Source organism: Bacillus cereus, from assembly GCF_015071065.1.
Classification (GTDB): domain Bacteria; phylum Bacillota; class Bacilli; order Bacillales; family Bacillaceae_G; genus Bacillus_A; species Bacillus_A cereus_BA.
Map to the genome: position 1 here is coordinate 1 of NZ_VOVA01000001.1, position 115,343 is coordinate 115,343.

Here is a 115,343-nt window from a genome sequence, read left to right on the forward strand (position 1 = left end):
AATTCGTGTCTTTTTTATTTTACAGTGATGACTCTACCAGTTTCACTACTTTCAATTGCCAATTGAATAAGTCTAATAACTTCCAAGCCTTCTTCTGCTGTTACAGGTAGTTTCTCACCATTTATAATACTATCTCTTACACCTTTATAATACATGTCATAACAGCCGACTTCTGTTGGAATACGCTCTAGCTTTTCTTCCATATCTAAAGTAGCAAAATTCTCTTCAGAGTCTGCTCCATAACCGCTATCGCCTGGCTTCATTCCATTTTTTAATTGTTCTTCCTGTGAATCCATACCGTATTTCACAATAGAACCTTTATCTCCATGCAGTATAAAATGTGGTCCAGCTTGCTTTACGTAACTGCTACTATGTAAAATAACGCGCTTTACTCCGTAGTGAAGTACAACATGGAAGTAATCATCAACTTCTGCACCTGGTCGTTGTTTTATTACATCTGCGCTTATCGCATCTGGTTTCCCGAATAATGATAATGCTTGGTCAATTAAATGCGATCCTAAATCATATAATATACCTGATCCTGGTAAGTTCTTTTCTCTCCAACGATCGCGTACATGTGGGCGGAAACGATCGAAATGCGCTTCATATGCGTATACATTCCCTACTCTTTTTTCTTCTAATAATTTCTTTACCGTTAAGAAATCATTATCAAAACGGCGATTATGATAAACACTTAAAACAACATTATGTTGCTTCGCTAATGAAATAAGTTCTTCTCCCTCTTCAATTAAAACAACGAATGGTTTTTCCACAACAACATGCTTACCGTGTACAATCGCTTCTTTTACATATGGAAAATGAGTTGTATTCGGCGAAGTAATGACCACTAAGTCAATATCAGCTCGATTTACTAATTCATCAATTGTACCAACAACTTCAGCATTTGGTAATGCTTGTTTCACTACTTCTTCTTTGGATGATAAAATAGCACGAATATCGTATTCTTCTATCGTTTGTAATAACGGGATGTGAAATGTTGTACTAGAAAATCCAAATCCTACAATCCCTACACCTATTTTTTTCATGTTGCCCCTCCATTTATCCCGCACTAACGGGCAGTAAGACCCCTACCTCAAAATTCAGCGAAAGCAAAGAAGTTAGGTGAGGGTTGGGCTGCCCGTAAAAGCCCGATTGGTGAAAGCTAATAATCAGTGGGGAATGAAGAACCCCCCCACTGATTAAAGTTTCACTTTATGAGAACGATTTCATTTCATTATTATAACAAGATTATTTTTATATACATAATGATTTGCTTAGAAAAAAGCATCTTGCTATCATTCATAGCAAGATGCTCCCTTTATCCCGCAAAATCCCGATTGGTGAAGGCTAATAATCAGTGGGGGATAGACACCCCCACTGATTAAAGTTTCACTTTATTCCGTTCTTTTCTTCGTCCACGTTTCAATTACTTCACCAGTGTCATTAACATCTAGTACTAAACTACCATTACTATACCGGTCTTTATTTCGAAACGCTTTCGGATCAATTTCTTCTACAATGTGTTTCTCTGTCTTCATATAAACTAATTCGTCATCTCGAACAATTTCAATACCGACAATGCGGTACGGATTACGTTTTAACTCTTTAAAAATTACAAGGCCTCGCTTCGCCCTCGTTGATTTCTCAATTTCCGATGCCTTTATACGTTTCACAGCACCTCGCTGCGTAACGAGAATAAGTTGATCTTTTTCACCATTTAACGGTTTACCAGAAGCAACATAGTCATCCTCTTTTAAGTTAATTGCTTTCACACCAGCTGCTCTTACACCAACTGGGCTTACTTCTTCTTCATTGAATACAAGTGCATATGCACCATGTGTTGCAAGAACAATATCACTTGTCCCATCTGTCGCAAATATATCAACAACTTCATCATCTTTTTTCAAGTTTACAGCAACGAACGCCCGTGAATAACGCTGCACTTTATATTGGTTTAATTCTGTTTTCTTAATCATACCGTTTCTTGTAACAAATACGATAAATCGTTTTTCTTCTTCAAAATTCGGTACGACTGTTGCCCAAATTAACGATTCATCTCGCTCGAGTGAAACAAGATTCGCAACGTGTTGACCTAAATCTTTCCAACGGATTTCTGGCATTTCATACACAGGAAGATAAATATAATTTCCTTTGTTCGTAAATAAAAGAACGGTTTCTGTCGTGTTTGTATCGAAACGCTCAAGTAAGATGTCACCCTCTTTCATACCGAAGTATTTCCCGTTCGATGCATTATGCGAACGCCAACCTGTTCGTTTCACATATCCTTCTTTCGTTACAGTAACGATGACATCTTCTTGCGGAATCATAACTTCCACATCGATTTTAATTTCTTCAATTTCCTCTTCAATTACCGCACGGCGATTATCACTATATGTTTTCTTTACTCGCTTCAAATCTGTTTTAATAACTTGAAAAAGTCTTTTTTCACTTTGTAAAATTGACTGTAACTCTATAATTTTCTTACTAAGTTCAGCTGCTTCTTGCTCAAGCGCTGTAATATCTGTATTCGTTAAACGATATAATTGCAACGAAACAATTGCTTCTGACTGCGCCTCTGTAAATCCAAATTTCGCACTCAAATTATCTTTCGCATTACGCTTATCTTTAGACCCACGGATCGTTTCAATTACTTCATCTAAAATTGATAATGCTTTCTTTAAACCTTCTACAATATGCTGACGATTTTCTGCTTTTCTTAATTCATATTGTGAACGTCTTGTAACAACTTCTTTCTGATGCCCAATATATGCATCCAAAATCTTAGGTAATGTCATAAGTGTTGGACGACGATTGTTTATCGCTACCATATTAAAGTTGTATGGAATTTGTAAATCTGTATTTTTATATAAATAATTTAAAATGCCTTCAGCATTCGCTTCTTTTTTTAATTCTACAACGATACGAAGACCTGTACGATCTGTCTCATCACGCACTTCAGCAATTCCATCTAGCTTTTTATCTATACGTAATTCATCCATTTTCTTAACAAGGTTTGCTTTATTTACTTCGTACGGAATTTCTGTAATAACGATTTGTTGTTTCCCACCACGAATCGTTTCAATTTCTGCTTTTCCGCGAATGATAATTTTACCTTTCCCTGTTTCGTACGCTTTTTTAATGCCATCAATCCCTTGAATAATACCACCTGTAGGGAAATCTGGTCCTTTAATAACTGTTAACAAGTCATCCACAGAACTATTCGGCTGATCGATACGCATCATTGTAGCATCAATTACTTCTCCAAGATGATGAGGAGGAATTTCTGTTGCATAGCCAGCGGAAATCCCTGTAGATCCGTTCACTAATAAGTTCGGGAACATTGCCGGTAATACAACAGGTTCTTCACTCGTATCATCAAAGTTTGACACGAATTCTACTGTTTCTTTATCAAGATCACGTAATAACTCAGATGCGATTGGTGATAAACGTGCTTCTGTATAACGCATTGCTGCTGCTGGATCCCCATCAACGCTACCGTTATTTCCATGCATTTCAACTAAAACATTACGTACTTTCCAAGTTTGACTTAAACGTACCATCGCCTCATATACAGAGGAATCACCATGTGGATGATAATTACCGATAACATTACCTACTGTCTTAGCTGATTTACGAAACGCTTTATCATGTACGTTTCCTTCTACATACATAGAATATAAAATACGTCTTTGTACCGGTTTTAAACCGTCACGCGCATCTGGAAGCGCGCGGTCTTGAATAATATATTTACTATAACGTGCAAAGCGGTCACCTAACACGTCTTCAAGCGGGAGGTCATGAAACTTCTCTGCCTGCATGTTATTCCACCTCCGTCTCCATAATCATTTCATTTTCTAAAATATTTCCTTCTTCTTGCATGCCAAATTGTACATTTCGTTCAATCCATTTACGGCGAGGTTCTACCTTATCACCCATCAATGTCGTAACTCGGCGCTCCGCTCTTGATGCATCGTCAATTTTCACACGAATTAACGTACGTGTTTCAGGATTCATCGTTGTTTCCCATAATTGATCGGCATTCATTTCGCCAAGTCCTTTATAGCGCTGCAACATATAGCCTTTACCGACCTTTTTCGTTACACCACCTAATTCTTCATCAGACCATGCATATTCAATTACTTCACTTTTCCCTTTTCCTTTACTTACTTTATATAAAGGTGGAAGTGCGATAAATACTTTACCAGCTTCAATAAGTGGTTTCATATAACGGTAGAAGAACGTCAGTAGTAACACTTGAATATGTGCTCCATCCGTATCTGCATCGGTCATAATAACAACTTTATCGTAGTTAATATCTTCAACAGCGAACTCATTCCCTACGCCGCCGCCAATTGCGTAAATAATCGTATTGATCTCTTCATTCTTAAAAATATCAGCAAGCTTTGCTTTTTCCGTGTTAATTACTTTACCACGTAATGGTAGCACCGCTTGGAAACGACGATCTCGCCCTTGCTTTGCTGAACCACCAGCCGAGTCACCCTCTACTAAATACAATTCGTTTTTCTGAGGATTACGTGATTGTGCAGGTGTTAACTTCCCACTTAAAGTACCTTCTGATTTTTTCTTCTTCTTACCAGTACGCGCTTCTTCTCTCGCCTTACGAGCAGCCTCACGTGCTTGTGCTGCTTTAATTGCCTTTCTCACAAGAAGTGTAGCTACATCCGGGTTTTCTTCTAAAAAGTAAGCTAAATGCTCAGATACAATTGCATCAATTGAAGAACGAGCTTCACTTGTACCTAGTTTCCCTTTCGTTTGCCCTTCAAACTGGAGTACGTCTTCTGGTACACGTACAGAAACAATCGAAGCTAATCCTTCACGAATATCTGTACCCTCTAAATTTTTGTCTTTTTCTTTTAATAAAGAAACTTTACGAGCATACTCATTGAACACACGTGTCATTGCTGTTTTAAATCCAGCTTCGTGTGTACCACCGTCTTTTGTACGTACATTATTTACAAACGAAAGAATGTTTTCTGAGTAACCATCATTAAACTGAAACGCTAACTCTGCTTCAATTCCATTTTGCTCACCCGAGAAATATACAACTGGATGAATCGAATCTTTCTCTTCGTTTAAGTATGAAACGAAAGCCTCAATTCCTGTTTCATAATGAAACACATCTTCTAAATCATTACGTTCATCTTTTATCGAGATTTTCATTCCTTTTAATAAGAATGCAGATTCACGTAATCTCTCACATAATGTTTCATAATTATAATTTGTTGTGCTGAAAATAGTTGTATCTGGTTTGAAGTGCATCGTTGTACCAGACTCTTTCGTTTTCCCGATTTTCTCTAACGTCGTTGCAGGAGTACCACCATTTTCAAAGCGTTGTTCATAAATACTACCATCACGCTTAATCGTTACTACTAGCCATTCTGACAAGGCGTTTACAACTGATGCCCCAACACCGTGTAAACCACCACTCGTTTTATAGCCTCCTTGGCCAAACTTACCACCAGCATGAAGTACAGTTAAAATAACTTCAGGTGTCGGTTTTCCAAGCTTATGCATTCCCGTAGGCATTCCTCGCCCTTTATCAATTACGCTAATACTATTATCTTTATGTATTACGACAGAAATTTCGTCGCCAAATCCCGCTAATGCTTCATCAACGGAGTTATCTACTATTTCATATACTAAATGATGCAATCCACGGCTATCCGTACTCCCGATATACATACCCGGGCGTTTTCGAACGGCTTCAAGTCCTTCTAGCACTTGAATTGCATCTTCGTTATATTGGAACTGATGCTTCGCCAAACTCCTTGCCCCTTTCCTAATCAAATAAGAACATATGTTTCTATTATAGAATAACGCCTCGACTATAGTTTTGGCAAGTTATCTTATCTCTTTTATATACCATTTTCAATAGAAAAATCCTTGTTTTTTTTCACAAGGATTCCTCTAGGCTACTATTTCAGAAAAATAATCGTTTGTCAACGAGAAATGGATATGTATTCCAACATTATACATTCCAAACCTTTATCATGATCCAAATGATCAATATCCAAAACGGGATAACAAGTAACAATCCCCAAAAACAGCCTTTAAAAAATCTCATGATGAACACCTCGTTCATCGGCCCTACTTATGTAAAAAGTGAGGGCGGAATCAATCTTTCTATCTTTAAATTCTATACTATTTTGTCATCGCATGCTCTACTTTAATACAACGATCCATTATTACTGTATAGCCTTTTTCTTGTAAGAATTTATATGCATCTTCATCTTGTACTCCTAATTGTGCCCAGAAAACATCTGCATCAATCTCTACAAACTCTTTCGCAACATCCTTTAAAAATTCTGAGCGACGAAATACATTTACAATATCAACATGTTCTTTAATATCCGTCAGTGAAGAAACCGCCTTTTCTCCGAGTACTTCATCTACTGTTGGATTTACTGGAATAATGCGGTACCCAGCATCTTGCATTGCTTTTGAAACCATATATGATGTGCGTTCTGGCTTATCTGATAATCCAACAACTGCAATCGTTTTACTTTTCTTCAATACTTCACCAATTTCCGTACGAGTTGGGTTTTCAATTGTCATAATTAATCCCTCCTATACCTTTATTATATCCGATAAAGAAAGTCTCTTTCAACATGAAAGAGACTTTCTTTTATTCCGATTGATGTACACTAATAAGCAGAATGAAGAGAACTCTCCACTGATTAAAGTTTACATTTATTGATTTTTTGTAGCTGAATTATCTGCTAATGTAGCTGTTTTCGTCATTTTTTGACCGTTGCGGTAGAATGTAACTTCTACTTTCTCGCCTACTTTTTTCTTTTCATATAAATATTTACGGAATTGAAGTGAATTCTCTACTTTTTGATCATCTAACGCTACTACTATATCATATTGCTCTAAACCAGCTTTTTCCGCTGGTGATATTGGATAGATTTTACCTAATACAACTCCATTTGTTACTTCTTTTGGCACTTTTAATTGATTTACTGCATAAGCTTGCACATCTTCTAATGAAACGACACCGACTCCTAGTGCTGGACGTTTCACCACTCCATCTTTTTCAAGTGATTCAATAACTGGTTTTGCGATGTTAATTGGAATTGCAAAACCAATACCCTCTACTGATTGCTGAGCTATTTTACTTGAGTTAATGCCGATTACCTCACCGTTTTGGTTAAATAGTGCACCACCACTGTTACCAGGGTTAATCGCTGCATCTGTTTGAATAACCTGTGCTTGCCAATCAGGACGTTTATCACCATCAATATCAACTGGAATTTCACGCTCTTTACTACTGATGATACCTTCCGTTACACTTCCATCAAATCCTAATGGATTACCGATTGCAATTGCTTTTTCACCCGCACGGATTTTACTGGAATCACCTAAACTTGCAACTTTATTCACAGTAGATCCATCAATCTCTACAACAGCTAAGTCCAACCAAGGGTCCTTACCAACTAATTTTGCATCGACTTGCTTTCCATCGCTTAGTTTAACGGCAAGTTTATTTGCACCATCTACTACGTGGTTATTTGTTACGATATATGCTTTATTTCCTGCTTTTTTATAAATAACACCTGAGCCTGTACCAGCTGTTTGTTCTTGACCTGTCGGCTGCATCGCAAATGGATCAACACTTTGTTGCATATTAATCACACCAACAACAACATCCTTCGCGCCTTCGATCATTCCCGGTAAATCAGTTTCATTTTTCGCTTTATTTACAACTGGAACTACAGTTCCTTCTACTTGTTTATTAGAATTGAATGACGAAACAGCTGCACCATTATTTTGCACCCATGGCATGTACGGTGCTGCAAAACTAATCGAAACCGCCCCGACTACAGCTCCAACTAAACCTGTGAAAAAATATCCTTTTTTACTACCTGATTTTTTCATTTCTCTCGTTTCACTATGCTCTTCATTTAAATTCGGTCCGTCGTAATATCCCATGTTTTTATTTCCCCTCTCTGGTGAATTCGTACTTTCAGTATAGTCACATTTTGTGTCCTTCTTGTGAACTCATCGTGAAATCCAATTAAAAAAATACTCCTATCTACCATTGTAGACAAGAAAAGTATTTTTTGTACATTCCACCTACAAAGGAGAGTGTAAACTTGCTATATTCCCAAGCTGAAGTACATAGAAACTTAAAGGTTATTCTTCAAATTTGTAACCTACTCGAATAACAGTGCCGATATGCTTCGCTTTATCTCCTAGCTTATTTCGCAGTTTTTTAATATGTGTATCAACCGTTCTGTCATCACCGTAGTAGTCATATCCCCATAACTGATCTAATAAATGTTGACGTGACAACACAATTCCTTTGTTCTCCATTAAATAAACAAGAAGTTCAAACTCCTTATGTGTCAATATAATTTCTTCTCCATCTACTAAAACTGTTCTAGATAGTCGATTCACTTCTATTCCAGCTAAAGACATAGTATTTTCTTCTGATACTCCTACCGCTCCATCCGCACGTTTCAATAATGTCTTCGCACGAGCTACTAACACTTTCGGACTAAAAGGTTTTGTTACATACTCATCTGCACCTAATTCAAAACCTAGTAATGTATCATCCTCATCTGAACGTGCTGTTAGCATAATAATTGGTACCGCTGACTCTTTTCTAATTCGTCTACAAACAGACCAACCATCTATTTCTGGTAACATAATATCTAACATAATTAAATCAATTGTATGTTCAGCAAATAATTCTAGCGCTTTTTTTCCATCTTCCGCTTCGATTACTTCAAAGCCTTCATTACGAAAATAATCACTAACAATTTCACGTAATCTTCTTTCATCTTCAACAAGTAATACTGTTTTATTCATATAACCTATCCCGCCTTTTTACTCTTTCAATCGAATAATACGTTGATTGGAGCTTCCGCGAAATGGAAGTGTTAAATCTTTTTTATCAAGTTCAAATCTTCCATCGACCAAAACATCCCCATAATGTAACAATTCTATCATATCATTATTTTGAGCACTCTGTATCTCTTCTAACGTGTAACCTGTATAAATCCATAGATTTTTTTTCAAATCCTTCACTGCTTTTGCTACTTTTTTCACTTCAGCAGCTTGAAAAAATGGATCTCCACCTGAAAATGTTACATCGGTTAATGAATTTTTTTCAATCTCTTTCATAATTTCTTCTACCGTCATTTCAGTTCCATTGCAAACATTCCATGATTTCGGATTATGGCAACCGATACAACGATGCGGACAGCCCGCAAAAAACACGACTGTCCGCAACCCTTCTCCATCTACTACACTATCATGAATGATATTCATAACTTTCATTTATGCTTCACCCGATCCATCTCTTCACTACGTTTCGCACTATTCCACTTCGACATATCTCCTACAAGGTAGCCTGTTATACGGCGAATTCTTTCTATATGGACCTCGTCCTCATTTCCGCAGCTTGGACATTCATTGCCAATAACTCCGTGATACCCACAACATTTACAACGGTCAACAGGATGATTAATTGAACCGTATCCAACGCCATGCTCTGCCATCGCTTGTACAATTTGTTTTAACGCCTTCTGGTTATGCATCGCTGCTCCGTCTAGTTCAATATACGTAATATGCCCTCCATTACATAGAGCATGGAAAGGTCCTTCTAAACGAATTTTATTTATCGCTTGAATGTTATAATAAACTGGAATATGGAATGAATTCGTATAGTAGTTATGGTTCGTTATACCGCTAATTTCACCAAATTCTTCTCTATCTTTTTTTACAAATTTTCCTGATAACCCTTCTGCTGGTGTTGCAATTATAGAGAAATTGAGTTGATGTTCTTCAGTCGCCTTATCCATTCTCTCCCTCATAAAGGAAATAATCTCATATCCAATCTTCCACGATTCTTCATCTTCTCCATGGTGCTTCCCAGTTAAAGCTACTAAACATTCTGCAAGACCGATAAAACCAATACTTAACGTTCCTTGTTTTAAAATCGGTGCCACAGCATCTTCAGGTTGTAACGTTTCTCCACCACGCCATACACCTTGTGAATATAAAAACTGAAAATCTCTTGCTCTCTTTGTACATTGATAAGCGAATCTCTCTAATAATTGCTTAACGCCTAAATCTAAGTAATAATTTAGCGCTTCAAAAAACGCTTCTTTTGAGCCGCTAATTAGCGCTAATTTCACTAAATTAATAGAAGTAAACGATAAATTCCCTCTTCCGATTGCTGTTTCTTCTCCATGTATATTAGACATAACACGGGTACGACATCCCATATAACATACTTCACTTTCAGGTCGACCATCATAATGCATCGCATTAAACGGAGCATCTAAAAATGAAAAATTAGGGAATAATCGCTCAGCTGTCGTTTCTAACGCTAATTCAAATAAATCGTAGTTCGGATCACATTCTTCAAAGTTCACACCCTTTTTCATCTTGAAAATTTGAATAGGAAAAATCGGTGTTTCCCCTTTGCCAAGTCCAGCTTGCGTCGCTTTTAAAAGTTGCTTAATTAATAGCCTTCCCTCTTTCGATGTGTCCGTTCCGTAGTTAATAGAAATAAACGGCACTTGCCCCCCGCCTCTACTATGCATACTATTTGAATTATGAATGAAGGCTTCACACGCCTGATACGTATCATGTTCTGTTTCTTTCCATGCGAATTCTTCTATTTGTTCTTTCGTGAGCGGATATGACTGTAATCGTTTTTTATGTCTCTCTACAGTTTTTCTCACATATGGAGCTAAATCAATATCAAAAAGTGCAAACGATTGACCACCGTGCTGCATATTTTGATTCGCTTGAAAAATAATGGAAGAAAGCGCCAAAGCACTTTTAATGTCTTGCGGTTGTCTCATATGTCCATGTCCAGTATGAAAACCGTTAGCAAGCATTTGTGCTAACGGAATTTGCGAACAAGTCGTCGTTCCTGTCGCATAAAAATCTAAATCATGTGGATATAATATATTTTGATCTATCGCTTTTTTCACTTGATCTGATAGTAAATTTTCTACAGCATAATACTTTGCGCTCTCAGATGCGAACGTTCCCATCACTCCCATCGGAGATCGGCCATCTACATTTGCATTTTCCTGCATTAAATCTTGTTCATTACCGTGGATAATTGTCTCAAACACTTTCATTAATTCTTCTCCATGCACATTTTGTTTCAACATTCATAACCCTCCATCAACATGTTGTTGCCTTTTGATTAAAATCATACAACATATAGTCATTCTGTTTTTATGGAAAATGTAACATTCCTGTGAAAGTTTTTTTAAAAATTAATGACTTTTTCATTTACAAAAAAGAAATGTGCTCTTCACAAATGTATGGTACAATAAACGGGAAAAACTCTTTTTACCCTTTATCAACACATTTGTATAAAGGAGACTGAACTCATGATTATTACATATCTTTTATTTATCGTTGCCTATCTACTCGGTTCGATTCCATTTGCATTAGTCGTTGGAAAAATCGGTTATGGAATCGACATTCGTGAGCACGGAAGCGGTAATTTAGGCGGAACAAACACATTCCGTACACTAGGGAAAAAAGCAGGTTTTATCGTTACAATTGCTGATATTTTAAAAGGCACATTGGCAACAGGTCTTCCGATTATTTTCGGATTAGATGTTCATCCTCTATGGTTTGGATTAGCGGCTGTTCTTGGACATGTCTATCCGATTTTTGCAAAATTCCGTGGTGGAAAAGCAGTAGCAACTTCTGCAGGAGTACTCTTATGCTATGCACCAGTTGTTTTTGCAATATTAGCTGTTGTCTTTTTCAGCCTTTTATTTACAACAAGATACGTATCACTTTCTTCTATGGTAACAGCTGTCGTTGCTGTTATTGCATCCATTGTTAGCGGGGATAAAATCTTCATTATTGCGATGTGTTTATTAGCAGGTATGGTTATTTATAAACACCGTGCAAATATCGGACGAATTATAAATAAAACTGAACCAAAAGCAAACTTTTCAAAAAAGCAAAAATAAGATCGTAACCCACATAACGCAAAAAGAAAACGTGAAGCATATTAATAGCGTCTTTTTGCGTTATTTTTTATACTAAAAGAAAAAGCAACATAATTTGGAGGAACTATACATGAATCTTTCCGTAACAAAAGAAGCAGCACAATGGTATAAAGATGAATTACACTTACAATCAGGCGATACACTTCGCTTTTTCGTACAATACGGTGGTTGCAGTACTGTGCAAAAAGGACTTTCTTTAGGTATTCGTAAAGATGATCCTGCGCACCCTGCTGTTCAAATGCAAGAAGAAGGTATTAACTTCTTTATTGAAGGCGATGATGAGTGGTTCTTCGATGGACATGATTTATTAGTTACACTTAACGAAGGTGACGATTTCCCTCAATTTAATTATGAAAAATAAAAAAAACGTGGCTTCTGCCACGCTTTTTTTATTTCTTTTTAATTTCCTCATATTTCGCATACCACTCAGGATATAATTTTTTAAATGATACAGGGCGGAACCCTTCTTTTTTCGCACAAATATTCGTTGTACTTGCAGTAATACAAAGCTCGCCATCACCGTTATAAATTTCATAACCATATACAACACGAAGCGGGCTCACAGTATCAATCCACGTTTTCACAATTGCTTTTTCCCCGTAACGCATCGCTTTACGATATGAAATTTGCAAGTCTAATACAGGAGAGATAATTCCATCTTTCTCCATTTCAACATATGAAAATCCTAATTCTTGTATAAGTTTCGTGCGCCCAAGTTCCAGCCACACTAAATAATTTGAATGGTAAACAACACCCATTTGGTCTGTTTCCGCATAGCGGATTTCAATTTCATGTTCTGCTACAAACATTTCTATTCGCCTTCTTTCACTTCTGTTCCCTTGCATACATTTAATCATAATACAGTGGAATCAAAAATAAAATAAAAACAGTGAATCTTTTACCGAAAGGGGCAAGCATATGATTCAAATTGTAACTGTTCGTAGCGGAGATAGTGTATATAGTTTAGCTTCAAAATATGGATCTACACCTGAAGAGATTGTAAAAGACAATGGTCTAAATCCAGCAGAAACACTCGTTGTTGGTCAGGCACTTATCGTTAATACGAAAGGCAATAATTATTATGTACAGCCTGGTGACAGCCTTTATCGAATTTCTCAAACATATAACGTTCCTCTCGCCAGTTTAGCTAAAGTCAATAACCTATCATTAAAATCTATTCTCCATGTCGGACAACAATTATATATACCGAAAGGAACAAAACGAGCAGTAGAATCCATCGCTTATTTACAACCTTCAACAATACCGATAAAAGAAAGTTTAGTAAATGCTACACGTGCTATTAATCCATTTTTAACATATTTAGCCTACTTCAGTTTTGAAGCAAAACGAGACGGTACTTTAAAAGAACCAACCGAAACAGCTAAAATTGCTAATCTGGCAACGCAAGGTAAAACCATCCCTATGCTCGTTATTACAAATATCGAAAACGGAAACTTTAGTACTGAACTAGCATCTGTTTTTTTGCGTAACGCAACAATTCAAAACAAATTTATTACTAACATTTTGCAAACAGCTGAAAAATACGGTATGCGAGACATTCATTTCGATTTCGAGAATGTGGCACCTGAAGATCGCGAAGCATATAATCGTTTTTTACGAAATGTGAAAACACGCTTACCTAGCGGGTACACATTAAGTACAACGCTTGTACCGAAAACAAGTTCCAATCAAAAAGGAAAATTTTTTGAAGCTCACGATTATAAAGCACAAGGGCAAATTGTTGATTTCGTCGTCATTATGACATACGACTGGGGTTGGCAAGGTGGACCACCGATGGCGATTTCCCCTATTGGTCCTGTAAAAGAAGTACTTCAATATGCAAAATCTCAAATGCCACCACAAAAAATTATGATGGGGCAAAATTTATATGGTTTCGATTGGAAACTTCCGTTCAAACAAGGAAATCCACCTGCAAAAGCAATTAGCTCTGTTGCAGCTGTTGCACTAGCTCGTAAATACAATGTTCCTATCCGCTATGATTTCACGGCTCAAGCTCCACATTTTAATTACTTTGACGAAAACGGCGTACAACATGAAGTTTGGTTTGAAGATTCACGGTCCGTGCAAAGTAAATTTAATTTAATGAAAGAACAAGGAATAGGCGGCATTAGCTATTGGAAGATTGGTCTACCATTCCCACAAAATTGGCGTTTACTCGTTGAAAACTTTACAATCACGAAAAAGGGCTGACTTTCGTCAGCCCTTTTTGTACATTCTGTTAAGACTCATCTTTGATTTCACTTTTTAATGAATCAATACTTTCTAAACGTCTTTCATTTTTCGCTTCAATGGCAGCACGATCTTTTCCATTAGAAAGTTCCGCTGTTTCTTTTGCTTCATTAAAATTATCAATTGTATTTTGCACCATCTCTTGTAATTTTTCAGCATTGTCACTTCGATTGTCTGGATTCGGCATTTACTTCCCTCCTAATTATAAATACATACCATCTTAAATTACCTATATTCCTTCAAATTTATACATAAAAAAGGAGAATGCAACATTCTCCTTTTCTTTAACCGTTATCAACAATCGGTTGCTTACCAGTTTGGTCTTGCATTTGCTTCCCTTTATTTCCACCAGCTTTTTTCGATTGTGTTCCAATTTGATTTGGTGCAAAGTCTTTTGAATTCTTTTTCGGATTACCCATTACTATCGCCTCCTTAACACTAGTATCGTACTAGTGTTAAGAATTATTCAGCTTGCTTAAAAAGTTTCATTTCATAACGTTTTTCAATACGTTTTTCAATTCGATCCATTGCATCACGATCGCTTAATAATTGTTGTTTATTTTCATTTACAAGTTCTTCAAACGATCTACGGCGACTTCTTCTCATGCTGCTCACCCTTTCTGCTCCGCTTTCTTACTACATAGTATGAGCAAATGAAAAACTCTTTAATCAGATTTGCAAGAAAATTTTATTTTTTACACCATTATATTTAAATACTTTTTAATTTCATCATCAGCATCTACTTCGTTCCTTCTATATTCATGAAGCGCTCGCAATACAGAATCATATTCTTCTACAATGTAGCTCTCTAACTTCAAAACGTCGCCTACACTGTTAATCATAATTCTCGTATTGCCAATTTCACTTTTTAAAGCTGATTCACATGTTAAACTCGTACATATTTCTCGTACATCGTCTTCCATTTTATCGGTTAACACATATTTCTTTCGCCCTTTGACCTTTAACCTTATAATTGGATAAAAAGCTTTTATATCTAAATAACTCCCCACATTCATACAGCGAATCCATTCAATATTACGTTTATTTCGTACAAGCATTTCTTTTACCACTTCAAATACCGCTGTTTCATCAAGTACTTCCTTATTCGCTTTTCTTTTTCCTTCTTCTTCAGCCGCTGCACATTTTTGATAAACAGCTGCACATGTAATACAATCGTCAAATGCATTATGAGAACTTAAGCGAATTCCAAGCATTCGTTTTAACGTTTCAAGTTTATGATTAGGCGCATTCTTCATATATTTTTTCGCTAAAAACACAGTATCAATAACTTTATTTTTCGGCTCAGGTAGTCCCAGCATATTTATATTACTCTTCAAAAAACGCATATCAAAAGAAGCATTATGTGCCACAATAACATTTGCATCTAAAAATGCTAAAAATAACGGTAATACTTCTTCAATTGTTGGTGCGTCTGAAACACGATAATTTGTAATACCTGTTAAGCTCGTAATACGGCTCGGAATTGGACGCTCTGGATTCACATACGAAACAAATTGATCTACTAGTTCATGATTGCGATATTTCACTGCTGCTACTTGAATAATTTTATCATTATAAGGGTTAAATCCTGTTGTTTCAAAATCAATTACAACATAATCTAACGGTAAGGATACATTCCCCACTCCAAACACTCCTTCATCTATTAACGATTATATTTCTTTCCCCCCGATTGGTGCAGGCTAATAATCAGCAGGGGATGAACACCTCCCCCACTGATTAAAGTTTCACTTTATCATATCACGAAGTTATTACTCCATGAAAAAGAAAAGGCAGAAATGGCCACTTCCCATCTCTGCCTTCTCACTTCTTATTTCAATTTCTCTATCCGTTTTTCCATCTCTTTTTGTGTCATTGGTCCAATAAACTTATCTTGAATGACACCTTTTGTATCTATAAAATACGAAGTTGGGATCGTAATTACTTTATACGCTGTTGTCACATCAATGTTCTTGTCTAATAAAATAGGAAAAGTAATTCCTTTTTCTTTAGCGAAATTTCTTACCTTTTCTTCTCCCCCTCCTTTTTCTGAAGGAGTATAGTTTATAGCTAAAATTTCTACGTTTTCTTTATGTTCTTTATAAAAGGCCTCCATATCAGGCATTTCTTGCTGACAAGGCCCACACCACGTTGCCCAAAAGTTTAAAATAACTTTCTTCCCTTTTAAATCAGATAACTTTATATTCGTTCCATCTATCTTTGGTAATTCAAAATCTGGTGCGCTCTTTCCAATTTCAATACCGTTCCTTGCGAAAATCTCTTTCATAGCAGCTTCACTTTTTTCTTGCTTCCCTTGTACCGACTGATCCTTTTTACCAAGCTGATCATAAGCTGCATATCCCGCTAAACAAAGTAACACTACAATAATCGTAAGCTTCCGCCACATTTCATATCACCCTAACGTGTTTATCTTCTTATAACATAATCATCAAAATACTATATACCTTATTTTAGCTTATACGGACAAGCTTGGAAATATTCACATTCAAAATAGTCGGAATATTTTTAATTGAGATGAAATATTTTCCTTTTTATCATATAATTAGAAATACATATAAAAACTGCGAAGTGATATGTATTTTACAATTACTTATCAACCCTTTCACTTTTGTTTTCTTCACTTTACCATTACTATGTATTTATTTTAGCGGCTTGCTATACAAATTCAAATGGACTGCTATTATTATTTCTTTTACTGTTCCACTTATATTTTTCATTATCGTCTCTGAATTTGATATACGCCTAGCTTTCCAAAACTTAGACGCTTGGATTGTTTATAGTGCTGTTTATTCTGTACTTTCCTACATAACAGCAGCGCTAATACGAAAAAAACTACACATGTAAAACCTTCAAAAAGGAGGGCTATTTTTATGAATTTATTTGAAAAAATACTATTATATATTCTTAGTTTTATATTTTCCCCAATCGGGATTATCACTTGGATCATCTCGCTCTTCAGTAAAGATCCTGAAAAAAAGCAAGTTGGACGTATTTGTCTCTATATCGCTTTAATCTCATTTATCCTTTTAGCTAGTCTCGGTGTTCTTAGTTTCTTCACGATGACTACCACCACTACTATACAATAGTTACAGAAAGGATGATTGTTTTGGGAGAACACCCTATTAGCAAAGAACTTCGCTATATACGAATATGTTTAGTTATTTTAGTAATCGTTCTTTTATTTTTCAACGGTGAAAGAGTCGTTGAAATTTCTACAAATCATGATTCCATAGAAAATGTCCCCACCAGTAATATGACACAGATTGCGGAAAATACATTTGCTATTCAAGAATCTAATCCATCACTAAGTAGCGAACGTACGGTCAAAATTTTCAAATATAATCCGGATACAAATCAACTTACTTTAGTCAAAGAATTTAATACTAGTGATCCTGAGTCTTATACGTATCAACTTAATAAGAGTGAATAAAGATAAGAGCGCTATGTAGCTCTTATCTTTTTATTAGCATCTCTTTAAACAATGACTTACAATTTAATAATTCTCTAGGATCCCCACATTCCACAATAATTCCATTCTTCATGACAACAACCCGATCTGCTATCATCGCCCTCTCGACATCATGTGTCGTCACAATTCTCGTTACATTCCCTCCTAGCCCTTTAAGCATATTCCAAACCACTTCTTGATTGCTCGAATCTAATCCCGCAGTCGGTTCATCTAAAATAATGAGATTCGGATTGGATACAATCGCTCGCAATAACGCAAGACGCTTTCTCTCTCCTCCCGAAAACTCTTCTCCACTTTTGTGCAGTACAGTATGGATTCCTTCCGATAAGTTTTTTAAGATTGGCTTCATATTTACAAGTCCCATACTTTTTTTAAACTGTTTTTCTATGATATCTTCTTGAAAATGTATATTCTCTTTTACTGTCGTCCGAAAAAAACGCGGTTCCTGCCATACAGTAGTCATACAAGCTTTCTTACCGTAATAAGCAACCTTACCACTTGACGGTTTATATAATCTTGTTAATAACTTTAATAGGGTTGTTTTCCCAGCACCACTTTCTCCCACAATGATAACAAGTTCACCTGGATAAATTTGCAAATCAATATTTTTAATTCTATACTTCTCTTCACCGTTCTCTTGAAATGAAACATTTTTCAACTTCATTCCCATCGCTATTTCTACATTTCTATCTTCAGCTCGTATATTTAAAAAGCAAAAAACTCGATTTGCCGAAGCAATAGCAACTTGTGTCATCATCAATAAATCACTCGCATAACGAACAGGGAAAAATAACATCTCAATTGTAGCTAATATCGCAACGAGTGATCCAACTTCCATATCCCCTTTCATTATTTTTTGTGCTCCTATAATAAGAACAACTATATATGCTCCTGTTTCTATTACCGTTCCTACTATCCCAATACCATGTTGCATCATCGTCTTCTTTACTTCTGTTTTATAAGATTGTTCCGTCACTCCTTTAAATAAGCGAATTGCCCATTTTTCTTTTTGTAAACTACGTAAATCTTGTGTACCTTTTACAAACTGTGACACTATCTCTACAACACTTGATTGATTTTTTTGAGCAATACCCGCAATATCCCTTACTTTTCCTCCCATAAGCATTGGAACGATTGCACTTAAAAATAAAAATGGAGTTACCCACCATATGAACTGTATATCTATATGTTGTAGAGCTATGAACGCACCAATAAATTGCGCAAGTGCATGAATATACTCAATTAATATAGATCCATATAACCTTACCCAATTCGGAATATCAGAAACGACTAATGTTTCTAGCTCTCCTTGTTTTACCTTCTCGCTTTCTTCAAATGGTAATGAAAAAAAGTGACGCAATAAATCTATACGCTTCTTTTGTAATATACGTTGACTCGCTTTTGCACTTATATAACCAAACACAAGTGTATTCATCCACATCATAAATCTACTCCCCGCAAACAATGCAATGTACATATATACATCTTTTAACTCTCGCTGAATAAGATTATCTACAATTAACCCCATTAAAATTGGCCTGGATAAATTTAAAATGGCAGCTACTATTCCGCTACAACTCGCACTAATTAGCAATAGCTTTTCTTGTAGTAGCGGCAACATTATTCTTCTATACTCATTCATTGTCATTCCTCCAATTTTGCATAATAAAAGGAAAGGGATGAAACCAAATGGTTTCATCCCTTTCCTCTGTACATAAAGTAAGGAAGCTAACAAATGTTAACTTCCTTATCATTCATTTCAATTATTTAGTTCGACACTTTAGACTCTTCGATTTTCGAACGAAGAACCATTTGCAAGATACCACCGTGACGGTAGTAGTCAATTTCAACTTCACTATCGAAACGAGCTACTACTTCAAATTGCTTCTCTTTTCCTTCTGAATCGATTGCAACTACTTTTACAAGATCGCGTGGTCTAACTGTTTTGTCAATTTGAATTTCAAATGACTCGTTACCAACAAGACCTAACGTTTCAGCGCTGTCACCATCTTTAAATTGTAATGGTAATACGCCCATTAATACTAAGTTACTGCGGTGAATACGCTCAAAGCTTTCTGCGATTACTGCTTTAATACCTAATAAGTTTGTACCTTTCGCAGCCCAGTCACGAGAACTTCCCATACCGTAATCTTTACCAGCAACAACTAGAAGGCCTGTGCCATCTTCTTTATACTTCATAGCAGCATCATAGATAGATGTTACTTCACCAGTTGGCCAATATGTTGTATATCCGCCTTCTGTTCCTGGTGCGATTTGGTTTTTAATACGAATGTTTGCGAATGTACCACGCATCATAACTTCATGGTTACCACGACGAGAACCGTAAGAGTTAAAGTCAACTGGTTGTACGCCGTTTTCTAGTAAATAACGTCCAGCTGGCGTGTGCTTACCAATTGAACCTGCTGGTGAAATATGGTCTGTCGTTACAGAATCACCAAATTTACCAACTATGCGTAAACCTGATAATGTTTCAACTTCACCCGGCTCTTTAGATAATCCTTCAAAGAACGGTGGGTTTTGAATATATGTTGAATCATTATCCCAAGTATATAAAGCTTCATTTGAAGTTTGGATTTCATTCCAGCGCTCATTGCTGTTAAATACTTGTGCATATTCTTTTTTGAACAATTCAGATGTAACAACTCTTTGAACTACATCTTCAATTTCTGTAGCTGATGGCCAAATATCATTAAAGTAAACAGCATTACCATTTACATCTTTACCGATTTCATCATTTTTCAGGTCAATATCAACAGTACCTGCAAGTGCGTATGCCACAACAAGTGGTGGTGATGCTAAGTAGTTTGCTTTTACAAGTGGGTGAATACGACCTTCAAAGTTACGGTTACCAGATAAAACAGATGTTACTAATAAATCATTTGCTGCGATTGCTTCTTCTAATTCCTCTGCTAATGGGCCAGAGTTACCGATACAAGTCGTACAGCCGTAACCAACTGTTTGGAAACCTAATTGATCTAGATACGTTGTTAAACCAGACTTATCTAAGTACTCTGTAACAACTTTAGATCCTGGTGCTAATGATGTTTTTACGTAACCAGGTACTTTAAGTCCTTTTTCAATTGCTTTCTTCGCAACTAATCCCGCTCCAATTAATACGTATGGATTTGAAGTATTTGTACAGCTTGTAATCGCAGCGATTGCAATTCCGCCTGTTTTCATCGTTACTTCTTGATCTTTTAATGTAACTTTCACTTCTTTATCAAACTCTTGCTCATTGAATCCAAGTCCTTGTGTTCCAACTGGTGCTACAACAGCTTTATGGAACTCTTCTTTCATATTTGAAAGCGGGATTAAATCTTGCGGACGTTTCGGTCCAGAAAGGTTGGATTCGATTGCATTTAAATCAATTTCAACAAGATCAGTATAAATTGGATCTTTACTATCTGCTGTATAGAATAAGCCATTTGCTTTACAATATTCTTCAACAACGCGAATTTGCTCTTCATCTCTACCTGTTAAACGTAAGTATTCTAATGAAATGTCGTCGATTGGGAAGAATCCACAAGTTGCACCGTATTCTGGCGCCATATTTGAAATTGTTGCACGGTCAGCTAAAGGCATGCTCTTTAGTCCATTACCGAAGAACTCAACAAATTTACCAACTACACCTTTTTGACGTAACACTTGTGTTACTTTTAATGCAACATCAGTTGCTGTTGTACCACTTGGAAGTGTACCAGTTAATTTCACACCGATTACTTCAGGTACTGGGAAATATGAAGGCTGTCCAAGCATTCCTGCTTCTGCTTCAATACCACCAACGCCCCATCCAAGAACACCGATACCATTAATCATTGTTGTATGTGAGTCTGTTCCAACTAATGAATCTGGGTATGCAACTAAGTCACCTTCAGCATTTTTCACCGCATGAACAACCGGTGCTAAATATTCAAGATTTACTTGGTGTACAATACCTGTTGCTGGTGGAACTGCACGGTAATTATCAAATGATTTCTGTGCCCAGCTTAAAAATTTATAACGTTCTTCATTACGTTTAAACTCTAAGTCCATGTTGAATGCAAGCGAGTCTGCCGTACCCGCTCTATCAACCTGTACAGAGTGATCAATTACAAGGTCTACAGTAATTTCTGGATTAATTTTATCAGGATCTCCGCCCATATCTGCCATTGCTTTACGAAGCGAAGCCAAATCTACAACAGCTGGAACACCTGTGAAGTCTTGTAAGATTACACGAGATGGTTTAAACGGAACATCGATATCTTGAACATCTTTCGTTCCCCATTTCGCTAAATTTGTAACATGTTCTTCTGTAATTACACGTCCGTCTACTTGACGAAGTACAGATTCAAGTAAAACTTTAACGGAATATGGTAATTGAGATACGTTGCCAACCCCTGCGTTTTCAAGCGCTTTCAATTGATAATAATGATACGTCTTTCCATCTAGTTCAAAAGTTGCACGTGATTGAAATGGATTATGTTTGACCATTATGTTTCCCCCCTGTTAAACGTGACTAAGTTGTCTGAATATAAAATGTAGACAAACTTTTCAATACCTTACGATAATATCTTATTACAACTTTCTAAATAAGTAAATAATAAGAAACTTATGGATTATCATAAGTTTTCTTTATCTTTCTAAATTTGAATAGTGTCCATGCTCTTTATTAATACTATTACCATAAAGTAAAGCACTCTTTCAGTGTTTTACTTTACGTTCATATATGCTATGAACAACTCATGGTTCGTCTATAAAAAACATTATAGAGGTGAGAAAAATGGGTAAACGAAAAGCCAATCATATTATTTCAGGAATGAATGCTGCATCCGCACAAGGACAAGGAGCTGGTTATAACGAAGAGTTCGCAAACGAACCTTTAACACCAGCGCAGCGACAAAATAATAAGAAACGAAAAAAGAATCAGTAACGAAAAAATCCCAAAAGGTGCACCTTTTGGGATTTTCTCTAATGTTTATAACGTAACAACTCCGAAACTGTTACAAATCGATAACCCTGCTTTTTCAGCTCAGGTAAAATTTTTGCTAATGCCGACACTGTTTGACTACGATCACTTCCTCCATCGTGCAACAGTACAATATCTCCACTTTTAGCATTTTTCACAACATGATTTACAATGGATTCTGTACCTGGATTCGCCCAATCACGAGGGTCTTGATGCCATGACCATAGAACAATTTGATACCCAGCTTTTTTTGCCGTAGTAAATACAGCATCATTAATATATCCACCTGGGGGACGGAACAATAAAGGTTCTTTCGCCCATTTTTCAAAATATTTCTTTCCATTTAAAATATCATGTTCTAATTTTTCATCTGATGAATTACTCGCATACAAATGATTCATCGTATGATTTCCAATTTCATGTCCTTCTTTCAACACTTGCTTTACTAAATATGGATTACGCTGAACTCGAAATCCAATCATAAAAAAAGTCGCTTCCGCCTTATATTGACGTAATAAATCTAGAATTTGCGGCGTGTATGTTGGATCTGGTCCATCATCAAATGTGATTGCAATAACCTTTTCATTATTTGGCACTTCCCACGTTACATAGCCAGTTGGCTCTAACTCTTTTCTTAACAGCATTTTAGCTTCCACTTTATCCACTTGAAATATATGTACTGCACAAATTAAAGAAAAAATTAATAGAATAATTTTTTGTTTCTGCATATTAGCACTAAAAGTTTTGAGGTTGTTGAATTCACAACAACCTACTTTCACTTTTCTAATTGATCAACATTTCGCATGATATTTTGGAGATTACTTTCATATTGCTCAAGTTGTGGACGCTGCGTTTCTGATACTACTTCAAGTGCATTTTGAATCTGTTCGTACGCCTCTTGAACTTCTTGGCGTAACTCTTTTAAGTCATGGCCGTAATTCGGGTCATTTTTCACAATATTATTGAATGTATTTTCCGCTTGAACAACCCCTTGCTGCGCGGCCTGAAAAGCCTGTTGCTTATCTTTATGATATGGCATAACACTTTCCCCTTCCTATATGAGTTAGTCCTACTTATCTTTACCCGTTTCCCAAAAAACATTCTCGTATAAATTCGCAAACTTCTCTCATTCTAAATAGGAAGAGGAGGTGTCATATACAATGGGAAAAAACAATCGTGAATCTAAAGAAAAAAAAGGACAACCTGAACCATTAAGCGGATCTCATAAAGTAAAAAACCGTAACCATTCTCGTCAAAAAAATCATGCGCATCATGATATGTAAAACAAAGCATTCACACTAGCTACTTTTGCCACATACAATGTTTATATTTTTCCATTTATTCTTCACCCCCACTTCATTCATGCATAACATAGTATGAATTAAGATTTTACGGAGGGTGTCTTACATGGGCAAGAAAAAGAAGGATTGTCTTTTTCATGTTGATGGTTTCGAAGAATGGATGGATCAATTTTGTTCTGATTCTTGTAGTAACTTTAGTTTTCCAAATCAAATTCATATTGACCTTTGTGAAACAGAACAAGAATACATTTTAGAAACAGATGTACCAAATGCAACTGCACAAAATGTACTCATTAAAAAGATGGAGACAGGCCTAAACATTTGCATACTTCATAAAAATACTTCTTTACAGCGGATAATTCCTTTACCTGCTAATATTATTTATAAGAAGATGCTAGCCTGCTTAGAGAATGGATATTTAGCCATTCATATTTCCAAAAATGAAGTTGCTAATAAGCATGAAAAGAAGGTTCTCTTTTCAAATTAAGGATTACTTTAAATTCAAATATAAGCCCCAGTCGCTTACTGGGGCTTATATTATTTCGCGTGTATTTCTATATTAGAATTTCTATCATATCTTTTTTTCAATAAACCTTTTGTAACTAAAAGTACAGGAAATGCTACAGTTGAAAATATAGCCAGCACCGAAAATACTACAAACCCATTTTGGTACCCGTAATAATCGAGAAGTACTCCTCCAAACCAAGGACCAATTACTCCTCCAATTCCTGAAAAACCCATAGCTCCAAAATATGTCCCTTTCAAATGTGAAACAGCTATCTCATCAATAAATACATCTGTCATTGAAAACATTAATACTTCTCCGAATGTAAAAATAATTGTACAAATAGCAGCCCCTAACATAGATTCTACTAGTCCAAATCCAAACAATCCCCCGCTCACAAATAACGTTCCAACCGTAATAGACGCTAACGGCGTATATTTTTTGCACATTTGAATAACAGGATATTGAATAACTACTACTGTAATTGCATTTAAAGCTAGCATATATGAGAACAATTTTACTCCATCTTGAAATATATGTGCGTTTGCAAAATATTGAGATACTGTCGTCGTTAAATGTGAAAAACCACTATTACTCAAAATAATACCGACTAAAGCAACTAAAAATACTATGTCTTTTCGCAAAATCCGAACCGCATTTAACATTGTGACCGGATTTTTTGTAGTTACTTTCTTTTTATCAAGTGGATATTTCTTAAATTGAAGCGCTAATATAACTGTATATAAAATGTACACTCCAGCTGCTACTAAAAAAGGAATTGTTGATTTTGCGCTTCCAATCTGTAATCCTACAAGTGGGCCAATAGCCACTCCCACATTGATTGCACCATATCGTAAGTTATAGACGAGTAACCGATACTCTGGCTTCGTTAAATCTGATAATAACGCTCTTGATGTCGGTTCAAAAAAAGAACGACATAATCCATTCAAAGCGTTTAATAAAAAGAAACTCAAAACATGATCTGCAACTGAAAATCCTATAAATACAAACACCCAAACAATCATGGACCATATTATAATCATCTTTCGACCAAATCGATCCGATAAATTACCCCCAATAAAACTAGCAAACACTCCAACAAGCGCACTCGTTCCAATAATAGCACCGGTCATGCCAGCCGATACGTCTTTAACAGTCGTTAAATAAATCGCTAAAAAAGGAATGCTCATTGAAGTTGCAAACCTAGCAAATAATGTCCCTATAATGATACTCATTCCAAGTGGATGAATATGCTGTAACTTCCCCTTCATCTTTAAACCTACTCTCTCTTTTCCTACATAAAAAAAGAAAGCAAAGGATCTGCTTTCTTTTTCCTTTTTCTATACTTGAGATGTTTATACCCGAGCTGTTCTCGTTATTTCCATATCAATTCCATATGTAAACTGTAGTTCTTTACAAACATCTTTAATTAAAATTGCGACATTATACTTTTCATTAAATTCTAAAACTATGTTTTCTACTTCTTCATATGTATACTTATATTCTCCTGTAATGACACTTTTTAAATCAAAGCTTTCATTCATACAAAGTTGTACAAGTAGTTGATCATATTTTTCTATTACATCTTCTTTCTTCCAAAGTAACTCCTTTACATATAACCGATCAAACTTCACACTTTCTCGGTTACAATCCGTTAAAATCCGGGTCATTTCATTTAATTCTCGGTATAATTCAGAAATATTTCTGCTTAAACTAAGCATTTTATCTACGCCGTTTTCATATAACATTTCATTCCACCCCCGCATTTTCTTCTTATTATAGCAAGAAAATTCTAAAAATAGTTTCTTTCTTCTGAAATATTAGGAAACTAATTTCAATTGCTTTACAATGAAACTAGCTAACACGAAAGGGGAAAGAAACTTGGAGCAAAAATTATATTACACTGACGCTTATAAGAAAGACTTTACTACTAAAGTTATAAAGCAAGATTATTGTACAGAAGGAAACTTATATGTTGTTTTAAATGAAACTGCATTTTATCCAACAGGCGGCGGACAACCACATGACACTGGAACTTTAAATGGTATTCCAGTAATTAACGTTGAAGAAGTAGATGGAGAAATTCGCCATTTCATAATAGAACAATTACATACGGAAGAAGTAGAGGGTAAAATAGATTGGGAGCGCCGTTTTGATCATATGCAGCAACATACAGCTCAGCACATTTTATCTGCCGCTTTTTGGGATCATTTTAACATACCCACTATCGGATTCCATCTTGGAAAAGAAACGGTAACAATTGATTTAGAAACTGCTAACCTTTCTATAGAAGCTGTTGAGAAGGCTGTACAAATTGCTAATCAAATTGTTTTTGAAAACCATCCAATTCGCATTAAATGGATGAACTTAGAAGAAGCAAAAACATTACCCCTTCGCAAAGAACCAACTTTGACAGAAAATATACGCGTTGTTATTATCGAAAATTATGATTACAACGGTTGCGGCGGAACGCATCCGAAACACACTGGTGAAGTAGGTCCTATTCAAGTACTAGGATGGGAGCGAAATAAAGGTGGTATACGCTTAACGTTTATCGCTGGATGGCGTTCTCTTACATTAATGGGACAACATCAACAAATTATGAAAGATGTTTCTAAACAATTGAACAGTAGCGAAACTGATATTCCAGCAAAAGTAGCACAACTTCTTACATCTCAAAAAGAAAACGAAAAAGCAATACAAGCAATGAATGAAAAATTATTATTTGCAGAAGCAAATGAACTATTACAACAGCCTGCAGAAATACATACTGGAACACTTATCTCTAAAGTATTTACAAACCGCTCTATGCAAGAAATTGCAAAACTGTCTGCTATTATTACAGAGCAACAAGAACATGCAATTACTTATTTCGTCATTGAAAACGAAGAAAAACTACAATGCATCTTAACTTGTGGTAAAGCAGTAACACTCGATATGAATACACTTTTAAAAGATGCTCTTCCTGCAATTGAAGGAAAAGGTGGCGGAAATAAAAAGAGTGCTCGCGGCGGTGGGAAAGCGATTATGAGCGGAGATGAGTTTTTAAATCAGCTTGTTTCTTCTTTACAGTCAGCTGTGTAAAACATTTTTTGTGAAGGATAGCTAACAGCTATCCTTCCTCTATATTTACAGACCAATATTCTGTTTTAATCCTTGATAACTCCCTGCATTCGAAAAACCTTCACTTATAAGGGTTATAAAAGTTTCAGAAAAGCCATAATGAATCAATTCTTTAATTGGTATCATTTGCACATCATGAATCGGATTATGATCAAACTCGTTAGAAGGGAGCTTAATTTCACCTTCAATCCTTTCAAGCAGAAATGTAATATGTAATAAAGATGGAAGAGCATCTGGTTTATCACAAACATAGAGTAGGTTCTTAATTTTAACTTCTAACCCTGTTTCTTCTCTCATTTCTCGAATCATCGCTTCTTCTAGCATTTCACCGTTCTCTACCCTTCCTCCAGGTAAAGACCAATTCCGATTAGCAACTTTTTGGTTTACTAGCAATACCTTATCATCTTCAATTAAAATTCCAGTAACACGAACGTGCATTACATTTTCCATATGCAATCTCCTTTTCCAATTAAATTCACAAATTAATCCTTCCACAAAAAGAACGTATGTTTTATAATTAAAGAAAATTATGGAAGAAAGAAGTTGTTACATTCATGCGTCCACCTTTAACAAAGTCTATATCACTCGAAGATTTCCAAAACTATTATTGGTTAAAAGCAGAACTGCAAACATTTTGTCGTGAGCATGATTTACCAGCTAGTGGCTCAAAAATCGAAATAAGCAAGCGTATCTCATATTATTTAACTACGGGTAAAGTATTAAAAAACAGTTCTCATCCAAAAGTGAGTAAAGCCTCCCTCTCTTATAAAGAGCTTTCTCTTCAAACAATTATTACTGAAAATCACCGCTGTAGTGAAGATGTGCGTGCTTTTTTCAAAGAAAAAATTGGAGAAAACTTTCGCTTTACAGTAGCTCTTCAAAAGTTTTTTAAAGAGAATATCGGAAAAACATATGAAGACGCTATAGCGTTCTGGTATGAAGAAAACGAACGTAAAAAAGCTCCCTCCTATAAAACAACTATCAGCGCACAGTTTGAATACAATCGTTTTACTCGTGCTTTTTTCGAAGACCCATACAACAAAGGAAAATCAAAAGCTGATGCTATCGCTGCTTGGAATGAAATAAAAGCAAAACCTGGTAGCAATGTTTATGTTCCTCAAAAAATAGAAAACTAGTTATCTTGCTAGTCTTCTACTTTTTCAAATAATAGAGCAAGTCCAATTCCCCCACCAATTCCTAATGTCGCAACTCCATATTTCATATGCGCTCTTTTAGCCTGATAAAACAAGCGTGTTACAAGCATAGCTCCAGACGCACCGTACGGATGACCGAGTGCTATTGCACCACCATTTACATTTAACTTTTCATACGGAATTTGTAACTCCTTTGCACAAGCCACAATTTTTGAAGCAAATGCTTCATTTATTTCAAAACAATCAATGTCCTCTACTTTTAAATTCATTTCACTTAACAATTTATTCACTGCAAATATCGGACCAGTCCCTGGAAGATTCGGATCCACCCCAACTACAGCACTGCGAACGAAACGAAGAACAGGCTTATATCCTAATTTTCGGGCTTGCCCCTCTTCCATTACAAGAACAGCACATGCACCGTCATTTACACCACACGAATTTCCTGCTGTCACCGTTCCATTTTGCCAAAATACAGGTTTTGTTCTCTTAATCATTCTTTCATACTTCATTTCTCGCTTTATAGCTTCATCTAATAATCCATTAATTGACAACATTTCATCTTGTATATATCCATTTCCTAACGCTTGGAGCGTCCGTTTATAACTAAGACAAGCATACTCGTCTTGCATTTCTCTCGTTATGTTATGACGCTCCGCAACATATTCAGCTGCTACTCCCATATCAGGATCACCAATTGTTTCAGGTGAAAATCGCGCTCTCTTTTGAAAAGACGACGTACTTGTACTCTCTACTCCCCCAGCGATATAGCACCTACCTGCCCTACCTTGAATGAGATGACACGCGGTGCGAATTGCTTCCAATCCAGCACCGCATTGCCGGTCAATCGTTACACCAGGAATATGATAACCAAGTCCCGCTTCTAAAGTAGATAGTCTCGCAACGTTACCTCCTGGTCCAATAACGTTACCTAATATAACATCATCTATTTCTTTCTCAATTCCTTTACCTAGAAATGAAAGAAGTGGCGCTGCTAATTGCTGAACTTCATACCCTTTTAACATCCCATTCTTCTTACCAATGGGTGTTCTTTTCGCCTCTACAATAACCGCCCTATTCATACATACTCTCCTGGTTTTTAATCATATTTTTTGCTGCAACACGAGCAATCTTCCCGCTATTTGTATAAGGTATTCCATCAATAAAATACCATTCTTTCGGTATTTTAAAAGCGGATAATCGTTGTAAGCAAAAACTCTTTAATTGTTGCTTCGTAGCACTCCCTTTTACGATAGCGACAGGCTTTTCCCCCCAGTAACTATCTTCTACACCAACCACAACTATTTCTTCAACAGCTGGATGTGTCTGTACTACCCTTTCTATTTCTTCTGGGAAAATATTGATTCCTCCAAATAAAATCATATTCTTCTCTCTACCAACAATATATATAAATCCCTCTTCATCTTTATAGCCTACATCTCGCACTGTCATCCAGCCATCTTCGCTCAAATCAGGAACTAAAACTCCATCTAATATGTATCCCATAAAAAACTGATCACTTTTTACGTAAACAGTTCCTATCTCACCTAACTGTACTTCTTCTCCTGCTTCATTACATATTCGAACTTGCACATTGTGACAAGGTTTCCCTACTGAATTTGGCCTTCTTTCGCTTTCTTCATCGACTAATGCTGTTACAAAACTTAGTTCCGATGCACCGTAAAATTCATATTTTTTCGCATAAGGAAATATACGCTTTATTTTTTCTTTCGCTTCAGCTTCCCATTTTGCTCCTGACGAAATAATTTTCATTTCATCTTCTATTATTCTATGTTCTTTATATAAAGACTCCAGCATTGTTGGTACTGTATACATGACCGAAATATTTTCAGTTTCTAGCTTATTTAGCACTTGATCTGGAATAAACTTTCTCATAACGTGCACCGTTTGCCCTACATATAATGCACTTATTGCCCCGTATAAGAAAAGAGAATGAACAAGCGTCCCAGCTATTAAAATAGAATCTTCCTTTTTCATACGAAAGTCATGTACATTACAATCAAAACTATGAACCCACGACTGTTGCGCACGTAAAAATACTTTTGCCTTTCCTGTTGATCCCGATGTAAATCCCATATAAAAAGGAGCATCTTGTACATTTTCTACAGAATGGTATGTAGGAAGATAGTTCTCAATCATTTCTTTCCATTCTTCAATCTCAATAATCCTCCCTTCTTCGCAGGATATATCATTTAACCTATACTGCTCCGCCACAATAACATCCGGTTTACTAATCACTAGTCTGTCTTTAAGCTCATCTCGTTTCCATTTTATATCTAGCGGCACACAAACCCATCCAGCCATAGCAGCACCAGCAAATATTTGTAAAAATTCAACACGATTTTCTAATACAATTGCTATTGTCTTATTCTTTGATTCTTTTTCATTCAACCAGTTTGCTACTTTACAAACTGACTCGTACCAATCTTTATATGTTAACACTCTATCATTTTCTTTAATCGCTATTTTATTCGGTTGTAAAGAGGCATGTTTTTTATATTCTTTCGTAATTCCCATGTGAGATGTCCTTTCTCTACAAAATAATAAAAAGAAACACGCAATGAACGTGTTTCTTCTCTTTCTTATCCCGCATTTGTATATTTTCCATTCTTTAAAGCGGGCGTAATAATGTGTTTCAATGAACGATGTAATTTTGTCACGAGAATTGCTGCTATAATCGCTTTTATGCAATCACCTGGTAAAAATACGACACTTACTTTCATCGTTTCCCATATGGAAATATCCATTACGAAAGCTTGTACAATGATACCAAATACATAAACTACGAAAATACCACCAATTATATTAATACATAATACTTTTATAATAGAAACTTCACGTAAACGCTCAATTAAATAACCAATTACAAATGCCCCTACAATATAACCAAGTAAATATCCTGCACTTGGCCCAACAAATACGCCTGGACCCCCGCGTCCACCTGCAAGTAGTGGCGCTCCAACTCCTACAATAAGTAAGAAAATAAGCTGACTTAGTGCACCTAGACGTGATCCTAGCAATCCACCTGCAAGCATGACTCCAAGCGATTGCAATGTAATAGGAACAGGTGTAATAGCAAGAGCAATCGGAGGAATTAACCCTAACACTCCCATAATCGAACTAAATAAAGCGACGAAAACTAAGTTTTTTGTATTCATGTTTGCTTCTCCTATTTGTAAACTTAAAGTTAATTTTAGATAACATATTACAAGAATTATATTATCTTTCAACTCACCATTTGTCAACTTAGTTTTAACTTAAGTTTACAAATAAAAATTCAATTATTTCTCTTTATGCAAATGCTCAAGTTCTTTCCTAAGCGCCTGTTTTAAAAACTTCCCAACAGATGTTTTCGGAATTTCCTGCATAAATACAATATCGTCTGGTAACCACCACTTCGCAAACTGTGGTTTTAAAAATTCATATAGTTCTTCTTTTGTAACGGTGCTATTTGCCTTTTGTACAACGCAGGCAACTGGACGCTCTTGCCACTGCGGGTGTGGAACTGCAACAACGGCCGCCTCAAATATAGCGTCATGTGCCATTAGAGCATTTTCAAGGTCAACTGAGGAAATCCATTCTCCACCGCTTTTAATAACATCTTTCGTACGGTCAACAATCTTTACACAGCCTTCCTCATCGACTGTTACAACATCACCAGTATATAACCACCCATCTCGAAAACCTTCGACAGTACGCTCATCGTTATAATAGCTTGCAGCGATCCATGGCGCTCGTAAACATAGTTCTCCCATCTCCGTACCATCCCACTTCACTTCACCATTTGTACCGACTACTTTCATCTCTACACCAGGGACAAGATATCCTTGTTTTGAGCGGATTTCTAATTGCTCTTCATATGATAATTCTGTTTCATAACTTTTTAAACGTGCAAGTGTTACGAGTGGGCTTGTTTCAGTCATACCATATGCATGTACGAAAGGAACATTATATTTTTGCTCAAATGCTTTAATAACGCTTTTCGGTGCAGCAGCACCACCGCATAATATTCTCGTTATACTAGATAAATCGTAACTATTATTTTCTAACTCTTGTAATACACCGAGCCAAATTGTCGGCACACCTGCAGCTATCGTTACTTTTTCAGTTTGAATCATTTCTAATAAAATTTTCGGCGTAAACATCGGCCCCGGAAGAACTTGTTTTGCCCCAAACCAAGTAGCCGCAAAAGGAAGTCCCCAAGCGTTCACATGAAACATTGGCACGATAGCCATTGCTGCATCACTTTCCGATAACGCTGCTGTATCAGCTAAACCAAGTGCCATACAGTGCAGAACTGTACTACGATGTGTATAAACAACACCTTTTGGATTCCCTGTAGTCGCTGACGTATAACACATACCAGCAGATGTATTTTCATCAATATCTTTTACAAATTGGAAATTGGGATCGCCTTCTTCTAATAGCTTTTCATAATGATATACAGGCTCCAGTGTAGTTTTTGGAAGTTCGTCTTTATCAGTCATAATAATGTAGGCTTGTACAGTTGATAATTGTGATTGAATATTTTCAACAAGTGGTACGAGATCTTCATCAATAAGTAGGATTCGATCTTCTGCATGTTGAATAATGTATGAAATATGTTGAGGAGATAAACGAATATTAATTGTGTGTAAAACGGAAGCAATACCTGGAATAGCAAAATATGCTTCTACATGTCGATGATGATTCCACGCTAACGTTCCTATGCGCTCGCCTTCTTTAATTCCAAGCTTTGTTAACGCACTTGAAAGTCTTCTTGTCCTTTCCCCTAGCTGCTTATACGTTAATGTCGTAACTGTATCATGTGTCCGTGAAATAATTTCTTTCTTTGGGAATAGTTTTTCTGCCCTTTCCATCATAGAACTAATTGTTAGAGGTACATTCATCATCATATTGTTTACATCCTCCCTTTAAGGCGTTTTCATTTCTGTATATTATAACAGACTTCTACAAAAAATTACGATATTTTTCTGTATTTTCTGAATTATTTCTTTGGAAATAATTCAGAAAATACTAAGATAAAATATACTAAAATTCTTTCTTACGATATATAAATACCGAAATGAAAAAAGAAAAGATATATATGATAACGCCAAATATTGTATATAGAATTGAAACGTATACAGATGAATTTAAATTTGATATTGGAAATTGTTCTATTAGATAGCCAATTACACTTTGCAATCCAAAATAAGTAACAAGTCCCCCGCATGCGCCTCCAATTGTAATAGCATCAGATTTTTCTGCTCCAAAAACATAGAGGAGTGGATAGGCTATTGCTCCGGCATTAAGAATTATGAACGTCCCTAAAGAAACACTCTTAAATATATCATCATCAATTGGTGTATCTGAAACTAAACCATGTACATAAAATATTCCATACGATAATAAAGTACCAATAATTACAACTAAAAAATAGAAAAGATAGTGACTTTGCACAATGTTATTTCTAGTAACCGGTAAAGTAAGTACATATTTTTCATAACCCGACTTACTCTCATATTTAATAACTTCAAGTGCAGGAATCGCAGCAAATAAGATAATGAATGTAGCAATTAAACGGTACATTGAAGCATTGCCAAAATAAAAAACGAATCCCGATCCTAATATCGCTATTCCCATGAACATAAAGAAAGTTCGATACACTAGATAATAGTTTGTCAATAATAAACCTTTCATTTATTTTTCACTCCTCGTTAATAAAACACTTATTTCTTCTATAGAAATGGTTCTATGAGCAATCCCACTTGGTAATGTATGTACATCTGATACAAGTACATTGAAATAAGAACCATGATTCCTTTTCACCACAACTATATCTTTGTTGATTAAATTTAGTTGTTCCTCATTAACATCTACAATGGCATAACTATCCAAAACCTTATCCTTTTCTTCATTCAATAAAATTTCTCCATCTTTTATAACGATAAGGTGGCTAGCTATTTTTTCTACATCACTCATAATATGAGAAGAAAGTAATATACCACCATTACTTTTACTCACAAAACTCTTTAATTCCTCTAACACCTCCTCTCTAGATGAAGGATCAAGACCTCCCGTCGCTTCATCTAGGATTAATAATTTTGCATTATGCGACAATGCAACAGCTATAGATAGTTTCATTGACATCCCACGGGAAAATCTGCCTACTTTTTCATTAGTAGGTAAAGAGAAAGAATGAACTAATCGGTAAAAATTTTCTCTATCCCAAGATTCAAACATCTTTTCAAAAACCTTATTTAGTTGTTTTATTGTAAGATGAGCTGGTAGATTCATAGCATCAAATACAACTCCAATCTTCCCCTTAATCTTGGCATCTTTATTTATATTTTCTTCACCAAATATTTTTACTGTACCGCTATCTTTAGAAATTAATTCTAGTACTGTTTTAAATGTTGTTGATTTACCTGCCCCATTGTCACCAATGAATCCAACAATTGACCCTGATGGCACATTGAATGTAACATCTTTTAAAACAACTTTGCTTCCAAATGATTTACTTAAATTTTTAATTTCTAGAACGTTTGACATCATTTCACTCCTATCTTAACTTTTAATAAAGTGAAACTTTAATCAGTGGGGGTTTTGTTCATCCCCACTGATTATTAGCCTTCACCAATCGGGCTTTTACGGGCAGTTGATCCCCCACCTAACTTCTTTGCTTTCTCTGAATTTTGAGGTGGGGATCCTACTGCCCGTTAATGCGGGATAAAAATAGATTTTCTCCTATTAAAAATTATCCACTTTTTCTCTCACTTTCTTTTTTAGTTTAAAAATAATACGGTTGCTATATTCTTTATTTTCTACTAAAATTCGATACATCTCCCACACTCCTACAACACGAACAAAAAGATAGACTCCAATAGCAATAAGTACAACACAGTACGGATAATACTGCACTAATTCGCCTGAAGTGATATGCTTTTTCTCAAATAAAAATGGTATCGCTCCTGCTGCAATAAAACAAAATCCAACGATCATTACTGCAGCATACTTCTTCTTAATTACTTCATATCTTTTTGTCAATTCTTTTAGAAAGTTTTGATCAAATAGTAGTTCTTCTTTTTTCAATACATTGTATCGACTCTCTTCTATCGTTGCAGGTACCATCATTGCTCCAATTCCAAGGACAGCAATGATAATGACAAGGAATGTCGACATTGTTGCATTTTCTTTAAATAATAAATACGGTATTGTAGATAAAATAAGCAAACTAAACCCTAACGCGATATATTTTGAAATCTTTTGCCCGTACACTATATACCCTTCTGCCATTTCTTTACTTACGTAATAGCCATCCACATTTTCATTACTTTGCTCAGCAGTTTCTTTTAATAAATAGTCGAGTGATACTTCAAATACATTTCCAATCATTATTAACTTTTCAGTTTCAGGAAAACCTTGACCATTCTCCCATTTACTAACCGCTTGCCTTGTCGTGTTTAATTTCTCAGCTAATGCTTCTTGAGAAAGGCCCTTTTCCTTTCTTAATTTAAAAAGCTTTTCACCAAATCCCATATGTGTGTCCCCCTTTGTTTTCTTAACTAAATTGTATGTAAACATTGCCCTTATCTCTATCTTCCTGCGGTTGCACTTTGTCAACTTACGGTTGCGATTGTGTTATATAGCGGTTTTGTATACGATTTAGCTAGTTTTCTTCTATGATTATGGTGTTAATAAAACACCCTCTTCTAATAACCAATTATAACAATTAAAGGTAATTATTGTTATAAAAAAATAAAAACCCCTTATTTATTTAAAGGAGTTTTCGATATGAAATATTTCATTTATTCCTATATCTTTCTCGGGATATACAATACCTTTTCGTATCACGATATTTACCTTTCACAAACAAATCATTTTGAATCGTACCTTCATACTTCATATTTAAACGCCTCATTAATCTTTCAGATGCTTCATTTTCTGAATTGCATCCAGCTTCAATACTGTTAAGACGTAACTCATTAAAACCATAGTTAAAAAAAGCTAACGCAGCCTCGGTAGCTAATCCTCTTCCCCAATATTTTCGCGATAAGGTGTATGCAATTTCCGATTTATGTATAGTTGAATCATAACTTATAAATCCACATGTCCCTATGAGTTTCTGCTTCTCTTTTAATACTATTCCAAGAGGAGCGACTTTTTCTTTCTCATATCTTTCCATGATTTCATAAATAAACTTTTTCGTATCATTTAACGATCGATGTTCATCCCATACAGTATAAGTTGTTAATTTATTATCCGAAGCATACTCGAATATATGTAAAATATCACTCATATCAATTTTTCTTAAGATAAGACGTTCTGTATACAACGTTGGATACGACCACTTCTCAATAATCATAACGGCTTCTGCTTAAACTTTTCATAATTCCGTACTTTTAATAAAAGGATATTCCCGCAATCTGTACAAATATAAGCATCTACTGGTGAAGATGTGAACATCGTCTCCTTTTTCCGTATTTGTGCATAGCCGATAAACTCACCTTCACCGATGTGATGTGAGCCACAATACGAGCATGTCTGCACGTCTTTCTGTTTCATGAGAGCACCACCTTTAATCTTTTTCCACTCCCTTCGACAGCTAACTTCCATTTCCCTTCCAAAAAACTTCTTATTCTCTTACATTCCAACAGGAATCTCAGAACAAAAATCGTATATGTACTATGAAATATATTTATTGACGGAGGAATTTTATGAGTACTATTATGACAGTCAATGTAGCACAAGAAATTGAAAACGCAGAAATAGATATGCTTTCTTCTAGATTAGAAGTACTACAAGCACTGAGCGGAAATCCAATGCAAATACAAATAAAAAAATTCGGAAGTGCCACTGCCTTTTCATCAAAAGTAATTGCTGGTCCTGCTTTTAATACGGTAAAAGGCATTACATTTACAAATACAGATGAGCTAGATGCAATCATCTCTTATTATCAATCACTACAAATTCCTTGCCGTTTTGAAATCACACCAGCGCAAGGCACAACTGAACTATTTCAGCACTTATCTCAAAAAGGTTTTTACCAATCTAGCTTCCATACTGCTTTATATAGTATACCGAGAGAAGATTCATCACTTCTTCCATCTAACATTTCAGTACGCAAACTGAAAGAAAATGAGTTTCATACTTTTGCAGATATTTATGTACGCGGATTTAATATGCCGTCTTTTACAAAGGATGGTGTCCATCAAAATAACGAAGTTCTTTACAATAAACCAGGCTGGCATTTTTTCATAGCTGAAGTTCAAAATATCCCTGCAGGCATTGGTGTACTGTATGTAAATAAAGGTATTGCCTCATTAGCTGCTTCTGCTACTTTACCGGAATTTGAGCGTAAAGGGTGTCATACTGCATTAATTCAAAAACGAATAAAAACAGCTATAGCAACAGACTGTCATTTAATAGTTGGACAAGCTCGATTTGGTAGTGGTAGTCAAAATAATATGGAACGCGCTCATTTGAAAATCGCTTATACGAAATCAATATGGACTGCGAAAGACATGTAATTAACATTCTTTCTCTTCTCATTACAATCTTATACATTTTATCCCGCATTAACGGGCAGTATGACCCCCACCCCAAAATTCAGCGAAAGCAAAGAAGTTAGGTGGGGGATAAACTGCCCGTAAAAGCCCGATTGGTTCAACTAATAATCAGTGGGGGATGAATAACCCCCCCACTAATTAAAGTTTCACTTTATGACAATTTCTTTTCTATCCTATTAATCATTTGAATATTCAAACTGGATTTGTTATGCTATTACTAGATACATCATTCAACTTGCAATATGAAAAGAGAATTCTAATCAAACTACAAGGAGGAGAAATGTATGACAAAGCATGATCATGGTTTAAAAGAAAAAGTAGAAGGTGCCATTGATAAGGTAAAAGGTGAAGTAAAAGAAGTTGTCGGGAAAGTAACGGACAACAAAAAATTACAAGCCGAAGGAAAATGGGATAAAATGAAAGGCACTGCTAAAGATACGGTTGGTAATGTAAAAGAAAAAGCACATGAATATAAGGAACATAAATAATAAAAAACACGTTAGATGCATTTTCATCTAACGTGTTTTTTTATTTTATAAGATTTTACCTTTACTTCATATACATAATTAACCAAATAACATACAATATATTTTTATTTCTCTATACTCTTTGTAAGCGGTTCTTTAAAGGCATTTCTATTCCACACAGCAAAAACAATAAGAGAAATAATAAAGAATACAACAAGACATATACCCAAATAATCAAAATTAACTAGCTGTATGAGATTCCAAAACGGGCCCTGTAAATTATAGCTTTCAATAAGCAAAGATAATAGTTGATAACCCCCTATTAAAAAAGCCGTTATAACAGATATTGAAGTAATTAATACATTATATGAATTTCTTATTCGACTATTTTCCATTGCCCACTTATAATTCGTATTCATGAATGTACTATCTAATGTATCCATCAACGACATTCCTGCAGCAAACAAAATGGGAAAAGCAAATATACTTACAAGCGGGATAGATTGACTTGTTGCAGTTACTGTAGAAAGAGCAATTAATCCAATTTCACTTGCTGTATCAAAACCAAGACCAAATAAAAAACCGATCATATACAATTGCTTTTGACTATCAATAAACGTAAATAAGCGCTGCGTAAAACGGTATATAAATCCTAAGTTTTCTGGCTGCTTATCCTCTTCGCTTCGTAACACTTTAATAAGATACAACAGATTGGTAAGCCCAATAATAATAAGAAATGTACTAGAAACAATTGTGCCGATAATACCGCCTATAGTAGAAAAACTCTCCATTCCATGTTTTGCTGTTTTTCCAATTAAAGCAATTAATACGATCATCACAAATACTACAGTAGAGTGTCCTAATGAGAAGTAAAACCCCACCCCCTGTGAGTTTTTACCTTTTTCAATTAATTTCCGAACAGTATTATCAATTGCGACAATATGATCACTATCAAACGCATGACGCAATCCTAAAGAATATGCAATAATAGCCATTCCAATTATGCTATTGCCTTTATACAGTGCAGGTAATAATAAGAGAATTCCAAGCACATGAAGAAATATAATAATAACAAAAAAATTAGTTGCTTTTTTCAGTTCACTTTTCCACATAGTTACTAACCCTTTCTACTTTAGATTGAATACTCTTGAAAAAGAAAAGTGCCATAATAAAAACTACAATCGTTATAATAGTCACTAAAATAATCACAAAATTATTTAACACGTCTGTATGATTTGTAAGTGTTAACAGGGCTGGTATCGTTGCAGTAATCCAAGATTCAATGAAGCAAACAATCCCTACATAAATATGAATCTTCTTTTTCAACCCATCTTGCAGGAAAAATAAAAACCAAAGGAACGCCCAAAAGAACCAAATTATTGTACTTTGTAGACTTCCACTCTCATGTAATTGATTCACTATTCCCATAACCGTTGCAATAATAGCAACCCAAAGAGAATAGTAACCTACACCTGAAGAATCAAGTTCTAATATATTCGTAAGGCCAACATATAAATAAGTAAAACCAAATAAAAAAATAGTTCCATTAGATAGGATAGTCCACTCATCAGATTGACTTCCTGTAAATAATAAATATAATGGTGTCAAAGTTTGTAATGCCCCTACAAATAAATTGAAGTACCCTACACTTTTGCTATCAATGAGTTTAAAAGCTGCTAGTGCATTCATAAATAGAACTGCACCGACAAATAATAATCCCACATTAGTCATAGTATCCCCTTCTCCTACTTAATATTTTCGATAGGATGTTAATTCTTCATGCAGACAATTCTCTCTAACAAAACGATGACACTGAAAAAATATAGACTCCATATCCTCTGTATTATGACTAAGTATGCGTATGACAAAGCCTTTACATGGCATAGTAGATATTCCAATCTTCATATTGTTAGTGTTGGAAAGCGAAGTTTTCAATGCTGCAATTAAATCATTTGTAATGTTCTCATTAATAACTATGAAAGTACCATAATGGGAATATTGATTTAATATTCCCATTTGATCTAACGACTCTTTGAAAGGGTTTAACAATAGATGATCGTAAACTACAAGTTTGTTTTCCATATATATTTTTGTTAGCGAATCAAAATACTGGTATGTGAACTTCTCCATATTTGGAGACCAACCAGGCGTAACTGAATCGCATAAAATCAATGTAGAATTATTTTGCATATATACATTTGTTTTTTGCTTATATGCTGCATCCTTGTACATAATCAACGGATCTGGTAAATACTCCATAACAGCATTTTCGCCAATATAAACATTCAATTCTTGCAAAGCATAACTATTTGGAGTCTTGTAAACTTTCGTTGCTGATTGGCTTGTTATATATGTTTTCGCATCTTCATGAACATTTATATTTATAGAATAGAAATCTCCTTTTAAATAACCTCCACCAGAATTCATGATATAGTAATATGCTCTACCATAATCGTCCAAATATATTGGCTGTGTTACTTTTAAGGCATCTTTATGATAAACCTTAATAGGTACCGTTTTATGTCTCTTTTCCATCACATCAATGCTTAAGACACCTGTAGTGGCTTTCATTTCTTCAATCCTTCTAACATGATGTTTTGTCGCATCCAATTTATTAATCCCTGTAAACCTTCTTCATCCTTCAAATTTGTAAAAAAATATGGTTTATTATGTCGGTAATTTTTCGTATCCTGCTCCATAACTCCAAGATCAGCCCCCACATAAGGTGCCAAATCCGTTTTATTAATCACAAATACATCAGATTTGATCATTCCTTGCCCACCTTTACGGGGAATCTTTTCTCCTTGTGCCACATCAATAATATAAATTGAAAAATCCACTAGCTCTGGACTAAATGTGGCAGCTAAATTATCACCCCCACTTTCAATAAAAATAATATCTAAATTACTATGTCTAATCATGAGCTCTTCAATTGCTTCAAAATTCATAGAAGCATCCTCTCGAATTGCTGTATGTGGACACCCTCCTGTCTCTACACCAATAATTCTATCTTCTGGTAAAACACCCGTTTTCAATAAAATCTTTGCATCTTCTTTCGTATAAATATCGTTTGTAATTGCTGCAATTTCATAATCTGTATTTAAATATTTCGTTAACTTTTCAACTAACATTGTTTTCCCAGCACCTACGGGGCCACCAATACCAATTTTAATAGGTTTTATCATTTTATTTTTCCTCCCTATGACATGAAGACTCTTACATTTACATCTTCATGTTGCATTTGATTTATTTCGAATTCAGGATCATTCAATCCAAAATTCTCTAATGAAAGTATTTGAATTCTAGCAATAGATTCACAGATCAATTCATGGCATTCTTGTAATAGTTTTTGACCATCTGTTTGTCCAAGAGGAATGGCTCTCACACCATTTTGAATAATGCTTCCAACACTTGAATATAAGAAAACTAAAAGCGTTTCTTCTATTGTCATTTTCAATTCCGCCCCTAATATTCCGTATACGATACTAGGATGTCCTTGTAATCTATTACAAAAAATATTTTCTTTGTACACATTTAAATTTTCAAATGAAAACAATTCACAACACAACTTAGAGGTACTTTTACTAATCATTCTATTTGCTTTTCTACATTCAAAGGGCAATGTTTGTGCCGTTATTAATTCATCTAAAAATGTAATTTGCTTATCATCATTATTCTTAATGGCTTCGTAAGTATACTTGCAAATTAAGCCGTCTGTGTGTGTTAATTGCACTTTTACATATCGATTAATCCATTTGAAAAATTCGCCTTTATTTGTAACTTGTCCCTCTTGAATAAATGTTTCTAATCCAAAAGAGTGACTAAAACTTCCTGTTGGGAAGTTCGAATCACTAATTTGGAGTAGGTTAAGTAGGTTAAATATGTTTGTGTGAAGCATGCTTGAACGGTTTTGGTAATACTCTATTTTCTTTTTGATAAGGAACACCTTCCTTTTTGAGTAAATCTTCTACTAAGTAGTCGTTCGCCAAAATCATACACCCTTCATCGAATTGTGCTGGCAAATGTCTATTTCCTAAGTTATGCGCAATAATTCCCATTTCTTTTATTGACGTTGGAGTAATTACAATTACCTCTTCTGGTAACACTTCAATATATACAATACGATGTTCATCTTCATATAAAATATCACCGTTCTTTAATGTTTCTCCATTATCTAAAGACACCCCAATTTCAAAACCAGATTCTGAATATAATTTCTGAACCCTCTTTAGTAAAAGCTCACTAGAAATCAATATTCTATCAAGATGCTTTTTTGTATTTGCAAAATCATTCATATTGCATACGTTGTTATTAATTTTTTCAATAATCATTTTATCTCCCCCGTTATATCAAAATAAAAAATATCTTTGAGCCATAGGTAATACATCTACTGCTTCACACGTAATAACTTGTCCATCAACTTTAACTTCATATGTCTGCGGATCTACTTCAATTTCTGGTGTTGCATTATTCAGCTTCATATCTTGCTTAGAAATCTCTCTCGTATTTCTAACAGGTAATACAACTTTATTTAAACCTAATTTTTCTTTAATATTATTCTCATAAGCTACTTTAGATACAAATGTAATCGAACTTGACTGTACCGCTTTTCCATATGCACCAAACATCTTTTTTTCATAATATGGTTGTGGTGTGGGGATCGAAGCATTCTCGTCTCCCATTAATGCCATCACTACCATCCCGTTTTTCAAAACCATATCTGGCTTAACACCGAAAAATTGTGGATCCCATATTACAAGGTCTGCATATTTCCCAGCTTCAATAGAGCCGACATATTCTGAAATCCCATGTGTAATAGCTGGATTAATTGTATACTTAGCTATATAGCGTTGAATTCTATTATTATCGTTATATTCTTTATCTCCCTCTAAACTACCAATCTGCTTTTTCATTTTATCGGCGGTTTGCCAATTGCGAATAATGACCTCTCCAACCCTTCCCATCGCCTGCGAGTCAGAGCTAATCATGCTGAAAACCCCTAAATCTTGCAAAATATCCTCTGCCGCAATTGTTTCTTTTCGAATCCTTGAATCCGCAAACATTACATCTTCTGGAATATTTGCTTTTAAATGATGACATACCATGAGCATATCTAAATGCTCATCCAACGTATTCACTGTATATGGCAAGGTCGGGTTCGTTGAAGAAGGTAAAATATTATTTAGTGCAGCAATCTTTATAATATCTGGTGCATGCCCACCACCAGCCCCTTCAGTGTGGTACGTATGAATAACACGATTATCAATAGCCTTTATCGTTTCTTCCACAAAACCACATTCATTTAACGTATCAGTATGAATAGCAACTTGAATATCATATTTATCAGCAATCTGTAACGAGTGATTAATTGCTGAAGAAGTCGCTCCCCAATCTTCATGAATTTTTAATCCAATAGCTCCTGCAAATATTTGTTCTTCCAGGGCAGGTAAACTTGAACTATTTCCTTTCCCTAAAAACCCAAGATTTATAGGAAAAGCTTCTGCTGCCTCTAGCATCTTTTTTAAATTCCAAGATCCAGGCGTTATTGTAGTTGCCTTAGTACCCTCTGCCGGTCCTGTTCCTCCACCAATTAAAGTTGTTATACCTGAAGCTAATGCTGTATCAATTTGTTGTGGGGATATGAAATGCACGTGTGTATCAATACCTCCAGCTGTAACGATTTTTCGCTCGCCAGAAATTACTTCCGTTGATGTTCCAATGATGATATCAATATTATCCATAACTGAAGGATTACCACTCTTACCAATTGCTGAAATCTTTCCATCTTTTATACCAATATCCGCTTTATATACTCCTGTATAATCAATAATAATTGCATTCGTAATAACAACATCCACAACACCCTGTTCCCTTGTAAGTTGCGAATTTTGTCCCATACCATCCCTAATTGATTTTCCTCCACCAAAGACAGCTTCATCACCATATACGGTGTAATTTCGATCAATATGTGCGAATAATTGTGTATCCGCTAAACGAATAGAATCCCCTGTAGTTGGACCATATAAATCAGCATATTGTTTACGTGACATCTTAAAACTCATGCTATCTCCCTCTTTTTTTATAAGATTCAATATCGCCATCCACTTTATTTTTAAATCCATATACTTCTTGCTTCCCTGAGTACGGAACTAATTCAATCGTTTTTTCATCCCCAGGCTCGAATCTTACCGCTGTACCCGCTGGAATATTTAAATGTTGTCCAATTGCTACACTACGATTGAACTTTAACGCCTCATTCACTTCATAAAAGTGGTAATGAGATCCAATTTGAATCGGTCTATCTCCCTGATTTAACACCTTAACTTTCGTTGCTTTTTTATTTCCATTACATACTATGTCTTCTTTCGCAAGGATATATTGCCCTGGAATCATAACATTCACTTCCTTTAATGAATTGGTTGATGAATAGTTACTAATTTTGTTCCATCAGGAAAAGTTGCCTCAACTTGAATATCTGATATCATGTCTGCAATACCATCCATAACATCTTCAGCACTTAAAATATTTTTTCCAAGCTCCATTAATTCCGCTACATTTTTACCATCTCTTGCTCCTTCCAAAATTTCATACGTAATAATAGCGATACTTTCTGGATAGTTTAACTTAAGCCCTCTCTCCTTTCGTCGATAAGCTAAATCAGCCGCAACAACTACCAGCAGTTTATCAATTTCTCTTGGCGTTAATCTCATTACACTCTTCCTTTCTGAAGTATTTTAAAACTAAGAATATTCTAAAAATAAAAGGTGTACTTCCAATGTCCTTTCCGTGTTTTCTCCATGTTTTTTTTGCTGCCAATCAAATAAAAAAAAGACTAGAATTTCTAGTCTTTTTTTATTTCCCTTCACTCTTCTCTAACACGTACAAGTCTTCTTCAATATTCGTTAATTTCTCACTTACAAGTTTTCTAGCATCTCCAATTGCTTGATTGTATGCAAATGGTCCTACTAACTTTATCATTTCTTCTATTAAACGTTCTGCTTGGAAACGTCCGATTTCATCTAAATCTTCTTCCATGAAAAACTGCTGAATTTGTGCTACAAGCTCTTCTTTTTTATCAGTCGGTATTTTTATGTTCATCATCATTCGTTACTCCTCTATATTTAAGATAATATTTTTTCTTAACTCTACCATAGAAAAGCGATTTCCTGGACAAGTTTTTGTAACCCCTTCTAACTCCCTATGGCCGAGTATATTTCTTTTCTCTATGGCAAACTGCTTCATAAACATTTTACATAAAGAATATAATGAATTCATTTGTGCAGTAGTTGGATCATATTTATCAAAATTTCCCGTCATACATATTCCAATTGTATCACTATTATTATCTTTCGCATGTGCTCCAATATGTAACCCTCGTCCTTCGACTACAGTTCCATCTTCTTCAATAAAATAATTGTAACCAATCCCGCTCCATCCTCTTACCTTTTGATGAAATTCGTGAGTTTTATACACATCCCATCCATCTTCTGACGTGTGGTGGATAATCAGTTTATTTACTTTTTCTAAAGGAACTAACTCATCTTGAAATGTTAAATTTGCACATTTAATTTCCATATGAACATCCTCCTCTTAAAAATCGATCATAATAATTGTTTTATCATCTGGTCTTATTCTATTTTCTCCTTCTAGCTCTTCAATGATTGTTACATATTCTTTTATACTATTCTTTCTTATATATGCTACAGTTTGTTCTAACGACCACTCTGGATGGAACAATCCGTCCGAACAAATAAAGATTCCACTTACGTCAGCTACATGTAATTCCCCATGTTGTAAATACGTCATTGCTTCTTTCATCCCATTTGCAACTGAGTAGCCGTTTGGCATATTTGCAAGATAGCGGTTGTATTTCAACTGCTCCCGAACATCTTGAAAAACGTGTTCTTCCGGGACTGGTAAACCTTTTTTACGATCCTCTTCTCTCTTCTTTTTTGCACGGTTACTAATTCCCTTAACTGTATCTTTCGCTAATACTATCATCGCTCCATTTTGAAGTATCGCAACGATCATACAATCACCTAACTGTGCATATTCAAGTTTCTCGCCTTCTATTTGAACTGCTGCAATACACGTACACCACAGATGGTCTTTTTTTCTCGTATCAACCTTGTACTCTAGCATCTTGTTTTGCAATAATTCATTCGCCTTTGCAACTTCACCTTGTAAACTATTAATCTCCCGTAACGAAGTAAAATGACTTGCAAATAAATGCGAAGCGATGTATGCTCCATTATGTCCTTCTTCATCAAAAAACGGAACGAGCGGTGTTGCTCCATCACATACACCGTAAATCATTTTATCTTCATTACAAAAAAATGAATCTTCACACTCTTGTTTTAAAGGACTCTTCTGTTGGTACGTTGTTATCTTCATATCTGTACCCCCTTCGAAATTATCAAACACTCAAACTATTTAGATTAATCTAATTTTCCGAAATAAACTGTTTTTCCCTAAAACTTTCAATTTCATATATAATCTTGAAATAATATGATTATTTAGTGAAGGACGGGAAAGAGATGGTCAGATTTCTTGGTGTTATTTTTGGTTCTATTATTATTGCAATTGCCTTTAATCTTTTCCTTATCCCCCATAAAATTTTAAGTAGTGGCATTGGCGGAATTGCTATTATTTTAGGAATTGCAACTCCTGTGAACACAGGCATTATTAACTTTGTATTGAACTTACCTATCCTTATTTTAGGATACATAGGTCTTGGAAAAAAAGTAATTTTTAACACAGTTGTTTCTGTAATTGTATTATCTGTTGCACTATACTATGTTCCTGTAAAAGTCGTAGCAACAGACCCACTTTTATCTTCTGTATTTGGCGGTGTCATCGCCGGCGCTGGTATTGGCCTTGTCTTTAACTGCCATGGTTCAACTGGTGGATTTGATATTATCGGTATGTTGTTATCTCGTAAGCGAGATATTAAACTTGGTGGATTCCTTATTGGATTAAATACAGTTGTTGTTGTCATTGCAGGATTTTTCTTCACTTGGGATGTAGCACTTACAAGCTTACTTTCAATTTATGTAACTGGTAAAGTAATTGATGCCGTTCATACAAAACATCGTAAAGTTACACTTATGATTGTAACAAATCAAGCGGAAGAAATGAAAAAAAAGCTTCTTTCAACGGTAGTACGTGGAATTACGTTACTTGATGGTGAAGGCGCTTATTCAAACGAGAAAAAACGTGTACTTATGACAGTCGTTTCTCGTGAAGAGTTAGCAAGTATGAAACTAACGATTTCTGAAATTGATCCTCATGCATTCGTTAATATTACGGAGACGGTTGAAGTATTAGGATTGTTTAGAAAAGCATAAAAAACTAGGTGGACCTTCACCTAGTTTTTATTTTGCATAAATTCAATTCTATTTCCAAACGGATCTGAAACGTAAAATCTAATTACTTCTGGGCGTGCATGATCATCTATTACTTCAATACCTTGCTTTATTAACTCTTGTTTAAATTCGTCAATTTTAGTAACATAAAAAGCTGGATGCGCTTTTTTAGCTGGTCTAAAGTTTTGCTCGACTCCAATATGAATCTCTTGATTTCCACACTTAAACCAACATCCCCCACGCTTTTTTAACTCTTCTGGTTTCGGAATTTCCTCCATACCAATTTTATTACTATAAAATTCTCGTGCTTCTTCTTCACATCCTACAGGTGCCGCCACTTGTACATGATCAATTCCTTGAATGTAACTTTTCATGTTTCTCCCCCTCTTCTATTCTAATGTTATAACGAAAATACATTCATGTAACTTATATAAAATTAATCAAGTACTATAAGATTCTCTTATTACTACCTTCTATACCTTCCACTAAAAATAAAAAAAGAAAATTTACTATGTAATTTCCATTTTTTATAGAAATATACGTCACACCTATATTATAGTTATTAATATATCCATCTTTTTTTAGATGCTAGTTGTACGGAGGAAATATTATGAGTCGTAAAAAACATTCATCTACTCAAAAAAAGCGTCATCCAAACGTATCTGGGCGCTTGCGAAACCATATACAAAATCGTTCTTTAGCAGAAATGTATGCATCTCTTTTTGAACATAACCCTGATAGTATTATTTCATTGAATTTAGAAGGAGTTATTTTACATATTAACCCCTCTGCTGAAAGAATATTAGGTTATACTTCTAACGAATTAGAGCGAAAAACAATCACTTCTATTTTAGAAGCACATATTTCTGATCAAGTGCTACAATACATAAAAAATACTGCAACTGACAATCAAAAAGAGTATATCGTCTCTATTTATCATAAAGACGGATATTTACTAGATGCCGTAACAAAATTAGTTCCTATTTTTGTTAAAAACCGTTTAACAGGTGTATACGCCATTATGAAACCCCTTGAAAAATCAAAAAGAATTGAGAAAGTATTACAAGAGAGTGAGAAACGATTACGCACATTAATGAATTCAATGCCTGCATTTGTTATTTTTAAGGATCATGAAGGACGCTGGCTTGAAGCAAATGACTATGCGCTTTCTTGTTTCAATTTCCATAACGTACCTTATCATGGAAAAAAAGATAGTGAACTCATTCAATATAACGAAGCGTACCGCGAATCTTTTTTGCATTGTGAAGAAGTCGATGAACTAACATGGCAAAAAGGACAAATTCTTCACGGAGAGGAATTTATTATACATAGAGATGATTTCGACCTAGTTTTAAGCATTTCAAAAGTCCCACTCTTCCACCCTGATGGCTCACGCAAAGGTCTTATAGTGATGGGAAGGGACGTTACCGAACTAAAAGAAACTGAAAAGTTATTACGAAAATCCGAAAAGCTTGCAGTAGTAGGACAACTGACAGCTGGAATTGCACATGAAATTAGAAACCCACTCACTTCATTAAAAGGATTTTTAACATTATTACATCCAGAAATAAACGAGGAAAATAAATGGTATGTGGACGTTATGCTGAGTGAAATTTCGCAAATGGAATCTATAACAAGCCAATTTATGGCGATGTCTAAACCACAAGTGTTATCTATTCATACATGCAACGTACAATCATTAATTGAAGAAGTTGTAACTTTTATTTTACCAACAGCAATTATGCATAGTGTTCATATCATTATGGACCATTTCGATTATATTTCTGACATTCAATGTGACAGTAATCAATTAAAACAAGTTTTTATTAACATATTAAAAAATGCGATTGAGGCGATGCCTGATGGTGGTAACATATTCATTCAAACAACTTCGTTAGAAAATGATTTTGTTTCAATACGCATTATCGATGAAGGTTGTGGGATTCCTGAAGAGCGCATGGCTCGTCTTGGCGAACCTTTTTATAGCCTGAAAGAAAAAGGAACTGGCCTTGGCTTAATGATGTGCTATAAAATCATTCAAGAGCATCACGGAAAATTATTCATTTCCAGTGAATTAAACATAGGAACAACTGTCGATATCCAATTACCGATTGCTACAGCTCAGCCTTTAACAAACTCTTAACTATACATCTACAAGATATTATAAGTAGTTCAGTTATTGTGGAAAACATCTACACTAAAAAGCTCAAAGTCCCTATATGACTCTGAGCTTTATTTTTGTATACGATTTATTTTATTAAATCCACTCTTTTCCATGTTTACGAATAAACTGAATATCATTTTCATAATGTTCAAGATGCCCTTCATCTATCATCTTTTGGAAGTTCATATCGCCTTCTAGTGCTTTTCTTTTCATATATTTACATAACCCTTCTAATCGTAGCAATACCATCTCCAGATAATCTTCTTCCATACCCCCACCGTAAGATTCAAAAAACAATTTAATCCTTTGCTTTATGCGGTCTGCATGCTGTAATGAACTATAATAAACTGCCTCACCTGTTTCCTTATAATAAACTCTACTTAATGGGACACAAGTGTAAAGAGTATAGGCTATGTCCCAAAGTCTTGGTCCAGGACCAGCAACATCAAAATCGATAATACCTACTGGGTTTTCGTTATTAAAAATAATGTTGTATATTGCAAAATCATTATGGCATACAACCTCTATTTTATTTGGAGTATTATCCATCGGTTTCCAATCATCTGATAACGGGAAATCACTCACAGCATCATGATAAAGACGGAGCATCTTCGCTATTTCTTTTAAAACATCATTAGACCACATATACTTTTTTAAAGGATAATTACCAGCTTCTCCTTCAATAAATGATAATATCTCTCTATCTTTATCATCAATACCTAAAAACTTTGGTGCATAACTAAAACCTTTGTTTTCCAAATGATTTAATAGCTTATGAATTTTGGTACTGCCTTGTTTTAATTCTCGTCGAACAGTATCTTCCGAACGATATACGTTTGAGACATTCCCTCCCGTTAGCATTTCTTCATTTTCGTAGTTTGACATCTAATAGTTCCCCTCCATTATTCTACATTTTCTTTATATTTTAACATAACTTTCCTATTCTCTTTTAACCCCTTAAATTGCAACAAAAAAATCGAGTATAAAATCTTTATGATTTTACACTCGATTTAGTCTACTATTTATGCATGTGAAAATATTTTTTCATACCATTCTGTTGCCTTCTCTACTTCATTCATCGTTAATTGATGTCCTCTATTTTCCCAATGCATTGTTACATTAGCATCTACATTTTCTAATAGCATCTTCAATTCCTCTGACTCAGAAGGTGAACAAATTGGATCATTTGTTCCAGCAGCGATAAATACGAATTTCTCTGCTAAATTAGGTAATTGTATTCCTCTTCTAGGCACCATTGGGTGATGAAGGACTGCACCTTTTAATGCATTTTCGTAATGGAATAATAAGCTCGCCGCAATATTTGCTCCATTTGAATACCCCACAGCTACGATATTATCTCTATCAAATTCATATGTTTTTGCTGCTTCATTTAAAAATTCATTTAATTCCTTCGTACGGAAAACAAGATCCTCTTCATCAAAAATACCTTCTGCTAATCGGCGGAAGAAACGAGGCATCCCATTTTCTAATACATTTCCACGAACACTTAATACAGAAGCTTTTGAATCAATTCTTTCTGCAAGCGGTAATAAATCTAATTCATTTCCTCCTGTACCATGAAGCAATAACAACACTGGTTTTGACGTATCTTTTCCTTTTTGAAAAACATGTTTCATCATATTCCTTTTCCCCTTTCAATCACTTTAATCTAGATTTCTCACTTCAAATGGTAAGAGTGTCTGTTCAATTTGTTTTCTATGTTGTTCATATCGATCCGGTAATTTTAACTCCTCACCCATCGTCTCTAAAGATTCGTCATGGGCAAAACCAGGAGGGTCTGTTGCAATTTCAAATAAGATTTCGCCGTGTTCTCTAAAATAAATTGCGTTAAAATAGTTTCGGTCTTGTACAGGGGTTACACCATATTCAAAGCGAGACACATGCTCTTTCCAGTCTAATTGATCAGCATCATCACTCGCTCTCCAAGCAATATGATGAACTGTACCAACACCCATTTGCCCACGTCCAATTGTTGATAATCTCAAATCGATAATATTTCCAATATCAGCAGAAGAACGGAACCGCATAAACTTTCCCTCTTCTCCTACTTTCTCAAGACCCATAACATGCTCTAACAATTCAGCAGTTTTTTGAGGTTGTGCAGATAAAAGAACAGCACCGCCAAACCCTTTAATCGCTACTTCTGAAGTAACTTCTCCAAAACTCCAATTATTTAATTCGCCCGCTTCTCTTTCTACTAATTCTATATGCAAACCATGTGGATCATCAAATTCTAAATATTGTTCCCCAAAGCGAGTCATCTTTGTATATGGGACATCGAATTTTTCTAATCTATTTTCCCAAAATTCCATTGCACCTTTTGGTACGACATAAGAAGTAATTCCTACTTGACCGTCTCCAATAATTCCTTGGCGAGCTCCTGACCATGGGAAAAACGTAATAATAGTTCCTGGTTTTCCTCCTTCATTTCCAAAGTAAAGGTGATACGTACCTGGATCATCAAAATTCACTGTTTGTTTTACTAAACGTAAGCCTAATATACCAGCATAAAAATCTACATTTTCTTGTGGATGACCTACGATTGCTGTAATATGGTGAATTCCCATCGTCTTCTTTTCCATTTTCTCCACACCCTTTTTTATTTCATTATAAAAAACGTTTTATTTGCTAAAATTCATTATTCATTTTGTCCGTATGATAAAGTTCAATCCTCAATGGTACTTCATCTCAATTTCGAGATATCCCTCCAAAAACCAACACATTTCATCTCGTTCAAAAAATATCTCGAATTCGAGATATTTCACAAAAAAACTACAGTTCTTATGATTATATTTTAAATATTGATTTTATGATTTTGACTATCCTTCAAAAAATATCTTGAATTCGAGATTTATTATAGTCTAATTAGTTTTTATTGTCAATGCGTATATCGTTTCATTTTTTCATCAAAAATAATATTCTGATAACTCATCTCCATCAAATAATTTATTTGAAAAAGAGCAACCGAAAAGCGGGAACATTCATGTAATAAATTTCTACTTTTCCCATAACCAAAAAAGCCATACCAATGTATGACTTTTTTGATTATTTTTTGTTCAGCTACATATTTACTTCCCAATTACGGAAGGAAACAATTCCGAAAGAGGTACTACTCTCCCCATCTCATCTTTAAACACAATATGCTCTCTCGTTAAGTGGCGTGGGCTCTTTACCCCTGCTGCTGCCGCTAATGAAAACAAACTATATCTCATACTAATAACATAGTTCATTACTCGCCATTTTTTCTCATACGGATCTAATGCTTTTTGGTAGTGTGGATTCGTAGTTGCAACACCCGATGGGCATTGCCCTGAATTACATTGAAGTGCCATAATACAACCACTTGCCATCATGAATCCACGTGCTGAATTTACGGCATCTGCACCGATAGCTAAAGCAATCGCTACTTTATCTGGCGTGATTAATTTCCCGGAGGCAAACACCTTTAATTTATCCCTGACACCGTAATGATTTGCTGTATCAATAAATGTAAGTAGTGCCGGTATAAGCGGAAGCCCCATACTATCTGCCATCGATTTATATGTTGCCCCTGATCCACCTTCTGAACCGTCGATTGTAATAAAATCTGGATAGATGTTTAATTCTTTCATTGCTTTTAATAAATCTTCCAAAGGCTTCTGTTGACCAATTACAATTTTCATGCCCACTGGTTTACCACCGTTTTCTTGTAAATCTTGAATAAAGTATAAAGCCTCTGCCGCACTATTAATAAATGAAAATCGATTTGGCGAATTAATCGTTTCACCTTCTCGTACTTTCCGAACAGAAGCAATTTTCTCATTTACCTTCTGTCCTTCTAAATGACCACCACGTATTTTTGCTCCTTGCCCAAATTTCAATTCAAACGCTTTAATATTACTTTCTTTCGCCTTCTCCATAAATTCTTTCATTGAAAAATTACCGTCCTCATCACGGTATCCGAATAATCCTGGACCAATTTGCGCAATAATATTTGCGCCTGTATGTAAATGTTCTGGAATTACGCCTCCTTCTCCAGTATTAATCCACGATCCACCTGCCATTTTCGCACCAAACCCAGTTGATAAAATATAATTTTCTCCAATCGCACCGTAAGAAGTCGCAGATGCCCCGAACATACCATACAGTTTCCATGGATATTTACGATTTTCGCCGACTATAATTGCATCATCTTCTTCATACAACCAAAGGTTTGTTGTATCCGCTGTCAATTTTTCTCTTCTTGAAAATAACCCTTCTTTATGAATCATATACTTTTTCCCCTCACGTTCTTGCGTGAGATTCACACTTAATTCATCTGTTAATGTGGGGAATAATGTATTAGCAATATAATAGCCAGATTCATCAAAATCTCGTTTTGATCCAAAACCAAGTATTTCAGAACGGTATTTTGCTAGAAACATAACACTTTGAAAATCGTAGCGTGAAAAAGGCTTTCCGTCAGTATCATGATCAAACCAATATTGCCGAAATTCTGGTCCTATTTTTTCGAGTAAATAGCGCATTCTACCTAAGTATGGATGCAGTTTTAATATAGAATGATGCGTCCGTTTTTTAATAAAAAATGTAATGATAAAAAAGACAATTAAAAGTAGCATCAAAAAGAGCAATATACTAATAATAACGAGTAGCGCTTCACTCATTCCGCTTCCCCCTATATATGAAATTCCATAATAAAAAGAGAACACTCGATGTGTTCTCTTTTTATCCTTATTCACACTAGCGTAGCAAGATGCTCTTTCGCGTCATATTCAACCAAACTTTCAGCATTTTTAATTCGCTGAACAAAATCTGGGTTAGCGATTAATGGTCTTCCAAACGCCGCTACATCAATTGTTCCTTCTCGCAATGCTTCTTCTGCCTCTTTCGGATTCAAATTACCCACCCCAACAATAGTACCATCCCAATATTTTCTTACTAATTGATGAAAATTCTTTCCGTCAGCAATAACTGCTGTATAATTCATCGTTGAAGGGTGAATCATCGTTAATCCAACTTCTTTAAACATATTTACAAACGTTTCAATCGCAAGTTCTGGATTTTCCCACATATAAGTAGGATTATCACCTTTAAAGGCAGAGAAGCGAATAAGTGTTTTATCAGCTCCAACTGCTTCAATTACAGCCTGAACAACTTCTTTCATAAACGTTAACCTTTGCTTTAATTCCCCGCCATATTTATCTGTGCGCTTATTTGCAAATTCATAAGTAAATTGATCAATTAAATATCCGTGTGCACCGTGAATTTCAACGCCATCGAATCCAGCTTCTATCGCATTTTTCGCAGCTTGTGCATACTGATGAATTACTTTTTGTATTTCTTCAAGTGTCATTGCTTCTGGCGTATCAAACGGTTTACGAAAACGTGGAACATTACCCTCCGCAGCAATTGCTGACGGCGCTTGAGGCATTTGACCACCAATTATTTCATGATGGCTCATACGCCCAACATGCCATATTTGAGCAACAATCGTTCCGCCTTCTTTATGTACTGCCTCTGTAACCGGTTTCCAAGAATCGACTTGCTCTTTCGTATAAATACCTGGCACCCCTGGATTCCCTTTTGCTCTCGGGCTAATGACAATTCCTTCTGTAATAATTAATCCAATACCATCAGCAGCACGCTTTCTATAGTACTCAACTACATCAGCACCAACTACTCCAGTCTCATTATCCGCAAAACATCTCGTCATCGGCGCCATCGCAATACGATTACGAAGAGACCAAGCTCCAATTTGAATCGGATCAAACAACTTCGTTTCTTCAATATTTTCAAAAGATCCCCAAGCGTTTATATTTGTCCCCTCATAAATACTTGTCGCTTTGTTATTTGAACTTGTCATTTTTCTTCCCCCTTAAAAATTTCACTATAAACGCATCATACTTACTTTTAAATAGTAACGTCAATTTATACGCCTTTACCACGGAACATTCGAATATAATAAAAATAGAATGATAAAAATAAAATTAAAAAGGTTTCCTAATTAGGAAACCTTTTTTAGTTGACCATATAAGGCTAACAATTCGTTTATCACTTTTACATAAAGAAAATAAACAATTATTATCTCCTCACATATGGAAAATCTCTTAACAATAGAAATGAGAGTGGCTCAGTATTCTTCTAAAAATAAAAACTTATATATACCTAAAACAATGAAAGCCCTACCTCTCTTTCATCCTTACGGCTCCTTGTCCGTGCCAGTGTGAATCAGGATTGCAAAAATTAAGTAACTATTTTATCGAAGTAGTTAATTAAACTTCGAACATTCGTAAAAGAAATTAAAAAATAAAAATGGATTAAATTGTAGTAATAATAAAAGAGGTTAATGCTTTAAAAGTGGTTTGAAAGAGTTGAATGTCTTTGAAATGATTGATTTTCTATAATTATATTCCCAAAAAATTCAAGATCTTTTTTGGGATGTAATATATTATTTGTAATGAACCTTAACAAAAGCTTTTTATTTGATTTTCTGTGATACCTTCAATTAATCCCAGTTCACTAATCAAAAATTCATGTGCGTTATCTAACATTTTCTTTTCGCTTGCATTAAGTGCTTTTTCTTTCTGCATACGTAATAAATCACGTACAACTTCAGCACCTTCTTGTATTTTACCCGTTTTTATTTTATCTGTATTCAATTTATACCTTTGTTTCCACGTCAGTAATCTGTCTGATTCTCCATGTTGAAAAATATCTATTATGTTTGTTAATGCCTTTATATCCGTAACTGGTCGTATATTTGAACTCAATATTTTTCCCATAGGAATCATTACTTCCATATTACTAGCCGACATTTTTATGACATAATACTGTTTTTTTTCTCCTGAGATTTCCTTTTCTTCTATGGCTTTAATTATACCTGCTCCGTGCATTGGATAAACGATGTTATCGCCAATTTGAAACAAATAATCCACCTCCATATATGGTAACCTTCTCAATCTTAACACACATTTATTTTTTTAGCAAAATTTTTATAATATCACAAAATTATTTTCTATGTCAATTTATTTACACAGAAAAATTCAAGCTGTACAAAAACACTAAAAAACCCGCAATTTTGTTACCTTTTCACACCCATCCCCTCAATTTTATATACCTTGTAAAACAAAAAAATACATCACTACATATAAGTAGCGATGTATTTTTATATAATATGCAACATGAAAGACAAAAACAGTTACTTCAAAACTTCACACACACGATTCTTCGCTTATATACTAACCTGTTTACTAATCGTTTCTCGTGCTAAAAGAAAACTCATAATCACTTGCGCAGCTACTCTACTCGTCATATCCCTAAAATCAAGAGTTGGATCAATTTCTACTATATCCATCCCTTGAACGAGTGGCTCTTTACCAAGGAATTCAATTGCATCAAGTAAAGTTGTACTATCCATTCCACCAGGGCCAATTGCTGGGCAACCTGGCGCAAATGCTTGGTCTAGTACGTCCATATCAAGAGAAATATAAATAGAAGTCACACCTTGTTTTCTTAATACTTCAATACTTTCTGAAATAAAATCTTTTATTTCTCTCTCTCTTACATCTTTCATTGTATACACTGTTACGCCATGCTCTTTTGCATATTCATGGTACGCTCGTGCATTTGAAAAATTACGAATCCCAATTTGAACGAGTTGTTTTCCTGTAATCACACCTTTTTCTAGCAAACTACGGAACGGTGTACCATTTGATGGACCACCATCATCTAGATTACGTAAATCATGATGGGCATCAAATTGAATAATACCGACCTTCCCTTTACTATTTGCAAAACCAGTTATACTCGGAAAACTAATCGAGTGGTCACCACCAAGAACGATTGGTATCATTTTCGGATTTACTTTCGTCAAGTGACCAACTGTTTTCGCAATTCGTTTATGACTCTCTTTTATATCTGTCACATGCATCGTAATATCACCGCAATCATGAAGAACACTTTCTTTCATATCGTGTTCTTCTGTAATTGCGTACGTGCTATATGCATCTAACATTGAACGAATTGTTTTTGGCGCAAAACATGCTCCCGAATGACTAATAGATGGTTTAGAAAGGGGCGCTCCAATTAAGGCAGCACCGAATATTTCTACTCCTTCCTCCCAATCTTTAATCATTTCGCTCCATTTCGTCACTTCACGATCGATAAACTTTGCATTTTTCTTTAAATAGTGGCCGTACTCCACGATTGTTCACCTCTTGTATATGCGATATGACCATTCTTCCATACTGTATTTACATGACTTACGCCGTAATGGTACGGTACGTAAGCATAATTATAAGCATCCCATAAAACTAAATCCGCCTTACGACCAACTCTAATTTTCCCAGCTACATCGCCTCGATTAATGGCATAAGATGAGTTAACTGTTACCGCATTCCAGACCTCTTCTGGTGTCATTTTTAGTTTCAGCATTGCAATACTCATAATAAGCTGAATGTTTTCAGTTGGACAGCTACCTGGGTTAAAGTCTGTAGCTAATGCTACCGCAACACCTTCATCGATCATTTTACGTCCGCGTGCGAAGCTTTCTTTATTTAAATAAAAAGTTGTTCCTGGTAATAAGGTCGCTACTGTATTCGAAGTCGCAAGCATTTCAATCCCTTTATCTGAAGCACCGACTAAATGATCAGCTGATGCTGCACCAATTTCAGCCGCTGCTTCCGCACCACCAAGAGGGTCGATTTCATCTGCATGAATTTTCACATCAAAGCCCAGCTCTTTCGCTTTCAATAAAAATTCTTTTGACTCTTCTACAGAGAACACACCTGTTTCACAGAAAATATCAACGAACTCAGCTAATTGCTTCTCTTTCATTTCTGGTAATAGATCTAGCATCCATTGTAAAAATTCTTTCGATCTTCCTTTATACTCTTTCGGAACTGCATGGGCACCTAAAAATGTTGAAACTAAATCAATCGGATGCTCTTTTTGTAATTGTGCAGTTGCCTCTAATTGTTTCCATTCCGTCTCATCATCTAAACCGTAACCACTCTTCGCCTCTACCGTTGTAACTCCGAAAGATAGCATACGGTCTAAATGGAATTTTGCTTTTTGAACAAGTTCTTCTTTCGACGCTTGTTTCGTTGCATTTACAGTTGAAAGAATACCTCCGCCTTTTTCTAAAATTTCTAAGTACGGAACTCCTTGTAATTTCAGCGCGATTTCATTTTCACGAGATCCACCAAATACAAGATGAGTATGCGGATCAACAAGACCAGGAGAAACCATTTTCCCGCCGCAATCAATAACCTCTTTCGCTTGTAATCCTTTTGCTTCTTCCGCTGTTCCAACGAAAGTAATCACGCCATTTTCAATTCCAACAGCACCATTTTCAATTACAGGAAGCGTGTTCATCGCTTCCCGTCTTAACAAGCCATCTTCTTGATCCATTGTTAGTAATTGACCGATATTTATTAGTAAAGTGTCCAGCATGTTTCTGCCCCCTTATTTCATCATTGGAATGTTAACGCCTTTTTCTTTCGCAGTTTGAACGGCTAAGTCATATCCTGCATCAACGTGACGAACAACACCCATACCAGGATCAGAAGTTAATACGCGTTCGATACGTTTTGCTGCTGCTTCTGTTCCATCTGCAACGATAACCATTCCAGCGTGAAGTGAATAACCCATACCAACGCCACCACCGTGGTGAACAGATACCCAGCTCGCACCGTTTACACTATTAATTAATGCATTTAAAATTGGCCAGTCTGCTACTGCATCACTACCGTCTTTCATAGATTCTGTTTCACGGTTTGGAGATGCTACTGATCCACAATCTAAATGGTCACGACCGATAACGATTGGTGCTGACAATTCACCATTCGCCACCATTTCATTAATGATGCGACCAAATTTTGCACGCTCCCCATAACCAAGCCAACAAATACGTGATGGCAGTCCTTGGAATTCAACTTGTTGACGAGCCATACGAATCCAATTACATAAATGCTCATTATCCGCAAACTCACGTAAAATCACTTCGTCAGTTTTATAAATATCTTCTGGATCGCCAGAAAGAGCTACCCAGCGGAATGGTCCCTTTCCTTCACAGAATAATGGACGGATAAATGCTGGAACGAATCCTGGGAAATCAAAAGCATTTTTCAAACCTTCATCGAAAGCAACTTGGCGAATGTTATTTCCGTAATCAAATGTAATCGCACCTTTTTCTTGCATTGCAAGCATTGCTTCCACATGTTTTGTCATGCTTTCTTTCGATAATTGTACGTAACGTTCTGGATCTTCTTCACGAAGTTTCGCTGCTTCTTCTACTGTGTAACCTACTGGAATATAACCGTTTAATGGATCATGTGCAGAAGTTTGATCCGTAACTAAGTCAGGGATAATATTACGGTTTACTAACTCAGGTAAAATTTCTGCTGCATTACCTAATAATCCAATTGAAATTGGCTCTTTCTTCTCTTTATACTCGTTTGCAATAGCCAATGCCTCTTCTAATGATTCTGTATACTTATCACAATATCTCTTTTCAATACGACGATCGATACTACGCTTATCTACATCAATAGCAATTACAACACCGCCGTTCATCGTTACAGCTAGAGGTTGTGCCCCGCCCATACCACCTAGGCCAGCAGTAATTGTTAAAGTACCTTTTAATGAACCATCGAAATGTTGACGTGCTGCTTCTCCAAATGTTTCATATGTTCCTTGTAAAATCCCTTGTGTTCCAATGTAAATCCAGCTGCCCGCTGTCATTTGTCCATACATCATAAGACCTTTTTTCTCAAGTTCACGGAAGTGATCCCAGTTCGCCCACTTCGGTACTAAGTTAGAGTTCGCTAGAAGAACACGTGGCGCATCTTCATGTGATTTAAAAATCGCAACAGGTTTTCCTGATTGAACAAGTAACGTTTCATCACTTTCTAACGTTTTTAATGAATCAACAATCGCATGGTAGCTATCCCAGTTACGAGCTGCACGGCCAATTCCGCCGTATACAACTAATTCTTCTGGTTTTTCAGCTACTTCAGGGTCTAAATTGTTCATTAACATTCGAAGTGCAGCTTCTTGAACCCATCCTTTCGTTTGTAATTCAGTACCTCTTGGCGCACGAATTGTTTGTTTTACATTTTCCATTTTAATCTCTCCCTTTTCTCATTTTATAGTGCTGCGTTTACATCTAATCTTTCTTTTATCGAATAATTCGTTTTTAACCAATGCGTAATATTTTCAATATCCGTTGAGAATATGCGATCATTTGTAATAGAAGGTACTTGCTGACGACCTTGATGGTAGAAAGCTTTCGTTACTGTACTCATTTCTTCAATACCTCGATATTCCGCAGCTTGCATCGCACAGATCATTTCAATCGCAAGAACACGTCTTACATTTTGAATAATTTGATGTGCATGACGTGAGGCGATTGTTCCCATGCTTACGTGATCTTCTTGGTTAGCTGACGACGGGATAGAATCTACACTTGCAGGGTGAGCTAACGTTTTATTTTCTGAAACGAGTGAAGCTGCTGCATATTGCATAATCATCGCACCTGACTGAAGTCCTGGCTCTGGACTTAAAAATGGTGGTAAGTCATTTAATTGCGGATTTACAAGGCGCTCAATACGGCGCTCAGAAATATTGGCAAGTTCCGCCATCCCTACTTTTAAGAAATCCATCGCAAATGCAATCGGTTGTCCGTGGAAATTACCACCAGAGATTACTTTTTCCCCACCGTCAAAAATAAGCGGATTATCTGTCGCTGCATTCATTTCAATTTCTAATTTTTCTTTCACATAATTTAAAACTTGCCAAGAAGCACCGTGAACTTGCGGGATACAACGAAGTGAATATGCATCTTGTACCCGAAGTTCTCCTTGTTTTGTCACAAGTTTACTATCATGAAGAATGTCACGAATCCTGCTTGCCACTTCGACTTGCTCTTTATAACCACGCGCTTTATGAACATTTTCATCGAATGCATCAATAATGCCGCGTAATCCTTCCATTGTCATCGATGCAATTAATTCTGATTGATAAGCACTTGCTTCAGCTTCTATATAAGAAAGAACCCCTTGCGCTGTCATTGCCTGTGTACCATTGATTAACGCAAGACCTTCTTTCGCTTCTAGTTCAATAGGTTCAAGTCCTTCTTCTGTCAGAGCAACCATCGCATGAACTCGTTTTCCCTTGTAGAACACTTCCCCTTCACCTAATAAAACGAGGGCAAGATGAGATAAAGGTGCTAAATCACCGCTCGCTCCTAGCGATCCTTGTTGCGGAACGACTGGATGAATTTTACGATTTACAAACTCAAGAAGCATATTTACAACAAGCGGCCTAACACCAGATACCCCTTTAAGCATCGTATTAGCCCGTAAAATTAACATACCGCGCGATACTTCTTCAGGGAATGGATCACCTATTCCGCACGCATGTGATTGAATTAAATTATGTTGAAGTGCTCTCACATCTTCTTTTTGAATAAGCACATCACTAAATTTCCCAAATCCAGTTGTAATACCGTAAACGACTTTTCCGTCTTCTACGATTTTCTCAACTACTTCGCGGCACTCCGCTACTTTTTGCATACTATTTGGACAAGCCGTTACACCTTCACCTTCAAATAACAAACGCTTCATTTCTTCTATTGTTAATGTATGTCCTGTTAACGTAATCATTATTTTTCCTCCTTAAAATAGCAAAAGGGGACCTTACCTTTTTAAGACAGACTTCTGTCCTAAAAAGCAAGGCCCCCTTCTAACTAATAGACTATGGGCAAATCATATGTGATTAATTCCTAAACCAATCGCCTCATGCTCAGATCCTTTTACAGGCGCACCTATCGTTCCATAAAGTGCAACAGCAACCCATTCGCCTTCTTTTTTTCCGTCGTATGGTGTACCGCGCACAATTGCAAAGCGAAGTCCTACTGTACGAAGAACGTCTGCTAACTGAATTTGACCTCTCGTCACTCCGTACAAAGCTTCCATAATTGCATGATAAAGTGCATGTGTTTCTCTGTAAACATCTGTTTCAATAACTCGGTTGCTCTTAGCCGCTGTTTCCATTGCTGCTACTACTTTTTGCGAATTCATAGAACCAACTTTTCCAGTACAATATTTCCAACCTTTTGGAATAGATAATACGGGACTTTCATTCTCATCCGCAAGTGCCAACAGCATGGCCATACGACCAATTCGATGTGTTCCTTGAAGAAGCATGTGACTCTCTCATTTCTTTTGAATTATTTGAATATTACTTAATTTAAGAATATATGAAAACGGTTAAATCGTCAATAGTTTAAAATATTATTCAAGCAATTTTTTATCCCCTCATACTTGTGTACACAATTTATTTACAGATTTTTTTCAGACGTGCTATAGTCTCACTAACAGATGCAAAGGGGCGAGATTTCAGTGGCGAAGCGAAAAGATATTCATTTTCGAATTGAAGAAAAATTACTTGCAAGGTTTGAAGACGCACTCCATTACGAAGCTTTAAAGAAAACAGACGTATTAACACATGCGATCCAGCAATTTTGCATAAAGGTGGAATGTGAAAAAATGAATGATGTAAAACGCCAATACAACGTAAGTAACCATTTACAAACACGTATCGATACGCATAAACATTTCGAAGAGAAACAAGTGAATGTAGATGAAGTCGTCATTGAACATTTACAACTCCAAGGGGAAGAAAAAATATTAGAGGTCGGGTGCGCTAACGGAAAATTCCTTTCCCTTTTGCAAACTAATGGTCATCAAGGCCAGTTAACCGGCTTTGATCAATCGGAAACCATGCTTTCTGAAGCCGCTATAAAGAATAATATGATCGAATGGAAACTCGGTGATGCTAGTAAACTTCCTTTCGAAGCTAATTGTTATGACCTGCTAATCGCAAGGCATATGTTATACCACATGAAAGATGTCGAAAAAACTATTCAAGGATTCCATAAGATAATTCGTCCTGACGGCGCCCTTTTAGCTACAACAAACTCTAAAGTTTCATTGCCTCGTATAGATGAAATGTGTAACAAAATGTTAGTCGCATTTGATTTACCAAAAACATCACCGTCGGTAGCTCCATTTTGTTTAGAGAATGGTAAAGAGCTACTACAATCTGTTTTTCCAACTGTTGAAGAAACAATTATTCATAATGCACTCGTTTTTCATCGCGCCACTCCAATCGTAAACTATATTTCTAGCATGTTTCCGTCGCTGAATATACCTGATAATATGTCCCTTCACATCGAAATGAAGGATTGGTTGAAAAAAGAGATAGAAAATGAATTAACTCTTCATGACGGTATTTGGAGCGATCCGAAAACGTTAGTGATTTATCGATGTAAAAAGGAAATAAGCTAGCATTTGCTAGCTTTTACATGTTTTCTGGTAACAGATTCTCCATCATCATATTGCCCTTTCCACTATAAAAATTTATATTATGTTCATTCGCTACCCCAAAATAAGAGGCAATCGCTATTCCAAATGGCACAAATGCATGTCCTTGTGCTGTAATAATATTTGCGTGCTGTACAACTTCTGTATACACAAAATTTTCTACTGGGAAACAATCTAATTTTTGATAATCTATGGTCACTGTATAAGAGATTTCTTTAAATAAACCCGCTTTTGCTAACGCATATGGTCCAGCACAAATCGCTGCCACTAATTTTCCTTGTTCAGAAAATTGACGAATGACTGAAAAAAGTAGTTCTGCCTCTTTCATATGTATTGCATCTCCGCCTGGAATAAGAATCCCCTCATACTCTTCCACACGCACTTCATTTAATTCTATGTGCGGCTGTACTTGCAAGCCCGTTTCACTTATAATCAATTCTTTTGTTAAACCCGCTGTAATGATTTCGTATTTATTTTTCAGCAATGCCGTTGCTACCGTTATCTCAAACTCTGCAAATGTCGGGTATACGAATAATAATATTTTTTTCATAGCCTTTTCTCCCTTAGCCATCCTATAAAATATGCCTCTAATTCGTCCACTGATAATATATTAGTGTCCACATAAGTTACGGGAAATTGTTTATACCATTCTTTTTCAACTTCTACTAATTTAAATTGTTCATCAAATGTACTTCGATTTCTTGCCCTATCATTATTTTTCCTATCATATACATTCTCTTTCGAAACATCTAAATAAAAAATTGCATCCGAACGGCATTGTCTTAATTTACATAAATCATCTTGTAATTCTGTTTCTATAGCCCACTCTTTCCCTATTAATTTCGGATAAAAAAGTGTATAGAACTCAATATCTTCTGGCCCACGATCAAAAATCACGACTGAACTTTTCACATTTTGAAACTCTTTTATTTTTGCTTCAATAAACATTTTTTGATTTGTAATAAACCCATCTTTTGTATAAATATCCAAATTTAATTTTTTCCGCTTTTCTACAATTGGATAAGGGTTTTCATATATAACCGAATGTCCTCTCTTTTCTAATCTTTTTGCTAATGTCGTTTTCCCACTTGCCATCGGTCCTTGAAGTGAAACTATGTAAGTCATACCGCTCATTCCTTTTCACTATCGTAAGTTACCTTTATAATATACAGAATTTTAAAAACCATCAACAAAATACTTACCATCTTGTTTCCTATTCCCATCTGACTTATAATGAAAAATAGAGATGATTTTGAACGCATTTTTTATGTAAGCTTGGGTTTCCAAGCTTACATTATTTTTTGCTTCCACTTTTCTTATAAAAAGAGTATACTAACATGGAACGTATGTTCTTAATGATTACATACAGTAAGGGGATAGAACAATGGTATACGACACAAAAGCAATTTCTTGGAATGAATCTTTAAAACAACTTCAACGCCGCTATACAAATAAACAAGTTGACCGAAAAGAATTTGAAGATATCGAACTGATGGAATTCTTCCGCGATAACAACTACATTTCTTTACCTACACATATAAGCGGCCTATCAACAACACGTTTTACTTCTTACTCTATTTTCACAACCGAAGATAAAGATCGTAAAGTTGGCACACTTATCATTGAATACGTAGAAGATGACAATGATATTTTACGCGTTGAACAACTATACTTCGTTTAAATCACAACGCTTGGTCAAAATGACCAAGCGTTCTTGCTTTCTATGAATCTCACTGTTTATAATATGAATAAAAGAAAACCACAATCATTAAGGGGGGGGTACGCTTGCTCGAAGGATGGTTCAGTTGGTTCATTGTATTATGGACTGTCATTTTATTAGGGCTTATGTCTATCGGTGGATATTTCATGTTCAGAAAATTCCTAAAACGATTACCGAAAGAAGACGGTATGTCTATTTTAGATTGGGAAGCACACTACATAAATAAAACGAGACATTTATGGGCTGACGAACAAAAACAATTGTTAGAAGAGCTCGTAAGTCCTGTTCCCGAACTATTTCGCGATGTTGCTAAATCAAAAATTGCTGGTAAAATTGGAGAACTCGCATTACAAGAAAATGCCTCTCAAATTACACAAGATTTAATTATTAAAGGATATATCATTGCCACACCAAAACGTGATCATAAATTTTTAGTTAAAAAATTGCAAGAAAAAGAGATTGATTATTCGAATTATAAAACTTTACTTGCAAAATAATCTTCATTTTTTTCCCTATTTTCAACAAGTTAACATCAATGGTAAACGTTTTATACGTCGTGGTTGAGACAGAAGATGTTAACAATACCAATAAAAAGACAGCGTCTTTGACGCTGTCTTTTTATTTTATACATATACAGTTTTAAGTTAGTTTCATATCTTTTTCATTATAAAAACCATCTTCTTTTTCCATTTCCTTCTGTAATTTCGTAAAGGAACGGTACATTGCAATTCTCCACGAAACAATCATTGCGAACGCAAGTAAGAAGAACATGCCGCTAAGTTGTCCTAAATCAAGAGATTGGCTTAAGTATGTTTTAAACACGATACGCACTACAAGTAATCCAATTAAAATAAATACAAATGCTTTTGAACGCTTCAAATAAATCTCTTGTCCGCGTATTTCAAATTTAGATGTTTTAATAAGAAAAATAGAAAAAAATAAACCGACACCAATTGCTTCTAGCATTTCTGCTGGAGTTAATCGAAACTCTGGAAAAACATACATCAATGCTCCTGTGCTCATAAAAAACGGAGGAAGTATAATTTTTTTCAATGTTGCAGGTTTCTTAGCTGCTTTTAAACGAATAAACATCGCACCGACAGCCATACAAACAGCAACGATACTTGATAACAGAACTATGTTCATATTTTCTCATCCTTTTTTGTGGCTATATGCAAAATATAATTTCATTATATGCTTTTCCGTTAGTATTTCCAACATTTTCACAGAATAATACTAAAAACCGGTAAATCCACCAAATAAACTTGAGAAATATACGATAATTTTCGTCATCCAATTAAAGTATAGGAAGATCCCCATAACAATCATAATGTATCCTCCGACTTTCATGAACGCCATACTATTTCTTTTAATCCAAGACATTTTCGTAATAAAGAATGAAAGTACGAAAAAGGGAATCGCAAATCCAAGTATGTAAGCAATCATATAAATCATTGCCGATTCTGGATTTGTTGCAGCTAATCCAATTACAGACACTAATATAGGCCCAGTACAAGGTGTCCATCCAGCAGCAAATGCCAATCCAATTAAAACTGAACCAAAATAACCACTCGGACGATTTTTAAATGTAAATTTACGGTCTTGCATTAGAAACTTCGGCTTAAATACACCGACAATAATAAGACCGAACACGATGATAAATATACCACCTAACTGTCTAATTAAATCTTTATAATCCGTAAAAACTCCTCCGATAAAACTTGTACCAAATCCAATTGCGATAAATATAATAGAAAACCCAAGTAAGAAAAACGCTGTATGAGTCATACTTCTTTTGCGAAGCATTGCATTTTCTTCTTTCAATTCAGAAACCGACATACCTGTTATGTATGATAAAAATGCCGGATAAAGCGGTAAGCAACATGGGGATATAAATGATAAGAACCCAGCTCCAAACGCTAAAAAAATACTAATATCTTGCATAATTCCACTCCTCTCCTTACATATTGTAGCAAAAACACATAAAAATACTATGAACAATTCGTGAACTCACGTTTCCAACGTGACAATAAGAAAAACTACCCTTTCACACAGTTTCTAATAAAGTGAAACTTTAATCAGTGGGGGTTTTGTTCATCCCACTGATTATTAATTGAACCAATCGGGCGTTAACGGGAAGCCTTACTGCCCGTTAACGCGGGATAAAACGTTTTCAATCCCTTCCATTATATAAAAAAAATATCAATTGAATTATGAAACTCTTTCTAATTGTTACTAACATAACAAAGGTTCCACAGTTTCTCAAATCATTAGCACATTACAATTAACTTCACACATATCAACCCTAAAAAATTTTTTTCAAATGCTGTCTTTATACAACATAAAGCTGATTTTACAATACTTTAATTATTATAAATTTCAAGATTATGCATAAATATCATACTTTTATTATTATTCTATAAAATTTCTCACTTTTCTTTCATTTGACCCTTCATTTTTAATTTTGTATACTCCCTCTAGTTATATATGTCCGTTACGGAACAATTTCATATAGATGGGAGGAATTTTTCATGCTTCGTTATTCTCTTTTAGTTTTATTAGGAGCGTGTAGTTATGGGGTTTTAGCTATTTTTGTTAAACTTGCATATGCAGAAGGGTTTTCACTTGGAGAGGTAATTGGTAGCCAGTATTTGTTCGGTTGGATTATTTTACTTGCTATTACACTTCTATTTTCTAGACATCGTGTTCCACTAAAACAAATGTTAATTTTATTCGTCGCAGGAACGTCTGCAAGTTTTACTGGAATTTTTTATTACGCTTCTTTAAAAACTGTACCAGCTTCTATTGCAATTATACTTTTATTCCAGTTCGTTTGGGTTGGGATTATCATTGAAGCAGTCGTAACAAAAACATTACCTTCAAAAGAAAAAGTTATTTCAGTAATCTTCTTACTTGCAGGTACATTTTTATCAAGTGGGTTATTAGAAACAGCAGCTGGTGATTTCGATACGACTGGAATCATTTTAGGCTTATTATCTGCTGTTACATTTGCAACATACATTTTCGTAAGTGGTAAAGTTGCCGTTGAAGTACCTTCATTACCACGCGGTGTCCTTTTAATGGCTGGCGCTTTAACTCTAGTCATGATCGTATTCCCGCCAACATTTATTTTTAACGGAGCAATTTCTCAAGGCCTTTGGAAATACGGCTTGGGATTAGGAATATTTAGTATCGTTATTCCGTCCATTGCCTTTACAATCGGTATTCCAAAAATCGGGTCTGGCTTAGCAACTATTCTTGGTGCAGCGGAACTACCAGTTACAACAATTATGTCTGTATTCGTTTTAAAAGAAGCTGTACTATCTTCACAATGGTACGGTGTATCACTTATTTTAATCGGTATCGCAATCCCGCAAATTGCCTATGCAATGCGTGGACGGTATAGAAAACAGCATACTCATAAAAAAGTTGCGGCATAAACGAGAGAGGATTTTCATTTGAGAATCCTCTCTTTTATTATTGTGTTATATAATGAATACAAATATTTCACTTAAGAAAGAGGGCATAATAAGTGGCATCTATTCCACATCAATTAACAGAAAAACTTATTTCCATTCGTCGGCATTTACATGAAAATCCAGAACTATCATACGAAGAATTTGAAACGACAAAAGCGATAAAAAATTGGTTAGACGAGGCCAATATCACCATTATTGATTCCAACTTAGAAACAGGAATTATCGCTGAAATTTCTGGTAATAAAAACGGTCCAGTTGTAGCGCTTCGTGCTGATATCGATGCCCTTCCTATCCAGGAAGAAACAGACCTTCCATACACTTCAAAAATACATGGTAAAATGCATGCTTGTGGGCATGATTTTCATACAGCTGCTATGTTGGGTGCGGCTTACTTATTAAAAGAAAAAGAAGCTTCTCTTAAAGGAACTGTTCGCTTTATATTCCAAGCTGCTGAAGAAAGTGGAAACGGAGCATGTAAAGTTGTTGAAGCTGGACATTTAAAGAATGTGCAAGCCGTTTTTGGTATGCATAATAAGCCCGATTTACCAGTAGGTACAATCGGTATTAAAGACGGTCCACTAATGGCCGGAGTAGATCGATTTGAAATTGAAATTCATGGTATTGGGACACATGCAGCTGTGCCTGATGCCGGCGTCGATCCTATCGTTGCATCATCTCAAATCGTTATGGCACTTCAAACAATTGTAAGCCGAAATATTAGTTCTTCTCATAACGCTGTCGTAAGTGTAACAAACATTCATTCAGGGAATACGTGGAACGTTATTCCCGAAAAAGCAATATTAGAAGGAACTGTCCGTACATTCCAAGCTGAAACACGTGAAAAGATTTCGGCATTAATGGAACGTATCATTAAAGGCGTTTCTGATGCACTAGGTGTAAAAACAGAATTTCGATTTTACCCAGGTCCTCCTGCTGTTCAAAACGATAAAGTACTCACTGATCTTTCTGTTCAGATTGCAGAGAAAATGAATCTAAACGTTATCTCTCCTACACCATCAATGGCAGGAGAAGATTTTTCTTTTTACCAACAAGAAACACCAGGTTCATTCGTCTTTATGGGAACAAGTGGTACACATGAATGGCATCATCCAGCTTTTACAGTAGATGAAAAAGCATTACCTATTAGCGCGGAGTATTTCGCCTTATTAGCCGAAGAAGCTATTCATCAATTATTACAAACAAAAAGCCGTTAAGTTATACCCTTAACGGCTTTTGCTTATGCTGTTAAATCTCGTTTTATAAATACAGTATAGGAAATCCCTAAAAATACAGCTAAGTATAGAAGAAGCATACAAGAAGCAAATGGGAATGTTACTCCATCAATAAAGCTTCCACCCTTTAAAAGCCCATATAAATCTGTATTCGCTGGTAATAAATATTTCGCCCATTCATATCTTGCTGCTGGAATTAGTGCTATTCCTCCTGATAAAGCAAGGAATAAAGAAATACCAATTGCACCTCCACTTGATCTCGTTAAAACAGAAATCATAAAGGCAAATGCAGCATATACAAGAGTTGGTAACCAAGATAAAATATAATATTTACTTGCTTCCACGAAAATGTTTTGTTTTATAATATTTCCGTCTTGAACGATAAATTCAGTCCAGGATGGTTGTTGGAATTTATAAACAATTAGCCCACATAATGTTGAAAAAATCATATTAAAGATAAATAATAATGCCGCAAATATAACGATGGCCAAAAATTTCGATGTTAAAATTTTAAATCTGCTTGCTGGACGAATCGTTAAAAATTTATATGTTCCCCAGCTATATTCATTCGCAAAAATTGTACTCGCATATACGAGAATAAACGGAAGTAATATAGGAAAAACAATAAAACCAGTATCTCTCATGAAAGAAAGTGGAGAACTACTTGCTGGCGCTGTATTCGTTTCTAAATACTTCATCTTCAGTTGATATTCTTTTACAAGCTCGTCCCCTGACTTTTCTGCTAAAATATCCTCCTTTTTCATGCCGAGCTTTTTCTCAATTTCTACAGTGCGTTCTGTATAATCCGCTTTCCACCCTTTTGTTTCTGGCTCTAAATACTTTACCGTAACCCATCCTAATCCAATAATTAATACCGCTATAACTGCAAAAGGAATAATCGTTCGCTTTCGCTTAAATATTTTATACAGCTCGTTATAAACTAAATTAAACAATATCTTTTCCCCCTGTTAATTCTAAAAACTGCTCTTCTAGCGTTTTTCTTTCCTCATAAACACGATAAACTTGAATATTTTTCTCCATCAATGTACGAAGAATATTTGGAATTTCTTCATCTTTCACATGTATAATTAATTCGTTTTCTTTTACTAAAACGTCGTATTCTAAAACCTCTGCCGCTTTATTCGCATCATCTACACGTATATGTATTTCTTCTGTTTCTTCCTTTTTATCACTTTGAATATTTTGTGTTGCGACATATTCTCCATGCTGAATAATAATAACCCTGTCACACATTAATTCAACTTCTGAGAGTAAGTGACTAGAGACAAGAACAGCTTTTCCTTGTTCATGTGCAATTTTCTTTATGTACATCCGCATTTCATGTATACCACTAGGATCTAATCCGTTCGTTGGTTCGTCTAGTATTAATACATCTGGATTATGTATAAGTGCCTGAGCAATTCCTAAACGTTGTCTCATACCGAGTGAATATGCTTTTACTTTACGGTCAATCACTTGTCCCATTCCTAATAGTTGCACAACTTCATCGATACGTTCTTCAGTCACATTGCCATTCATTCGTCCGAAATATGTTAAATTTTCATAGCCGCTTAAAAAAGGATAAAATTCCGGTGTCTCAATTACAGCACCAATTTTCGCAGCAGTTTTTTCAAATTGCTGTTTTACAGATTGGCCATCAATCCATACTTCTCCTTCTGTCATACGAATCATTCCGACCATCATTCGCATTAATGTCGTTTTTCCAGCACCATTTGGTCCTAATAAGCCAACTACTTCACCCTTTTTCACTTCAAAACTAATATTTTCTACTAACGTCTTTGAACCAATTCGCTTTGTTAATCGATCAACTTTTACGATCGCTTGCTCATTTATCATTCCATACAACCTTTCTTCTTAACTCTTTTTTTCAGTTCTTCCCACTGTATCATGATTAATAACGTGTGTAAAATGAAGAAAAAGCCATGATTTCTCATGCCTTTCTCCTCGTTTCATGCGAATTTTCACCCGTTAACCTTTGTGTAAATCTACAACATTGCCAAATTGATACTATAATTACGGTTATCATAACAACTGCTGTTATCACTACCGCATACATCGGAATCGGTGCATTGGTTATCCCTTGGATTCCTACTGCTTTCATAAAAATAATAATAAATAATTTCAAAAATAACATACCATGAATTAATCCGAAAACAAAAGCTCCTCCGTAAGTTAATAATTGCTCCTGACATAATAAACATAACATTTCTTTTCTTGTCATCTTCACTACTTCATACGATTTAAACTCCTCTCTTCTTACCTGTAAAAGAGAGCTTGTCATTTTATATGTAACGAAAATACACACAAAAACTATAAATAGAAACATAGCATAAAACCACTTTACAAACATAGGTGTATATTCCGCTTTATTTATTACAGCTTCATTAAATCGGAATGATATCATAAAAAAACAAAGCATTGTATTCATAGCAATCCACATAAATTGTTTTAACCTTTGGGCAGCAAATGTTTGTATATTTTTTCTCGCTAACCGAAATAAAGACATAATTTCCCCCTACCTTGCTTCATAACATACGCATTCTATACTACTAGTGTATAAAAATATGACATTTTAAACATCGCACTTCAATCGGAATCTTTACTAAGCCTTTAGTCCTAGAACACAAAATGGTAATTAAAGGATATTTATAATATGATTGTAAAAAAAGAAAGGAGCATTATATGCGTATAAAATTGCTATTTACCTTATCCTTACTACTTCTCACTAGTTGTAGCCCACTAAAAAACAATGAAGGTGCCACTGTTAAACCTTATAAATTAACAAAAGAGCAATCTGATATTTTACAAATGACTCCTATAGGTGAAGAAAATAGAATGTTTTATGATGTTACAATCAAAAACAATAAAGATGAACTAAACGCTGTGATTGAATATTATCAAAATGGTACAAAAATGAAAGAGATTGCTAACATAGCCTCATCACATTTTTTAGAAAAGAAAATAAGGCTTTCTTTCATAGCACCACATTTCCAATTGGATAAAGATGTACTAGAAAAAGGTCAATGGTATATTAATATCGAAGGTGGTTCAACGCTTGTTTCGGAAGAGACTCCTCCAAACGTAAATAGTTCTGTAACTACTACAATTCAATCTACTAAAAACGTAAAATACAATCAAAAAACAATTTTAGCTGCTGTAATAAAAACAAGTAAAGATACTGTAATCGTCCCTACAATTGATGAAGAACCAAGCATTGAGTTACTCTTAAAAGAAAACGAACACGTTTATCTATTTAGTATCGAGCTAAAAAAAGAACAATAAAGTGGAAAGGCAACTCAAATGCATTTCCGCTTTATTGTTTAATAAGGTGTACTTTTATATATATAAATTAAATCGCTTTTCCGTCACGATTACTACTCGTCCTTCTCATCTCCTATTTCTATTCGTTTTTTCTCTCTTGCAATTTTCAAAAACTCTAACAACTCTGGATTGTTATTCATTTTTTTATAAGCCACTGACATTTCTGCAACAAAATTAGAATCACATAACTCTTTATATACAACTTCTGTTTTATACAATTTATTTGCGGATACAGGTATTACCGTAATTCCAATACCTGCTGCTACAAGCCCCATGACAGTTTGATACTCCGTTGCTTCTTGTACAATGTGCGGACTAAAACCGACAGCGCGGCAAAGTGATAAAATTGTATCGTATAACGCTGGCCATACTGGTCTCGTAATAAATACGAACGGTTCATCCCTTAAATCTTCGATATGTATTTCGTCCTTTTCAGCAAGTGGATGCGCCTTCGGTAAGCATAACGTACACGAAAGTTTTTGAATTGGTTCTAACTCAAGTAATTGCGTTGGAATTGGCGGACGTAAAAATCCAATATCAATTCGATTATCATGAAGTGCATGCACCTGATCCGGTGTTGACAATTCATGTAATGCAACAGACACTCTTGGAAATTTCTTTCTATACTCCCTGACGATTGACGGTAAAATATCATATATCGCCGCACCTACAAAACCAATTGAAAGTGATCCAACTTCTCCCCTTTGAGCACTTTGTGCAACTTCTACTGCTTTTTCAATTTGTTCAAACGCTTTTTTTACTTCTTTTAAAAACATTCCTCCTGCTTCTGTTAATTCAACCTTTCTCTTCGTTCTTGAAAATAACATAACTCCCATTTCTTTTTCTAATTGCTGAATTTGTTGACTAAGTGGTGGTTGTGTCATTTGTAGACGAGCAGCCGCTCGTCCAAAGTGCAATTCCTCTGCCACTACAACAAAATATTGCAAATGCCGTAATTCCATTTTGGACACCCTTTTCACTTTCGATTAATACATCTAATATATTAATAACATATAATTTATATATTAGACAAATTTTTCGAATGAACGTATAGTAGAAATTGTTAATTATTTTTTACAATTTCTATGTAAAAAACAAAGAGGTGGTTACTGTATGAAATGGTGGAAGTTAAGCGGACAAATTTTATTATTATTTTGTTTCGCTTGGACAGGTGAATGGATTGCAAAACAGGCACACCTCCAAGTTCCAGGAAGTATAATCGGTATTTTTTTATTATTAATCTCATTAAAATTTAATATAGTGAAAAAAGAATGGATACAAGACGGTGCAGACTTTTTATTAAAAGAACTTATTTTATTTTTCATCCCTTCTGCAGTCGCTGTCATTCGTTACAAAGATACATTATCACAATATGGAATCGATCTCATTTTAATTATCGTGATTAGTACACTTTGTGTCACTCTCGTAACAGGACTTTTAACAGAATTGCTATTAAAGCGGAAAGGATCAACACAATGATCGGCTTTCTTTGTTTACTATTAACACTATTCACATATTGGGTATCTAAAAAAATGTATCAACGCTGGAATTGGAGCTTACTTTCTCCCCTTCTTGTATGCCCAATCATTTTAATTGCTTTATTACTCGGATTAGATACACCATACGAAACCTACGAATCTGGTAGTCATTGGCTAACAGAATTATTAAAACCTGCTACAGTTGCTTTCGCATGGCCAATCTATAAACACTTTAATTTATTAAAAAAACATGGAATGGCCATTTTAATTAATGTCATTGTTGGTTCATTTCTATCGGTTATTACTTCCGCACTATTAGCTGATTTTTTTCAAATTGACTCTACAATAGAACAAAGTTTAGCACCGCACATTGTAACAACACCTATTGCAATGGCTATTTCAGAAATGATTGGCGGCATGTCACAATTAACAGCCGTTTTCGTCGTATTAACTGCCTTAACTGGAGCATTACTCGGTCCTACGCTCATACGCATATGCCGTATTAAAACAGCGCTCGCAAAAGGTATAATGCTAGGTACTAGCGCGAATGGAACCGGAACATCAAAAGCATTTGAAATCGGTCCTGTAGAAGGTACAATTGCAAGTTTATCAATGCTTTTAACAGCTGGAGCTAGTTTAGTTATCGTTCCGCTTTTCTTATCTTGGATACATTAAAAAAGAAAGTGTTTAAACACTTTCTTTTTTATTTGTATATTTATATAATAGATCATAATCTTCTGGAAACGATAAAGATAATTTTTTCACTTCATCTATTCCTTTCCAATCAATCTCATGTATTAACTCATCCGGATCTTGGATTTTCATATTACCGCCTATTTTTTTAACAAAGTAATAATGAACATACACCGGAATCCCGTATGTAATACCTTCTTTTTCGTATATTTTATTTACAACCTCCACATTGTAACCTGTTTCCTCCCAAACTTCTCGAATACAACATTCTTCTAGTGTTTCTCCCTTTTCAAGTCCTCCACTTGGGACAGACCACCTTTTTTCTTCCCCTTCTTTTCCTTGCAATACCATTAAAATTTCATTTCTTTCATTCATACAAATAGCTGCCGTACCTATCCATCTCTCCATATACATCCCTCCCCTACTAAAATTCGCCTTCTTTTTTATTTCCCCTTTGAAAAAAGAGGAAATAAGTAAAAAGATGCCGAAAGTTTACATCAACTTCATGAGCAGTCCCTTCTTAGAAATTCAAACCGAAAGGATGAAATTATGATTTCTAAATATGTCGTGGAATGTGTTTTTTGTGAAGAAAATCGAAAACCTCGGCAGGCTATCGTCACAGTGCCCGCCACTTCCCAGCTACTAGCAATCCAAAAAGTACGGGCTGAATGCAAACGACGCTTCGGAAAAACTTTATTATTGCAAACAGAAATTAAAGAAGAATTACTCTTTGAACAAAAAGAAAGCTGACCATAAATTGGTCAGCTTTCTTATCCGATCATATTTTCACATGAAGATTAGGGGCATCCTCTTTAAGGATCGGGATTTACCCATTATGTGCGTTCCATAATGGTCATCGAACAATATATTTCTATACAATAAACTATTGAATAGAATAGGGCAAAACTTGTTCGCATTTTTTAGAAAAGGGATAGGGATATAATTCAAGTAATACTTCGAATACTCGAACTTTACACTCATTATATTAAAGTAAATCCTTTTATATGAGAAATATGAATTACTTACATAATTCATTCGTAAAATATATTAATATGTTTCTATATATTCTCTTTAATCTACTAACAACATACATCCAGCTAATATTGGTGTCATAATCATCGAAAACCTTAGAAGCATGCGAGGTGCATAATTTGTAAACTTAGCTCCTATATATGCGCCTAACATTGTCCCGATTAAAACTTGTACTAATAATACATAATCTAAATACCCTTCCGAACTATATCCAAGCCCACCTCCAATTGCGATTGGTAATATAACGAGCATTGTCGTCCCTACAGATTGACGGATTGTTAAACCTAATAGAACTATTAATCCGAGTTGGATAAAAGGTGCTGAACCAATACCAAATGAACCAGCTAAAATTCCAGTCACCAATCCGAGGAATATACATTTAATCACGTTATCTTTCGAAAGTTCTTTATGCCCTTTTAAAGACGACTGTGATCTTTTTTGAAACATAATCAACCGAATAAACATAAAAATTGCCGATAAAAATAACATACCGGCTGTAAACCAATGCAACAGATGTGCTGGTATTAACGAACCAAACTTTGAACCAATATAGGATCCAAACGCACCAAATCCCCCAACAACTCCGCCTATTACAAGCACAACATTCCCTTCTCGGTAATGACTTACTACTCCAGATAATGTCGTAAATGCCATCGCAGTTAAAGATGTTGCAAGCGCAACATGAATAGGGATATGGAATACTAGAGTGAGTATGGCGATGATAAATCCTGCTCCTCCTGCTCCGACAAATCCTAATAAAACTCCCATTAATAACATTGTTATAATAATTGTCACATACTCCCCCTCCAATACCCCAATTATCTATCATATACACACTTCTATACAAACAAAAAGCACCCTAAACGGATGCTTTTACTACTTTTCTATATTGATAATATGTACTTAATCTTGATTAATCAAAATTACAGCTGGTCCAGAGACAACAACTCCGGCCACTTCTATCTTTTCAAATTCATTCACTGTAATAGATATAACCCCTTCTCTTTCCATCAATTCCTTACTCAGGACATCAGTCGGTATCGCTTTCACCGTCTTACCTCCTTTTCGTTTTATACAAAATTACAAAAAACTACCCAATGCATCTAAATATATGCATCACCCCCGCTTTCATTCCTTATTCCAGTCAAAATTCACATCCCCTTTCTATAACATATTGAAAAATAAAAAAGCACTCGCTAAAGCGAATGCCTTTCTATTATTTACTTCTCTATTACTTTTAACATTCTATTAATAAATGCTGCCGATTCTCCACGTGTTGCAGAACCTTTCGGCATAAACTCATTGTTCTCATTTCCTTTTACAATTCCAAGTCCATAAACACGTTGGACAGCTTGTTTATCATACGCTAAATTTTGATCCGTAAATGGTAATTGAACTAAATTACCTTTAATATTTTTGTATTGTAACGCTCGATCAATCATAATGACAGCTTCATCACGTTTAATCGTATCATTCGGTGCAAACAGGTCATTCCCTCGTCCACTTATAATTCCAGCACTAGCTGCACGATTAATACCATCTACTAGCGATGGATGTGCTGTGTTTAAATCTTTGAAATTCGATTTCCCCTCTGGTAATTGTAATGATCTTGAAACTAAATTCGCAAATTCTCCGCGTGTTACAAGACGTTCCGGCCAATAAGAACCATTTCCATCTCCAACCATAATACCTCTTTTATCTAATTCACGAATATCCGCTTCATACCAACCACCTGTAATATCATCTTTATGATTCGCATCATAATAAGCTTTTGTTCCCTGCAAGAATGGCTCCCATGCATTATTCTTTATCATAATGGCCGGACAATTCTTCCCGCTCCAAAATTGATGTTTTTTCACATTTTCTAAAGGAATGTTTAATTCGCCCATTAAATAAGCCGCTAGTTTGCGAGCATTTTCCACAGCTTTATTATAATCACCATCTTGGTTGACAGCAATTTCAATAGCAATTGATTCTCTATTACCAGTTCCTTCTGCTCCATCTCCAGCATGCCAACCATTTTCATTTAATGGTAGATGTTGATAAATTTCTTTATCATCTACTGTAAAATGCCAAGATGCTGAACGATCAGTCGTTCCTGTTGCTTGACTGTATAAATATTGTGCATGGTTTCTAGCATTTGCTCCAACACTATAATTATCCGTCTCATGAATTGTAATGTATTTTGGTTTCATCGCATAGCCTGGACGAATATTTTCATTTCCTGTTGGTACAATCATTTCCTTTAATGGTACACCGTAAATATCCGTTGTTTTCTCTGCTGATGGCGCTGCATACATAACCGCTTCACGTTTCTTACGAGTTGGGATTGTGCTTTGAATAAGAGATGCTTTTGTACCCTCAAATTTTGCTGAAGGTGAATTAATCCATTTCACCTCATTATCTATTTGGACTTGGAACCACTCTCCAGCTTGTCCAATTGCAATAATTGTTTGTGGCTGTAATACTTTCTCTTCTTTATATGAATTGAATGGTGCGGAATATGTAGCTGTTTCTTCATTAATTACTAACTGTTCATTTGATAAGTGATAAATTTCCTTAACCTCTACGTTTCCTTCACTATTTTGTATCCACCCAGCTCCAGATGATGTTTCAACATAGTAAGCGTTTCCTTTTCGTTTCTCAGCTTTCACTACTTGATTTGAAATCTGAACACCTGTCGCTTTTTGTAAATCAGCAGAATCATATAAAGCAGTTGAATTTATTATATGTACAAGAAAATCTCCTTGCGCTTCATTTGTTATTCCTTTGTCCTCTCCACGCCCATCTTCATCTTTCATATGGGTTTCAATACTTTTTAAAGCTTGCTCGTCAGTTGAAATTGTTACGGTCTTTTCTACTGTGTCAGCATAGGAAAAAGTTGGAATCGTTACTATACTAAATACAATTGATGCAGCTAAAACATTATAAAATCCTTTTTTCATAATAATTATTTAACACGCTTATATCTAAACTCGTGTTAACTTCCCTCCCTAATCTAAAAATTTTAAGGCTATCTAGCAAACTTCTAAACTAAATAACCCTTTACAATATAACAAACTCTATCTCATTCGTATAGATAGGAATGACTACTATTTGCCTACTTTTTCTATATTGGAATATAGAAAAGAAGCTATAAAAGATATAGCTTCCCCTCTCACTATTTCAATCTCGTTGTACCTTATACTCTATAACTCTATCATCTTTATCAAATTGCAAAACAAGACATTCACTATCTATAGAAATGAAACCACGTTCATTCCCAAGATAGTACAAAGTGGTAATTCCCTCTTCCCAACTTCTTGTTTCCATAGGGGCCCCTAATAATTTTGTGATTTCTTCGCTTGATTTCCCTATCAATTTATGCTGCTGTAATAGGTCATCTACCATATGTACTCGTTTTTCTTCATAATTTAACCACCGATCCTGATTAAAGTTTGAAGTATATTTATTTATACTTAATTGTACGGTGCATACTATCAATGGAATGAGACCCACCATCATTATAGTGAACAGTTGTTTCTTACCTTTATCACGTCTTGCCGAAACATGTAAGATAGACTTTTGAATAATAACTAATAAAATAAAAGGCATTCCTACTACAAAAATACTCATTACACTCAATGACATATGAACCATATCAATAACGAAAATAAACACAATGTACATGAATACATACAAACAAAAATAAATGTACAACATTCCCCACAATATAGCACTTTTACCTTTCTCCACCCAGATAACACCTACTTTATCCCGCTATTTGCGGGCAGTTAGACTCCCCACCTCAAAATTCGGCTGTAAAGGATAGGAGTCGGGATGCCCATAAAACCCCACTGATTAAAGCTTTACTTTATTTTTCACTTCGCAACATAATTCATCTGGCCAATCATTTCTCTAATCTTTTGTAGTTCTTGTGCTGTATATATTACTTTACCTGTTAAAATTTCATTTCTGAAAAACGTTACAATTTGCTCTCTATCTTTTAATCTCGGCAATTTTTCATTAGAAAGATCAATAACTTCTTTGCCACTCTCATTTTCAAAATATACAATTGGTTTTACTTTTTCCTTTACAATATCTACTTGCATTTCTTCCAAACAATTATATAAAGTTTGAGATAGTATTTTCGCTTTATACGCTGGATTCCCTTCATTTCTTACTTGCAAAGTTAATGAAGTTCCATCCGTAATAAATTCAAACGTCTCTTCTTTTTCAATTTCATGTTGATACTTACCAATTTCCTCAATCATAAATGAATATATACCAGCATTTTTTCTCGTTAAACCATGAATTAATGTCCCCGTCCATTCTTTCGTCTCAAGTAGATACATGCCAGTTTTACATAAGATGAGGTGGTGGATTCGATTATCATTTATGTCACGTTTATCTCTATATTTATTACTTCTCATAAAAACGTTCGGTATAATATGAAACTCTTCTTCTAGTATTATTCCTTGCTCAACGAAACCTCGCTTCATATAATGTAATGTTTCATGCGCATTCACTTCAGCACCATTTTTGGCATATTCTCGTAAATCCGCAATTAAATTTCGAAACATATGTATTTCATTACTATGTTTATCTTGCATTTCACTACGTTCTTTACTATGTTGAACAGCCAATTGATTTTTCATCATACGCATATTTTCAAGTTCTCTAGCTGTATTCACCTGTAAATCATTATATTTTTTCTGTTCCATATTCTTTAAAGTATCCTGTTGTTCTTTATGCTCTGTAATCGTGGCTGCAATCTCATTTTCATACGTTTCAATCGCTTGTTTCTTTTCAAACTCTACTTGCTGACTCTCTGATTCTAACTGTTTATTTTTATAAAACAGTACAAACACTACAGCTAATAATATTAAAATCCCACCTATTAGCACATAATCCATATTATTACTCCTTTATTTCATTTCCGATTATTTTTAAACATATATCTATTATATTATAATATGCTTTCAATATACACTTTGTAAAAATTATATATTTTTTATAAAAGGTACCTCAGGCGAGATACCTTTTAAGTTCACTTTATTGTACACCATACTGAATATAACTTGAATCATAGTATACCCATTGATTTGTCCCTAAGCAAAGCCATCCATCTTGCTTGCTCCATACTCGATATGATTCACCATGATGTAACTGTCTTATAACATTCCCGTTTAATGATGGAGCGTCTCGCAGATTCACATTATCGCCAGTAATAGTTGCCACATAATGTTTATACTGAATATAACTTGAATCATTATATACCCACTGATTTGTCCCTAAACAGAGCCATCCATCTTGTTCTCCCCAAACTTCATATGATTCGCCACGATTCAATTGGCGAATTACACTAGACTGTAAAGATGGTCCACTTCGTAAATTTACATTATCCCCATTAATTATAGCAACTCCATATACTGGAGTTGCATTATTAGGCGCGGGAACATTACCTCCACCACTTGCTCCATTTCCTTGTAAAGCTTCTAATGAAACAGCCGCTGATACATCACAATTTCCCACACCTGAAATTTGACCAGAATCTGTATACTGCCACGCTGTCCACTCTGTCCATCCACCAGCATCAGCAGGCGGTGTACTAGAATATCTGGAAATCCAAAGTGGAATGTCACTTAACCCGTTAATTCCAAATTCATTAATATACCAAACTCCTGTATATAACATTACATTTTTCCCAGTAGCTTGTTTCACATAATTTACGAAACTTCTTGCCCAATTCGATATAGTCGCACCCGTTAAATTACTATTGCTAGTATCCGTTGGCGATTCTAAATCTAAAACAGGAATTAAGTCCGTCTGATTACTCTGTAATATATTCACAAAATATTTCGCTTCTGAAATTGCATCATTTTGTTCTGGGTGTGCAAAATGATATGCACCGATTAATACATTCGCATTTCTCGCAGCTTGTACATTTTGAACGAAAGTAGGGTCAATATAGTTCACACCTTCCGTCGCTTTTGCATACGCCGCTGGGATGCCAGATGACTTCACAGCATTCCAATCAATGTTTCCTTCCCAATGAGACACATCGATAAACGTAATATTTGAACTGGATCTATTTTGCATATAAAAGCTCCTATCAAATTTTTTTATTCCGTATACAATATGTACAACTTCAGTTAGAGGACACGACGTTTATGCTATAGTAATAAAGTTCTAATATATTTATTTTGTCGAGATGTTTAAGAAAAAAGTGAAATTAAGAATACACTGTCCACCAAAAACCTCATTATATACTTTTAATCCCTCAAAAAAAGACCTTGTAATTACAAGGCCTGTTGCAAACTCCCTTTGTTTTGTAATAAGTACATATTGTAATAAAGTCCTTGTTTACTAAGCAACTCTTGATGTGTTCCTCTTTCTATGATTTCTCCTTCATGCATTACAAATATTTGATCCGCATCTTGGATTGTAGACAATCTATGTGCAATCGCTATCGTTGTTCTACCTTTTCGCATTTGCTGTAATGCCGTTTGGATAGCCTCCTCTGTTTCTGTATCAATATTTGCCGTCGCTTCATCTAATACTAATACTTTCGGATTAGTTGCTATCGTTCTAGCAAAAGCAATCAATTGCCTTTGACCACTAGAAAACGCAGCTCCTCTTTCGACTACTTCTGTATCATATTTCTCTGGTAATTTTTCAATAAACGTATTCGCTTGCACAAATTGCGCCGCTTCTTCTATCTCTTCATCCGTAATCTCTTCATTATACATACGAATATTTTGCTTTACATTTCCTGCAAATAAAAATGCATCTTGCAGCACAAGGCCAATTTTCTTTCGTATTTCTTGTTCTTCAAACTTCTCTAAACCCACTCCGTCTATTACAATATTACCTGATTTAATATTGTAAAATCTCATTAACAAATTCATAATTGTACTCTTACCACTACCAGTGTGTCCAACGAAAGCAACCGTTTGCCCTGGCTTTACGTGAAAAGATACATTTTTTAAAACGTCACGCTTTCCATCATATGAAAAAGTAACATCTTTAAACTGAATTTCCCCGTTAACTACTCGTGGATTTTCACTCCCCATTTGAACAGGAGCTAAATCTTTATCATCCATTAAATGAAATACACGCGATGATGAAACAAGCGCTTGTTGGAAGAAAGATAGTTTCATCATCATCTCATTTACCGGCTGGAAGAAACGATGAATATAGTTAACGAAAGCATATAAAACCCCTACTTCAACAGGACTCTTTAAAGCGTCAATTCCAAATAAACCAAGAACTAACGCAATTGCTACAATATGAACAAGATCTGTTGCTGGACGTAAAAGTAATGCATCTAATTTCAATGTACGACGTCCAGCACTATAATGCTTGTTGTTCACTTCTTCAAACTCTTTTCTCATCCGCTTTTCTTGCCGGAACACTTGAACAATATTCATCCCTTGAATGGACTCATTTAACTTTGCATTTAATACACTCAGTTGATTACGTACCTCTAAATAAAAAGCTGCACTTTTCCGGCGATACAGCACCATCATCGCAAACATAATTGGAATTAATATGAGAGAAAATAGCGCTAATTTTACATCTAGTAAAAACATCGCTACTAAAATCCCTACTAAAAAGACTACATTTTTCACGAATGTTGATAGTACACTAACATAAAAATCTTTAATCGCTTCCGTATCATTCGTTATACGAGATACGAGCGTACCAATCGGCGTACGATCAAAGAAACTTAGTGCCAATTTTTGAACATGTTCATACACTTCAACTCGCATATCTTGAACAATCTTAAAAGCGATATTTTGAAAGTACAATAAGTCTAAATACGTAAATAATACATTTAATAAGTGGGCAATAATATACACTACAAATAGAGTAACAAGTGCTGATTGTTCAAAGTTACGTGGTACTAAGTGGTCATCAAGAAATTGTTTAATTAAAAAAGGACCCATCATTTCAGTTACAGTTGCACCAACTAGAAATAAAAATGCTAATGCTAATAATCCTTTATAAGGTCTCATATAAGAAAGCAATCTCCTTAAATCCCCCCGCTTTTTCTCAGCCATCATACGCCTCCTTTCTCTACCAATGTCTCTAACTGCTGGCTTTCATACATTTCTTTATACCAACCATTTTCGTTCATTAGTTGTTCATGTGTTCCTCGCTGCATAACCTTACCTTCATCAATAACAAGAATAAGATTTGCATGCTGAATCGCACTTAAACGGTGCGCAGTAATAATCGTCGTTTTTTCTGCTCTTTCTCGTTTCAATGCAGTTAATATAGTTTCTTCTGTTTTTGCATCTACAGCTGATAAACAATCATCTAAAATTAAAATTTCAGCATTCGTTAATAACGCACGTGCAATTGAAATCCGCTGTTTTTGACCTCCTGATAGCGAAACCCCTCTTTCACCTACTACCGTTTCATATCCTTCCGAAAATTGAGTAATATCATCATGAATACAAGCAATCTCCGCAGCCCTGCTAATTTCTTTATATGTAGCATCGGCCTTTCCAAAAGCAATGTTCTCCCCAATACTCGCTGAAAATAAAAAATGATCTTGCGGTACGTATGAAATTGCAGAGCGTACACCGTGAAGTGTTAAATCTCGAATATCCCGCTCACCAACTTTTAATTCACCATTAAAGTGATCATACTCGCGAATTAAACATTTTAATAACGTCGTCTTCCCTGCACCGGTACGCCCTACAATTCCTAACGTTTCACCTTTTCTTAAGTTAAAGTAAATATCTTTTAAGTTTAATAGTTCATTCTTTTTATAAGAAAACGAATCAACAGCAAACGAAACATCACCACTTGCTATAGCATGTATAGCATTTTCCTTATTCACTACATCCGAAGTTTGTGAAAGTATTTTCTCCACACGATCATACGAAGCACGTCCACGCTCCATAATATTAAATAGCCATCCAAAAGCTAACATTGGCCATACAAGAGTCCCTAAGTATGTTGTAAATGTTACTAATTCTCCTACAGTTAATTCGCCCCGTACAACTAATAATGATCCGTAACAAATTGCGATTAAAAATGAAAATCCAACAATTAGGGCAATCGTTGGATCGAATAACGAGTCAACACGTGCGACTAGCATATTTTTATGTACGACATCTTCCGATTTCTTCCGAAACGATTGTAAATCCTCTTTCTCTTGTCCAAGTGAGCGAATTACCTTCATCCCACTCATACTTTCTTGTACTTTATCATTGATTTCAGAAAACGATTGCTGTGCTTTATGAAATCTTCTATGTAATAAAGTTCCATAATATTTTGTAGAAATAGCTACAATTGGCATCGGAATTAAACTTAATAACGTTAACTTCCAGCTAATTGTAAACCCCATCGCTACGAGTACACATCCTCCAACAGCTAATGAATCAACGAGTGTTAACACACCTGACCCAGCAGTTTGTTGAATCGCCTGAATATCATTTGTCGCATGTGCCATCAAATCGCCCGTACGACGTGATTGATAAAAGGATGGGCTCATCTTTGTAAAATGCTCATATAAATTCTTTCTCAATTGACGAGCTAGTTTTAAAGAAGATCCAAAAATCATAATACGCCATAAGTAACGTAATATATACATCGTAATTCCTACAACTACTAATAGAATAACCCAGTTCAACAATTTTTCAGACGTTAATGTTCCATTATTAATTTCATCTACTACAATGCCTAGTACTCTTGGCGCTACAAGTTCAAGAAGCGCGACACCAAATAACATAATAATTCCGATTATGTACGCTCGTTTTTCTTGTTTAAAAAACCAAGCTAAATTAAAAAACACTTTCATATTTATCCTCCTCCCTTAAAATGAGCGATATTTTCAGTTTAACAAAAACACAGAATTTTTAAAAGTTTTAAATATCTTTTGCACCCAAAAGAAAAGGGCACTCGGTAAGAGTGCCCTTTTGCGCTTATTTTGTTTGTTGCTTGTTCATCGCGCTCATCATTTGATTGATTTTCTTTTGGGAAGGTTTTTGTCCCATTTGCATCATCATCATTTTTAACATTTGTTCGTTAATTGGTGGATTTTTTTGTAAGTAATTCATCATGTATTTGCGGGCAATGAAAAATCCTAACGCCACGCCTGCTACTAGTGCTACTACGCCCACTAGAATACCTAACCACATTGGCATATCTTTTCCTCCTTCATGTTGTCTACCTTACAGTGTACTAAAACCTTTTCAATAAGACAAGATACTATTCGACATTTTTTTACACATATGTTCGTACTTGTTTGAGAGGATTTAACCAACCGTACTTTTTATTTTCATAATCCATCGCCAAAAATGTTAACTCACACTTTCTAAGCACCTCAAAGAAAGTTGTTTCCATGGATACATTTCCAGAAGTATTCATTCGAATATATTGTGGTTTCACCATTATTTCGCCGTATTCGGCTCCTGTATAAAGCGTATGAGTATGATTTGTTCTTTCATATTTGCCAAGAACACGCAAAGCTTGTTCTAATTTATGATGAAGTTTCATTACTTGTAACGGCATCGTAATATACGTCATTTGTTTATATAATACTTTCTTCTCCGAAAGGGACCCAGATTCTGAAAATCGAGCAAATAAATCAAAAAACAAATATTCACGACCAAAGTAAGCTTTCGCAATATCCTCTTGAATTAAATACAATTCATACGTTTTCATTTTTCCCCTCCCGATCTGGACAACCTTTTCCCTACATTATATAAGAGAAAATTTGCAATGATTGTCTGACTACGGAGAGAGAAAAAACTTTTTCTGTCGAAAAAACTCAATTACATAGAAAAATCTCCCCATGCTGGAGAGATTTTTCTAAAATCATTAAAGCATTTCTTTTACTTTACGAACAACGTTCTCTACAGTAAATCCATACTCTTCCATAATTTTCTCACCAGGAGCAGAAGCACCGAATGTGTCAATACCTAGTACATCTCCATCAAGACCTACGTAACGGTGCCATCCAATTGTAGCACCCATTTCAATTGCGAAACGTTTCGTTACTGCTTTTGGTAGTACAGATTCTTTGTACTCAGCAGTTTGAGCTTCAAAGCGATCCATAGATGGCATGCTAACAACAGCTGCATCAACGCCGTCTGCTGCTAGAGCTTTTTGCGCTTCGATCGCTAAGCTTACTTCAGATCCAGTTGCAATTAAGATTACATCAGCAGTTTCTTTCTTGCTTGCAGAAACTACATATGCACCTTTTGCTACTTTTTCATAAGTATCGTCTTTTGCACCTTCTAATGTTGGAAGATCTTGACGAGTTAACACTAATGCAGTTGGTGTTTTTGTAGATTCTAGAGCTAGTCTCCAAGCTGCAACTGATTCGTTACCGTCTGCTGGACGAATAACAGAAACGTTTGGCATTGCACGAAGTGCTGCTAATTGTTCAACCGGCTCATGTGTTGGACCATCTTCACCAACAGCGATACTATCATGTGTGAATACATACGTTACAGGCAATTGCATTAATGCTGCAAGGCGAATTGCTGGACGTAAGTAGTCAGAGAATACGAAGAACGTACCACCGTAAGTTTTCAAACCGCCATGTAGTGCAATACCGTTCATTGCTGCACCCATCGCAAACTCACGAACGCCGTACCAAATGTTTTTACCGCTGTAATCAGCTCTTGTGAAGTCTTTTTCGTTATTCATGTATGTTTTGTTAGAACCAGCAAGGTCCGCTGATCCACCAAAGAATGATGGTACAGACTCTGCAATAGCATTAATTACAGCACCTGAAGAATTACGTGTTGCTGCTTTTGATCCTAATTCATAAGTTGGTAAGCTTTGTTCCCAACCTTCTGGAAGAAGACCATTCATTGCTGCTTGCAGCTCGTTTGCTAATTCTGGATATGCTTGTGCATATTCACCGAGCATCGTGTTCCATGCAGCTTGCGTCGTTTCACCAACATCTTGTACCGTTTTACGGAAGTTGTCATATACTTCTTCTGCTACATGGAAATCTTGTTCAGCAGTCCAAGCATATGCTTCTTTCGTTAATTTTGTTTCGTCTACACCAAGCGGAGAACCGTGTGAAGCTGATTTTCCTGATTTGTTTGGAGAACCGAAACCAATTGTCGTTCTTACTTCAATTAGCGTTGGGCGTTTTTCGTCAGCTTTCGCTTCTTCAATTGCTTTTGCAATTGCTTCAATATCGTTTCCATCCTCAACACGAATTACTTGCCAGCCGTATGCTTTGTAACGATCTTCTACACTCTCAGAGAATGAACGATTTAAATCGCCATCTAATGAAATATCGTTTGAATCGTATAACACAACAAGACGACCTAATTGCAAATGAGCAGCTAATGAAGATGCTTCAGCAGAAACGCCTTCCATTAAATCTCCATCACCACAAATAGCGTATGTATGATGATCTACTACATTATACGCATCACGGTTATATTTAGCCGCTAAGTGTCTTTCAGCCATTGCCATACCTACAGCAGTTGCAATACCTTGTCCAAGTGGACCAGTAGTTGCGTCTATACCTGCTGTGTGACCATACTCAGGATGTCCTGGAGTCTTGCTTCCCCATTGACGGAAGTTCTTTAAATCATCCATTGTTAGGTCATAACCAGATAGATGAAGTAGGCTGTATAGTAACATTGAACCATGACCTGCAGATAATACGAAACGATCGCGGTTAAACCACGTTGGGTTATTTGGATTGTGTTTCATAAATTGAGTCCATAATGTATAAGCCATTGGTGCTGCACCCATTGGCATTCCTGGGTGACCAGAGTTTGCTTTTTCAATCGCATCAATGGATAATGTGCGAATCGTGTTGATAGAAAGTTGTTCGATTGAATGTGACATGCTATTCTTCCCTTCGCGTATGTTAGTAAACGTTTTATACATTTATATGATAGCTTCCCACGCAAGATTATACAACATGTATCGACAAATATGTTGATGTTTTTTTGATTTTTCATAAAAAAATAGTGATTCCGGGAATGTATGGGTATTCAATATGACATACTTTTTTTATTGTTTTTATTTTAAAAAGAAAGGGAATTATCTGTATATTTATGCAAGTATACTAACTTCTTCTATACCGACTTTTTTTGATAAACACTTAAAAATACAAAAAAGCATCTGACTTCGATGCTTTTAAAATTCGTTAAACAATCCGTTTTCGAATCGAACTTGAAATAAAATCGATTATAATTACCATTAGAATGATGCCCAATAAAATAATTCCCACACGAGACCAATTACGTGAACTCAGTGCAAAAATTAATGGTGTACCAATACCACCTGCTCCAATAACACCTAAAATCGCAGCGGATCGTACATTAATTTCGAACCTGTATAACGTATACGATAGAAAATCCGGTAACACTTGTGGTAATACTGCATACCAAAGTATTTGAAACCGATTTGCACCTGTTGCTATTAACGCTTCCGTCGGTCCCTTATCTATATTTTCAATTCCTTCCGAATATAGTTTTCCTAACATTCCGATAGAGTGTAACCCTAAAGCTAGAACTCCAGCAAAAGAGCCTGGACCAACAGCTTTTATAAATAAAAGAGCCATAACTAATTCAGGAAATGTACGAACAAAACTAAGTACAAATTTTCCAGTTCCTGAAGTTAATTTTCCACTACTCATATTCGTTGCCGCCCAAAAAGCAAATGGAACAGATAAAAAAGCAGAAATAAATGTACCTAATATCGCAATTGCCAACGTATCAATTAAACCATGTAATAAATCTTCACCATCTGGCAAAGATACATACGACCAATCTGGGTTCAATACGCCTGTCATAATTGCTTTTGTAATTTCTCCCGCTGTATTCTTTATTCCCTCGAGCGGGACTCCTGAAAAGGCCCATACATATATAACTGTAAGTGCTATAAAAATAATCCAGCGATATACACTCGGTTTCTTCGGTTTTGGTACGATTATCGTCGTTTTACTCATTATAATTTCTCCCGTAACAATGTACTTATATAATCAATTAGCAATACAACAACAAGGGTATAAATAATAATAGAAGCAGTTTGTTGATATTGTAAAAATCCAAGTGTACGATCATAATATAATCCAATGCCACCTGCTCCTACTAAACCTAGAACAGCTGCTGCACGTACATTCACCTCAAATGTATAAAGTACATAGGAGACAAAGTGCGCTTTCACTTGCGGAATGACCCCATAAACAATCCATTGCACCTTATTCGCTCCTACAGCTGTCATCGCTTCTAATGGACCTGGATCAATTGATTCAATTGACTCATACAATAATTTTGCTACGAGTCCAACCGAGAAACAAGTAAGAGCCAAGATACCTGGAAGTGGTCCTATTCCAAAAATCGCTACAAAAATAGCCGCTAATAATAAATCTGGTATCGTTCGTATAAAATTTAAAATCAATCGAGCTGGACTGTACAAAAATACACTAGTAAATACATTACTTGCCGCAAATAGTGCAAGTGGAATGGCTAAAATCGCCCCTAAAGTCGTCCCAATAATCGCCATACGTATTGTATCTAACATTGCTGTTGTAATAACTTGAAAATAACTCCAATCTGGCGGCACCATTTCTTTCAATAAATCCATCATATTTGGAAAACCAACTACTAGTTTTGAAAATGATGCATCGACCTGTACACTACTACCCCACAACAGTAAAATAACTAGAATAACGGTTAACATATGTTTCAATTTACTCGGCGGCTTCGGTATCGATTTCGAATATATCGTCACTTCATTCATTTAGCTGCCACCTCTAATAATGCACTTTTCTGAGCTACGTCCCCATAAATTTCAGCGAATTTTTCATCCGTTGCCTCTTCTACTAATCCATCAAAAACAATTTCACCAGCATGTAATCCAATAATACGAGTAGCATATTGCCTCGCTAAATCAATAGAATGTAAGTTTACAATTGTCGTAATTCCAAAATCTTCATTAATTTTCTTCAAATCATCCATTACTTGCTTTGTTGTGAGTGGATCTAGCGATGCAACAGGCTCATCTGCCAATATTATTTTTGCTTCTTGCGCCAATGCTCTCGCTATCGATACACGTTGCTGTTGTCCTCCTGATAATTCATCAGCCCGCGCATATGCTTTTTCTGAAATATTCACTCTTTTTAATGCTTGAAATGCAAGCTCCAAATCCTCTTTCGGAAACAGACCTAACGTTGTACGCAATGTCGAATGATATCCAACACGCCCAGCTAATACATTCTTCAGTACCGTTGATCGCTTCACAAGGTTAAAGCTTTGAAAAATCATACCAATATCTCGGCGCATGCGTCGTAATCCTTTTCCTTTTGCAGCAGTAATAGACTCACCTTCAATAATGATTTCTCCTTCTGTAATTTCATGAAGGCGATTTACCGATCTGAGAAGTGTAGATTTTCCAGCTCCGGATAACCCGACCATTACAACAAACTCACCTTTTTGAATTTTCAAGTTTATATTATTCAATCCTTTTGTACCATTCGGATACACTTTGGAGACATTTCGAAACTCTATCACACCTATTACCTACCTTCTATGTATTCTTAATAACCGAAAAACGGCAAACTAACTGAAATCACACACTTTCCAGTTAGTCGCCATTTCCATATGTATTATTGCGTTTTCACTTTCTTTCCATATTCACGAACGATATCAAATTTACTATCATCAGATTTAACATATCCTTCATGTGAGTATACTTCTTTAATGATTTTGTGCCCTTCCTCATTCTTTCCTATTTCAATGAAAGCATCTTGTAATTTCTTGCTCCACTCTGCATCTAAATCAGAGCGTACAGAAATCGTATCGTTTGGAATTTTCTCCGTAAATTTTACTATTTTCGTTTGATCGAATATATTCGGATAATCTTTTTTTACAATATTACGAGCATCTTGGAATACAACAGCTGCATCTACATCACCATTTAAAAGAGCAATAATTGACTGATCATGACCTTTTAATGTAACAGGTTTCACATCTTTCAACGGATCGATTCCCTCTTTTAACAATACAGCCGCAGGCCATACATAACCCGCTGATGATGTTACATCTTGATAGCCAATTTTTTTACCTTTTAAATCTTTTACACTATTAATATTAGAATCCTTCTTAACAACAAACTCTGATTTATAAAAATCTACTAAATCCTTTGTGGGAGCTCCGGTTTCATCATCTACCCCAAAACGTTGCGCCTGTAAAATTACGTTTGCAGCCTTTTTCTCATGCGCTAACACATACGCTGTTGGAGGTAAAAAGCCTACATCTACTTGCTTAGATGCCATCGCTTCTACAATTGTATTGTAATTCGTTGAAATACTAACTTTTACCGGAATGTTTAATTTATCACTTAATAGCTTTTCCAATGGTTTCGCCTTCGCCTCTAACGTATCTGCATTTTGAGAAGGAACAAATTGAACATTTAGCGTCTTCGGTACATAACCTTTTTTCGTATCTTCATTTTTACTTGCACTTGATTCCTTCGTTCCACAGCCACTTAATAATCCCGCTGCTAGTAAAACTGTTGTGCTCATTGCAAAAACTTTTTTCAACATGTTAATGCCTCCATTTTTCGTTGTTATAAAATAACCTTCCGTAAACATGAAGAAATATATCACACATTTTTACAAATAATTGCTTATTTACAGAATCTTTACGTATTCTATACATTCACATTAAAATTCTTTTCATATATTTGATATGATTAATTGAAAGATAACAATAGAAAAGGTGAATGGTGTTGAATCAAAATCAAATTGTAACTTTAAATATTTTATTAACAAGCGATGTACATGGTACTGTGTATCCAATTCACTACCAAGATAACTCCAAAGCGGAAATTGGTTTAGCTAAAATTTCTACTCTTATAAAAAAAGAACGTTCCCAAAATGCAAACGTTCTTTTGATTGATAACGGTGACTTTATACAAGGAACACCCTTTACTTATCATTACGCTACATACGAAAAAGATAAGAAAAATCCAATGTCCTTATTAGCAAACTACTTAGAATATGACACTGCAATTATCGGCAATCATGAATTTAATTATGGAATGGATCTATTAAATCACGCTGTAGATACTGCAAACTTCCCGTACCTAGCAGCAAACATTTTAGATAAAAACATAAAAGAACCTTATTTCGGGAAACCATATATAATAAAACATATCGAATCAAATATGAAAATTGCTATTTTAGGGGTAACAACGCATTACATCCCAAATTGGGAACAAGCCCATCACATTAAAAATTTACTATTTGAAGACGCATTAGAAACTACAAGAAAATGGGTTTCTTACATCCGCGAACATGAGAAACCAGACTTACTAGTCGTCGCCTATCACGGAGGATTTGAACGTGATTTACAAACTGGAGAACCGACTGAAGTTTTAACAGGTGAAAACCAAGGATATGCAATATGCCATGAAATTGAAGGCATAGATATTTTACTCACAGGCCACCAACACCGAGAAATTGCTCATACAGTGATTAATGGTGTAACAATTTTACAGACCGGATGCAATGGACATTCAGTTGGAAAAGTAACAGTAACATTTGAAAACACGGAACAAAAATGGGTGAAGAAAGAGAGTTATTCACAATTATTGCCTGTGCAAGGAATTGAGGCAGACAAAGATGTTCTTTCCTTGGTAGCCGATTATGAAGAGAAAACACAAAAATGGCTTGATCAACCTATTGGAATCATTCATGGGGACATGCGAATTTCAGATGCTATGCAAACTCGTTTGCAAGACCATCCTTTTATTGAATTCATAAATAAAATACAGATGGAGATAGCTAATGTCTCTATTTCTTGTACAAGTTTGTTCCATAATACATCTCCAGGTTTCCCGCAACATATCACAATGCGGGATATCGTTTCCAATTATATTTACCCAAACACATTGCAGGTTATTCGAGTGAATGGAGCAGATATAAAAGATGCTCTCGAACTCTCTGCTACTTATTTCACATTAAATGAAGATGGAGATATAATTGTTAATCCTGCATTCATAGAACCAAAACCTGCGCACTATAATTACGATATGTGGGAAGGGATTTCGTATGTATTAAACATTTCAAAACCAATTGGTGAGAGAGTAGAGTCTTTACAGTATAAAGGCGCTCCTCTTGATATAAATGAAGAATATGACGTTGTTATGAATAATTATCGCGCAAGCGGCGGAGGGAACTTCTTTATGTTTCAAAATAAACCAGTAATAAAAGACATACCAACAGATATGTCCGAACTTATCGCTAATTATATATTGGAACATAAAACGATAAAAGCAACAGTAAATAGCAACTGGAAAGTTATTAAATAACGATTTTAACAAATAAAAAAGATGGGCTACGCCCATCTTTTAATTTAATTTTGCATTATCCTGCTTTTTTAAAGCTTTTAATTTCGCCGGTGTAACATCCGTGCCTTCTTCGTTAACGACTTTAATTCCTTTTAATTCGTTTAACATATTTTGACGAAATCCTTTTAAATATTGTTCACGTAGCGATTGGCGCTCACGTTGTTCTTCTTCAGTTAAGCCTTCAGCTTTTGCTTTTTTCGCTAAGAAGTTAATGCGTTCAATGAGTTCGTGACTTGGCATCTCGAATCCCCCTTCTACTCAAAACTGATTATTATCATACAATAGTTAGTTCTCTTTATCAAGCAATTGCTTTGTATATTCTACATATCTTCGATGCACAGTTGCTTTTGAAACATCATGGCCAAAACCACGAAGTGTTGCTGCAATTTCTTCAAAAGTTAATTCATTCCGGCGCAAACGTACAATTTCCTCAATTGGCACTTCTTTTTTCTCACGTCCTATACTTAAATGACGATTTTTCAAATTATTCTCCGGACGAAATCCTTTCTCTACCGCCCTTTGCATGCCACGTTTAATTTTTAAATTGTGGATCTTTCTTTGATACTCTTCAACAATCCCAATTATATCTAGCACCATCGAATCAGCATCTGAAAGCTGTAATTCACCACTATGCGTGTGCGTATAAACTTTTATTCCCTCTTTATGTAAACAATGCATTAACGCAATCTTTGCATTTCCTCTACCAAGACGCGTTTCATCTTGTATAAGTAGTACATCAACTTGTTCATCTCGAATTGTATCTAGCACTTCTAATATGCCATCACGTTCAATTGTATAACCGCTAGCCTGCTCTTCAATTACCTTTGTAACATCCATTTGATAGCGCTCAGCTAAATGCAATAATTCATCTTTTTGACGCAATAATGATGTTTCCTGCGCTTCTTTCGTTGTGCTCACACGTGCATAAATAATTGCATTCATTTTGAACCCTTCTTTCTCACTATATTTTCCTTATAGTGTATCATAAATTCGCCTTTCGTTCGAACTTATGTTTGTAGAATGTTTTTTCGCATGTTATACTTAATAATAAGAAAAATGAAAGAAAACGAGGTGTTAGAAAACATGGAAAAGTTAACGAAACGCCAGCAAGACATTCTCGACTTTATTAAGCTAAAAGTACAAGAAAAAGGATATCCACCTTCCGTACGTGAAATCGGTCAAGCAGTCGGCCTCGCTTCTAGTTCTACAGTGCACGGACATTTATCACGACTAGAAGAAAAAGGATATATTCGACGCGATCCAACAAAACCACGCGCAATTGAAATTTTAGGTGAAAACCGAATGGAAACACAATCTGTTATTCAAGTTCCAATCGTCGGAAAAGTTACTGCCGGTTTACCGATTACAGCAGTCGAAAGTGTAGAAGATCACTTCCCACTTCCAGCTAGTATCGTTGCTGGAGCAGATCAAGTGTTTATGTTACGTATTTCTGGAGATAGCATGATTGAAGCTGGTATCTTTGATGGTGATTTAGTTGTTGTTCGCCAACAACAGTCTGCATACAACGGTGAAATTGTAGTTGCTTTAACAGAAGATAACGAAGCAACTGTTAAACGTTTCTATAAAGAAAAAGATCATTTCCGTCTACAACCGGAAAACTCTTCACTAGAACCTATTATTTTAAAACAAGTGTCAGTTATTGGAAAAGTAATTGGCGTATATCGTGATTTACATTAAAAATAATAAAAAGAAGATAATTCCCTTATTTATATAGGGCATTATCTTCTTTTTATATTTTGATAGATTTCCGTTCATTTAAAAGAATTCATTTCATTAATTATTAACGCGTTACAATAGTAACATCTCCAGCAGCAGTTTTACCGCTAATCTTTTTACTACCATTACCAATCGTTATATTTTTATTTTCTTCATTAAAAATTGTCACGTCTCCAGCAGCGGTTTGCCCAGTTATAACTGCATCTTGTGGTTTTTCCAATAAAGTAATATCTACATCTCCAGCAGTTGAACTTGCCTCTAAATCATATTTAGAATCATGATCAATAATATCTATACCCCCACTAGCCGTTTTTGCTGTTACTTTCCCTATTACTTTTTTAAAATTCACCTCACCAGCTTTTGTAGAACCCTCCACACTCTTTGCTGTTACATGTTTCAAGTCCACTTCTCCGGCGAGTGTTTCAACACTTACGCGATCACTTTTCACATTACTTATTTCTATTTGTCCAGCGGATGAATTTACTTTTATCTCTTGATAAGAACGTTCAGGTACAAAAATAGTCAATGTAGGCGTTTGAAATCCGAAATTGTAAAATGAAAAATCAAATGAAACACCTTTTTCTATTTCTCCTATGACTTTTAATGTATCACCATCTTCAGCAATACGAATCTCCTGTTTACTTACGTCTCCTGTTTGCTTTACATAAAAAGAGGAATCAGGAGATTTTTGGACAACAATATCTCCTGCATCTAACTTAACTTCTATATTTTTTAGCGTTTCGTTTTTAATTACGTCTTCTTTATCTCCTTTTTCTGCAGTTTGTACTGCTTTTTTATATGTTTGTGAGATCCCTATTACTCCAATAATGATACAAGCGATAGCTACTAACAATATTTTTTTCATCATCTACTCCCCTTTTATCATTTTGAAGTTCCATATTACATAGCGTACACATAATCTTTTAAACCACTTCGTACTATAATAAGCTACAATACATAACAACAAACCTACTCCGACAAACGTTATACTAACGAAAAGATCCAACCATATAAAAGTACCCATAAATACTTTTACAATAACGAAAAATGGTGTCACTACACTAGCAATGCCACCGACCCAAAAGGAAAATATAAAAGCTATAATTGCAATTAATGGGCCTAACACAATAATAAAATTAAACAAACTAAGTCCAACCGCTGCCATGACAGCTCTTGTTATATTTGAAGTCGATGGATCCTTTTTCATCTCATCAAAGCGATACAAAGCAAGCAAATCTTTCGCAATTACCTTCGGAGAGCCAAGTCCCTTTATTATTTCTGATTCAGTTTTCCCCTCTTCTATCCCAAACTGAAAGTGCTCTTCATAATCAAATAAAATATCTTGTCGCTCTTCTTCTGGTAACTTTCTAAGATGACTTGATAATTCTTTAAGAAACTGCTCTTTACTCATCCCATTCCACCCCTTCAATAATTTCTTGAACACCTTTAGCAAAATCGCGCCACTCTGTTACTAATAACGTAAGTTGCATCTCTCCTTGCTCTGTTAGTTGATAATATTTACGGGGCGGTCCTTCCGTCGACTCTTTTAAATATGTTTGAAAATATCCCTCTTTCGTTAAACGACGTAATAACGGATATACAGAACCTTCCGATATTAAAAATTTATTAGAGATTTGCTGAACAAGTTCATAACCATAACAATCCTTACGTTTTACAAGTGCCAGTACGCAAAGTTCAAGCACACCTTTTTTAAACTGAACGTTCAAAGACAATCCCCCTTTCTTATTTTAGTACTGTTTAATACACGGTACTCGACATATCCATAATATACCATCAAGTACTGTCTATTGCAAGGTACTGAATTATATTTTTTCTAGAATTTACTAAATACAAATATAAAAGCCCAAATAAGATCTTTTGTAACTGACCATTATCCGGGCTATCATTCAACTCGAATTACAATAATACAAGATTTCATTCAATCTTTCTCCTCTATGAACCCACTTCCATTTGTGACCCTAATAAATTTCGAAATACACCCTTTCTCTCTTTAGCCAATTGATTAAATTCACCTTTTTGAACAATTTCACCTTTCCCTAAGACAATAACTTGATCTGCGTTGCGTATAGTAGATAAACGATGCGCAATAACTACAATAGTCATCGTTCCTTTTAATCTGTCTATTGCTGATTGGATTTTCACTTCATTTTCAGTATCTAACGCACTCGTAGCTTCATCTAATACTAAAATGGACGGCTGTCTTAAAATAGCTCGAGCTAGTACAAGTCGCTGTCGTTCACCACCTGAAAGCCTCACCCCACGATCTCCAATAAGAGTATCAAGCCCATTTGGAAGCATTCGCACAAATTCAGCTGCCGCCGCAAAATCTAATGCAGCCCAAATTTGTTCTTCACTTGCATTCGGATCAATCATCAATAAATTTTCTCTTATACTCGCATTAAATAGGAAAGGATCTTGTGGAACATAGCTAATAGCCCGTCTTAATGACAATAAATTATTACTTGTAAGAGGAATTCCATCTATTAATATTTGACCTTTCTCTGATTGGATCAATCCCATTAAAACATCAATTAATGTACTCTTCCCAGCTCCCGAATGTCCCACAATAGCCGTCATACTATTGATCGGTATTTGTACATTAATATTTTGAAGTGCATATATAGATTCTTGCTTATTATAACGAAAGTAAACATCCTTACATTCGATACCTTGTTCTATACAAATCGGCTTTATATGTTTTTGCTGATGTATATCCTGCATTTCAATCGCTTCATTACATTCCTCTTGTAATTCCCATAAAGATTTAAAAGCAGGAATGCTTGCAGCCAGCTGTTCTAAATTAGACTGAATTGTCATGAATCGTGGCCATAGTCTAGAAAAGATTAGTATGATTAATAGTAATTGGGCAGGTTGAGCTTGAAACATACTTACTGATAAAAATATAAAAAATGCAATTAAAATAGCCATTGAAACTTTATAAAACAATTGAGAATTCGACCTTATTCTCATATACTCCATTTGTTCGTTACTCATCTTTTCTGTTATAGATTGGAACCAATCCAAACGTGATGCCTCCAAAGTATTACTCTTTATATCTTTAATTCCATTGAAATGATCTGTTATACCAGAAAGATAGCTTTGTGCCAATTTCGAGGTCTTACCGCCTAGTATTCGTGCTTTTTTTATAAAAATACGAGAAGCTACCAAGAACAATAATCCAAATCCCAAAACAAATATAGTTATTTGAGGAGATAATAAAAACGCAATCCCCACCTGTATGAATGTAAAAAGAACAGCAGCTAACAATTGTAAAATTAAATTAACACCATAACTAACACGAGCTAATTCTGTCGTTAATATATTTACTAGATTTGTTTTCCTTTTCTCTAAAAAAAAACTCCACTTTGCTTTTAGAATCAAACTATATGTTTCTATTCTTAATTTCCGTATATAAGCTTGTTGAGTTTTTGCATCCCGTAGCGTAATATTTCTTTGTAACAAATTTTGACATAACACTAATAATATATATATACATAAAATAGAAGTTAGACTTGTTATTTTAGGAAAATCCTGCAAAATTTTATAGACAGGTGCAATAAAAGGAGTCTCCTCACCCATATTGATTATTCCAGTCATACTTATCATAGGAATTAATAAAATAATACCTATCCCTTCAAGTAAACTTATTAAAACCATACCAAACAAATTCACATACAGAATTTTCCCTGCAGAAGAGTATAATTTCTTCATAAAATATATAATATGATTCATCGATGTTCCCCCTATAACAAAGCAAGCTTCTTTGTTTTCCTCCAAAGACATAAAAACGGACGTAAAGGAAAATATAAAAAATGAAGAAATTTAGGTAACGGTAATGTTTTTGCATCAATTGGATAAGGATAAAGTTGGCTCAAAATAAATAAAATTTTTTGTTGATTAGACATCAGTGAAAATAAATGCCTACTATGATAAGCCAGTACTTCTTCAGGAACAGGTTCAGAATGCAAGTTTATCATTTTCTTGAAATAAAACAGTGCTTCTTGTGCTAACTGCTTCGAATGTTTTTTAGCTACTAATTCCGTCATTCTTTCATTTAGTCGTGCACCTAGCAATTGTGATGCCAAAATTAATGCTTGTCCTCCTAAATGAAGTATTTGATATTTTCTCATTAATTTATGCATCTCGTTCCAATTAAGATCTTGATCAACAATTTTTTTTATATCTACTAACCAACGCAATCTGGACCAGCCATGTCTAGCACCATGAGATACAAGAAATAAAAATAAGTCTTCCTTTCCTAACATATATACCGAATTACTCGTAAGTGTACTTTTTCTCTTTCGCTTCCAAAGTTCTTCAAAGCCAGGTTCCTTACTAGGCCCGGGGTTTAACCTCCAATGAATTTCAAGTTTGATCCGCCTTGTTGGATGAAAAAATGTTATATGGTGATGCCTCCACTTCCAATCACTTAATATCGTTTGAATATAATCATCTTTCACATATCCTTGCTCTAAAAGCAGTTTTTCTACTTTTTCTAAATTTTGAATAGGAATGAGAACGTCCAAATCACAAGATGTTCGCAAAGAAATATCTCCATATAAATCCTGAGATAATACTGGCCCTTTTAGAAAAATCATACGAATCTCATTTTCATTACATATTTTATTTATTCGTTCCATTTCAGCACTTAAATAGAGCATTTGAAATGTATTTTTTTTATATTTTCTATTTAAGGTTTGTACAACATGCGAAGGAATCAGTTCCTCATCTACCTGTTTAAGTTTTTGATAAATCACCGGATAAACACGATGATGCACGGCTTGCTCCAGAAAAACCTCCCAATCAATATCCGAAAACCATTCATTACTATACGTTTGCATTGTTTCGTCATCTTGTAACTTCAAAATTGCACAAAGAAACTTCAATTCCTTAGACATGAACTCTACATCAAGACCTAAATCATTCCTCATTGTACTCTCCTTTAAAAGTGTCCTCACTTAGCCTCTTTGCAAATGTTCCAATGACAGTAAATTTCTCCATTCCTTCCGATCCAGTAATATAAAAAGAACCGCTACGTAACCATGCATGTGCAATTAGTTCCCCACTATTATCCTTAGCAGTTCCTAAATAAAGAGTACTCTCAATATGACGTTTTTCGAGCATTTTCATCCCAGCTATAGCTTTAACAAGGCACTGACTTTCCCAAAAAGTATAACGACTCATAATAGAAATAGCTTCGGACACCTTCTTTAGCGTCTCCCCGTGCGGCTGAATATGAGTACTTGATGTTTCACTCATGTAATCTCCTAAAGAAGGTGCAACTTTGGAAAATGTAATACTTTTTAGTACACGTGCCCATCCTAAAAAAATAAAAGCCTCTAAAAGTAAAAACTTTGTTTTCATGTTCAGTGATAAAAATATCCTTAACCTTTTCACAATATTCATTAATCCCTTCCTAACAGTTCTCTTGAAATTATGAATCTATCTATTAGGGTGATCTTTTATTTGAATTAAACCTTCTTGATACAAACACTCTAAAAAGGAAAGAACTTGCTCTTCACAATCTTTTCGTTCAATATCATAGTTAGATACTAACATGGTAACAAGCTGATTAATTATTATTGGCTTTTCAATAAGCTCCCATATTTCTCCGCCTATTTCACCTAAGTTATAGTAATTTCCTTTTTGGACATTTAACATAACTTTTTCTCCATCCATATCGCTTACTATATTACCTTTACTTTGGACAACGTTATGTTCTAATGATATTTTTCTCGAATGTACAACCATCAACCATACTCCCTTTCTGTATAGTATTTAAAATAACTTGCACAAGCTCATGAGCTGTAAATCTCGAGTCCGGTCGTCTTAATTGAAACATTTCCATTCCGCTTGCAATATCAGATGACGTTTCAAAATGCCATTCCATCAATCCTAATTTAGAAATTAAAGAACTCCTAAAGGTATGGTGGTATAATTTATACAGACGTGTAAGCCCTTCTATCCGGGTCATCTCTATATCTTCTCCCTGCGCTTTTACTAATTCAATAACACCAGCAAGAGGTAAAGGATCAGGAAAAAATTGAGAATTCACAGGAACAGCATACTTCGTTTCCCTTTCAAACAAAGGGCTATATTGCGTTATTTCCATTCCAAACTCATCTAAACTTTCTTGCCATAATTTTTGTTGTGGGTAAGACGGATGAACCATTGGGGTATTCTTACATAAAAGAGACACGGCGACTATATCATCACTTAAAAGCTGATATCCTTTACTCAAAAAAGCCGAGGATAAAGTTGATTTTCCGGCTCCTGAATCACCAATTAAAGCATATGCTTTCCCATCTATGGCAATCACACTTCCATGCAATGGAAGTACTTTGCGTTGCATTAAAAGTGCCCCCATGCAAGTTCCAAGAATATACAGTCGTATTTTATTTTCTTCCGCCTCTGGCATAGGTGAAAAAGTGATTTTCTCGCCCGCTTGGACAGAAAATATTGCAGTTTGAGGAACATGAAACATGACTACATCATCTTCCACTACAATTGTTTTTTGCTGTTCTTCGTTATATTTACTCCATCGTTCAGATAAATCAGTTATTTCAATTTGAATATCTGCCATCTCTTTTTTTTCATTCAACTGAGACAATTCGGGTAATGGAATTTCACTTACTATTTTTAACCCAAAGGCCTTGTATAACGTATTTTCCATCGAATCGATCATCCTATTCACCCCACATTGTCAATTTTTTTGAAAGCTCTTATATATAATATAAACTATATAAGAGCTTTATTTTTCCAATGATTTAACTATACTTCACCGCATCATCTGGATCAGGTTGAACAGCATCAGGAAGTTTATGTCCAGGCCCCGCCATAGTCATATTAATATTAAGTACTTCCAATACAGGTTGTTTCCATTCCTTTTTCATACGTATCACCTCCTTTCATATTGATTTTTTTATAAATCGATAGAAGATTAAGCTACGCATTAAAACTCTAAAATCTAAATCAAATGCATACTCTGGTCGAGGTTCTTTACAAATTTTTGAGATAGCTTTCTTAATTACATCTACATTTAGAAATTCAGAGATTATTGGATCTATACTAAGTTCTTCAACTTCCTCAATGAATTCATTCCAAAGAGGAGCCATACGGTAAACACCATCTGCACCTTGAACACCTCGAACGCGTTGATTTAATCGTACTTTATCAGGAAGGAAATTTTTTGTCGCTCTTCGGATAAGAGATCGATCTAAACCATTTTGAACATACTGTTCTTCCGGGACTGACGAACAAAATTGAATAATCCGTAAGTCATTTGTAGGATCACGATCCCATAAAGCATAGCGTAACGACAATTTCGTTTCATACGTTCCATTTATGCTCCAATAATAGGGTTTTTCAAACTGTTCTCTTTTCATGTCATATGCATTTGAGATAGAGGTACCCGTTATATCAACGTCCTTTTCTTTGAGTCTATCAAAAACATTCATTTTTTTAGCAAATTCCGGATTGATTATTGTGGGAAAAACATCTTGTTCCTCTGAAGAAAGTAACTGATACAAAAATGGAAATGCCTTTCTTCTTACCACTTCAAAAACACGTGATTTTTTCACTCCAATATTTCTACTATATAAATATAGTTCACGATAAAAACGAATCCAATGTAGCTTTTTCAACAACATTGCCTGGTAATCAAAAATAGGCCCCCATGATACTGTCCAATTACCTCTTTGGCCACTAAGAAGTACTCCTATTCCATGCTGAGATGCTCTTTCATAAACTCCACTCAACCAAAAAGTATTCTCAAAAAATTTATATGGCATCTCCATTGTTTCCAACCAATCATCAATTTCCGATAGTGGGCTTCTCTCTGGCAATTCTAAATAATAATCCTGTATATTCCCTACATGCTCTACAGTTGATTGAATAAATGGTCTTTCGTCAGCTATCCTACCTTTGTGTGTCCAATCTACAAACCCTTCTACTGGGACATAACTAAACGTATGTAATTTTTTATTTTCAGCACGTAAATCCTTAGCAGCAAAGCTAACGACAGAACCTGAGTCTAGCCCTCCGCTCAAATGAGCTCCTACTTGGTGATGTGTTCTTAAACGTGCCTTCACTGCACTTTGATACACCTCTCGAAACGCCTCTTCATACTCTTCATTTGATTTTAAATTAAGCATTTTCCCAGCAGTTGGTGTATAGTATCGCGAAAACTTCACTTTTCCTTCCTTTACCAAAATAGTGTGTGATGGAGGCACCTGTTCTATATATTTATAGACTGTTAACTGTGGATCTACTGATTCGAAATTTACAGGTATAGCTAAAAATTCAGCAAGCCACTGCTCATTCAATTTTTTCTCAACATATGGTAGAGTAAATAACGGATTTATAATAGTGCAAAAAGCAAACTTTTCCTCACCACGATAAAAATAAAGTGTCCGGCTTCCCGAAAAATCTCTGGCCCCAAAAAGAATTTGTTTTTTCTCATCCCAAATCATAAAGGCAAAATCGCCTACCAAATATTTTGGAGCCGCTTCCCCCCATTTCTGATAAGAGAGTAAAATCAACTCACTATCCGCCATGTTTTTTCTATCCGCATAATCCACTTGTAATTTTTCAAATAACTCATTACGATTATCAATAATAGCATCTGCTGTAATTGCCAATTGCCTTTCATAATTATAGAAGGGTAATTGTTCACCAACTGACTCTGGTGTAATCCATTGTGCGTGACATCCCAGGAAAGCATTTTCTTTGTGCCATATTTGAATATCATCAGCAGGGTACTTATATAAACGACTCATTACTTCTCTTCCGTGTTCAATTGATACAGGCTCATTATTAAAGTGAACAATACCAGTTATAGCGCTCATTTTCCCCTCCCCTTATACAACAAGTTACTGCAAATGCTCTTTTTTATTTATTTCATGCAACTTTTCCTTCTCGACTTAGTTCTTTTTAAAGAACAGAGGTGCTCATTTCAATACCTAATCAATTACACACTCTAATTCATTTATGAATCGAGGTATAGATATATTAAAGTTATCATTGTATCTCCTCTATGTCAATAGATTAATGGTAATATAAACCAAATAGAACGGCATTAAAGTTCATTATAATGAACTTTAATACAACAAATATATAATTCCTATATTTCTTTATCCTCGATTTCTGGTTGGCAAAAACTATCTAAACTAAAAAACTATTTTCATCCTACTTATTTCTCTTCAAATTATTCCATGTTATATAATATTTATAATAGCCTGAATAACTCTCCACTGATCCTCATCCATCATGTTGGATCCCGAAGGAAGGCAAATCCCCTTTTCAAATAATCTTTTAGCTACATCGTTATCTTTCTGATGAGAATAAAACTTAATTCCTTTAAAAAGCGGCTGCATATGCAGTGGCTTCCATGTAGGACGTGCTTCAATATTCTCTTCAGCTAAGGTTGTCAATAATTTTTCAATAGAGATACCAGATGCCTTTTCATCAATCATCATCGTTGTAAGCCAACGATTCGAGCGAGTATTTTCTAATTCCGGCATAAAACAAAATCCCGGTATGCGAGACAACTCTTCATAATACCGATTAAATATACGCCTTCTAGCCCTTACTCTATCTTCTAACACTTCTAATTGTCCTCTCCCAACGCCAGCTAATATATTACTCATTCTATAATTGTAACCTATTTGACTATGCTGGTAATGAGGTGCTGGATCTCTTGCTTGAGTCGCTAAAAACCTCGCTTTTTCTAACGCTTCCACATCATCAGAAACTAGCATTCCTCCACCTGAAGTAGTAATAATTTTATTTCCATTAAATGAATATACCCCGAACTTTCCAAACGTACCACTTGCCTTTCCTTTAAATGTAGATCCTAAAGACTCTGCTGCATCCTCGATTATAGGAACATCATACTGATTACAAATTGAAAGGATTTCATCGATTTTAGCACTCTGCCCATATAAATGAACAACAATAACGGCTTTTGGCAGTTTCCCCTCTTTATCCGCATTATGTAACGCAATCGCTAGCGCTTGCGGTGACATATTCCATGTTTCCAGTTCTGAGTCAATAAATACCGGTTCAGCTCCCAAGTAAACAATTGGATTTGCACTCGCTACAAAAGTGAAACTTGAACAAAACACTTTATCCCCTTTTTGAACGTCTAATAATCGTAAAGCTAAATGAATGGCAGCAGTACCTGAACTAACCGCAGCACCATCTTTAACTCCTACAAAAGATGCAAGTTCTCTTTCAAATCCATCTACATTTGGGCCAAGAGGGGCAATCCAGTTTGTATCAAATGCTTTTTGAATATATTTTTGCTCATTTCCACTCATGTGTGGTGAAGAGAGATAGATTCGTTTTTTATTCTGAACTGTTTGCATGTAAACACATCCTCTATACATATTTAAAATATTATGTATCTAAAAACATATGCTTTAATACAGGTATATCAGGAAGTCTTCTTAAATTATCAATTGTATAATGTGCTTTATAAGCTTGCTCAACTATAAGATTACGGTAAATCCCATCTTCTCTATTAATATGGATTGTTATCCAATTTAGTTTCTTCGCAGTTATAAAATCCTTACTTAAATTATCTCCTATATAAACACACTGCTGATGTGGAATCTGTAGTTCCTTACTTATTTTTTCATAAGGAATTTGGCTCGGCTTCCAATATTCTTTTCCCAGCTTATCAGTGAGAATTATCGAATGAAATCTCTCTTTTAACTTTAATGCATTAATTTTTCTTTCTTGGACTACTAAATATCCGTCTGAAATAAGTCCTATTTTAACGGTATTAACTAAATTATTTAGTACCCAATCCGCTTCCTCCAACAATTGAATATCTGGTTTATGAAACCTATACTGTTCTATCAAATTACTAATCAATTTTTCATCGTAAGTAATGTTTAACTTTTCAAGCGTTTTATTAAACACAAACTTTCTTTCCCCCGAATCGAATAATTGAATTGCAATATTATAAAATCCAATTTTCTTATAGTTCTCTTTAATCCAGTCATCCACTGCTTTAAAACCACTTACGACATAATCCTTTTCTTTATATAAAGTATCATCCATATCAAAAACAATTGCTTTAATCACCATGTTAAGTACTCTCCGTAAAAACCGCTTCATCATATCTAAGCATTGTTAAGTTTTCTCTCCAACTGAAATCTTGCTCCGTAAATATTTCCCCTTGACACATTTCAATTGTCCATAGTGGAAAATTTGCTCCCGCTTCGATCGATAACGGAATCCCTCCACCAAAACGAGGATTTATTTCAATAAACGTAATTTGCCCATCTTCCTTTTTAAAACATTGTAAAGTAATACATCCAACAGAATTAGGGAGAGTTTTAATTACATTTTCTGCAGCTTTGATGATTTCACTATCCTTCTTGGTCATACCTTTACTTACCTCACCTGCTCGTGTTTCTATGCGCAACCTAGGAACAATCGTTTTTATATTTCCATAGAAATCTACCATTATATCTATAGTATATTCTTCTCCTGACACGTACTCTTGTATCATAGCGTTAGGTATATACGCCTTAAAGAATTCCAATTCCTTTTCATTCATAATTTTTGTTACACCTTTACTAGAACTTCCATCATAAGGCTTAATCAATAATGGAAATTGATATTCTTTTCTTTCAATTTCTTCATCACTATATACTCTGGGCGTTGGTATATTATTAGAAATAAAAAAGTTATACGTTTGTTTTTTGTTATTAGCTATTTTATTTAACTCCATACTAGAAACTAATACTTTTACACCGACACTTTCAAAAATCTTCGCATTATTGGCCAAAAGAATCAATTCCGTATCAATTAACGGAATTATTAGATTTATCTCTTCAGATCTGCATATCTTTAATAATTCATCTATATACCCTTCTTCATTTACACGTGGAACAACAAAATGCTTATCGCTAAAGTGAATGGTAGGAGCAGTTTCTTTTAAATCCGCAGTAAAGATTTTGCCTTTGATTCCTTCTTGTTTAAGTGCTTCCTTAAATTTTTTAATTAAAGCGACTCTCCTACCTGAGCTAGTAAACAAAATATTCATTTTATTCCCCTCCACGCTCGATTCCCCCCTTAAAAACTGGCATAGTCACATGCTTATCATTTGTTATCCCTTCAGACTTTAAAACCTTACTAAAAGTTAGATATAAAATTTTCAAGTCTAAAAGAAAACTTTGATTCTCAACATACCATACATCTAGTTTAAATTTTTCATCCCATGAAATACTATTTCTCCCATTTACTTGTGCCCAGCCAGTGATTCCAGGTTTTACATGATGTCTTTTAGCTTGTTCATTAGAATATAAAGGCAAGTATCCCATTAATAATGGCCGCGGTCCTACTAAACTTATATTACCTTTTACAACATTTATAAGCTGCGGCAATTCATCTAAACTATATTTTCTAAGAATTTTCCCAAATGAGGTTAACCTAATTTGATCAGGTAAGAGCTCACCATTATTATCCCTTGCATCGGTCATTGTACGAAATTTGTAAAGGTGGAATGTTTTTTCATATAACCCTGGACGTTGCTGCTTAAATATGATTGGAGAGCCTAGCTTAACTCTAACTAAAATAGCTACTATAAGAATAGGCAATGAGAGAATTAATAACAATGAAAAAGAAACTAACAAATCAAAAAGTCTCTTCATATATAATTATACTCCTCACTCAAATTTTTTAGAGCGTCTTCCTAAACAAATAAAAAGAAAGAAGGGCTACTGATTCCCTTCCTTTCACTCTTGAGTCTATTAAAAACAAATCATTTTTTATTAGACTCATAGACAATAATATAAAAAATCCGTACTAACAAATACAATTAGGATTATAGGACAAAAAATTGAAAAGAAACTTAACTCGATTAGTTTTACATAAGCCAGATATAATTCATTTTAGTCATTACTACTAATAATTGTTCCTAAAATTCTAAGCAAAAAAAGAAAAGCTACTATGCTTATTAAAGGAACATAGTAGCTTTTCTTTTTTCTATATTAATAACTAAAAGTGAATAAACACATTATGCGTTTATAAATCCGAATGTTTTGAATACTGCTAATGACCCAATTTCCTTCCATATAATATTATTATCAGTAACTGCACTACCGGAAACTGATGAAAAGGTAGGCATAGTTGTATATGACGTACCATCATTTAATGCTTCATATACATGATTACCCAAATTAATTCTACTACCTTTCGAATAATATTTAGATGCTACCCATGTTTGATTATTTGCATATCCGCCTGTAGTACAAATCCATCCAACATATCCCGCGGCAGTCGGGTTTGAATTTTTTACTTCTTGTCCTAATCCATAATAACCTGATGTTGGGATACTTGACATTCGGTAGTATGGATCAATCACACCGTAAATAATATTTCCTTGCAGAAATTCTTTCCCTGTAATCATCATTGTTGCATTATTTAACACATTGTTTTTCATTACAAGTTGAAGAGTATTACTTGCTGTTCTATTATCAATTCCTACTTGTGCTAAGTTCGTAGCAGTTACATTATTATTTTGAATTACTGCTTGTTTCCCTGCCAAAGCTACATCTAAAATAATAATAGCTCTTGGAAGAGTATCATTTGTAATTTTTATAACATTCCCACTTAACATGATATCATCAGACACATTTTGAATATTTAAGACTGTTCCATTTGTTTTTTCAATGTAACAATTAATTATTTTGAATGATTTGAAATTATTTACTGTAAGTAACGTATTATTTATATCCGTACTAATGATCTTACAATCTCTTAATTCTAACGAATTTGCTGTACTTGATTGTGTGCCTAAAAACACAATGTCTTTAAAGAAACAATTTGTATACGTTCCCGCAAATAAAGTTGGATTTTTCACATTTTTAAATATTGTATTTTCAAAAATCCAGCCTGGTTTAAATGTTCCTGCTGTTGAATAATTTAAATATAATACATCTTGTCCTTCAAATACGCAATTCGATATCGTTTGCGGTTCATTCTTCACTTCTAGAGTCCACTGATACAACGATGACAAAGAGTTAAGTTTATCCACGTCATTAAAAAAACGACAAGAATCAACCCTAACTACATATGGGAATGGTGTATCAATAATCATTTTACTGTTACAAAAAACATTATCAAATATATTAATAGATCTGTTTGCATATACACCTTGAGCATTTATTTGTGCTCCATACACATAATTATTAGAGAAAATAACATCTCCTGCTAAAAAGACCTTTGCTAGTCGGATATTATTCCCTGTTACAATTACTCTATCTGCGCCACCATTAATTGATACCCCAACATAAGCATTTGAAATGGTATTCATGATAGAATTGTTTACTATATAAATAAATTTCCCATTTACAACAATAATGTTATATTTTTGATTGTCATGAAAATTATTTCTTTCAATATAGATATATTGGTTCAAATCATATCCATCTTCAATATCAATTCCACTTTGTGGATCAGTACCTGCGATATGATGAATGTCATTATCACGAATATACACATTCTTTGCACCACCTACAGTAATCCCTTGTCTACGACAATGATGTAAGTTGCATTTCTCAATATAAGTATATCGAGAAAAAGAAGGGACCCGAACATTTATTAAACAATTTGTGGGAGCAGGAACAGTACTTTGATGAAGAACGATTTTAGCATAACTTGCTCCATTAGGAACTTCCACTTCATCAAAAAATTGCACATTAATTTTAGCGGATATAAATGCGTTACTTAAATTATAAAAAATAACATCATAATAATCGCATGTTATATCGGTACCCAACCCGCCAAATCCATTCCCATAAAGACCGAAATAACCATACTTTACAATTGCAGCTTGCTTCATATCAATTTGTAATTTGGAGCGTATCTTTGTCGTACTACTTACTAACGAACCATCTGTTGTACTGATTGAGCCTTGTTCAAATGAACTAGCTAATGATGTTGGAAAAGGCGAAATCTGACCAAAAGTACTGTTAAGTGTAATGGCATCTCCTGTACAATTCAAAATATCTAGATTATCTAAGGATACAAATCTTGTATTATTCCCTCCATCGGCAGCCGGAGTAAAACTCCCCACTGCAACTCCGTATCCTCCCTCATGTGTTCCTCCGCTAGAGTAATCATGCGTATCTTTATCTCCCTGGATAATACCATTTGTAACCCTAGAGTAGACTTGATTTTTACAGAAACTCACAATCGCATATCCCGTCAAGTTATTTGTTTCCATTTTTAAAGTTGCACCATTCAAATTTAGTGTTAGGTAACTTTGTGGTTCAATTGGTTTATTTTTATCAATCAAGTACGTTCCTTTTGGTAATACAACTTCTGTATATCCTTGTTGAGATGCCCACTTTAAAGCATTATTAATACCTTGAGAAGTGTTAACGGCATCAGTTCCATCATTTTTAGCATTCCATCTATTTAATTCAAGCACATATGTGTTTGAATTAAATGTATCTTCTGGGGATTTTGGAACCCATTTTGATTTTGTACTATCATAAGTCAAAATATCATTATTCGAAGGCATCTTGCTTGTTAAATCTACGTCACTAAGATCTCCCAGATTAGCCAAATCAATTTACACCTCTTTCTTGTTTTTCTATATATTATGTTTAGCGAGGTAAATTGATTGGATATTAATAATAGAGAAAAGAATAAAAGCGGCTGAACATGAAGTGACTTTATATCTCAAATTTTTACCGTTAGACAGTAGAAACGTTGAAAGAACATGAACAGAGACGTATAGTATGATAGCCGATTTAAATGCTACATTTTTATTCTACTTGTAAAATACTCTATTACTGATTTATCAAAGTTTTGATCAAATTTTCTTGCAAAATATTGATCTGAGCTTTCTATTGAATTGATATCTTCCAAGGTGAAGGTAATCGGATGATTTCGGGTTTTAAAAGTCTGGCCCCACCTCAAGTATATTAAATTATTATTTACAACTTGAGATTTGTACTCCGAATTCATTATTATTGTCTGAAAAAACCATTCATCTGGACATAAAGCATTTTTAAAAGCATCATAGTACCATTCATTTCTTTCTAAAAAATCTATAATATATCTTGCAATATCCAAAGGGATACAAAACCACGATGAACCGTGATAAAGTGAGAACTCTTCAGGCAACTTATATGGGTTGGGAAATATGTTAAATCCCCAACCATACAAACGCATAATTATTCTTCTAAAAACTCTAAAAGGATGAAATACATTGTATTGTTTCCTTGCTACCTTTGGCCAACTGATATTCTGAAAAGAAACATCTGAATTACTCCTTTCAATATGAGTTGCTGTCATAAATATTTTGTTTTTATTATTTAATAGAAAATCTTTAAATCCGTTTTTCACCAATAAATCTTGACCACTTCTAAGGCACACAAAATCGTAACTTTTTTGTGTATCTATTACTTTTTTTAGCAACAAAATTGTAGCATCTATCTGGCTTATATCACCCCATTTTACGTCTATATTCTCATGCAAAACTTCCACATTAGGATTTCTTAATATTTTCCTACATAATTCATTGTGTGTTTTTTTATCAATATGAAGAAATACATCGGCTTGTTCTTCTGAGATGATTTGGTTAATAAACCCATTTACTTGATCTGGATTTTTGTGGATTTGTAAGATATATGCTGTACGCGGAACTGTAGTATTCTCAATACGGTTCTTTGAAATCAATTCAGAAAATTCAGTTAAATAAAGTGCCATACCTTTACAGTCGTTCATAATTTCCTCCACTAAAATAAATTGACTAAATTCACACGTTCATTATATAAAACCATGAGAACTAATTTAAGTTAGATATTTTTTGCTTATTCATTTACATTTTCTATACCAGAAAGCTATTATTCCTCATATTGCTCTTCAACTATTTTTAATATTTCTGAATTTTTTTTTTGTTAATAACTTAGATAGCATTTTGTTAACAATTTGTCTTACTATATCCCGTAAATATTTAAATTCTTCATGTTTTCTAAACGTAATTAAAAAAATTACATTAGGAATAATAAGACACAAAATACTGCGTATTACCATATTTATAAATATATCGGTATAAAAGATATTGCCAAGAGTATCTGTTATGATTACAGAAACAAAAACTAGAGATCCAAATAAACTATATCTAACAAAATATAATTTTACCGATTTTTTGAAAACAAATTTAAATATAACATACGGATCGTACCAAAAATAGGTACACAATCTGCTGATAACAGTACCAAAAAATACACCTGCAATTCCTATTTGTTTTGCGAGAATTATAGAAGCTACAATATTTATAACGGCCGCTATAATAGGCCTGTATTTTCCTTTTTTAAATAAACCAGTGGTTTCTCTAAAAGTTGTAGAAGCATTTTGCATTCCAGCAGTAAAAAAATTTAATATTATGGCAAATATTATATACTTATTAAACACATAATGCTCACCTAACCATAAAATTATAAATGGGTTTATTAAATTCCAAAGACAAACAGTACAGAACCCATAT

The 115,343-nt window shown here is 35.0% G+C and carries 122 protein-coding genes and 1 pseudogene (1 of these 123 running past the window's edge); 25 read left to right on the forward strand and 98 right to left on the reverse strand.

Annotated features, from left to right (window positions below; all coding sequences use genetic code 11):
- Positions 1-14: 14 nt before the first annotated feature.
- The 8 genes from FT637_RS00005 to FT637_RS00040 form a co-directional block, all read right to left on the reverse strand.
- On the reverse strand, positions 15-1,046 hold the full coding sequence (locus FT637_RS00005) for an oxidoreductase (RefSeq protein ID WP_193644664.1): 1,032 nt from the start codon (positions 1,044-1,046) through the stop codon (positions 15-17).
- Positions 1,047-1,394: 348 nt separating this feature from the next.
- Positions 1,395-3,818 carry a DNA topoisomerase IV subunit A gene (gene parC / locus FT637_RS00010; RefSeq protein ID WP_193644665.1) on the reverse strand — a complete coding sequence of 808 codons (2,424 nt, stop codon included), beginning with the start codon at positions 3,816-3,818 and terminating at the stop codon, positions 1,395-1,397.
- A gap of 1 nt (position 3,819) precedes the next feature.
- Positions 3,820-5,784, reverse strand: a complete 1,965-nt coding sequence (gene parE, locus FT637_RS00015; protein WP_002087772.1) for a DNA topoisomerase IV subunit B — start codon at positions 5,782-5,784, stop codon at positions 3,820-3,822.
- A gap of 378 nt (positions 5,785-6,162) precedes the next feature.
- On the reverse strand, positions 6,163-6,576 hold the full coding sequence (locus FT637_RS00020) for a CoA-binding protein (protein WP_193644666.1): 414 nt from the start codon (positions 6,574-6,576) through the stop codon (positions 6,163-6,165).
- Positions 6,577-6,711: 135 nt separating this feature from the next.
- Positions 6,712-7,953: a S1C family serine protease gene (locus FT637_RS00025; RefSeq protein WP_193644667.1), complete on the reverse strand. Its 1,242-nt coding sequence runs from the start codon at positions 7,951-7,953 to the stop codon at positions 6,712-6,714.
- A 204-nt stretch (positions 7,954-8,157) separates the two neighbouring features.
- Entirely contained in the window at positions 8,158-8,835 is a 678-nt protein-coding gene (locus FT637_RS00030; RefSeq protein WP_002087776.1) for a response regulator transcription factor, read from the reverse strand.
- Between the two features lie 18 nt (positions 8,836-8,853).
- Positions 8,854-9,306 carry an anaerobic ribonucleoside-triphosphate reductase activating protein gene (gene nrdG, locus FT637_RS00035; protein WP_193644668.1) on the reverse strand — a complete coding sequence of 151 codons (453 nt, stop codon included), beginning with the start codon at positions 9,304-9,306 and terminating at the stop codon, positions 8,854-8,856.
- Complete coding sequence (locus FT637_RS00040) at positions 9,303-11,159, reverse strand: anaerobic ribonucleoside triphosphate reductase (RefSeq protein WP_193644669.1); 1,857 nt, start codon at positions 11,157-11,159, stop codon at positions 9,303-9,305. The genes nrdG and FT637_RS00040 overlap by 4 nt, the downstream gene beginning before the upstream one ends.
- Positions 11,160-11,384: 225 nt before the next feature.
- Between FT637_RS00040 and plsY the strand changes: the two genes are divergently transcribed.
- Both plsY and FT637_RS00050 read left to right on the forward strand, forming a co-directional pair.
- Complete coding sequence (gene plsY / locus FT637_RS00045; RefSeq protein ID WP_193644670.1) at positions 11,385-11,981, forward strand: glycerol-3-phosphate 1-O-acyltransferase PlsY; 597 nt, start codon at positions 11,385-11,387, stop codon at positions 11,979-11,981.
- A 109-nt stretch (positions 11,982-12,090) separates the two neighbouring features.
- Positions 12,091-12,381: a HesB/YadR/YfhF family protein gene (locus FT637_RS00050; RefSeq protein ID WP_193644671.1), complete on the forward strand. Its 291-nt coding sequence runs from the start codon at positions 12,091-12,093 to the stop codon at positions 12,379-12,381.
- Positions 12,382-12,409: 28 nt separating this feature from the next.
- Here FT637_RS00050 and FT637_RS00055 read toward each other — a convergent pair whose 3' ends face one another.
- On the reverse strand, positions 12,410-12,829 hold the full coding sequence (locus FT637_RS00055) for an acyl-CoA thioesterase (protein ID WP_193644672.1): 420 nt from the start codon (positions 12,827-12,829) through the stop codon (positions 12,410-12,412).
- Between the two features lie 109 nt (positions 12,830-12,938).
- Here FT637_RS00055 and FT637_RS00060 point away from each other — a divergent pair, with 109 nt between their 5' ends.
- A complete protein-coding gene (locus tag FT637_RS00060) occupies positions 12,939-14,231 on the forward strand; it encodes a glycosyl hydrolase family 18 protein (RefSeq protein ID WP_193644673.1) in 1,293 nt (430 codons plus the stop codon).
- Positions 14,232-14,259: 28 nt separating this feature from the next.
- On the opposite strand, the gene tlp is transcribed toward FT637_RS00060, so the two are convergent.
- The 5 genes from tlp to FT637_RS00085 form a co-directional block, all read right to left on the reverse strand.
- Entirely contained in the window at positions 14,260-14,457 is a 198-nt protein-coding gene (gene tlp, locus FT637_RS00065; protein WP_105585267.1) for a small acid-soluble spore protein Tlp, read from the reverse strand.
- 97 nt (positions 14,458-14,554) lie between these two features.
- Complete coding sequence (gene sspN / locus FT637_RS00070; RefSeq protein WP_000527988.1) at positions 14,555-14,689, reverse strand: acid-soluble spore protein SspN; 135 nt, start codon at positions 14,687-14,689, stop codon at positions 14,555-14,557.
- Between the two features lie 43 nt (positions 14,690-14,732).
- On the reverse strand, positions 14,733-14,876 hold the full coding sequence (locus FT637_RS00075; protein WP_002014298.1) for an FbpB family small basic protein: 144 nt from the start codon (positions 14,874-14,876) through the stop codon (positions 14,733-14,735).
- A gap of 89 nt (positions 14,877-14,965) precedes the next feature.
- Positions 14,966-15,913 carry a 3'-5' exonuclease gene (locus FT637_RS00080; protein WP_193644674.1) on the reverse strand — a complete coding sequence of 316 codons (948 nt, stop codon included), beginning with the start codon at positions 15,911-15,913 and terminating at the stop codon, positions 14,966-14,968.
- A gap of 185 nt (positions 15,914-16,098) precedes the next feature.
- Positions 16,099-16,674, reverse strand: a complete 576-nt coding sequence (locus FT637_RS00085; RefSeq protein WP_193644675.1) for a TlpA family protein disulfide reductase — start codon at positions 16,672-16,674, stop codon at positions 16,099-16,101.
- A 484-nt stretch (positions 16,675-17,158) separates the two neighbouring features.
- Here FT637_RS00085 and FT637_RS00090 point away from each other — a divergent pair, with 484 nt between their 5' ends.
- Positions 17,159-17,374: a hypothetical protein gene (locus tag FT637_RS00090; protein ID WP_193644676.1), complete on the forward strand. Its 216-nt coding sequence runs from the start codon at positions 17,159-17,161 to the stop codon at positions 17,372-17,374.
- A gap of 11 nt (positions 17,375-17,385) precedes the next feature.
- Positions 17,386-17,718 carry a YmzC family protein gene (locus FT637_RS00095; RefSeq protein WP_193644677.1) on the forward strand — a complete coding sequence of 111 codons (333 nt, stop codon included), beginning with the start codon at positions 17,386-17,388 and terminating at the stop codon, positions 17,716-17,718.
- A gap of 22 nt (positions 17,719-17,740) precedes the next feature.
- Here the strand turns inward: FT637_RS00095 and FT637_RS00100 are convergent, their stop codons facing one another.
- Together FT637_RS00100 and acnA are read right to left on the reverse strand one after the other, a co-directional pair.
- Positions 17,741-19,456 (reverse strand): ATP-binding cassette domain-containing protein, encoded by a 1,716-nt coding sequence (locus tag FT637_RS00100; protein WP_193644678.1) that lies wholly within the window; start codon positions 19,454-19,456, stop codon positions 17,741-17,743.
- 68 nt (positions 19,457-19,524) lie between these two features.
- Entirely contained in the window at positions 19,525-22,248 is a 2,724-nt protein-coding gene (acnA, locus tag FT637_RS00105; protein WP_193644679.1) for an aconitate hydratase AcnA, read from the reverse strand.
- A 289-nt stretch (positions 22,249-22,537) separates the two neighbouring features.
- Here acnA and sspO point away from each other — a divergent pair, with 289 nt between their 5' ends.
- Positions 22,538-22,687 carry a small acid-soluble spore protein O gene (gene sspO, locus FT637_RS00110; RefSeq protein WP_002121377.1) on the forward strand — a complete coding sequence of 50 codons (150 nt, stop codon included), beginning with the start codon at positions 22,538-22,540 and terminating at the stop codon, positions 22,685-22,687.
- A 38-nt stretch (positions 22,688-22,725) separates the two neighbouring features.
- Here the strand turns inward: sspO and pdaB are convergent, their stop codons facing one another.
- Both pdaB and FT637_RS00120 read right to left on the reverse strand, forming a co-directional pair.
- Complete coding sequence (gene pdaB, locus FT637_RS00115; RefSeq protein ID WP_193644680.1) at positions 22,726-23,451, reverse strand: polysaccharide deacetylase family sporulation protein PdaB; 726 nt, start codon at positions 23,449-23,451, stop codon at positions 22,726-22,728.
- Between the two features lie 47 nt (positions 23,452-23,498).
- Complete coding sequence (locus FT637_RS00120; protein WP_193644681.1) at positions 23,499-23,762, reverse strand: hypothetical protein; 264 nt, start codon at positions 23,760-23,762, stop codon at positions 23,499-23,501.
- Between the two features lie 121 nt (positions 23,763-23,883).
- On the opposite strand from FT637_RS00120, the gene FT637_RS00125 reads away from it, so the two are divergent.
- Positions 23,884-24,006 carry a small acid-soluble spore protein P gene (locus tag FT637_RS00125; RefSeq protein WP_000517651.1) on the forward strand — a complete coding sequence of 41 codons (123 nt, stop codon included), beginning with the start codon at positions 23,884-23,886 and terminating at the stop codon, positions 24,004-24,006.
- 124 nt (positions 24,007-24,130) lie between these two features.
- A complete protein-coding gene (locus FT637_RS00130) occupies positions 24,131-24,511 on the forward strand; it encodes an Hsp20/alpha crystallin family protein (RefSeq protein WP_193644682.1) in 381 nt (126 codons plus the stop codon).
- 50 nt (positions 24,512-24,561) lie between these two features.
- On the opposite strand, the gene FT637_RS00135 is transcribed toward FT637_RS00130, so the two are convergent.
- Positions 24,562-25,800: an MDR family MFS transporter gene (locus FT637_RS00135; protein ID WP_193644683.1), complete on the reverse strand. Its 1,239-nt coding sequence runs from the start codon at positions 25,798-25,800 to the stop codon at positions 24,562-24,564.
- Between the two features lie 84 nt (positions 25,801-25,884).
- Positions 25,885-26,277, reverse strand: a complete 393-nt coding sequence (locus FT637_RS00140) for a hypothetical protein (RefSeq protein WP_193644684.1) — start codon at positions 26,275-26,277, stop codon at positions 25,885-25,887.
- Between the two features lie 133 nt (positions 26,278-26,410).
- Here FT637_RS00140 and FT637_RS00145 point away from each other — a divergent pair, with 133 nt between their 5' ends.
- On the forward strand, positions 26,411-27,613 hold the full coding sequence (locus tag FT637_RS00145; protein ID WP_193644685.1) for an alanyl-tRNA editing protein: 1,203 nt from the start codon (positions 26,411-26,413) through the stop codon (positions 27,611-27,613).
- Positions 27,614-27,658: 45 nt separating this feature from the next.
- On the opposite strand, the gene FT637_RS00150 is transcribed toward FT637_RS00145, so the two are convergent.
- The gene (locus tag FT637_RS00150) at positions 27,659-28,102 is read right to left on the reverse strand and encodes an NUDIX hydrolase (protein ID WP_193644686.1); all 444 of its coding nucleotides are present in this window, start codon (positions 28,100-28,102) and stop codon (positions 27,659-27,661) included.
- 104 nt (positions 28,103-28,206) lie between these two features.
- Between FT637_RS00150 and FT637_RS00155 the strand changes: the two genes are divergently transcribed.
- Positions 28,207-28,788, forward strand: a complete 582-nt coding sequence (locus FT637_RS00155; protein WP_193644687.1) for a DUF6434 domain-containing protein — start codon at positions 28,207-28,209, stop codon at positions 28,786-28,788.
- Between the two features lie 8 nt (positions 28,789-28,796).
- Here the strand turns inward: FT637_RS00155 and FT637_RS00160 are convergent, their stop codons facing one another.
- The 9 genes from FT637_RS00160 to FT637_RS00200 all read right to left on the reverse strand — a co-directional run bounded on the left by FT637_RS00160 (position 28,797) and on the right by FT637_RS00200 (position 37,374).
- Positions 28,797-29,888 (reverse strand): acetyl-CoA C-acyltransferase, encoded by a 1,092-nt coding sequence (locus FT637_RS00160; RefSeq protein ID WP_193644688.1) that lies wholly within the window; start codon positions 29,886-29,888, stop codon positions 28,797-28,799.
- The gene (locus FT637_RS00165; RefSeq protein ID WP_193644689.1) at positions 29,881-31,344 is read right to left on the reverse strand and encodes an acyl-CoA synthetase; all 1,464 of its coding nucleotides are present in this window, start codon (positions 31,342-31,344) and stop codon (positions 29,881-29,883) included. The genes FT637_RS00160 and FT637_RS00165 overlap by 8 nt, the downstream gene beginning before the upstream one ends.
- 65 nt (positions 31,345-31,409) lie before the next feature.
- The gene (locus FT637_RS00170) at positions 31,410-31,985 is read right to left on the reverse strand and encodes a biotin transporter BioY (RefSeq protein ID WP_193644690.1); all 576 of its coding nucleotides are present in this window, start codon (positions 31,983-31,985) and stop codon (positions 31,410-31,412) included.
- A gap of 123 nt (positions 31,986-32,108) precedes the next feature.
- A complete protein-coding gene (locus FT637_RS00175; RefSeq protein ID WP_193644691.1) occupies positions 32,109-33,722 on the reverse strand; it encodes a long-chain fatty acid--CoA ligase in 1,614 nt (537 codons plus the stop codon).
- Positions 33,723-33,858: 136 nt separating this feature from the next.
- Positions 33,859-34,509, reverse strand: coding sequence for an ABC-2 transporter permease (locus FT637_RS00180; RefSeq protein ID WP_002111154.1), 651 nt, complete (start codon positions 34,507-34,509; stop codon positions 33,859-33,861).
- Complete coding sequence (locus FT637_RS00185; RefSeq protein WP_193644692.1) at positions 34,510-35,361, reverse strand: ABC transporter ATP-binding protein; 852 nt, start codon at positions 35,359-35,361, stop codon at positions 34,510-34,512. It abuts the gene before it with no gap.
- A gap of 198 nt (positions 35,362-35,559) precedes the next feature.
- Entirely contained in the window at positions 35,560-36,348 is a 789-nt protein-coding gene (locus FT637_RS00190) for a helix-turn-helix domain-containing protein (RefSeq protein ID WP_193644693.1), read from the reverse strand.
- Positions 36,349-36,613: 265 nt separating this feature from the next.
- The gene (locus FT637_RS00195) at positions 36,614-37,174 is read right to left on the reverse strand and encodes a GNAT family N-acetyltransferase (RefSeq protein WP_193644694.1); all 561 of its coding nucleotides are present in this window, start codon (positions 37,172-37,174) and stop codon (positions 36,614-36,616) included.
- Positions 37,171-37,374 carry a hypothetical protein gene (locus FT637_RS00200; RefSeq protein ID WP_193644695.1) on the reverse strand — a complete coding sequence of 68 codons (204 nt, stop codon included), beginning with the start codon at positions 37,372-37,374 and terminating at the stop codon, positions 37,171-37,173. The genes FT637_RS00195 and FT637_RS00200 overlap by 4 nt, the downstream gene beginning before the upstream one ends.
- 152 nt (positions 37,375-37,526) lie before the next feature.
- Between FT637_RS00200 and FT637_RS00205 the strand changes: the two genes are divergently transcribed.
- Together FT637_RS00205 and FT637_RS00210 are read left to right on the forward strand one after the other, a co-directional pair.
- Complete coding sequence (locus FT637_RS00205) at positions 37,527-38,339, forward strand: GNAT family N-acetyltransferase (RefSeq protein ID WP_193644696.1); 813 nt, start codon at positions 37,527-37,529, stop codon at positions 38,337-38,339.
- A gap of 323 nt (positions 38,340-38,662) precedes the next feature.
- Entirely contained in the window at positions 38,663-38,866 is a 204-nt protein-coding gene (locus tag FT637_RS00210; RefSeq protein ID WP_193644697.1) for a CsbD family protein, read from the forward strand.
- Positions 38,867-38,970: 104 nt separating this feature from the next.
- Here FT637_RS00210 and FT637_RS00215 read toward each other — a convergent pair whose 3' ends face one another.
- From FT637_RS00215 to FT637_RS00270, 12 genes are all read right to left on the reverse strand, one after another.
- Positions 38,971-39,957, reverse strand: a complete 987-nt coding sequence (locus tag FT637_RS00215) for a HoxN/HupN/NixA family nickel/cobalt transporter (protein WP_193644698.1) — start codon at positions 39,955-39,957, stop codon at positions 38,971-38,973.
- On the reverse strand, positions 39,944-40,576 hold the full coding sequence (locus FT637_RS00220) for an AmiS/UreI family transporter (protein ID WP_193644699.1): 633 nt from the start codon (positions 40,574-40,576) through the stop codon (positions 39,944-39,946). The genes FT637_RS00215 and FT637_RS00220 overlap by 14 nt, the downstream gene beginning before the upstream one ends.
- An 18-nt stretch (positions 40,577-40,594) precedes the next feature.
- A complete protein-coding gene (locus FT637_RS00225; RefSeq protein WP_193645499.1) occupies positions 40,595-41,416 on the reverse strand; it encodes an urease accessory protein UreD in 822 nt (273 codons plus the stop codon).
- Positions 41,413-42,030: an urease accessory protein UreG gene (gene ureG / locus FT637_RS00230; protein WP_000594929.1), complete on the reverse strand. Its 618-nt coding sequence runs from the start codon at positions 42,028-42,030 to the stop codon at positions 41,413-41,415. Before ureG ends, FT637_RS00225 begins: the two co-directional genes overlap by 4 nt.
- A gap of 14 nt (positions 42,031-42,044) precedes the next feature.
- A complete protein-coding gene (locus tag FT637_RS00235) occupies positions 42,045-42,743 on the reverse strand; it encodes an urease accessory protein UreF (RefSeq protein ID WP_193644700.1) in 699 nt (232 codons plus the stop codon).
- Positions 42,721-43,176 (reverse strand): urease accessory protein UreE, encoded by a 456-nt coding sequence (locus FT637_RS00240; RefSeq protein WP_000582803.1) that lies wholly within the window; start codon positions 43,174-43,176, stop codon positions 42,721-42,723. The genes FT637_RS00235 and FT637_RS00240 overlap by 23 nt, the downstream gene beginning before the upstream one ends.
- An 18-nt stretch (positions 43,177-43,194) precedes the next feature.
- Positions 43,195-44,907 (reverse strand): urease subunit alpha, encoded by a 1,713-nt coding sequence (gene ureC, locus FT637_RS00245; RefSeq protein WP_193644701.1) that lies wholly within the window; start codon positions 44,905-44,907, stop codon positions 43,195-43,197.
- A gap of 1 nt (position 44,908) precedes the next feature.
- Positions 44,909-45,238 carry an urease subunit beta gene (locus FT637_RS00250; protein WP_002165268.1) on the reverse strand — a complete coding sequence of 110 codons (330 nt, stop codon included), beginning with the start codon at positions 45,236-45,238 and terminating at the stop codon, positions 44,909-44,911.
- 14 nt (positions 45,239-45,252) lie between these two features.
- Entirely contained in the window at positions 45,253-45,555 is a 303-nt protein-coding gene (locus FT637_RS00255; protein ID WP_001241327.1) for an urease subunit gamma, read from the reverse strand.
- Positions 45,556-45,697: 142 nt separating this feature from the next.
- Positions 45,698-45,949, reverse strand: coding sequence for a DUF2164 domain-containing protein (locus tag FT637_RS00260; protein ID WP_193644702.1), 252 nt, complete (start codon positions 45,947-45,949; stop codon positions 45,698-45,700).
- 3 nt (positions 45,950-45,952) lie between these two features.
- A complete protein-coding gene (locus FT637_RS00265; RefSeq protein WP_193644703.1) occupies positions 45,953-46,420 on the reverse strand; it encodes a peptidoglycan recognition family protein in 468 nt (155 codons plus the stop codon).
- 15 nt (positions 46,421-46,435) lie between these two features.
- A complete protein-coding gene (locus FT637_RS00270; protein WP_193644704.1) occupies positions 46,436-47,239 on the reverse strand; it encodes a protein phosphatase 2C domain-containing protein in 804 nt (267 codons plus the stop codon).
- A gap of 143 nt (positions 47,240-47,382) precedes the next feature.
- Here FT637_RS00270 and FT637_RS00275 point away from each other — a divergent pair, with 143 nt between their 5' ends.
- Entirely contained in the window at positions 47,383-48,192 is an 810-nt protein-coding gene (locus FT637_RS00275) for a YitT family protein (RefSeq protein WP_002111166.1), read from the forward strand.
- Between the two features lie 20 nt (positions 48,193-48,212).
- On the opposite strand, the gene FT637_RS00280 is transcribed toward FT637_RS00275, so the two are convergent.
- Positions 48,213-48,584 carry a VOC family protein gene (locus FT637_RS00280; protein WP_193644705.1) on the reverse strand — a complete coding sequence of 124 codons (372 nt, stop codon included), beginning with the start codon at positions 48,582-48,584 and terminating at the stop codon, positions 48,213-48,215.
- Between the two features lie 236 nt (positions 48,585-48,820).
- Between FT637_RS00280 and FT637_RS00285 the strand changes: the two genes are divergently transcribed.
- The gene (locus tag FT637_RS00285; protein WP_193644706.1) at positions 48,821-50,353 is read left to right on the forward strand and encodes a BA3702 family sensor histidine kinase; all 1,533 of its coding nucleotides are present in this window, start codon (positions 48,821-48,823) and stop codon (positions 50,351-50,353) included.
- A gap of 114 nt (positions 50,354-50,467) precedes the next feature.
- Here FT637_RS00285 and FT637_RS00290 read toward each other — a convergent pair whose 3' ends face one another.
- The 11 genes from FT637_RS00290 to hutP all read right to left on the reverse strand — a co-directional run bounded on the left by FT637_RS00290 (position 50,468) and on the right by hutP (position 63,582).
- Entirely contained in the window at positions 50,468-51,259 is a 792-nt protein-coding gene (locus FT637_RS00290; protein ID WP_193644707.1) for a phosphotransferase, read from the reverse strand.
- Between the two features lie 137 nt (positions 51,260-51,396).
- Positions 51,397-52,011, reverse strand: coding sequence for an alpha/beta hydrolase (locus tag FT637_RS00295; protein ID WP_193645500.1), 615 nt, complete (start codon positions 52,009-52,011; stop codon positions 51,397-51,399).
- Positions 52,012-52,038: 27 nt separating this feature from the next.
- The gene (locus FT637_RS00300) at positions 52,039-52,977 is read right to left on the reverse strand and encodes a ring-cleaving dioxygenase (RefSeq protein WP_193644708.1); all 939 of its coding nucleotides are present in this window, start codon (positions 52,975-52,977) and stop codon (positions 52,039-52,041) included.
- 486 nt (positions 52,978-53,463) lie between these two features.
- Complete coding sequence (locus FT637_RS00305) at positions 53,464-55,038, reverse strand: glutamate synthase-related protein (RefSeq protein ID WP_193644709.1); 1,575 nt, start codon at positions 55,036-55,038, stop codon at positions 53,464-53,466.
- Positions 55,039-55,109: 71 nt separating this feature from the next.
- Positions 55,110-56,237 (reverse strand): alkene reductase, encoded by a 1,128-nt coding sequence (locus tag FT637_RS00310; RefSeq protein WP_193644710.1) that lies wholly within the window; start codon positions 56,235-56,237, stop codon positions 55,110-55,112.
- Positions 56,238-56,838: 601 nt separating this feature from the next.
- Positions 56,839-57,300, reverse strand: a complete 462-nt coding sequence (locus FT637_RS00315; protein WP_181149476.1) for a CarD family transcriptional regulator — start codon at positions 57,298-57,300, stop codon at positions 56,839-56,841.
- A gap of 305 nt (positions 57,301-57,605) precedes the next feature.
- On the reverse strand, positions 57,606-58,577 hold the full coding sequence (gene hutG, locus FT637_RS00320) for a formimidoylglutamase (protein ID WP_193644711.1): 972 nt from the start codon (positions 58,575-58,577) through the stop codon (positions 57,606-57,608).
- Positions 58,556-59,827: an imidazolonepropionase gene (gene hutI, locus FT637_RS00325; protein WP_193644712.1), complete on the reverse strand. Its 1,272-nt coding sequence runs from the start codon at positions 59,825-59,827 to the stop codon at positions 58,556-58,558. The genes hutG and hutI overlap by 22 nt, the downstream gene beginning before the upstream one ends.
- A 12-nt stretch (positions 59,828-59,839) precedes the next feature.
- The gene (gene hutU, locus FT637_RS00330) at positions 59,840-61,498 is read right to left on the reverse strand and encodes a urocanate hydratase (RefSeq protein ID WP_193644713.1); all 1,659 of its coding nucleotides are present in this window, start codon (positions 61,496-61,498) and stop codon (positions 59,840-59,842) included.
- A gap of 23 nt (positions 61,499-61,521) precedes the next feature.
- Positions 61,522-63,039, reverse strand: a complete 1,518-nt coding sequence (gene hutH, locus FT637_RS00335; RefSeq protein WP_193644714.1) for a histidine ammonia-lyase — start codon at positions 63,037-63,039, stop codon at positions 61,522-61,524.
- A 102-nt stretch (positions 63,040-63,141) separates the two neighbouring features.
- Complete coding sequence (hutP, locus tag FT637_RS00340; protein ID WP_000926519.1) at positions 63,142-63,582, reverse strand: hut operon transcriptional regulator HutP; 441 nt, start codon at positions 63,580-63,582, stop codon at positions 63,142-63,144.
- Between the two features lie 195 nt (positions 63,583-63,777).
- Between hutP and FT637_RS00345 the strand changes: the two genes are divergently transcribed.
- Positions 63,778-64,725 carry a class I SAM-dependent methyltransferase gene (locus tag FT637_RS00345; protein WP_193644715.1) on the forward strand — a complete coding sequence of 316 codons (948 nt, stop codon included), beginning with the start codon at positions 63,778-63,780 and terminating at the stop codon, positions 64,723-64,725.
- A 13-nt stretch (positions 64,726-64,738) separates the two neighbouring features.
- On the opposite strand, the gene FT637_RS00350 is transcribed toward FT637_RS00345, so the two are convergent.
- Together FT637_RS00350 and FT637_RS00355 are read right to left on the reverse strand one after the other, a co-directional pair.
- Positions 64,739-65,311 carry a DJ-1/PfpI family protein gene (locus tag FT637_RS00350; protein ID WP_193644716.1) on the reverse strand — a complete coding sequence of 191 codons (573 nt, stop codon included), beginning with the start codon at positions 65,309-65,311 and terminating at the stop codon, positions 64,739-64,741.
- Positions 65,308-65,886 (reverse strand): AAA family ATPase, encoded by a 579-nt coding sequence (locus FT637_RS00355; protein ID WP_193644717.1) that lies wholly within the window; start codon positions 65,884-65,886, stop codon positions 65,308-65,310. Before FT637_RS00355 ends, FT637_RS00350 begins: the two co-directional genes overlap by 4 nt.
- Positions 65,887-66,145: 259 nt before the next feature.
- Here FT637_RS00355 and FT637_RS00360 point away from each other — a divergent pair, with 259 nt between their 5' ends.
- Positions 66,146-66,442 (forward strand): hypothetical protein, encoded by a 297-nt coding sequence (locus FT637_RS00360; protein ID WP_002199653.1) that lies wholly within the window; start codon positions 66,146-66,148, stop codon positions 66,440-66,442.
- 104 nt (positions 66,443-66,546) lie between these two features.
- Entirely contained in the window at positions 66,547-66,978 is a 432-nt protein-coding gene (locus FT637_RS00365; RefSeq protein ID WP_002121475.1) for a DUF2621 domain-containing protein, read from the forward strand.
- Between the two features lie 142 nt (positions 66,979-67,120).
- On the opposite strand, the gene FT637_RS00370 is transcribed toward FT637_RS00365, so the two are convergent.
- From FT637_RS00370 to FT637_RS30405, 3 genes and pseudogenes are all read right to left on the reverse strand, one after another.
- On the reverse strand, positions 67,121-67,627 hold the full coding sequence (locus tag FT637_RS00370; RefSeq protein ID WP_001028439.1) for a CcdC family protein: 507 nt from the start codon (positions 67,625-67,627) through the stop codon (positions 67,121-67,123).
- Positions 67,628-67,717: 90 nt separating this feature from the next.
- On the reverse strand, positions 67,718-68,425 hold the full coding sequence (gene ccdA / locus FT637_RS00375) for a cytochrome c-type biogenesis protein CcdA (RefSeq protein WP_193644718.1): 708 nt from the start codon (positions 68,423-68,425) through the stop codon (positions 67,718-67,720).
- 16 nt (positions 68,426-68,441) lie between these two features.
- A pseudogene (locus FT637_RS30405) lies at positions 68,442-68,525 on the reverse strand (peptidase T); the annotation flags it as partial.
- A gap of 487 nt (positions 68,526-69,012) precedes the next feature.
- Here FT637_RS30405 and FT637_RS00380 point away from each other — a divergent pair.
- Positions 69,013-69,921: an EamA family transporter gene (locus tag FT637_RS00380; protein WP_193644719.1), complete on the forward strand. Its 909-nt coding sequence runs from the start codon at positions 69,013-69,015 to the stop codon at positions 69,919-69,921.
- A gap of 92 nt (positions 69,922-70,013) precedes the next feature.
- Complete coding sequence (locus FT637_RS00385; protein ID WP_193644720.1) at positions 70,014-71,174, forward strand: M20 peptidase aminoacylase family protein; 1,161 nt, start codon at positions 70,014-70,016, stop codon at positions 71,172-71,174.
- A gap of 23 nt (positions 71,175-71,197) precedes the next feature.
- On the opposite strand, the gene FT637_RS00390 is transcribed toward FT637_RS00385, so the two are convergent.
- The 3 genes from FT637_RS00390 to FT637_RS00400 all read right to left on the reverse strand — a co-directional run bounded on the left by FT637_RS00390 (position 71,198) and on the right by FT637_RS00400 (position 73,719).
- A complete protein-coding gene (locus tag FT637_RS00390) occupies positions 71,198-72,145 on the reverse strand; it encodes an ABC transporter permease (RefSeq protein WP_193644721.1) in 948 nt (315 codons plus the stop codon).
- On the reverse strand, positions 72,138-73,049 hold the full coding sequence (locus FT637_RS00395) for an ATP-binding cassette domain-containing protein (RefSeq protein ID WP_193644722.1): 912 nt from the start codon (positions 73,047-73,049) through the stop codon (positions 72,138-72,140). The genes FT637_RS00390 and FT637_RS00395 overlap by 8 nt, the downstream gene beginning before the upstream one ends.
- Positions 73,050-73,143: 94 nt before the next feature.
- Positions 73,144-73,719 carry an FtsX-like permease family protein gene (locus FT637_RS00400; protein WP_193644723.1) on the reverse strand — a complete coding sequence of 192 codons (576 nt, stop codon included), beginning with the start codon at positions 73,717-73,719 and terminating at the stop codon, positions 73,144-73,146.
- A 176-nt stretch (positions 73,720-73,895) separates the two neighbouring features.
- On the opposite strand from FT637_RS00400, the gene FT637_RS00405 reads away from it, so the two are divergent.
- Entirely contained in the window at positions 73,896-74,495 is a 600-nt protein-coding gene (locus tag FT637_RS00405) for a histidine kinase (RefSeq protein WP_193644724.1), read from the forward strand.
- Positions 74,496-74,587: 92 nt separating this feature from the next.
- Here the strand turns inward: FT637_RS00405 and alsR are convergent, their stop codons facing one another.
- Positions 74,588-75,496: an acetoin biosynthesis transcriptional regulator AlsR gene (gene alsR, locus FT637_RS00410; RefSeq protein ID WP_193644725.1), complete on the reverse strand. Its 909-nt coding sequence runs from the start codon at positions 75,494-75,496 to the stop codon at positions 74,588-74,590.
- 151 nt (positions 75,497-75,647) lie between these two features.
- Here alsR and FT637_RS00415 point away from each other — a divergent pair, with 151 nt between their 5' ends.
- Positions 75,648-76,013 (forward strand): CidA/LrgA family holin-like protein, encoded by a 366-nt coding sequence (locus FT637_RS00415; protein ID WP_193644726.1) that lies wholly within the window; start codon positions 75,648-75,650, stop codon positions 76,011-76,013.
- Complete coding sequence (locus tag FT637_RS00420) at positions 76,010-76,687, forward strand: LrgB family protein (protein WP_193644727.1); 678 nt, start codon at positions 76,010-76,012, stop codon at positions 76,685-76,687. The genes FT637_RS00415 and FT637_RS00420 overlap by 4 nt, the downstream gene beginning before the upstream one ends.
- 12 nt (positions 76,688-76,699) lie before the next feature.
- On the opposite strand, the gene FT637_RS00425 is transcribed toward FT637_RS00420, so the two are convergent.
- Positions 76,700-77,113: an NUDIX hydrolase gene (locus FT637_RS00425; RefSeq protein ID WP_193644728.1), complete on the reverse strand. Its 414-nt coding sequence runs from the start codon at positions 77,111-77,113 to the stop codon at positions 76,700-76,702.
- 141 nt (positions 77,114-77,254) lie between these two features.
- On the opposite strand from FT637_RS00425, the gene FT637_RS00430 reads away from it, so the two are divergent.
- Positions 77,255-77,455: a DUF3903 domain-containing protein gene (locus tag FT637_RS00430; RefSeq protein WP_002121502.1), complete on the forward strand. Its 201-nt coding sequence runs from the start codon at positions 77,255-77,257 to the stop codon at positions 77,453-77,455.
- Between the two features lie 321 nt (positions 77,456-77,776).
- Here FT637_RS00430 and FT637_RS00435 read toward each other — a convergent pair whose 3' ends face one another.
- The 15 genes from FT637_RS00435 to FT637_RS00505 form a co-directional block, all read right to left on the reverse strand.
- On the reverse strand, positions 77,777-78,532 hold the full coding sequence (locus FT637_RS00435) for a sulfite exporter TauE/SafE family protein (protein WP_193644729.1): 756 nt from the start codon (positions 78,530-78,532) through the stop codon (positions 77,777-77,779).
- A gap of 108 nt (positions 78,533-78,640) precedes the next feature.
- Positions 78,641-78,787 carry a BC1881 family protein gene (locus FT637_RS00440; protein ID WP_193644730.1) on the reverse strand — a complete coding sequence of 49 codons (147 nt, stop codon included), beginning with the start codon at positions 78,785-78,787 and terminating at the stop codon, positions 78,641-78,643.
- A gap of 170 nt (positions 78,788-78,957) precedes the next feature.
- Positions 78,958-80,682, reverse strand: coding sequence for an S-layer homology domain-containing protein (locus FT637_RS00445; RefSeq protein WP_193644731.1), 1,725 nt, complete (start codon positions 80,680-80,682; stop codon positions 78,958-78,960).
- Between the two features lie 220 nt (positions 80,683-80,902).
- Complete coding sequence (locus FT637_RS00450; RefSeq protein WP_193644732.1) at positions 80,903-81,472, reverse strand: hypothetical protein; 570 nt, start codon at positions 81,470-81,472, stop codon at positions 80,903-80,905.
- A 125-nt stretch (positions 81,473-81,597) separates the two neighbouring features.
- Positions 81,598-82,632: a nuclease-related domain-containing protein gene (locus FT637_RS00455; protein ID WP_193644733.1), complete on the reverse strand. Its 1,035-nt coding sequence runs from the start codon at positions 82,630-82,632 to the stop codon at positions 81,598-81,600.
- A gap of 139 nt (positions 82,633-82,771) precedes the next feature.
- Positions 82,772-83,818: a GH25 family lysozyme gene (locus tag FT637_RS00460; RefSeq protein ID WP_193644734.1), complete on the reverse strand. Its 1,047-nt coding sequence runs from the start codon at positions 83,816-83,818 to the stop codon at positions 82,772-82,774.
- 200 nt (positions 83,819-84,018) lie between these two features.
- Positions 84,019-85,782: an ABC transporter ATP-binding protein gene (locus FT637_RS00465; RefSeq protein WP_193644735.1), complete on the reverse strand. Its 1,764-nt coding sequence runs from the start codon at positions 85,780-85,782 to the stop codon at positions 84,019-84,021.
- On the reverse strand, positions 85,782-87,533 hold the full coding sequence (locus FT637_RS00470) for an ABC transporter transmembrane domain-containing protein (RefSeq protein ID WP_193644736.1): 1,752 nt from the start codon (positions 87,531-87,533) through the stop codon (positions 85,782-85,784). The genes FT637_RS00465 and FT637_RS00470 overlap by 1 nt, the downstream gene beginning before the upstream one ends.
- Positions 87,534-87,657: 124 nt before the next feature.
- Entirely contained in the window at positions 87,658-87,879 is a 222-nt protein-coding gene (locus FT637_RS00475) for a YneF family protein (protein WP_001132292.1), read from the reverse strand.
- A 79-nt stretch (positions 87,880-87,958) separates the two neighbouring features.
- The gene (gene sirA / locus FT637_RS00480) at positions 87,959-88,399 is read right to left on the reverse strand and encodes a sporulation inhibitor of replication protein SirA (RefSeq protein ID WP_193644737.1); all 441 of its coding nucleotides are present in this window, start codon (positions 88,397-88,399) and stop codon (positions 87,959-87,961) included.
- A gap of 156 nt (positions 88,400-88,555) precedes the next feature.
- Positions 88,556-90,556, reverse strand: coding sequence for a transketolase (tkt, locus tag FT637_RS00485; RefSeq protein ID WP_193644738.1), 2,001 nt, complete (start codon positions 90,554-90,556; stop codon positions 88,556-88,558).
- Positions 90,557-90,860: 304 nt separating this feature from the next.
- Complete coding sequence (phnE, locus tag FT637_RS00490) at positions 90,861-91,664, reverse strand: phosphonate ABC transporter, permease protein PhnE (RefSeq protein WP_193644739.1); 804 nt, start codon at positions 91,662-91,664, stop codon at positions 90,861-90,863.
- On the reverse strand, positions 91,664-92,458 hold the full coding sequence (gene phnE / locus FT637_RS00495; RefSeq protein WP_001006810.1) for a phosphonate ABC transporter, permease protein PhnE: 795 nt from the start codon (positions 92,456-92,458) through the stop codon (positions 91,664-91,666). Before phnE (FT637_RS00495) ends, phnE (FT637_RS00490) begins: the two co-directional genes overlap by 1 nt.
- Positions 92,455-93,228: a phosphonate ABC transporter ATP-binding protein gene (gene phnC, locus FT637_RS00500; protein WP_193644740.1), complete on the reverse strand. Its 774-nt coding sequence runs from the start codon at positions 93,226-93,228 to the stop codon at positions 92,455-92,457. Before phnC ends, phnE (FT637_RS00495) begins: the two co-directional genes overlap by 4 nt.
- Before the next feature lie 95 nt (positions 93,229-93,323).
- Positions 93,324-94,262, reverse strand: a complete 939-nt coding sequence (locus FT637_RS00505) for a phosphate/phosphite/phosphonate ABC transporter substrate-binding protein (RefSeq protein WP_193644741.1) — start codon at positions 94,260-94,262, stop codon at positions 93,324-93,326.
- Between the two features lie 185 nt (positions 94,263-94,447).
- On the opposite strand from FT637_RS00505, the gene FT637_RS00510 reads away from it, so the two are divergent.
- Complete coding sequence (locus FT637_RS00510; protein ID WP_193644742.1) at positions 94,448-96,031, forward strand: bifunctional metallophosphatase/5'-nucleotidase; 1,584 nt, start codon at positions 94,448-94,450, stop codon at positions 96,029-96,031.
- A gap of 39 nt (positions 96,032-96,070) precedes the next feature.
- On the opposite strand, the gene FT637_RS00515 is transcribed toward FT637_RS00510, so the two are convergent.
- Entirely contained in the window at positions 96,071-96,310 is a 240-nt protein-coding gene (locus FT637_RS00515) for a DUF896 domain-containing protein (RefSeq protein WP_002121521.1), read from the reverse strand.
- 45 nt (positions 96,311-96,355) lie between these two features.
- A complete protein-coding gene (locus FT637_RS00520) occupies positions 96,356-97,012 on the reverse strand; it encodes a recombinase family protein (RefSeq protein ID WP_193644743.1) in 657 nt (218 codons plus the stop codon).
- Between the two features lie 141 nt (positions 97,013-97,153).
- On the opposite strand from FT637_RS00520, the gene lexA reads away from it, so the two are divergent.
- On the forward strand, positions 97,154-97,768 hold the full coding sequence (gene lexA, locus FT637_RS00525; protein ID WP_193644744.1) for a transcriptional repressor LexA: 615 nt from the start codon (positions 97,154-97,156) through the stop codon (positions 97,766-97,768).
- 103 nt (positions 97,769-97,871) lie between these two features.
- Here the strand turns inward: lexA and FT637_RS00530 are convergent, their stop codons facing one another.
- The 17 genes from FT637_RS00530 to FT637_RS00610 all read right to left on the reverse strand — a co-directional run.
- Positions 97,872-98,672 (reverse strand): DUF4097 family beta strand repeat-containing protein, encoded by an 801-nt coding sequence (locus tag FT637_RS00530; RefSeq protein WP_193644745.1) that lies wholly within the window; start codon positions 98,670-98,672, stop codon positions 97,872-97,874.
- Positions 98,673-98,675: 3 nt separating this feature from the next.
- On the reverse strand, positions 98,676-99,218 hold the full coding sequence (locus FT637_RS00535) for a DUF1700 domain-containing protein (RefSeq protein WP_193644746.1): 543 nt from the start codon (positions 99,216-99,218) through the stop codon (positions 98,676-98,678).
- Positions 99,211-99,534, reverse strand: coding sequence for a PadR family transcriptional regulator (locus FT637_RS00540; RefSeq protein ID WP_002066545.1), 324 nt, complete (start codon positions 99,532-99,534; stop codon positions 99,211-99,213). Before FT637_RS00540 ends, FT637_RS00535 begins: the two co-directional genes overlap by 8 nt.
- Before the next feature lie 226 nt (positions 99,535-99,760).
- The gene (locus FT637_RS00545) at positions 99,761-101,560 is read right to left on the reverse strand and encodes an ABC transporter ATP-binding protein (RefSeq protein ID WP_193644747.1); all 1,800 of its coding nucleotides are present in this window, start codon (positions 101,558-101,560) and stop codon (positions 99,761-99,763) included.
- A gap of 11 nt (positions 101,561-101,571) precedes the next feature.
- Positions 101,572-102,759, reverse strand: a complete 1,188-nt coding sequence (locus FT637_RS00550; protein WP_193644748.1) for a nucleotidyltransferase family protein — start codon at positions 102,757-102,759, stop codon at positions 101,572-101,574.
- On the reverse strand, positions 102,749-103,234 hold the full coding sequence (locus FT637_RS00555; protein WP_193644749.1) for a lasso peptide biosynthesis B2 protein: 486 nt from the start codon (positions 103,232-103,234) through the stop codon (positions 102,749-102,751). Before FT637_RS00555 ends, FT637_RS00550 begins: the two co-directional genes overlap by 11 nt.
- Before the next feature lie 36 nt (positions 103,235-103,270).
- Complete coding sequence (locus FT637_RS00560) at positions 103,271-103,579, reverse strand: lasso peptide biosynthesis PqqD family chaperone (RefSeq protein WP_193644750.1); 309 nt, start codon at positions 103,577-103,579, stop codon at positions 103,271-103,273.
- On the reverse strand, positions 103,542-104,513 hold the full coding sequence (locus tag FT637_RS00565; protein WP_193644751.1) for an aldolase: 972 nt from the start codon (positions 104,511-104,513) through the stop codon (positions 103,542-103,544). The genes FT637_RS00560 and FT637_RS00565 overlap by 38 nt, the downstream gene beginning before the upstream one ends.
- An 82-nt stretch (positions 104,514-104,595) precedes the next feature.
- Entirely contained in the window at positions 104,596-104,721 is a 126-nt protein-coding gene (locus FT637_RS00570) for a paeninodin family lasso peptide (RefSeq protein ID WP_000712620.1), read from the reverse strand.
- Between the two features lie 15 nt (positions 104,722-104,736).
- Complete coding sequence (locus FT637_RS00575) at positions 104,737-106,674, reverse strand: lasso peptide isopeptide bond-forming cyclase (RefSeq protein ID WP_193644752.1); 1,938 nt, start codon at positions 106,672-106,674, stop codon at positions 104,737-104,739.
- A 369-nt stretch (positions 106,675-107,043) separates the two neighbouring features.
- On the reverse strand, positions 107,044-108,195 hold the full coding sequence (locus tag FT637_RS00580) for an aminotransferase class I/II-fold pyridoxal phosphate-dependent enzyme (RefSeq protein WP_193644753.1): 1,152 nt from the start codon (positions 108,193-108,195) through the stop codon (positions 107,044-107,046).
- A gap of 31 nt (positions 108,196-108,226) precedes the next feature.
- On the reverse strand, positions 108,227-108,922 hold the full coding sequence (locus FT637_RS00585; protein ID WP_193644754.1) for an HAD family hydrolase: 696 nt from the start codon (positions 108,920-108,922) through the stop codon (positions 108,227-108,229).
- A 1-nt stretch (position 108,923) separates the two neighbouring features.
- A complete protein-coding gene (locus FT637_RS00590; protein WP_193644755.1) occupies positions 108,924-109,901 on the reverse strand; it encodes an ATP-grasp domain-containing protein in 978 nt (325 codons plus the stop codon).
- Positions 109,888-110,493: a sugar transferase gene (locus tag FT637_RS00595; protein ID WP_193644756.1), complete on the reverse strand. Its 606-nt coding sequence runs from the start codon at positions 110,491-110,493 to the stop codon at positions 109,888-109,890. Before FT637_RS00595 ends, FT637_RS00590 begins: the two co-directional genes overlap by 14 nt.
- 365 nt (positions 110,494-110,858) lie before the next feature.
- Entirely contained in the window at positions 110,859-113,369 is a 2,511-nt protein-coding gene (locus tag FT637_RS00600; RefSeq protein WP_193645501.1) for a right-handed parallel beta-helix repeat-containing protein, read from the reverse strand.
- Positions 113,370-113,608: 239 nt separating this feature from the next.
- Positions 113,609-114,580: a beta-1,6-N-acetylglucosaminyltransferase gene (locus FT637_RS00605; RefSeq protein ID WP_193644757.1), complete on the reverse strand. Its 972-nt coding sequence runs from the start codon at positions 114,578-114,580 to the stop codon at positions 113,609-113,611.
- Between the two features lie 138 nt (positions 114,581-114,718).
- A protein-coding gene (locus FT637_RS00610; protein ID WP_193644758.1) for a lipopolysaccharide biosynthesis protein crosses the window boundary here: on the reverse strand, positions 114,719-115,343 show its 3' end. The gene runs 938 nt beyond the window's last position; 625 of the gene's 1,563 nt are visible here — the last part of the coding sequence; the start codon falls outside the window, past its right edge — the gene reads right to left on this strand; its stop codon occupies positions 114,719-114,721.

Excerpts from the sequence above, each read along its gene's own strand:
- FT637_RS00005 (WP_193644664.1), bottom strand. The coding sequence starts at position 1,046 with ATGAAAAAAATAGGTGTAGGGATTGTAGGATTTGGATTTTCTAGTACA.
- parC (WP_193644665.1), bottom strand. The coding sequence starts at position 3,818 with ATGCAGGCAGAGAAGTTTCATGACCTCCCGCTTGAAGACGTGTTAGGT.
- FT637_RS00020 (WP_193644666.1), bottom strand. The coding sequence starts at position 6,576 with ATGACAATTGAAAACCCAACTCGTACGGAAATTGGTGAAGTATTGAAG.
- FT637_RS00025 (WP_193644667.1), bottom strand. The coding sequence starts at position 7,953 with ATGGGATATTACGACGGACCGAATTTAAATGAAGAGCATAGTGAAACG.
- FT637_RS00030 (WP_002087776.1), bottom strand. The coding sequence starts at position 8,835 with ATGAATAAAACAGTATTACTTGTTGAAGATGAAAGAAGATTACGTGAA.
- nrdG (WP_193644668.1), bottom strand. The coding sequence starts at position 9,306 with ATGAAAGTTATGAATATCATTCATGATAGTGTAGTAGATGGAGAAGGG.
- FT637_RS00040 (WP_193644669.1), bottom strand. The coding sequence starts at position 11,159 with ATGTTGAAACAAAATGTGCATGGAGAAGAATTAATGAAAGTGTTTGAG.
- plsY (WP_193644670.1), top strand. The coding sequence starts at position 11,385 with ATGATTATTACATATCTTTTATTTATCGTTGCCTATCTACTCGGTTCG.
- FT637_RS00050 (WP_193644671.1), top strand. The coding sequence starts at position 12,091 with ATGAATCTTTCCGTAACAAAAGAAGCAGCACAATGGTATAAAGATGAA.
- FT637_RS00055 (WP_193644672.1), bottom strand. The coding sequence starts at position 12,829 with ATGTTTGTAGCAGAACATGAAATTGAAATCCGCTATGCGGAAACAGAC.
- FT637_RS00060 (WP_193644673.1), top strand. The coding sequence starts at position 12,939 with ATGATTCAAATTGTAACTGTTCGTAGCGGAGATAGTGTATATAGTTTA.
- tlp (WP_105585267.1), bottom strand. The coding sequence starts at position 14,457 with ATGCCGAATCCAGACAATCGAAGTGACAATGCTGAAAAATTACAAGAG.
- sspN (WP_000527988.1), bottom strand. The coding sequence starts at position 14,689 with ATGGGTAATCCGAAAAAGAATTCAAAAGACTTTGCACCAAATCAAATT.
- FT637_RS00075 (WP_002014298.1), bottom strand. The coding sequence starts at position 14,876 with ATGAGAAGAAGTCGCCGTAGATCGTTTGAAGAACTTGTAAATGAAAAT.
- FT637_RS00085 (WP_193644675.1), bottom strand. The coding sequence starts at position 16,674 with ATGTGGCGGAAGCTTACGATTATTGTAGTGTTACTTTGTTTAGCGGGA.
- FT637_RS00090 (WP_193644676.1), top strand. The coding sequence starts at position 17,159 with ATGAATTTATTTGAAAAAATACTATTATATATTCTTAGTTTTATATTT.
- FT637_RS00095 (WP_193644677.1), top strand. The coding sequence starts at position 17,386 with ATGATTGTTTTGGGAGAACACCCTATTAGCAAAGAACTTCGCTATATA.
- FT637_RS00100 (WP_193644678.1), bottom strand. The coding sequence starts at position 19,456 with ATGAAACCATTTGGTTTCATCCCTTTCCTTTTATTATGCAAAATTGGA.
- acnA (WP_193644679.1), bottom strand. The coding sequence starts at position 22,248 with ATGGTCAAACATAATCCATTTCAATCACGTGCAACTTTTGAACTAGAT.
- sspO (WP_002121377.1), top strand. The coding sequence starts at position 22,538 with ATGGGTAAACGAAAAGCCAATCATATTATTTCAGGAATGAATGCTGCA.
- pdaB (WP_193644680.1), bottom strand. The coding sequence starts at position 23,451 with ATGCAGAAACAAAAAATTATTCTATTAATTTTTTCTTTAATTTGTGCA.
- FT637_RS00120 (WP_193644681.1), bottom strand. The coding sequence starts at position 23,762 with ATGCCATATCATAAAGATAAGCAACAGGCTTTTCAGGCCGCGCAGCAA.
- FT637_RS00125 (WP_000517651.1), top strand. The coding sequence starts at position 23,884 with ATGGGAAAAAACAATCGTGAATCTAAAGAAAAAAAAGGACAACCTGAA.
- FT637_RS00130 (WP_193644682.1), top strand. The coding sequence starts at position 24,131 with ATGGGCAAGAAAAAGAAGGATTGTCTTTTTCATGTTGATGGTTTCGAA.
- FT637_RS00135 (WP_193644683.1), bottom strand. The coding sequence starts at position 25,800 with ATGAAGGGGAAGTTACAGCATATTCATCCACTTGGAATGAGTATCATT.
- FT637_RS00140 (WP_193644684.1), bottom strand. The coding sequence starts at position 26,277 with ATGTTATATGAAAACGGCGTAGATAAAATGCTTAGTTTAAGCAGAAAT.
- FT637_RS00150 (WP_193644686.1), bottom strand. The coding sequence starts at position 28,102 with ATGGAAAATGTAATGCACGTTCGTGTTACTGGAATTTTAATTGAAGAT.
- FT637_RS00155 (WP_193644687.1), top strand. The coding sequence starts at position 28,207 with ATGCGTCCACCTTTAACAAAGTCTATATCACTCGAAGATTTCCAAAAC.
- FT637_RS00160 (WP_193644688.1), bottom strand. The coding sequence starts at position 29,888 with ATGAATAGGGCGGTTATTGTAGAGGCGAAAAGAACACCCATTGGTAAG.
- FT637_RS00165 (WP_193644689.1), bottom strand. The coding sequence starts at position 31,344 with ATGGGAATTACGAAAGAATATAAAAAACATGCCTCTTTACAACCGAAT.
- FT637_RS00170 (WP_193644690.1), bottom strand. The coding sequence starts at position 31,985 with ATGAATACAAAAAACTTAGTTTTCGTCGCTTTATTTAGTTCGATTATG.
- FT637_RS00175 (WP_193644691.1), bottom strand. The coding sequence starts at position 33,722 with ATGATGATGAATGTACCTCTAACAATTAGTTCTATGATGGAAAGGGCA.
- FT637_RS00180 (WP_002111154.1), bottom strand. The coding sequence starts at position 34,509 with ATGAAAGGTTTATTATTGACAAACTATTATCTAGTGTATCGAACTTTC.
- FT637_RS00185 (WP_193644692.1), bottom strand. The coding sequence starts at position 35,361 with ATGTCAAACGTTCTAGAAATTAAAAATTTAAGTAAATCATTTGGAAGC.
- FT637_RS00190 (WP_193644693.1), bottom strand. The coding sequence starts at position 36,348 with ATGGGATTTGGTGAAAAGCTTTTTAAATTAAGAAAGGAAAAGGGCCTT.
- FT637_RS00195 (WP_193644694.1), bottom strand. The coding sequence starts at position 37,174 with ATGATTATTGAGAAGTGGTCGTATCCAACGTTGTATACAGAACGTCTT.
- FT637_RS00200 (WP_193644695.1), bottom strand. The coding sequence starts at position 37,374 with ATGAAACAGAAAGACGTGCAGACATGCTCGTATTGTGGCTCACATCAC.
- FT637_RS00205 (WP_193644696.1), top strand. The coding sequence starts at position 37,527 with ATGAGTACTATTATGACAGTCAATGTAGCACAAGAAATTGAAAACGCA.
- FT637_RS00210 (WP_193644697.1), top strand. The coding sequence starts at position 38,663 with ATGACAAAGCATGATCATGGTTTAAAAGAAAAAGTAGAAGGTGCCATT.
- FT637_RS00215 (WP_193644698.1), bottom strand. The coding sequence starts at position 39,957 with ATGTGGAAAAGTGAACTGAAAAAAGCAACTAATTTTTTTGTTATTATT.
- FT637_RS00220 (WP_193644699.1), bottom strand. The coding sequence starts at position 40,576 with ATGACTAATGTGGGATTATTATTTGTCGGTGCAGTTCTATTTATGAAT.
- FT637_RS00225 (WP_193645499.1), bottom strand. The coding sequence starts at position 41,416 with ATGAAAGCCACTACAGGTGTCTTAAGCATTGATGTGATGGAAAAGAGA.
- ureG (WP_000594929.1), bottom strand. The coding sequence starts at position 42,030 with ATGATAAAACCTATTAAAATTGGTATTGGTGGCCCCGTAGGTGCTGGG.
- FT637_RS00235 (WP_193644700.1), bottom strand. The coding sequence starts at position 42,743 with ATGCTTCACACAAACATATTTAACCTACTTAACCTACTCCAAATTAGT.
- FT637_RS00240 (WP_000582803.1), bottom strand. The coding sequence starts at position 43,176 with ATGATTATTGAAAAAATTAATAACAACGTATGCAATATGAATGATTTT.
- ureC (WP_193644701.1), bottom strand. The coding sequence starts at position 44,907 with ATGAGTTTTAAGATGTCACGTAAACAATATGCTGATTTATATGGTCCA.
- FT637_RS00250 (WP_002165268.1), bottom strand. The coding sequence starts at position 45,238 with ATGATTCCAGGGCAATATATCCTTGCGAAAGAAGACATAGTATGTAAT.
- FT637_RS00255 (WP_001241327.1), bottom strand. The coding sequence starts at position 45,555 with ATGAGATTAACGCCAAGAGAAATTGATAAACTGCTGGTAGTTGTTGCG.
- FT637_RS00260 (WP_193644702.1), bottom strand. The coding sequence starts at position 45,949 with ATGATGATGAACATAAAAATACCGACTGATAAAAAAGAAGAGCTTGTA.
- FT637_RS00265 (WP_193644703.1), bottom strand. The coding sequence starts at position 46,420 with ATGGAAATTAAATGTGCAAATTTAACATTTCAAGATGAGTTAGTTCCT.
- FT637_RS00270 (WP_193644704.1), bottom strand. The coding sequence starts at position 47,239 with ATGAAGATAACAACGTACCAACAGAAGAGTCCTTTAAAACAAGAGTGT.
- FT637_RS00275 (WP_002111166.1), top strand. The coding sequence starts at position 47,383 with ATGGTCAGATTTCTTGGTGTTATTTTTGGTTCTATTATTATTGCAATT.
- FT637_RS00280 (WP_193644705.1), bottom strand. The coding sequence starts at position 48,584 with ATGAAAAGTTACATTCAAGGAATTGATCATGTACAAGTGGCGGCACCT.
- FT637_RS00285 (WP_193644706.1), top strand. The coding sequence starts at position 48,821 with ATGAGTCGTAAAAAACATTCATCTACTCAAAAAAAGCGTCATCCAAAC.
- FT637_RS00290 (WP_193644707.1), bottom strand. The coding sequence starts at position 51,259 with ATGTCAAACTACGAAAATGAAGAAATGCTAACGGGAGGGAATGTCTCA.
- FT637_RS00295 (WP_193645500.1), bottom strand. The coding sequence starts at position 52,011 with ATGAAACATGTTTTTCAAAAAGGAAAAGATACGTCAAAACCAGTGTTG.
- FT637_RS00300 (WP_193644708.1), bottom strand. The coding sequence starts at position 52,977 with ATGGAAAAGAAGACGATGGGAATTCACCATATTACAGCAATCGTAGGT.
- FT637_RS00305 (WP_193644709.1), bottom strand. The coding sequence starts at position 55,038 with ATGAGTGAAGCGCTACTCGTTATTATTAGTATATTGCTCTTTTTGATG.
- FT637_RS00310 (WP_193644710.1), bottom strand. The coding sequence starts at position 56,237 with ATGACAAGTTCAAATAACAAAGCGACAAGTATTTATGAGGGGACAAAT.
- hutI (WP_193644712.1), bottom strand. The coding sequence starts at position 59,827 with ATGCTGGACACTTTACTAATAAATATCGGTCAATTACTAACAATGGAT.
- hutU (WP_193644713.1), bottom strand. The coding sequence starts at position 61,498 with ATGGAAAATGTAAAACAAACAATTCGTGCGCCAAGAGGTACTGAATTA.
- hutH (WP_193644714.1), bottom strand. The coding sequence starts at position 63,039 with ATGATTACGTTAACAGGACATACATTAACAATAGAAGAAATGAAGCGT.
- hutP (WP_000926519.1), bottom strand. The coding sequence starts at position 63,582 with ATGCTTCTTCAAGGAACACATCGAATTGGTCGTATGGCCATGCTGTTG.
- FT637_RS00350 (WP_193644716.1), bottom strand. The coding sequence starts at position 65,311 with ATGAAAAAAATATTATTATTCGTATACCCGACATTTGCAGAGTTTGAG.
- FT637_RS00355 (WP_193644717.1), bottom strand. The coding sequence starts at position 65,886 with ATGACTTACATAGTTTCACTTCAAGGACCGATGGCAAGTGGGAAAACG.
- FT637_RS00360 (WP_002199653.1), top strand. The coding sequence starts at position 66,146 with ATGGTATACGACACAAAAGCAATTTCTTGGAATGAATCTTTAAAACAA.
- FT637_RS00370 (WP_001028439.1), bottom strand. The coding sequence starts at position 67,627 with ATGAACATAGTTCTGTTATCAAGTATCGTTGCTGTTTGTATGGCTGTC.
- ccdA (WP_193644718.1), bottom strand. The coding sequence starts at position 68,425 with ATGCAAGATATTAGTATTTTTTTAGCGTTTGGAGCTGGGTTCTTATCA.
- FT637_RS00380 (WP_193644719.1), top strand. The coding sequence starts at position 69,013 with ATGCTTCGTTATTCTCTTTTAGTTTTATTAGGAGCGTGTAGTTATGGG.
- FT637_RS00395 (WP_193644722.1), bottom strand. The coding sequence starts at position 73,049 with ATGATAAATGAGCAAGCGATCGTAAAAGTTGATCGATTAACAAAGCGA.
- FT637_RS00400 (WP_193644723.1), bottom strand. The coding sequence starts at position 73,719 with ATGTCTTTATTTCGGTTAGCGAGAAAAAATATACAAACATTTGCTGCC.
- FT637_RS00405 (WP_193644724.1), top strand. The coding sequence starts at position 73,896 with ATGCGTATAAAATTGCTATTTACCTTATCCTTACTACTTCTCACTAGT.
- alsR (WP_193644725.1), bottom strand. The coding sequence starts at position 75,496 with ATGGAATTACGGCATTTGCAATATTTTGTTGTAGTGGCAGAGGAATTG.
- FT637_RS00415 (WP_193644726.1), top strand. The coding sequence starts at position 75,648 with ATGAAATGGTGGAAGTTAAGCGGACAAATTTTATTATTATTTTGTTTC.
- FT637_RS00420 (WP_193644727.1), top strand. The coding sequence starts at position 76,010 with ATGATCGGCTTTCTTTGTTTACTATTAACACTATTCACATATTGGGTA.
- FT637_RS00425 (WP_193644728.1), bottom strand. The coding sequence starts at position 77,113 with ATGGAGAGATGGATAGGTACGGCAGCTATTTGTATGAATGAAAGAAAT.
- FT637_RS00430 (WP_002121502.1), top strand. The coding sequence starts at position 77,255 with ATGATTTCTAAATATGTCGTGGAATGTGTTTTTTGTGAAGAAAATCGA.
- FT637_RS00445 (WP_193644731.1), bottom strand. The coding sequence starts at position 80,682 with ATGAAAAAAGGATTTTATAATGTTTTAGCTGCATCAATTGTATTTAGT.
- FT637_RS00455 (WP_193644733.1), bottom strand. The coding sequence starts at position 82,632 with ATGGATTATGTGCTAATAGGTGGGATTTTAATATTATTAGCTGTAGTG.
- FT637_RS00460 (WP_193644734.1), bottom strand. The coding sequence starts at position 83,818 with ATGCAAAATAGATCCAGTTCAAATATTACGTTTATCGATGTGTCTCAT.
- FT637_RS00465 (WP_193644735.1), bottom strand. The coding sequence starts at position 85,782 with ATGGCTGAGAAAAAGCGGGGGGATTTAAGGAGATTGCTTTCTTATATG.
- FT637_RS00470 (WP_193644736.1), bottom strand. The coding sequence starts at position 87,533 with ATGAAAGTGTTTTTTAATTTAGCTTGGTTTTTTAAACAAGAAAAACGA.
- FT637_RS00475 (WP_001132292.1), bottom strand. The coding sequence starts at position 87,879 with ATGCCAATGTGGTTAGGTATTCTAGTGGGCGTAGTAGCACTAGTAGCA.
- sirA (WP_193644737.1), bottom strand. The coding sequence starts at position 88,399 with ATGAAAACGTATGAATTGTATTTAATTCAAGAGGATATTGCGAAAGCT.
- tkt (WP_193644738.1), bottom strand. The coding sequence starts at position 90,556 with ATGTCACATTCAATCGAACAACTTTCTATCAACACGATTCGCACATTA.
- phnE (WP_193644739.1), bottom strand. The coding sequence starts at position 91,664 with ATGAGTAAAACGACGATAATCGTACCAAAACCGAAGAAACCGAGTGTA.
- phnE (WP_001006810.1), bottom strand. The coding sequence starts at position 92,458 with ATGAATGAAGTGACGATATATTCGAAATCGATACCGAAGCCGCCGAGT.
- FT637_RS00505 (WP_193644741.1), bottom strand. The coding sequence starts at position 94,262 with ATGTTGAAAAAAGTTTTTGCAATGAGCACAACAGTTTTACTAGCAGCG.
- FT637_RS00515 (WP_002121521.1), bottom strand. The coding sequence starts at position 96,310 with ATGCCAAGTCACGAACTCATTGAACGCATTAACTTCTTAGCGAAAAAA.
- FT637_RS00520 (WP_193644743.1), bottom strand. The coding sequence starts at position 97,012 with ATGAATGCAATTATTTATGCACGTGTGAGCACAACGAAAGAAGCGCAG.
- lexA (WP_193644744.1), top strand. The coding sequence starts at position 97,154 with ATGGAAAAGTTAACGAAACGCCAGCAAGACATTCTCGACTTTATTAAG.
- FT637_RS00530 (WP_193644745.1), bottom strand. The coding sequence starts at position 98,672 with ATGAAAAAAATATTGTTAGTAGCTATCGCTTGTATCATTATTGGAGTA.
- FT637_RS00535 (WP_193644746.1), bottom strand. The coding sequence starts at position 99,218 with ATGAGTAAAGAGCAGTTTCTTAAAGAATTATCAAGTCATCTTAGAAAG.
- FT637_RS00545 (WP_193644747.1), bottom strand. The coding sequence starts at position 101,560 with ATGAATCATATTATATATTTTATGAAGAAATTATACTCTTCTGCAGGG.
- FT637_RS00550 (WP_193644748.1), bottom strand. The coding sequence starts at position 102,759 with ATGAGGAATGATTTAGGTCTTGATGTAGAGTTCATGTCTAAGGAATTG.
- FT637_RS00555 (WP_193644749.1), bottom strand. The coding sequence starts at position 103,234 with ATGAATATTGTGAAAAGGTTAAGGATATTTTTATCACTGAACATGAAA.
- FT637_RS00560 (WP_193644750.1), bottom strand. The coding sequence starts at position 103,579 with ATGGTTGTACATTCGAGAAAAATATCATTAGAACATAACGTTGTCCAA.
- FT637_RS00565 (WP_193644751.1), bottom strand. The coding sequence starts at position 104,513 with ATGATCGATTCGATGGAAAATACGTTATACAAGGCCTTTGGGTTAAAA.
- FT637_RS00570 (WP_000712620.1), bottom strand. The coding sequence starts at position 104,721 with ATGAAAAAGGAATGGAAACAACCTGTATTGGAAGTACTTAATATTAAT.
- FT637_RS00575 (WP_193644752.1), bottom strand. The coding sequence starts at position 106,674 with ATGAGCGCTATAACTGGTATTGTTCACTTTAATAATGAGCCTGTATCA.
- FT637_RS00580 (WP_193644753.1), bottom strand. The coding sequence starts at position 108,195 with ATGCAAACAGTTCAGAATAAAAAACGAATCTATCTCTCTTCACCACAC.
- FT637_RS00585 (WP_193644754.1), bottom strand. The coding sequence starts at position 108,922 with ATGGTGATTAAAGCAATTGTTTTTGATATGGATGATACTTTATATAAA.
- FT637_RS00595 (WP_193644756.1), bottom strand. The coding sequence starts at position 110,493 with ATGAAGAGACTTTTTGATTTGTTAGTTTCTTTTTCATTGTTATTAATT.
- FT637_RS00600 (WP_193645501.1), bottom strand. The coding sequence starts at position 113,369 with ATGCCTTCGAATAATGATATTTTGACTTATGATAGTACAAAATCAAAA.
- FT637_RS00605 (WP_193644757.1), bottom strand. The coding sequence starts at position 114,580 with ATGAACGACTGTAAAGGTATGGCACTTTATTTAACTGAATTTTCTGAA.